Here is a 92,386-nt window from a genome sequence, read left to right as displayed (position 1 = left end):
TCGGCCGGCTCAAAGAAGCGCGAGGCTTGGCCACCCGCTACGAGAAAACCGCCGCCTCTTTTTTAGCCGTCGCTCACCTGCTCGCCGCCCTGGATTGGATGCGCTGACTGTCCACACTCTCTAAGGCAGGGACAGTCCGTTACTCCCTTTTCAACGAAACCTTGGCCCAGTTAAGTGCGGCCACTTTACTGGCTTAGCGTGCAACAACCGGTAAGTCGCCGTATCTTTGCGGTCTTGCTTATGGAAACCAGAAAAGTTGCCTTTTATACGCTGGGCTGCAAGCTCAACTTCTCCGAAACGTCCGCCATTGGCAGGCAGTTTGAGGAGCATGGCTTCGTAAAAACCTCTTTCGAAGACGCGGCTGATATCTACGTTATCAACACGTGCTCGGTAACCGACCATGCCGACCGCAAATGCCGCAAGGTGGTGAAAGAAGCCCTCAAGCACAACCCGGAGGCCTTCGTGGCCATTGTGGGCTGCTACGCCCAGCTTAAGCCCCAGGAAATTGCCGGGATTCCCGGAGTGCATGCCGTGCTGGGGGCCGCCGAGAAATTCCAGCTGGTGGAAACGCTGGCAGGCTTCCGCAAGCCCGCCCCGGGGCAACCCGGGCAGGTGTTTGCTTCCCCCATTTCTGAAGCCACCGAGTTTCACGCCGCCCACTCTTTCGGCGACCGTACCCGCACCTTCCTGAAGGTGCAGGATGGTTGCGACTACTCCTGCTCGTTTTGCACTATTCCGCTGGCGCGGGGAAAAAGCCGCTCGCACTCGGTGCAAAGCGTGGTAGAGCGCGTGCAGCAGTTGGCCGAAACGGGGGTAAAGGAAATTGTGCTCACGGGCGTAAACCTCGGCGACTTTGGCCTCCAAGGCCCTGAGCGGGAACGGAAGGAAGACTTCTATGACTTGGTTCGCGCCCTTGATGAGGTTTCCGGCATCGAGCGGTTCCGGATCAGCAGCTGCGAGCCGAACCTGCTCTCCGACGAAATTATCCGCTTCGTGGCGCAGTCGAAGCGGTTTATGCCCCACTTCCATATCCCGCTCCAGTCAGGCTCCAACAAGATTCTGGGGCTGATGCGTCGGCGCTACCGCCGGGAGCTGTACCAGGAGCGGGTAGCGTTGATTAAGGAAGTAATGCCTCACGCCTGCATTGGCGTCGACGTTATCGTGGGCTTTCCCGGCGAAACGGAAGCCGATTTTCTGGAAACCTACCAGTTTCTCAACGAGCTGGACGTGAGCTACCTGCACGTATTTCCGTACTCGGAGCGCGAAAACACCCTGGCCCCAACCCTGCCCGGCCGCGTGCACGACCGGCTCCGCCACGACCGCACCACCCAGCTGCGCGGCCTCTCGGAAAAGAAAAAGCGCTTTTTCTACGAGCAGCACCTCGGCCAGGAAACCCAGGTTTTGTTTGAGGATGACGTGACGAATGGGCAGATGGAAGGCTTCACCCCCAATTATATTCGCGTCACGGCCAAGTATGACCCGTTGCTGGTGGGTGAGCTGAAACGCCTGCGCCTTACCGCCGTGAACCCGCAGAACCTGATGGAAGCGGAAGAAGTTGGGTTCGAAGTATTACACCATTAGCCTCCAATTCTTACCAACAAGCAAAAGCGGCCCGATAAAGTATCGGGCCGCTTTTGCTTGTTGGGTCTTACCCTTGAGGAGGCATTACCGTAGCTGGCGCTGCATTAGGTCCAGCATTTGCTGCATCATGCGCTGCTGCTCCTGCAGATGCTGATTGCGCAGCTCGGCCAGGGCCAATTGATGGGCCATCTGTTGCGTGTACAAGGCCGACTGCCAGCCATCGGCTGGTGCCGGGGCGGGGGCCGGAGGCGTAAGGCTGGGGGCAGCCACTGGGGCCACTGCAGGAACCGGGGCCGCCGTGGCGGGGGCTTCTGACACCAGGTTTTTGAATGCCTGTCCAGATTCCGGAGCCGACTGCCTGCTTGTGTCAGCCGGTAGCTCTACGGAGCTGGCGTAAGCGGCCGGATCATCAACCCGCTCATCTTCCGGAGGCGAAGCTGGCTCTGGCTTTGCCTTATTCAGGTCTACATCCTGCCCATTTGAAGCATGAGCATCATTATTGAGCATAGGCCCGATGCCCTGCAGCAGCCAGTCTTTAGAAACATTTGGATATACTTCAAATACCTTGCACAAAAGGTCAAACCCAGGCTTATTACGCTCATCTACAAGGTGTTGAATTACCGTAGCCGTCTTATCCAAGGAAGTAGCAAAGGCATTCTTGCTTATTCCCAAATGAGCAATAAGCGAGGCGAAGCGCTGTCCAACTGTTTCCGTATTTTGCATATACCCAAATGATTTAATAGCAAATGTATATAAAACTTTCAAACACTCCCGATAAAGTTTTCACTTTGGAGTTGGTAGGCTTTAGCTGGTAGCAGCCGACTGATCCCGGCTTCGCACTGATAAAACGGTTGTAGGTATTCTCTCCCGGGCAGAAAGTGAACGAGGTGCCTGAAGGTGGCTGATAAAACCTCGCAGGTAGGGCACGGGCAACAAGTACGCTTGGGCCTGGCAGCGTCATAGTCGCATCACCGCAATGGCAAGCAGGGTTACTGCTTGCCATTGCGGTGATGCGTCGGTGCCTGCAACCAGCCTCCCCGGTTCTGCTTCTAGCCTACACCCGCTAAGCGGAGCTACTGAAAAAAATGCCGGCCTGTTTGCTTCAGTACTCACTCAGCGTACAAATCGAAAAGCTGACGCCGAGCTTGCGCCGCAGAAGTATCTGGCTCACTTTACGGCCGCTTCTGCTTGTTTTTTTCTGAACTGGCGGAGCAGCTTGTAGGAACTGTGAGTACCGAATCTATTAGCCTGGGCTATGCCGTTCAACCATCCCGCATGAGTAGCTGTTGCCAGGCTTGCCTCCGAAGCGCGGGCGTCTCTTTACTTGGTCTAGGATGGCAGCAGCAGGTACTCTACCAAGGCCGGTAACGCTACGCCAGGCTGCCCGGACACCCGACGCCGCTACAGGCTGTTTGCAGTAGTCCGTTTCGGCCAGTAAACCTGCTCCTTCTGCTAGCCGCGCTGCTATCCAGCCAAACATACGCCCAGCTGTTGTCTGCCAACTACTGCGCCATCGGGCGGCTACTCGTAGCGCAGGCTCTCAATGGGGTCGAGGGCGGCGGCTTTGCTAGCCGGATAGTAGCCCGAGGCCAGGCCCACGGTTACGCAGATAATCAACCCCAACGTCATCCAAAGCCAGGGCACCACGAAGCCGCCACTGCCCACAAAAAGCGAAACCCCGTTGCCCATACCCACCCCCAGCAGAATGCCGAAGGAGCCGCCCATTATGCAGATAACAATGGCCTCGATGAGGAACTGCTGGCGGATCTGCAGGGCGGTAGCACCCAGGGCCTTCCGAATGCCGATTTCGCGGGTGCGCTCCGTCACCGACACCATCATGATGTTCATAAGGGCAATGCTGGCTCCGAGCAGGGTGATAAAGCCCACCAGGAAGCCCCCGATTTTCATCCCGCCAGACAACTCATCGAGTTTGGCGGCCAGGGAGTCGGAGCGCTCCAGGTCAAAGGAATCTTCCTGGCCCAGCTGGTCGTGGCGCACGGCGCGCATAATGCCGGTAGCCTGGCCCGTGACGTAGGTCAGGTTTTCGGGCTGCTGCACGGCCGTTTTCACGTCGTAGGTGAGGGCCTGCTGCCGGGGCATCTGGTTGCCGGTTTCCAGCGGAATGAGAATGGTGCGGTCGGAGCCGCCCCCGCCCATGGTGGGCCCGCTTTTCTCGAATACGCCCACTACCTGAAACCGGCGGCCAAGGAAGTACACGTATTGGTTAATGGGGTCCTGCTGAGGGAATAGCTTGTCTTTGATTTCCGTACCCACAATAGCCACGTTGGCTCCGTTATCCAGCTCGGTCTGGGAAAAGCCCCGGCCGCTGCCCAGATTGTAGTTCTGGATGAGCAGGTAGTTCTCGTCCCCGGCCACTACGTTCATGTTGGGGTTGGTTTTCTTGCCGTTGGCCTTCACCTCGGCCGCCCCCGCAATAAAGGCCGACAGCCCAACTTTGGCATCGTCGCCGAGTTGCTCTTTGTACTGCTGGGCCTGCAGGTAGCTGATGGGCGGGTAGGTTCGCTCCTGCCGCCCCCCGCGCCGGAAGCGGTTGTTGTAGCCTTTGGCCGTCATTTCAAAGGAGTTGGCTCCCAGGCTGGCAAAGGTCTGGTTCAGGGAATTCTTCATGGCATCAATGGCCGTGAGAATACCCACCAGCGCCATAATTCCGATGCTCACGATAAGCGCCGTGAGCACCGTCCGCAGCAGGTTGCTGTGAATGGAACGGAATGCCTCCCGAATGTTTTCTAGCAAATGCATGGCCTGAGTCCTCTGGTAATGATGCGCGGTGGGCGCCGCAAGGTAGCCGCTTTCAGGCTAACTCCCGCGGGTTTTGGTACATTTGCTTACCTCGGTTTTTTACGGTTATCGTGCATGATGCGGAAGTTGTTTTTTCTGTTTGCGGGCCTGTTCCTGAGTTTGCTGCCACTGGCAGCCCGGGCCAACCACGTGCTCATCCCAATGGACCAGGTCCAGAAAGAGCACCTGAAAGCCTATGGCATTGCGTTCTGGCTGCTTACCAAGCAGGTAGAGGTAGATTGGCTGCTGAACTACCGCGGGGGCGCTTTTGCCTGCGACAACGTGCCCGGCCTGGAAAATGAGCTGGCCGTGCGGGGCGTGAGCTTTCAGGTGATTTCGGCGGCCCAGTACGGCAGCATCCTGCAGGAAATTGCCGACCCCAACGCCAACATGGACATCATGAAGCTGGAGAAGGTGCCCAAAATTGCGGTGTACACGCCCAAGGGCAAACAGCCCTGGGACGATGCCGTGACCATGGTGCTTACCTATGCCGAAATTCCCTACACCCAGATCTACGACGATGAGGTGCTGCACGGCGACCTGCCCAAGTACGACTGGCTGCACATTCACCACGAGGACTTTACGGGCGAGTACGGCAAGTTCTTCGCCTCCTACCGCAACCGTCCCTGGTACCAGCAGCAGCAGCGCGACTCGGAAGCGGCGGCCAAGCGCAACGGCTTTGCCAAGGTCAGCCAGATGAAGGGCGCCGTAGTAACGCGCATGCAGGAGTTTGTGGCCGGCGGCGGCTTTATGTTTGCCATGTGTGGGGCCACCGATACCTACGACATTGCCCTGGCAGGCCTCGGGATTGACATGGTAGAGAGCATGTACGATGGCGACCCGGCCGACCCCCAGGCCCAGAGCAAGCTCAATTTCAACCGCACGCTGGCTTTCAAGGACTTCCAGCTGGTGCGCGACCCGTACCAGTACGAGTACAGCAATATCGACATGCAGCCCCAGGAGCGCGGCGTGTACGAGGACAACGACTATTTCCAGCTGTTTACTTTCTCGGCTAAGTACGACCCGGTGCCCACCATGCTCACCCAGGACCACGAGAAAACCATCAAGGGCTTCATGGGCCAGACGACGGCCTTCCGCAAGCAGCTCATTAAGTCCGATGTAGTGGTGATGGGCGACAACAAGGCCTCGGGCGAGGTGCGCTACATGCACGGTACTTTGGGCAAGGGCACCTGGACGTTCTATGGGGGCCACGACCCTGAGGACTACCAGCACCTGGTAGAGGAAGAGCCTACCGACCTTTCGCTCCATCCCAACTCCCCCGGCTACCGCCTCATTCTCAACAACGTGCTGTTCCCAGCCGCCAAAAAGAAAAAGCAAAAAACCTGATCCGCCGCAGGCAAATTGGGTCATCCAAAAAGCGCCAGGAGCTGCTGAGAGCAGGTTCTGGGCAACCGATTTGTCAAGTGGCAACGGAAGCTGCGCGTCCCGGCTGTGGGGCTTCTCTCTTGCTTGCTGGGTTCACCAGTCACGCCTGCTGTTCAATCTAATTCGGCGGCCCTGCTCCTCTAACTTATCTAACGGACAGCGCGTTAGCCTTGACCCCGCCTGCCCTGGCAGGCACTGGCTTTCCTTGGTCCAGGCTTCCACCATAGTTTTCCGATTACTCTCGGGCAATTGATTCGGTACAAAACTCCCGGGTTAGGATATCCGTGAGGGTAAAATCCACGTTTGTAAGCGCTGACCTACTGCTGACCTTATGACTTCCGGGCAAACCAACTACGGCTTCTCTGCTACCAAAGGTGACTTACGCTCTGCCAACCCTCTCCCACGAGCTGTACTTCGCTCCAACAACTACCTGCTTCTTGATGGCGAATGGAGTTTTGCCCTAGACCCCGAGGACATTGGCCTGCGCGATGCTTGGTACGTGAGCCACCAGTACCAGCACACCACCAACTGGCCCGGCTCTATTGAAGAGCATATGGAGCAAATCAAGGTGCAGGGCCAGCCCTCCCGGTGGCAGGATAAGGTAGTAGCCTGGTACGAGCGGGAATTTGCCCTGCCCGAGCGCGGCGACGAACACAGCCTGTTTCAGCTTACATTCGGGGCCTGCGGCTACGAAACCCATGTGTGGCTGAATGGGCATCAACTGCGCACGATTGAGGGCGAAGATGTGCACTACGGCGAGTACACGTCCTTTTCTTTTGAATTGCGCGCCGAGCAGCTGCGGCCCGTCAACCGGCTTACCGTCCGCATTGCCGACACGATGGATGCCGAGACGCCTCGGGGCAAGCAGGAGTCGCACGTGTACAAGCGGGGCGGCATCTGGTACCAGACCCAAACCGGGGCTGTGCGCAGTGTGTGGCTGGAAATGGTAGAGCGCAACCGTCTCCGTTCCCGCGTGGGCATTGAGAGCGTCATTGAGGACCACCTCGTCCGCTTCAACATCACCACCCGGGTGCACGACCCGGGCGTGTACACGCTGCGGCTGCAGGTATTCGCCACCGACAGTGTTTCGCCCCAGCCCCTGGCTACTTCAGATTTCTCTTTAAAGCTGGAAGCCGGGCAGCGGCAGCAGCGCGTAATTCTGGAAATTCCGGATGCCAAGCTGTGGGCCCCGGGCTCCCCTAACCTGTATCGGCTGGTAGCCCACCTCATCGATGCCGACGGCTACGATGCGCAGATCGAAACCCATTTTGGTTTGCGGAAGGTTGAGTCGCGCGGCCGGTACGTGTACCTCAACAACGAGCCCATCTACCTGGATGGTATTCTGTACCAGCCCGGTACCGCTACCTACGAGGAAATGCGGCGCCACATGCACGCCATGCGCGAGCTGGGCTGTAACTTGGTGCGGGTTCACATTGCGGGCATCGACCCACGCATTTACAACCTGGCCGACGAACTGGGGCTGCTGCTCTGGGTGGAAGTGCCCAGCCCCCACTCCTCTACTCCCCGCAGCCGCGAAAACCACCGGGCCGAGCTCCTCCGCATGCTGGCCCTTATCCAGTCGCACCCCTCCGTGGTTATCTGGAGCCTCTACAATGAAGACTGGGGCTGCCAGGATATTGCCACCAACCCCGAAACCCGCCGCTACATCATCGACATGTATCACTACATGCAGATTGAGCACCCGCAATTTCTGGTGGTAGACAACGACGGGTGGCAACATATTTCCCACGAAGGCCGCCTGAAATCCGATTTGCTCACCGCTCACCTCTACACACCCGATTTGCCCCGCTGGCAGGAGCTGCTGGACCGGCTAGTGCAGGGCGAAATGGTGGGCACTGCTGCCTTTCCTTTGGTGGTAGGTGACCCGTTCTTTTACCGGCGCCAGAAGCCTCTTATTGTGAGTGAATGGGGCGGTTTTGGGTTTGCGGATTACGGCGGACCTGCGGCGGGAGAAGAGCGCACGGAGCGCATTCGCCAATTTAAGCGGGAGCTTCGCAGCCGCCCCATTGCCGGCGACGTGTACACCCAGGCCACCAACATCGAGGACGAGCGTAACGGCATCATCGACCCGCACACCGGCGAGCTGTCGGTACCGCCCGGGGTTTTGAACTCCGGAACGGCGCCCCTCTTATAAGCGGCCTGTTGCGCGGCGGCTAGTGCATCCGGTCGTCGCGCACGGGCAAGCTGGTGACGATTTCGCCTTCAATCTGGAGCAGTTCCTGCAGGCGGGCGTCTACCTCGCGGGCGTCGCAGTATTCCTTGGCCAGGTCCACGTACGCCACAAAATGGCCCGCTTCCGACACCATCAGCTCGTAGTAAAACTTGCTGAGCTCGGGGTCGGGAATGTGCTTCCAGAGCAGCTTGAACCGCTCACAGCTGCGGGCTTCAATCAGGGCCGACACCAGTAGCTGATCCATCAGCTGCCGCTCGCGGGCTCCGCCTTTGCGCACGTGGGCCATCAGCTGTACCACGTACTCGTCGCGGCGCGGGCGCCCCAGCTGGTGGCCCCGCTTGCGCAGCTCCTGCAGCACCCGCTCGAAGTGAGCCCACTCCTCGGCCACCAGCTCGGTCAGCTCATCCACGAGCCGGGTTTTCTCCGGGTACTTCACAATCAGGCTGATGCCCGTGCTGGCCGCCTTCTGCTCGCAGTAGGCGTGGTCGACGAGAATATCCTCAATGTTCTTACTAGCAATATCCACCCAGCGCGGGTCGGTATTGAGCTTCAGCTTCAGGATGGTTTTCTCCCGTTTCTGCGCTTCTTCCAGGGAAGGCTGCGTCGCCGAAAAGTCTGTCATAACGCTTCAAGTACTGCCTGAAACTACCCATGCTAAACAGGCTACAGGCTAAGTTATTAATCAAAGAAATTCCAGCGCAGTCCAAACTGAAAGCTTCGCGGGTTGCCCGTGTAGTAAGGCGTGGCGAAATAGCCGTTGCGGTACAGTCCCTGGTTGAGGTAAGCTAGTTTCAGGAAGAACGTCACAGCCTTGATGTCGCCGCTCACAAACACATCCATGAGCGGGTAGCTGCGGGAAGTGAACGTGTTCTGCACGTAGAACTGCTGGGTGCTGGGGCTGTAGTCGTAGGGCCGCCACCGCGACTGGAAGTACGTTTCCAGCCCTACCTGGCCAAACAGGGCTTTCTTGAACAAGTAGCCCTGGTAAGCAATGCGGCTGTTGGCTACCAGGGCCGGAATGCGTAAGCCAGGCTGGTCGCCGCCCCCGGTCAAGGTGGCTTCGTGGTCGGCGCGGAACTTGCCCAGGCGCACGTGGTGGCGCAGCCGGCCAATAAACAGGCGGCGGGCTTCTTGCAACTGCTCAGGTACCGCGGCCTCGTTGTAGAAAACCAGATCGGTGAGGTCTACGATGGCACCTTCTGCCCAAATGTGTTGAGAACCTAGCTTCTGCTCAGCCCGAACCAGTAACTGGTTTGCTTTGGTATTGCGGAAGGTGTTGCCTTCTGTGACATGGTCCCAGGCGTAGTGGTTGCCGCTCAGCTGCTGTTGGGTGAGCGTGGGCGCGTACGAAATGCTGGAAATCTCAGCCGTGAGCGGCCCTAGCGTAGCCGACGCCCGCACCCAGTACTCGTCAGCCAGCTTGTACTCGCCGGCCGTTTCGATGGCAAACTGCCGGTAACGGAAGGCCGCCGTGCCGCCCAGAAACACTTGGTTGAGCGTGCGAGCCCCGGTTTGCTCCGATTCGTCCTCGTTCACCATTGAGCGGGAAGCAAGGCGGGCATTACGGTACCGGCCATAGAGGCGGTAGTCCACGGCATCGGTGTGGCCCAACACCCCCACTGTGTTGTCGAGTTGCCGGTACGTGGTGCTGTCACCGGTGGCGGTAGAGTCGTAGCGGGTTTGGCGGTTGGCCAGGGCCCGGGGGTAGTACAGGATGTTGCCCGCGTTGTCGTAGGGAATGGCGTCGTCGTCGTAGCGGACGCGCTGGCGGTTGTAGTCCAGGGTATGGTACGCCGTGAGGCCTTTGCTAAGCAGGCGGTACGTTTGCGTCAAGTGGACATCGTCGCGGTTGTCGCGGCTCAGCGCCTGGGAAAGCCACACTTCCTCCCGCTGGTAGTCAAATAGCTGCCTTAAAGTCGAATCCCGGGGCAGGTTTCGAGTCGGGTCGCCGGGCTGGGGCTTAATACCGCCCTGCTCCACTGCTTCGTGCCGCGTGATGAGGTAGTTGGCCAGCAAATGATACCGCTCATCTTCGGACTGGTAGCGCCCAAACAGCATGATGGTGGAGTGGCGCACCATGCCCTGCCGGGGTGTAGACGCCAACACCTTGTTGCTGGCCACGCGGTTGTAGGTGATGCCCACATTGGCCAGCTTTTTAAAGCTCCGGCTGTGGGTCAGCTCAAAGATCTGCTCCCCCAGGTTGCTCTGCAGGTAGCGAAAATACGTGAACGGCGAGCGGGTATCGTAATACGGGATGTTGGCAGGATTGGGCGCGTACCGGTCGAAGGCATTGCGCCCCAGCCGGGCCCCAATCTGGGTGGGCATCTGCCAGAGCAAGCGGCGGGAGGCCGTGCCCAGGTTGCCCAGGTCCTGGTAAAAGGACGAATCGGGCAGCCAGTAGCGCAGGTTATGAAAGGTGGTGAGGGTGGTGTCCACGGTTTGGCCCTCGGTCAGGTCGCGCAGCACGTCCCGTTCCCGGATGATGCGCGTCGTGAGGGGCCCGTACAACACTTTGGTGGAGTCGTCGATGATTTGGGCGTGCGCCGGCCCACCCAGTACCAGCCCGACCAGGACGGCCAGCAGCCCGGCGTACCAACGAGTTGCGGAGAGGCCTTTCCTTCTCAACGAAAACAAAGCAAATAAATCAGACAACAGCGTAGGGCTGAAAAGTAGACATCAGTGACTGCCGGAGAAGGCTGGCGCCATCGGCCAGGAACCGGACTTCAATGGGAATATAAAACACCGGCACGCCTGCCAGAGCCGCCTGCAGGGCCGGCTCGCGCAGGCGCATGGCGTCTTTCTGCGTGGTAAAGATGCTGTCTCCGGGCCGGAGTTGGGCACACACCGCCTGAATTTCGGCCACGGTAAAGGGGTGATGATCGGCAAAGGCGGCCTCGTGCGTAAGCAAATATCCGGCCTGCATCAGGTGAGCCCGCAGGGGCCCGGGCTGGGCTATGCCCGTCAGCAGCACCCCGCTTTTGGTGACCGGCCCGCCCTCCGCGCCTACAGCCACCGGCGCCCCGTAAGCATAAGTGGAAAACAGCACGGGCACGCCCGGTCGGCTGTAGCGCCGGATGTACCGCCGAATCTGGGCTTGTTCAGCCAGGGCAAGCTCCGCCGGGCACTTGGTGACGATGATGACATCGGCCCGCCGGGCTCCACGGCGGCTTTCGCGCAGCCGCCCCGCGGGCAGCACGAAATCATGGTAGAATGGGCGCTGGTGCTCGGTAAGCAAAATGGACAGCGTAGGCTGCACCCGCCGGTGCTGGTAGGCATCATCCAGCACTATCGCCGAAGCGGAGGTGTCGCGGAGCAGGTGTTGAATGCCCACCCTGCGGTCCTCGGCTACGGCGACGGGCACGGCGGCCTTGAAGTCGAGAAAGTGCTGGAGTGGCTCGTCGCCCACCGTTGCGGCGGAGTCGGCGGCCGACACCCGCCCGTAGCCGGTAGTCTGGCGGCCGTAGCCCCGGCTAAGAATAGCTGGCAGCTGGCCGGCCAGCTGCAGTTCGTGCACCACCCAGGCCACGTGCGGGGTTTTGCCCGTGCCGCCCACCCGCAGGTTGCCTACGCTGATAACGGGAACCGGGAAGTGTGCTACTGCCTTGAGCCCCCTATCATACAGCCAATTGCGCACTGCCAGCACGGCGGCATAAAGCCAGCTTAACGGCAGCAGCAACAGGGTAAGCAGAGCGTTCATGCGGGGAATACAGAATTGAGTGGGGCGAAATTAAGGGGTTGTGGGCTGCCAACGGCGCAGGCTCCTAACGTAAGAGCAACCAAACCCGATGTTTTCGTCTGCTACTTTCCGCCATTTCTTCCGCCGCGTATGTCGTTTGCCGACCGGCTGCTGCCGTTTCTGACCCAGTTTCCGCTGCCTGAGACCCTGCCCGGCGACGTGCAGGCCCTGAGCCCTTACCAGGAGCCCGTTCCCCGCGAGCTACTCACGCAGTTTGCTCACCGCTTTTACGCCAGCCCCCAGCCACGCATTGCCCTGCTCGGCATCAACCCTGGCCGCCTGGGCAACGGCCGCACGGGCGTGGCCTTCACCGACCCGGTGGCTCTGCAGGATGTCTGCGGCATTGCCAACGAGCTACCGCGCCGGCGGGAGCCTTCCAGCCAGTTTGTGTATGAGGTAGTGGCGGCCATGGGCGGGCCGGCAGCATTCTACGAGGACTTTTATCTTGGGTCGCTTTATCCGCTGGTGCTGCTGAAAAACGGCCTCAACTACAACTACTACGACGCCCCCGCCCTGCAAACGGCCCTGCTGCCTGCCATGCGGGACTCCCTACACCGGCTGGTGCACGAGGTGGGCGTAGCACGCCACGCGGCCGTGTGCTTGGGCCGGCGCAACGCCCTGCTGCTGCATCGCCTGAACCAGGAGCTACAGCTGTTTGACCACATTGAGGTGCTCGACCACCCGCGCTACCTGATGCAGTATAAGCGCCGGGCGCTGGCCGAAAACGTAGCCCACTACGCCGCAACCCTTGACAAGGTGCGCCTGTGAGCATTGGGCCCGACTGCAGTTCTTCGGGCCAGCCGTTAGAATAAGTCACGATTCCCTGCGCCAGATTTATTTTCCACATTTGTCACATTCCTCACATTCGCCAAATTAAAAGAATGCCCACCCTTCAAGACCTTATGCGCGTGCTGGAGCAGGCCGCCCCGCTGGCGTACCAGGAAAGCTACGACAACGCGGGCCTGCAATGCGGCAACCCGGCGGCGGAAGTGCGGGGCGTGCTGATTGCCCTGGACTGCACGCCCGCCGTGGTGGAGGAAGCCCGCCGCCGGGGCTGCAACGTGGTGGTAGCCCACCACCCACTTATCTTCAAGCCCCTGAAGCGCCTGACCGGAGCTACGGAGGTTGAGCAGACGCTGCTGCTGGCCATCCGCCACGATATTGCCCTGTACGCCGCCCACACCAACCTCGACAATGTGCTGCACGGCGTCAACCGCAAGCTGGCCGACAAGCTGGGCCTGCAGCAGCTGCGCATCCTCGACCCCAAGCCCGGCCTGCTCGCTAAGCTCATCACCTACGTGCCGCTTGCCCACACCGAAGCCGTGCTGCAGGCCCTTTACCAGGCGGGAGCCGGCCAGGTAGGCGCCTACTCGGAGTGCAGCTTCCGCACGGAAGGCACGGGCACCTTCACGCCGGGGACTGGCACGCACCCGCATATTGGTCAGGTTGGCCAGCCGGAGGAAGTACCCGAGCACCGGGTAGAAGTGCTGCTGCCGTTGCACCTGAAAAATGCGGTGGTGCGGGCGTTGCGGCAGGCTCACCCCTACGAGGAAGTTGCCTACGACATCATTCGGCTCGAAAACCAGCACCAGGACGTAGGATCGGGCATGGTGGGCGAGCTGCCCGAGCCGCTAAGCCCGGCGGAGTTCCGGCAGCGCCTGAAAACCGCCCTGGGCGTGCCCGTGGTTAAGTACACCGCATTTGAGCAGCCCATTCGAAAAGTGGCGCTTTGCGGCGGTGCCGGCGCTTTTCTGATTGGCAATGCCCGCGCTGCCGGGGCCGACGCGTACGTAACCGGCGACCTGAAATACCACGAGTACTTTGGGGCCGAGGGCCGGCTGATGCTCTGCGACGTGGGCCATTTTGAGAGTGAGCAGTTTACCGGGGAAATCTTCCGGGATTTGCTTATGGGCAACTTTGGGAGTACTTTTGCGGTCTTAATTGCTGAGACTCTCACCAACCCTGTCCGTTATGATTGCTAACCCTTCCACGGAAACCCCGGTTGCCAGTAAGCTGGAAGCCCTCCTGAACCTGCAGCGCATCGATTCGCAGCTCGACGAAATCCGGCGCGTGCGGGGCGACCTCCCCGAAGAGGTGCGTGACCTGGAGGACGAAATTGCGGGCTACGAGGTGCGCGTAAGCAAGTTCGACGAGGAGATTTCGGGCCTCAACGAACAAATCAAGCAGCGTAAGCAGAACGCCAAGGACGCCGAAGGCCTCATCAAGAAGTATGAGGACCAGCAGCAGAACGTGCGCAACAACCGCGAGTACGAGGCTATTGCCAAGGAAATCGAGCTGCAGCGCCTGGAAATCCAGATTTCTGACAAGAAGATCAAGGAAGCCCAGTACCACATCGAGCAGAAAAACCAGGACATTGCCGGCACCAAGCAGCGCCTGGAAGAGCGCAAGAAGGACCTGGAAAACAAGCGCTTGGAGCTTCAAACCATTGTGGGTGAGAGCGAAGCCGATGAGCAGGTGCTGGTGAATGAGCGCTCCGGGGCCGTGAAGCCCATTGAGGAGCGTCTGCTGACGGCCTACACCCGCATCCGCGGCAACGTGCGCAACGGCCTGGCCGTAGTGACGGTGAAGCGCGACGCCTGCGGTGGCTGCTTCAACACGGTGCCCCCCCAGCGCCAGGCCGACATCATTGCCCACAAGAAAATTATCGTGTGTGAGCACTGCGGCCGCGTACTGGCCGATGTGGAAGCGCGCATTGCGTAGCTTTTGCTGTTGAGCTACTGACTATGTGAAAAGGAACGGCCTGCGCCGTTCCTTTTTTCTTGTATGGGCCGAATCCACCTGAACCTGCGGACTTACCAGCTGCGCCCGGGCCTCTTGCTTTGGTTGCTGGCGTTGCTGTGGCCACTGACGACAGGAACGCTAACGGCGCGCCCGCACCCCCGGCAGATCCCCGCACCCGAAGAAGGCAACGCGGCTAGCTCCCTGAACTTTCAGCTAAGCCCCGCGGCGCGGCAAGCCTACGCCGAGCTGCTGAAACTGCGTACTGCTCCGGCCCGGGCCCTGCTCCGGCCCGAGCAGCAGCGCGCGGCCGGCAGCGCCGGCACCCTGCTGGTAGCCGACTGCCTTGACTTCGCCGAGCTCATGATTACGCAGGATGCCCGCCGCTACGAGCCGCTTATTGATGCCCAGGACGAGCGGCTGGCCCAGCTGGAAAAGTCGCCGGAGCAAACCGCGCTACGGGCCTATGCCGCCGCCGAAATCCGCTTGCACCAAGCCGCCGCCCAGGTTGCTTTTCAGCACGAGCTGCAAGGCGCCTGGAGCATGCGCCAGGCGTATGCCGGCATGCTCCAAGTGGTGCGGCGCTACCCCAACTACCTGCCGGCCCGCAAGACCCTGGGCATGATGCAGTTCTTTATTGGCTCCCTGCCCGAGGGCTACCGCTGGTTTCTGAAGCTGCTGGGGCTGCCGGGCAGCGTGGAGGCCGGGCTCCAGAACCTGCGCGCGGCCGCCCAGCAACCCAACGACTTCCAGCCGGAAGCCCAGATTATGCTGGCGTTGGTGGAGGAAACCTACTACAAGAAAAAGGAACAGGCGGTGCAGCTGGCCACGGGCTGGGCCGCACGCCAACCCGACAACCTCCTCTTCAGCTACCTGGTTATCAGCCTCAACAAGCGCCAGCACCACACGGAAGCGGCCCTGGCCGCCTACCGGGCGCGGCCCACCGGGGCGGGTTACCTGCCGGTGGCATACCTGCACCATATGGCCGCCGACTTGTACCTGTACCAGGGGCAGTATGCCGCCTCGGAGCGGGCGAACCTGGTTTTTCTGCGCGACTTCCAGGGCCAGCACTACCGTAAGGATGCCGCTTTCAAGCTCTACCTGGCCTGCTGGCTGCGCGGCGACAACGCCGCCGCGGAACGGTACCGCCGCCAGATACCCACGGCGGGGCGCACCGTAGTGGAAGAAGACACCTATGCCCAGCGGTTTTACGAAGGCCAACAGCCCCTGAATGCCCACCTGACCCGGGCCCGGCTGCAGATTGACGGCGGCTACTACCGTGAGGCTCTTATTACACTGGAGGCTTTCCAGGAAACGCCCCGGACCCTGCTGCGTGACCGGATCGAAGCGCCCTACCGCCGGGCCCGCGCCTGGCAGGGCCTCGGCCGCCTCGACTCGGCCCGCCTGCTCTACCGCCAAACTATGGCTGTAGCGGGCAACGCACCATACTACTTTGCCCCGCAGTCGGCCCTGCAGCTAGGCTATCTGTACCAGGCCGAAGGCCAGAAAAGCACGGCCCGCTACTATTTTCAGAAAGTGCTGGCCTATCCCAAGCACGAGTATAAAAACAGCACCGATGCCAAAGCCAAAGTAGCCCTGCAGGAGTTGGACTGACCCGAAGGCGCTAATGCCCCCTGGCGGGTCTTGGCCTATCCTGACTGCAGATTTAGTCCGCGCAGCGGGTGCGTCTGCCCGCCGGCGAATAGAAGCCAGTCTCCCGACTGGCGGCCGCCCCAGCGGCCACCCGGTACCGCGCCGCCTTCGCCGCCTCGCGCCGCCCCCGTACTTTTGCGCTGTGCTTTCCTTTCCACTTGCCTCCCTCCCGTTCGACTTTACCGCCCGCGCCCTGCGCTGGGCCGCTGGCTTTGCCCACTGCGCCTATTTTGAGCCCAATCGGCTGAGCTATCCGGCCGGGCCGTTTGAGCAGCTGCTGGGGGTTGCCGCCGAAGCGCCCGATGCCCCGCGCACTTTGGCGGAGTTGCGCAGTTGGCAGCAGCGGGAAGGCGCCGCGCCCGGCTTTGGGTTCCTGACCTATGAGGTAAAGAACGAGATAGAGCAGCTGACCAGCGCCAACTTCTCGGGCCTGGACTGGCCAGTGCTGCACTTCTTCCGGCCCCAAACCTGGCTGCGTTGGGACGGTGAGCGGGTAGAAATCCACGGGCACACGGCCGGCGTGCTGGACGCTATTCTAGCTACTCCTGTGCCAGCCGTGCCACCCGTCCGGGTACCGTTGCTACGCGCCCGCCTGCCCAAAGCCGACTACCTGCGAACCGTAGAGGCCGTGCGCGAAGACATCCTCAACGGGGAAGTGTACGAATTGAATCTTTGCCAGGAGTTGTACGCCGAGGCCGTTGTGCTAGACCCCGTCGAGGTGTTTCTGCGCTTGCAGGCCGCGTCTCCCGCCCCCTTCGCAGGTTTTTTTCGCCACCGGCACCACTACCTGCTGTGCGCCTCGCCGGAGCGGTTTCTGGCCCGCCGCGGCGCCACCATCCTTTCGCAACCCATCAAGGGCACCATCCGGCGGGGTACCACGGCGGCCGAGGACGAGCAGCAGCGCCTGCGCCTGCTGCACGACGAGAAGGAGCGCGCCGAAAACCTGATGATTGTGGACTTGGTCCGCAACGACCTCGCCCGCGTAGCTCAAACGGGTACTGTGCAGGTGCCCGAGCTGTTTGGCCTCTACCCCTTCCGCCAGGTCTGGCAGATGATTTCGACCGTGCAGGCTGCGCTGCGCCCCGACGTGGGTATGGTGGACGTGCTGCGGGCATCTTTTCCCATGGGCTCGATGACGGGGGCGCCAAAAATTCGGGCCATGCAGCTGATTGAGCAGTATGAGCGCACCCGGCGCGGCCTCTACAGCGGCAGCATCGGCTACGTGTGGCCCTCCGGCGACTTTGACTTTAACGTGGTTATCCGCAGCCTGCAGTACCGGCAGGACACCGGCTACCTGAGCCTGCAGGTGGGCTCGGCTATTACCTACGATTCGGTAGCGGAGCGCGAGTACGAGGAGTGCCTGCTCAAGGCGCGGGCCGTGCTGGAAGTGCTGGGCGCCACGGTGAGCGAGTAAGTGCGTGAATGCGTGGTTTCAGGTGCTAACACCTTCCTTGCCCACTCCTGTACTTACTCTCGCATTGCTTTCTGCCATTCTGTCATTTTAGACCTATAACCGTTACCTTTGTCTTTCCCCGAACTGTGAAGCCGACGCCTCCGAGGCATTTTCTATGTCCCAACCGCTGATTACCTTAGACTTCCTCGATACGCCTACCCTCCCCACGCCCACGGTGGAGGCCACCACGCACGCGCACGAGCCCTCGGGTGCCGTGCGCGTAAACCCGACAACCCGCACCGGCCGTACCCGCAAGCTCTACATCGAGAGCTACGGCTGCCAGATGAATTTCTCGGATTCCGAAATCGTATCCAGCATTCTTTTTGAGCAGGGCTTTGATACCACCGAGGAGCTGGAAGGTGCTGACCTAGTATTGCTTAACACGTGCTCTATCCGGGAAAAGGCCGAGCAGACGGTGCGCATGCGCCTTTCCCAGATCAACAGCTACAAGAAGCGCAGCCCGGGTATGTTGGTAGGTGTGCTGGGCTGCATGGCCGAGCGCCTGAAAAGCAAGTTTCTGGAAGAAGAAAAACTGGTAGACCTGGTAGTGGGCCCCGACGCCTACCGCGACCTGCCCCAGCTGATTCAGCAGGTAGATGGTGGCCAGAAAGCCGTGAACGTGCTGCTGAGCCGCGAGGAAACCTACGCCGATATCACCCCCGTACGCCTGAACTCCAACGGCATCACGGCTTTTATCAGCATCATGCGGGGTTGCGACAACATGTGCTCCTTCTGCGTGGTGCCCTTCACCCGCGGCCGGGAGCGGAGCCGCGACGCGCATAGCATTGTGCAGGAAGCCCGCGACCTGGTGGCCCAGGGCTACAAGGAAGTAACCCTACTGGGCCAGAACGTGGACTCCTACAAGTGGGCCAGCGCCGACGGCACCGAGCACGTGAACTTCGCTCAGTTGCTGGAGCGCGTGGCCCTCATCAGCCCCGAGCTGCGGGTGCGCTTCTCTACCTCGCACCCAAAGGATATTACGGACGAGGTGCTGCACACCATGGCCCGCCACGAAAACATCTGCAAGTACATTCACCTGCCGGCTCAAAGCGGCAACTCCCGCGTGCTGGCGCTCATGAACCGCACTTACGACCGGCCCTGGTACGAGGAGCGGGTGCAGGCCATCCGCCGCATTCTGGGCGAGGACTGCGCCATCAGCACCGACATGATTTCGGGCTTCTGCTCCGAAACCGAGGAGGAGCACCAGGACACGCTGAGCCTCATTGACTTCGTGCAGTACGACATGGGCTACAATTTCTTCTACTCGGAGCGGCCCGGCACCTTGGCGGCCCGCAAGCTGGAAGATGACATTCCCCTGGACGTGAAAAAGCGTCGTCTGCAGGAGGTTATTGACCGCCAGCAGCTGCACGCCCGGGCCCGCTACGCCCGCATGGTAGGGCGCGTGCACCGGGTACTGGTAGAAGGCCGCTCCAAGCGCTCCGAAGATCAGCTCAGCGGCCGTAACAGCCAGAACCAGGTGGTTATCTTTCCCAAAGGCACCGCCCAAAAAGGCGACTACGTAAACGTACTAGTGACTAGCACGACTGGCGCGGCCCTCCTGGGGGAAATCATTTAACAAACGGCTAGCCTGCGCGGAGCGCCTCGTACCATTCCACCAAAGGTGCTTCGCTGTGCCTAAGCTGGCGGCATTCTTTGTGGATGCTGCAAAATAAACCGCTGCGATTTTCGTCTACCCCACGAAAACCTACCCCGACTTGACACCTTCCGAAATACAGAGTATCAAACAACGCTTCGGCATCATCGGCAACGCGCCTACGCTGAACTACGCCATTCAGGTGGCGGCGCAGGTGGCTCCTACCGACATGACGGTGCTGATTACGGGCGAAAGTGGTTCCGGTAAGGAGTCGTTTTCCAAGATTATTCACGCCCTGTCGCCGCGCAAGCACGGGCAGTTCATTGCCATCAACTGCGGCGCCATTCCCGAAGGCACCATCGACTCGGAGCTATTCGGGCACGAAAAAGGCTCCTTTACCGGCGCGCAGGAAGCCCGCAAAGGCTACTTCGAGGTAACCAACGGCGGCACCATTTTCCTCGATGAGATTGGGGAAATGCCCCTGGGTACCCAGGCCCGCCTGCTGCGCGTGCTGGAAAACGGGGAGTTTATTCGGGTAGGCTCGTCTAAAGTACAGAAGACGGACGTGCGCGTAGTAGCTGCCACGAACGTGAATCTGCTGGACGCCGTGCGCGAAGGCCGCTTCCGCGAGGACCTGTACTACCGACTTAACACGGTGCCGATTACGGTTCCACCCCTGCGTGAACGTGGCGATGATATTTACCTACTATTCAGAAAGTTTGCCACAGATTTTGCCGACCGCTACCGCGTAAAGCCTATCAGCCTCAACTCCGAGGCGGTGCAGGAGCTGCAGCGGTTCCGCTTTCCCGGCAACATCCGCCAACTCAAGAACGTGGCCGAGCAGATGTCGGTGCTGGAAACCGACCGCGAGGTGGATGCCCGCCGCCTGCGCACCTACCTGCCTGCCGACCAAAGCAGCCGCCTGCCCATGCTGGCCCACGCCGCCGGGCAGGCCACCGATGGCGCCGGCAACGCCTATTCGGAGCGCGACTTACTCTACAAGGTGCTGTTTGATATGCGCCGCGACATGACCGACCTAAAGCGGCTGGTGCTGGACCTGGCCGCCGGCCAACGCCCCCAGGATACTCAGGAATTGCTGCGCCAGAACAGTCACTTGTTCAGCAACTTGAACGCGGTGCCCTACGAGGCTGGCCGGCCTCTGCGCCCGGCCCCCGAAGGCAGTGCCTCCGAGTACATCCTCACGCCCTCCGTGGCCGAGCCTATCGAGTACGAGGAGGAAGGACAGCCCGTGGAAGATATTTCGCACGAAACGGAAGAGGAAACTCTTTCGCTGGAGGCTAAGGAAAAGGAAATGATTATTAAAGCGTTACGCAAGCACAACAACAAGCGCAAGTACGCGGCTCACGACTTGGGTATTTCCGAGCGCACCCTGTACCGCAAGCTCAAGCAATATGATCTGGAACAACTATAAGCGGCTGCTCGCCCTCTGCCTGCTGGTGCTGGCGGCCACCCTCACGGGCTGCGGTATTTACTCGTTTACGGGTACCAACACGGGCGCCGCCAAAACGATGTCCATCCAGACCTTCCCCAACAACGCCCCTAACGGCCCATCGGCGCTTTCTCAGCAATTCACCGAGGACTTCAAAGACTTTTTCCAGCGCAACACCACGCTCAAGCTGGTTCCGCGTGATGGCGACCTGCAGTTTGAAGGCGCCATTATTGCCTACGACCTGGCCCCGGCGGCCATCGAAAACCAGGGTGGCCGCGACCAGGCGGGCATTAACCGGCTCACCATTCAGGTGCGGGTGAAATTCACGAATACCCTGGACCCCAAGCAGGACTTCGAGCAAACCTTTCAGAGCTACGAAGACTTCCCCGGCACCCAGGACGCCTCGCAGATCAGTGCTAACCAGACAAAGATCCGCGAAATCAACCGGCGCATTATCAATGATGCCTTTAACAAGTCGGTAGCCAACTGGTAAGTTGTGGCGGGCAATGATTTAGTGGCTAAAATCCCGTATTGTTGCGCCCCGCCAGCGGCGGCCTCTTCCTTCACTACCAAGCCTACCGGGCCTTTCGGCCGTTATTTCTCCTGCTCATGACCCGCGCGTCGCTGCTACACATTCTTCATCACGTGACGCATATTTCGCAGGCCGAAGTGCGCGAGCTGGAGCAGTTGGCGGCCGCTTTCCCCTATTGCCAGACGGCCCACCTGCTGCTGGCCAAAGCCGCGCACGACCAGGGCAGCATGCTGGCCAGCCAGCGCCTGCGCCACGCGGCCACCTACGCCGCCGACCGGGAGTTGCTGCGCCGGCTGATTGAAACCTCGCCCGCGGCGCTGCTGGTCGATTCACCAACCCACCTTGTCCCGGCAGCTGCTGAGGCCGGCGTATCGGCACCCGTCGAGGTTGACTTACCGCCAACGCCCGAAACCAACGCATCCGAATCGTTGGCTGCACTGGCAAGCGAGGAATCCAACCCTGATTTACCGGCCCCGCTGCTGGAGGCTGCTGCAGAGCAGCCATCGGCCACGGTTACAGAAGAGGCTAACGCAGGCCCAGAACCTAGTTTTCACACTGACTCAGTTGTGGCCACCGACTGGTCGGAAACAGTTGCGGAAGCCGAGTTCCCAGCAAAAGATGCTTTAGCCTCCGAACCCCTGGAAGAAGCGCTGCTTGCGGAGGATGCTGAAAACCTTGTACCGACAACCACGGCAGCCGCCAATGCTGATTCCCATCCCGCAGAGTTGCCCGTGGAGCGGGTAGCGCAAGAGGAGAATACTGAGGACGCTAGCTTGGAGGTGGAAGCTGAGGCGGCGATTGTAGAAGAAACTCCCGTACTCCTGCCGGCGCCTACTTCGGAGGAGGAAGTCATAGCGGAGCCAGCCGATCAGCCCGAAGCGGTTACCATCGTTGCCTTGCCCGACGATTTACCCGCAGTAGCTCCGCCCATCCGTGCCCCCGCCGATGCCGGGTTTTCGCGTTTTGAGTATGGCTTTGAAGAGCCGGATTCCGTGGCGGTTCCCGTTCTGTACGAATTGCCCGAGGTCGATGATGCCGCCCGCCAGAAAACGCCGCCCTTCTACGCCGACCCCTCTATTGGCTACGGCCTAGGGAGCAGCAGCCGACTGGGCTACGCCCTGGAGGCCGGCGAGGCTGGCATGCTGCCCTTGCCACTCGAAGCCTTCTTCGAGCCCGACGCCCTGTTGCTGGCTCACCTTGAGGCTTATAAGCCGGCGCCCCTGCCCACCTCCATCGACCTGATCAACCGCTTCCTGAAAAATAAGCCCCGGCTGAAAAGCCCGGCCACCCTACCGGGTCCTACCGATGAACAGGCTGACCTATCGGTACGCAGCACCAGCAGCGTGCCCGAACTGGCCTCCGAAAGCTTGGCTAAAATCATGGTGCGGCAGGGAAAAGTGGCCAAGGCCATTGAAATATACGAGCGGCTGATGGTGCGCCAGCCGGAAAAAAAGGCGTACTTTGCCGACCAAATTCAACACCTGAAACTCTCGCAGTAGATGTACATTGCCCTGATCAGCCTGATTATTTTTGTGTGCTTGTTGCTGGCCCTGGTGGTGCTGGCCCAGAACCCCAAAGGCGGCGGCCTCTCCAGCCAGTTCGGCGCGGGCGGCACGGCCCAGCTGATGGGCGTAAAGCGCACCGGCGACCTGTTGGAGCGCCTCACCTGGGGCTTTGCCATTGGCCTGATCGTACTTTCACTGGGCACCCACATGGTGAATGGGGAGTCGGCCGCCGCGCCGGTTCGCAGCGTGAACCAGCAGCGCGCCCTCGAAACCCGCGTACCCGCTACCCCAGCCCCTACGGCTCCGGCTCCCTCGGCCACGCCGGCCCCGGCACCCGCCACTACGCCCGCTCCAGCGCCCGCCCCGGTCGCAGAGTAACCAGACCGCGGCCTGTTTTCGTGGCCGCAGCAGCTACAATATACCATCCGGTGGTTCCCCAGGGGAGCCACCGGATGTTTGTTTTTAGGCCCCTTCCGTGGCAGAGTCTGCCACCACTCTGACAGGCATTGGTGTAAGTTTCCGTCAAGAATGCGGTTTCAGTGTTCATTCTGTCAGGTTTCCCGGGGCTGGCATAAGAAGTGTTGGGCAGCGGGCACCACCTAGTTTCAAGTAACCTTTTTAACCAAAACGTACCATATGTCAATCAGCAGTAAACCGCAAGCTGACCGGGTTCTTGTTAAACCTGCCGCCGCTGAGGAAAAAACTAAGTCGGGTATCATCATCCCTGATACGGCAAAGGAGAAACCCCAGCGTGGCGAGGTAGTAGCCGTAGGCGAAGGCAAGTATGCCGAACTTACAGGAACACTGATTGCTCCCCGTGTGAAAGTTGGTGACCAAGTACTCTATGGCAAATATGCTGGTACTGAAATCACTATTGATGGGACTGATTATCTCATCATGCAAGAGAAGGACATCTTCATTGTATTGTAAGTCTCCTTTCCCTCATCTTTTTCCACGAACCCCAAACATCTGAATAACTGATGGCGAAGAACATCCAATTCGATACCGACGGCCGCGACAAACTCAAGCGTGGCGTAGACAAGTTGGCCAATGCCGTGAAAGTAACCCTGGGCCCCAAAGGCCGCAACGTGGTTATTGACAAGAAATTTGGTGCTCCCAGCATTACCAAGGACGGCGTAACCGTAGCCAAGGAAATCGAGCTGAAGGACCCGATTGAGAACATGGGCGCCCAGCTGGTGAAGGAAGTAGCCAGCAAAACCGCCGACCAGGCCGGTGACGGCACCACGACGGCTACCGTACTGGCCCAGGCCATCTACACGGCCGGCTCGAAGAACGTGGCCGCTGGTGCCAACCCCATGGACCTGAAGCGCGGCATCGACAAGGCCGTACAGGCCGTGGTAGCCAACCTGCGCGCTCAGTCCAAGAAAATTGAAAACTCGTCGGAAATTGCCCAGGTAGGCGCTATTTCGGCCAACAACGACATGGAAATCGGCCAGATGATTGCCGATGCCATGGATAAAGTAGGCAAAGAAGGCGTTATCACGGTAGAAGAAGCGCGTGGCACCGAAACCGAGGTAAAAACGGTAGAAGGCATGCAGTTCGACCGCGGCTACCTGTCGCCTTACTTCGTGACCAACGCCGAGAAGATGGAAGTTGAGCTGGATGCTCCTTACATCCTCATCTACGACAAGAAAGTAAGCACGATGAAGGAGCTCCTGCCCGTGCTGGAGCAGGTAGTGCAAACCGGCAAGCCCCTGGTTATCATCTCCGAAGATGTGGACGGCGAGGCCCTGGCGACGCTGGTAGTAAACAAGCTGCGTGGCTCGCTGAAAATTGCTGCTGTTAAAGCGCCCGGCTTCGGCGACCGTCGTAAGGCCATGCTCGAAGACATTGCGGTTCTCACGGGCGGTACAGTTATCAGCGAAGAGCGCGGCTACAAGCTGGAAAGCGCTACCCTGGAGTACCTGGGTCAGGCCGAGAAAATCATCATTGACAAGGACAACACGACCATCGTGAACGGCAAAGGCCAGAAAGATGGTATTACGTCCCGCATCAACGAGATCAAAGCTCAGATCGAGAAAACCACTTCGGACTACGACAAAGAAAAGCTGCAGGAGCGTCTGGCCAAGCTGTCGGGCGGCGTAGCTATTCTCTACATCGGTGCTTCTACGGAAGTAGAGATGAAAGAGAAAAAGGACCGCGTAGACGATGCCCTGCACGCTACCCGCGCTGCCGTTGAGGAAGGCGTGGTACCCGGCGGTGGCGTAGCCCTGGTGCGTGCCCTCGATTCCCTGGAAGCCGTTGATACGCTGAACGGTGACGAGCGTACCGGCGTGAACATCATCCGCACGGCCCTCGAAGCTCCCCTGCGCACCATCGTGCAGAACGCCGGTGGCGAAGGCTCGGTAGTGGTGCAGAAAGTGCGCGAAGGCAAAGGCGACTACGGCTACAACGCCCGCGAAGACCGTTACGAAAACCTGATGGCGGCCGGTATCCTCGACCCCACCAAGGTAACGCGTCTGGCCCTGGAAAACGCCGCTTCTATTGCTGGCCTGCTCCTGACCACGGAGTGCGTGATTTCGGATGAGCCCGAGGACGACAAAGGTGGCGCTGGTGCCGGTGCTGCCGGTATGGGCGGCATGGGTGGCATGGGCGGCATGATGTAATCAGCCGCAGGTTGAACGGATGGTTTTGACGGATAAAACGGATTCGTTCTGATAATTCCTCCGCTATAAAAGCCCCGCTGGATTAATCCAGCGGGGCTTTTTTGCTTACATGAGAGCTTATTTTTTCTTGATAAGCTGATTGCTGAACCCAATCAGCAGCATTACGATAACCACTAGTGCGCCCGTTACCCATTTCATCTGGATGGCGCGGGCGCACAAGTCGCGACCGGATACCTGAGACAGGCAGCCATCTACTCCGGTTTCATATTTCAGGCTCACCTGCACGCCAAACAGGCTGAGGAGGGCCCACAAAGCGGCCAGGCTGCAGAGGACAATCAGGGCTGTATGCTGGCGGTCTGACATGTGGTATTGGGAACTTAGACAACTTGTATTAAAAAGCCCCGCCGGATCATCCGGCGGGGCTTTTTGCTTCTCGTGCTTGACTGCTTAACCGCGGCCGTGCATCATGTGGAATAGCTTCTTGGCAATGGCGACCAGAATCAGGCCGGCCAGGATAACGAAGCCGGCAATCAGCCCGAACACCGTAAGCGCGCCCAGTTCCTCTACGTACTTGGCAATGTAGCCGCCGGCAATCTGCGCCACGAAGGGAGCCAGGAACCATACGCCCATCAGCATGGACGTGAGCGTGGGGGGCGACAGGCGCGACACCATCGACAGGCCCACCGGCGACAAGCACAACTCCCCAACGGTGTGGAAGAAATAGGTAGCAATCAGCCACCAGATGCTAGCCTTGATGGTTTGGTCGGCTATGTCGCCACCACGCTCCATCACGGCGCCTACCATGAACAGGAAGCCCACGCCCAGCAAAATCATGCCCAGGCCCATCTTCACGGGGATGCTCAGGTCCTTGCCCTTGCGGCTCAGGTTGATCCATAGAGCCGCTACCGGCGCGCCCAGCAGCACAATGAAGCCCGCATTCACCGACTGGAACCAGGATGTCGGAATCAGGAAGCCGAAGACTTCGCGGTCGATATACTTATCGGTGTAGAGGGTGAGCGAGGAGCCAGCCTGCTCGAACCCGGCCCAGAAGAACACCACAAACAGCGTGATGATGAAGATAACGGCCATGCGGTCGGTTTCCTCCTTGGTCAGCGGTGTTTTGGCAATGGTTTTGTCATCGTTCTGGCCTTCAGGGTACATGCCTACGTCGCCGAGGTAGCGCTTGCCCAGCAGGTTGAAGAGCAACTGCCCGAGCAGCATGCCAATGCCTGCGGCCAGGAAGCCGTAGCGGAAGCCGTAGCTGGCTACCTGCTCTACGCCATCTACCACTGTTTTAGTGGCAAACCAGTCTTCGGCCAAGTAGCCGCATACCAGCGGGGCAATGAAGGCACCCGTATTGATGCCCATATAGAAAATGGTGAAAGCAGCATCGCGCCGGGGGTCACCCTGCTGGTAAAGCTTGCCTACGATGGTTGAGATGTTGGGCTTAAAGAAGCCGTTGCCCACACAAAGCAGCAGCAACCCCAGAGCCGTAGGCCATGGCAGCCCGAAGAAGGCTGCTTCGCGGGAAAGATCCGGCTGCATGAACAGGAAGAACTGCCCCAGCGCCATGGTAAGTCCCCCAATCAGGATAGCTCGGCGCTGGCCGATGTACTTATCAGCCAGCCAGCCGCCCAGGATAGGCGTCAGGTATACAAAGCCGGTGAAATAGCCATAAATCAGCGAAGCGCTGGCCGCCGGAATGCCCAAACCACCCTCCAGTGCTGTTTTGGACAGATAAAGCATGAGCAGGCCGCGCATACCGTAGTAGCTGAACCGCTCCCACATTTCGGTGAGAAACAGTAGGTACAGCCCGGGCGGGTGCCCCTGTTGCGTACTGGGTTGCTCCTGAACAACGGAGGTTGTTTGCATGAAAAGAAAGTAAGAGGTGGAAGAGTAACCGTTTTCCCGCCCGAAGGCGAATGGGGTTGGTAAATCTACAAAACTTTCCCAACTGGCTCTGTGCGTTGGCTTGTTCGCTAGAATAGACAGATTCGCTGGCAAACCTACAAGCGAAAATTCGCTTTTTTTGTAAAATGTCACAATCGAGTCGCGTTTTTGTCTATTTTTGTCTCACGATTCCCCAGTTTTTCCCACCCACCCTTATTTCGTTTTCGGCTCTATGCAAGCTTCTGCCGCCAACGTATCCACTCGCCTTCAGCCGCTTGGATTCACCCAGACCACCGGTCCTGTTCACCTCAATCTCCCACCCGCTGAGTTGGTAGAACAGGCCCTACGCCGCAGCGAAGGCACCCTCACCGACACCGGTGCGCTGATGGCTGACACCGGCAAATTCACGGGCCGCTCCCCCAAGGACCGCTTCGTGGTACAAGATGCCAGCACGGAAGACAGCGTATGGTGGGGTGACATCAACATCCCCTTCGCTGCCGACAAGTTCGACCAGCTGCACGCCAAGATGGTACACTATCTGGCCGACAAAGAGCTGTTTGTGCGCGATGCCTACGCCGGCGCCCACCCCGATTACCGGCTGAAACTGCGCGTCGTAAACGAGCTGGCCTGGCACAACCTGTTTTGCTACAACATGTTTCTGCGGCCCGAAGAAGGCGCCGACACCAGCTGGATGCCCGATTTCAGCATTATCTGCGCCCCGGGGTTTGAAGCTGACCCCGAAGTAGATGGCACCCGCCAAGCCAATTTCGCAATCATCAATTTCTCTAAGAAGATGATTCTGATTGGGGGCACGGGCTACGCCGGTGAGATGAAGAAAGGCATCTTTGGTGTGCTGAACTACTTGCTGCCGCACGAGAAAAACACGCTGAGCATGCACTGCTCCGCCAACATCGGGGAGCAGGGCGATACGGCCATCTTCTTCGGCCTTTCCGGCACGGGCAAAACTACCCTCTCCGCTGACCCCAACCGCGGCCTTATCGGCGACGATGAGCACGGCTGGATGCCCGGGCAGGCGGGCATCTTCAACTTTGAAGGCGGCTGCTACGCCAAAGTTATTGACCTGAGCAAGGAAAAGGAGCCGCAAATCTGGGATGCCATCCGTTTTGGCTCCATCGTGGAGAACACGCGCTTCGTACCCGGCACCCGCACAGTGGACTACGCCAACAAGTCGGTGACGGAAAACACCCGCACGGCCTACCCTATTCACTTCATTGATAACGCCGTGGAGCCCTCGGTGGGCGGTGTACCGAAGAATATCTTCTTCCTCACGGCCGATGCCTTTGGCGTGCTTCCTCCCATCAGCAAGCTGGATAAGTCGCACGCCATGTACCACTTCATGAGCGGCTACACAGCTAAGGTTGCTGGTACCGAGGTGGGCATCACCGAGCCCCAGACGACCTTCTCCGCCTGCTTCGGCCAGGTTTTCCTGCCCCTGCACCCCACCACCTACGCCGAAATGCTGGGCAAGAAGATGGAGGAGCACGACGTGAACGTATGGCTTATCAACACGGGCTGGACGGGTGGCTCCTACGGCACGGGCACGCGCATGAAGCTGCCCTACACCCGCGCCATGATTACGGCCGCCATCAACGGCGACTTGGGCGAGGTAGAGTTCGTGAAGCACCCGGTGTTTGGCGTAGAAATGCCCACTTCGGTTCCGCACGTACCCAGCACCATTCTCGACCCGCGCAATACGTGGTCGGATACGGAGGCCTACGATAAGACCGCCGCTTCCCTGGCCGATAAGTTTGTGGCCAACTTCCAGAAATACGCCGAATACGCCAACGAGGAGATTCTGGCCGGTGCCCCGAAAGTAGCCGTTGCCGTTTAATTCTCGTTGCCGGTTAAGGCACTAAAAAGCCCCCACTGCCGTAGCAGTGGGGGCTTTTACTTGGTATCGAACGGGGTAGGCAGCCTTAGTGTACGCTTGGGCTAGTATCGTTCAGCGGGTACTGAAACTGCACGTCAACTTCCGGTTTACTGGTTTGGGCCGGAGCTTTCGGCACGGAGTTGGGCTGGCCGTTTGAGCTCTGCTGGCCGTTTACCTTTTTGTCGCGGCCCAGAATGGAAACCAAAGCCAGCCCCGCGCCTACGGCCAAAGCGGTTTTAAGCACCGGTACTTTGGTGGTTACGGCTTGGGTATAGTAGCTATTTTCGCGGGTATGCCCGGGGTAGTTGCCGCGCTCTTCCAACGCGCCCATGGGCTGGTCGAGGGCGTTCTGGCTTAGCGGCCGGGGTGGGTAGTCGGCCTTTTCCTGCTTTACGAAGGCCGTTTCCATAAACTTATCGAGCAGGCGCGGCGTCCACTGCTCCATTTCGATAAAGGCCTTGCCCCCGCCGCCGACTACGACGGAACGCTCGAAGGTAGTGGCGCTGTGCAGGATAGCGCGGGCTACGGTTTCGGGAGCGTAGGCGGGCGGGGCGTGTTTGGCCTCGCGCTCCATGAAGTTCTTGGCATGCACCGGATAGGGCGTATCAATAGCCGCCGGCTGAATCAGAGTTACGGAAATGGGCGCGCCTTCCATCTCCAGTTCCATGCGCAGGCCATCGGTAAAGCCTTTTACCGCGTGCTTGCTGGCCGAGTAGATGGTTTGCAGAATAGCGGTGATGTCGCTCAGGATACTGCCCACGTTGATGATGGCTCCGCCTTTGTGCTTGAGGTGGCGGGCCGCTTCCAGGGAGCCATTCACCAAACCCCAGAAGTTCACGTCGAAGAGTTGACGCATATCTTCCTCGGGAATCTGGTCGAGGCGGCCGTAGATGCTTACGCCAGCATTATTGATCCAAGTGTCGAAGCCACCGAAGCGCTGCTCGGCCTCCTGCACAATGGCCAGGATGTCTTCCCGACGGCTTACATCGGCCACTACGTAGGCCGCTTCGCCGCCGTGGTCTTCAATTTCTTCAACCAGTTCGCGCAGGGCATTTTCACTGCGGGCGGCCAACACCAGCCGCGCCCCTTTTTGCGCCGCCATGCGCGCCGTGACCAGCCCAATGCCCGACGAGGCCCCCGTGATAACGATAACCTGGTCGCGTAATTTTTTCAGTTTTGGAGTCATCAGAAAACAGCTTTTTAGCAATGAATGGGAATAGTTCTGTTTTCTATACGATGCTTACCACGTTCCGGGAGTGTAAAATATGGAGCAGCCTCTTCGCCTAAGATGTTAGTACCCGCCAAATGCAGCCATCCGCCGAAAAACGGGTATTTTGCGGACACGTTCTTTTTGGTCATTTTTCATGTTGAAACGTTTTCTGCCACTGGCCTTCGGGCTGCTGGCTCCTGCCGCCTCGCACGCCTGGGGCGTTGATGGACACCGCGCCGTAGGCCGCATTGCCGAGCGCCACCTCACTTCCAAAGCCCGCCAGGCCGTGCAGCGCCTGCTGGGCACGGAAACCCTCACGCTGGTCAGCACCTACCCCGACGAAATTCGCTTCTACCCCGAGTTCAAGGAAACCGGGCCCTGGCACTACGTCAATACGGCCTCCGGCCTCAACCAGGAGCAGTACCTGACGGAGCTACGCGGGCAGCAGCAGGCCAACGCCTACAACGTGCTGTTGGCCAAGCTCAAGGAAGTGAAAGACCCAACCAAAACGCCCGCTGAGCAAGCCGTGGCGCTGAAGTTTATTGTGCACCTCGTGGGTGACGCCCACCAGCCCCTGCACGCGGGCCACGCCGAAGACAAAGGCGGTAACGACATCAAGGTGAAATTCCGGGGCAAGGACACCAACCTGCACAGCCTCTGGGACAGTGGCCTGATTGACTACCAGGGCCTCACCTACACCGAAATGAGCCAGGCCTATGACTGCAAGCTGCCCCGGGCTCTTACCCAGGTGTGGGAAAAGGCCACCGTGGAGCAGTGGTTCTGGGAGTCGTACCAAGCCAGTGAGCAGATCTACAAGGAAGCCCCTACGGGCACGGATATCGACTACAAGTATTTTCCGGCCCACTCCGAGTTGATGAAAGTACGGATTCAGCAGGCCGGCATCCGGTTGGCCAAGCTGCTGAACGACACCCTAGGCTAGGCGTGCGTCCGCTCCTTATTTCACAAACCCCTGGGCTATCCGCAGCTCAGGGGTTTTCGTTTATGATACCCTCCACGCGCCACGGTGGATTTTTGCGGTTCTCGCCGGCGTGGTAGAAAATGAGCTGATGACCATCGGGGTCTTGCAGGCGGGCTTCGCGCCACAGCCAGTTCTGATCAGTAGGCAAGGTCTCGAACTCCACGCCCGCGGCCCGCAGCAGCTGCACTTGCTCATCCAGGTTGGCGCACTCGAAGTACACCCAGATACCATTGCCCCGGGGCAGCTCTTCCACTTGGTGCAGGGAAAAGGTGGCGTCGCCCTCGGGGCATTCGAAGCGGGCGTAGCGCGGCAGAGCATCCACGATCAGGCGCAAGCCCAGGCGCTGGTAAAACGCCACGGCAGCGGGCAGATTGCGGGAAGGAACGGTCAGCTGGTTCAGGTTCATTGGTGGCGGGCAGGCAGTGGTGGCCCGCTGCGCAGCAAGGCGCCGTTTGGGCCCCGCAATTACGCGTAGCTTTGCCGTATGCCGCACACTTTTTTCGCCCCCGACCTTTTCCTGCCTACCTACACATTGCCCGAAGACGAGAGCAAGCACGCCGTGCGCGTGTTACGCTTAGCCCCGGGCGACGCCGTGGTGTTGGTAAACGGCCGCGGGGGCGTTTTTCAGGCAGAAGTAGCCGTAGCCGATGCCAAGCGCTGCCAGCTGCGCATCACCGGGGAGGAGCAAGTACCGCGCCGTCCCTACCAGGTGCACGTAGCTGTGGCTCCCACCAAAAACCTTGACCGCATGGAGTGGCTGGTGGAAAAAGCCACGGAGATAGGCGTCGATACGCTCACGTTTCTGCGCTGTACCCGCTCCGAGCGGCGGGAGCTGAAGCTGGAGCGTTTGGAGAAAATTGCCGTTAGCGCCCTCAAGCAGAGCGGGCAGGCCTGGCTACCGCAACTTTCCGAGCTAACTGACTTTGCCCGCTTTCTGCCCACCGTGGAACCAGCTACCACCTTCATTGCCCACCTCGACGAGGGAGAACGGATACCGCTGGCTCGCGTGGCAGCCTTCGGCGCCAGCTGCTGCATCCTGATCGGTCCGGAAGGTGACTTTACCCCGCAGGAAATTGCGGCGGCTTTTGCCCGAGGCATCCGGCCCGTAACCCTGGGCAGCTCGCGTCTGCGCACCGAAACCGCCGCGCTGGCTGCCGTGCACACCGTGCACGTGGCCCGGGAATTAGTGTAGCGCAAACTTTGTAATTTACTTGAGCTGCCACCAGGCTTCTCCTTCTCTATGCGTAAGAATCTGCTTTTGTTGCTGTTTCCGTTGCTTTTGTCGCTCACGGCGGCCGCCCCCGTGGCACCCAGCTTCCGCCTGGCTAAGTTGCACTATGGCGGCGGGGGCGACTGGTACGCCAACAAAACCAGCCTGCCCAACCTCATCCGCTTCTGCAACCAGACGCTTAAAACCAACATTGCCCCCGATGAGGCTACCGTGGAGCTCGACTCGCCGGAGCTGCTCACCTACCCGTTTGTGCACATGACCGGGCACGGCAACGTGGCTTTTACCGACGTGGAAGCGCGTAACCTGCGCCGCTACCTCATGGGCGGCGGCTTCCTGCACATCGACGACAACTACGGCCTCGACAAGTTTATCCGCCCCGAAATGAAGAAGGTGTTTCCCGAGTTGGAATTCGTGGAGCTGCCTTTCTCCCACCCCATCTACCACCAGAAATTCCAGTTTCCGCGCGGCCTGCCCAAAGTGCACGAACACGATGGCAAACGGCCCCAAGGGTTTGGCTTACTCTATAAAGGCCGGCTGGTGTGCTTCTACTCCTTCGAGTGCGACTTGGGCAACGGCTGGGAAGACCTCGGTACTTATCCCGAAGACACACCTGCCATTCACGAAGCCGCGCTAAAGATGGGCGCCAACCTCGTCACCTATGCTCTGACGCAGGAATAAGCCAGTTACCATTGCGCACAGGTGGCCTAAAAAGGCCGCAAGGAAGCAATACCGGCTAGGTAATACACCAAGCCCCAAGAAGTGAAAAGCCCCTGCCGCCCGTGCTGGCGTTAGGGGCTTTCTGGCAAAAGAAACGACGTGGTTCTATTCAGGCAGGTTCCTTGCGCGGCTTGCCTGGCCACGTCACGCATGACCTTAAAACCGCCTCTGCAGAATCTCGCTCAGGATAAACGCCTGCCGCACGCTGGCCGGGTTTTGCAGCTGCTCGGCAACAGAGCCGGGCGTTTGGGCTTGGGCAGCTTGCCGACTCCAGTAATCTTCCTGACCGTGTTGCACAGCCGCCCGGGGCAGCGCGGAGGCCCGGCGGGCAGGGGCGGCGGGAGCTTCCTGGCTGCGGGCTTTGCGCTTGGGCGCGGGTGTTTCCAGGCTGCGGGCGGTAGGTGGCGTGGCTTCCAAAGAGCGCGCCGGCTTAGCCTTTTCCTGCGGCAATGCCCGGCCCGCTGGCGTTGTAGCGGTGGAAGCAGTAGGCGCGGCCTTGTTTTCCGTCATCATCTGCTGCAGCAGCTCTTCAAAAGACTTTGCCGGGGCTGCTGTAACCACGGGTCGGGGCTTACCCGTGCTGTCGGGCTGAGAAAAGCGGCGTTCCTGCTTTTCCCGGCTGGTAGTGGCGCGGGCTTTCTGAATCATGCGCCAGATAAACACGCCCAGGGCTACCAGAATCCAGAGGATAGTTTGCAGTTTTTCGGGCATGGCGTAGCGCAGTTGCAGGTAGAACGGTGGGTAAGCTACGCAACTTGGACGGTTTGTCTAGCAGCCTGGGCCATTTCCCAGCCAATAAGTGCCTTCTTCGTGACGCAGCCCCAGCGGTACTGGCCCAGCGCACCTTCTTTCCGAATGACGCGGTGGCAGGGAATAAGGACCGCTACGGGGTTAGCTCCCACCGCCGAGCCCACCGCCTGCAACGCCCGGGGCTGGCCAATGGCCTGTGCTACGTGCTGGTAGCTGACCACCTGCCCGCTGGGCACGCGCAGCAGCGCCTCCCATACCTTCACCTGGAAGTTGGTACCGCGCACGAGCAAGTGCAGGGGCTGACCCGCCACCGGCGCAAACGCCCGCGCCACCAAAGGGGCCGTCAGCGCCGCATCGGGCTCAAATTCCGCCTGAGGCCAGTTTTTCCGCATTTCCCGCAAGGCGTTTTCAATGGCATCGGCTTCAGCATCCAGCAAGTGCAGGCCGCATACGCCCCGGCTGGTAGCGGCCAGCAAGGCCGGCCCAAAGGGCGTAGCGTGCACGCCGTAGCCGATGCGCAGGCCCGCGCCACCCGTACGAAACTCGTGCGGCGTCACGGCTTCCAGGGTCACAAATAAGTCGTGCAGGCGCGACGGGGCCGAAAGGCCGGCTTCCTCAGTTGCTTCGGGCAACGGCATGGCCTGAGCCAGGCGGGTTTTCAGAAAATCGGCGGTGAGGAACTGCACGAAGCGCTTGGGGCTGATGCCGGCCCACTCGCTGAACAGCCGCTGAAAGTGAAACGGGCTCAGGTGTACGGCTTCCGCCACTTCATCGAGGCTGGGCTGGCGCCGGAAGTTTTCTTCCAGGAATTGAATGGCCTGGGCTATGCGCTGATAGTCGGTGGCAGCAGTGGAAACGGACATGGTAGGGAAGCTTAAGTAAGCTTAAAGCTACTGCCCTTGGCCTGAGCCCTCAACCCGATTCTTGCGGAGTTGCGCGCTATATTTTTAAGAAAAACAGCGTCCTGCTGAGCGGAGTCGAAGCATCTCTACCGCTTCATATGCATCGTTCAACGAAGCGGTAGAGATGCTTCGACTCCGCTCAGCAGGACGGCTTTGAAAGCTTCAAGAAAACGTTCTAGCGTACTCCTTTCTCCGGGAAGCGGCCTTGCTTGGTGCGGTAGAAGGCTTTGATTTCCTCCAAGTCTTTCTCATAGTCGCCGGTGGGCCAGAAGGCGGGGCCTACGCCAGCTTCTTTCTTGCCATAGTCGAGGTAGCCGAGCAGGATGGGCACCCCCGCGCCCATGGCCGCGTGGTAGAAGCCCTTACGCCACTTGGGCTGGTAGCTGCGGGTGCCTTCGGGGGTGATGAGAATTACCAGCTCGTCGCGCTCATTGAAGAGCTGCACCATGCCATCCACGAGGCTGTTGTTCTTGCTCCGGTCGACGGCCAGGCCGCCCAGGCTGCGCACCAGCGCCCCCAGCACCGGGATGGTGGTCCACTCCTTCTTGATGGTGAGCTTCACGTCCACGTCCATTAGAAAGAACGCGGCGCGGGCAAACATAAAGTCCCAGTTGCTGGTGTGCGGTGCGGCAATCATCATGCTTTTCTTGATGCCGGGCGGCACATGGGAGCCCAAATGCCAGCCGGTTATCCAGAACCAGAATTTCGAAAACAGATACCAGAAAGTGGAAGTCTTACGCGCCATGCCGAAAATGAGCCGGTAGCCAGGAGGAAGAGCTACGGCGAATCAAAGCTAGAGAAATTGTACCGGAAGCGCCCAATCAGGCCTCCTCCCGCAACAACTGCCGGAGCGCCGGGGCCTGGCTCAGCGTGTAGCGGTACCCAATGTCGAACAGCTCGGGGGCCCGCCGGTAGCTCATGGCCCGAAACTGCGCCAGCGCCGGGGGCTCCAGCAGGAGCTGGCACTGCCGCTTGCTGAGCACGGTATTGCCGCCGATGGCCAGGTTCAGGGTGCGCTCAATCAGGCTGGGCAGGGACGTCACCTGGGCCGCGCGATTGGGCGGGTTGCAGTGCACGCCCACTACGCGCAACTCGGGCCGGGCCAGCAACGGCTCCACGGGCAGGTTGTTGAGCAGGCCCCCATCTACCAGCTGCCGGCCCTGGTACTCTACCGGCCGGTACAGGATGGGCACCGCCGACGAGGCCATCAGCGGCGGCACCAACGGTCCTTGGTCGAACCACACCGACGTACCTTCCAGCAGATCGGTGGCCACCAGCGTGACGGGCAGACGCAGCTGCTCGAAGGTGGCCCCGGCGCCCAGGTGCCGCTCAAACAGCGTGCCCACGGCGGCCATGTGCAGCAGGCCGTAGCGGCTCAGGGCAATGCGGGTGAGGCGGGTGAGGTTGACTTCTTCCAGCAGCCGTAGAACGTCCCGTGGCGGAACCCCGGCCGCGTAAAACACCGCCGCAATGCCCCCCGACGATACCCCCGCCAGTGCCCCGATAGGTAGTTGCAGCTCATCCAGCGCGGCCAGCACGCCCAGATGCGCAATACCCCGGGCGCCGCCGCCGGAAAGTGCCAGACCTAGCATAGGGTTGGTTAATGTGCTAATGTGTTTCTAATGTGCTAATGTGGGGAATGTGCTGATGTGCTGATGTGCTTGTCAGCAGCGCGAAGCAGTCTGTTTTGAGCATGTAGAAAGCCCTGAGATGGGGCAAGTCCTTGCTGGCAGAGCCGACGCCAGGGGCATTGTGGCAGAATGGCATGTCTGGCGTTGCTCAGGACGGATTGCTTCGGCTCCGCCTCGCAATGACAGCACCCCATTAGCACATTAGAAACACATTAGCACATTCTACAGCTCCGACAGGGTAAACGTTTCGGCCAGGCGCACACCTTTTTCGGTGTGCTGCACAGTGCAGCAGGCGGCAGCGGGGTCGTGCTCCAGCAGCAGCACCCAGTTTTCGTCGGCGGCGCGGCGCAGTACCTGCTCCTTTTCGGCCAGGGTTTGTAGGGGGCGCATGTCGTAGCTCATCACGTAGGGCAGCGGAATGTGGCCCGTGCTGGGCAGCAGATCGGCCATAAACGCCAGCGTGCGGCCTTTATACTCCAGCACCGGCACCATCATCTTCTCGGTGTGGCCGTCGGCGAAAATAATTTCCCGGAACATGGAAAGTTCCGCCGGCACCCCGGCAGCCGCATCGACAAAGCGCAGGTGGCCGCTTTCCTGAATGGGCAGGATGTTTTCGCGCAGAAAGCTGGCCTTTTCGCGCGGGTTGGGCGTCACGGCCCAGTCCCAGTGCGCCTGATTGCTCCAGTACGTAGCATTGGGAAAAGCCAGCTCCAGCTTGCCATCAGCCTGTCGCACCACCGAGCCCCCGCAATGGTCGAAGTGCAGGTGAGTCAGGAAGACGTCGGTGATATCCGAGGACGTGAAGCCGAGCTTACGCAGGGACTTTTCCAGCGTGTCGTCGCCGTGGAGGTAGAAATGCCCCCGAAATTTCTCGTCCTGCTTGTCGCCGATGCCATTATCGACCAGCACCAGCCGGCCCGCATCTTCAATCAGCAGACAGCGCATGGCCCAGGTGCACATGTTATTGGCATCGGCAGGGTTCAGCTTCTGCCACATGCTTTTGGGCACTACGCCAAACATGGCGCCGCCATCCAGCTTAAACAGTCCGGTGTCGAGGGTATGAATGTGCATTTTTTAGCTATTGGCTATTAGCTGTTGGCTTTCTTACCTACGTTATGCTGTTGACTATGCACCAAGCTAATAGCTATAGGCTGATAGCTAACAGCTAAAAACCTATCCTACCACTACGCCCATGGCCGAGAACTTGTCGATGCGCTGGCTCATGCGCTCTTCGGCGGGCACGGCCTCCAGCTCGTCGAGGGTTTTGAGGATGGTTTTCTTGAGCGTTTTGATCATCGCGGCGGTGTCAGTGTGGGCGCCGCCGAGGGGTTCCTTCACGATGCCATCCACGAGGCCAGCTTTGAGCATGTCGTTGGCCGTGAGCTTGAGGGCTTCGGCCGCCTGCTCCTTGTAGTCCCAGCTGCGCCACAGGATGCTGCTGCACGACTCCGGCGAAATCACCGAGTACCACGTGTTTTCCAGCATCAGCACCCGGTCGCCGATGGCAATGCCCAGGGCCCCACCCGAAGCGCCTTCGCCGATGATGATGCAGATAACCGGCACCTTCAGCAGAAACATTTCCTTCAGGTTGCGGGCAATGGCCTCGCCCTGCCCCCGCTCCTCGGCCTCCAGGCCCGGAAAGGCGCCGGGCGTATCAATAAGGGTGATAATGGGCTTACCGAATTTCTCGGCCAGCTTCATCAGACGCAGGGCCTTGCGGTAGCCCTCGGGGTTGGGCATGCCGAAGTTGCGAAACTGCCGCTGCTTGGTGTTGCGCCCTTTCTGCTGCCCGATAATCATCACGGAGCGCCCCCCGATTTCGGCGAACCCGCCCACCATGGCCTTGTCGTCGGCCACGGTCCGGTCGCCGTGCAGCTCCACGAACTTGTCGGTCATACCCTCTACGTAGTCCAGGGTGTAGGGCCGGTCGGGGTGGCGCGAGAGTTGCACGCGCTGCCAGCGGGTGAGGTTCTGGTAAGTTTCCTTCTTGAGGGCTTTGATTTTGGCTTCGAGGGCCGCTACGGCTTCCGAGACGTCCACCTGGCTATCGAGGGCCAGTTGTTGCATTTCACGGAGCTTGCCTTCGAGAGCGGCAATTGGTTGTTCAAAATCGAGGAGCATTGCCACGGCAGGATGCGAAAGAAGTTGCGGGGTGAGAGAAGAAAGCAAAGGTAAGTGAAGCCGCGCTTACCGCGCACGGCCCACCACCCTCGTTTTTCAGAGAAATTTTTCTTCCTGATAAACAGGTGCTACCATAATGGGCGGAAAGTATTTTGCGGTTTTTTGGGCTTAACAGTTGCTTAGTCCAAGCTGGTCTTCTACTTTTGCACCACTTCACCGGAAAGCAGCTGGCTTTTTGTAGTGCAAGTCTACCTTGGTTCGGTAGTTCAGTCGGTTAGAATGCCGCCCTGTCACGGCGGAGGTCGCGGGTTCGAGTCCCGTCCGGACCGCAAAGGCCCTGCATCAGGTGATGCAGGGCCTTTTGCTTTTGGGGTAATTGAGGCTGGTGAAGCTTAAAAAACCATTTTCCTGAACATGCCCTTTCTTGTGCCCATGTTTGACCAACTATGGAAGCAGTCGGCCCTGGTGCCGGCTGATACGGAGTTTTGAGGTGGTCCAGCTAAGCCGAAGACTTTTCGGACGTTGTTTGAAGAAGAGTTTTGAAGTGGTTGGGTGAGCAGTAGCCGAGAGCGGAGTGGCGCCGCTCGTCGTTGTAGTAGGCAATGTAGTGGCTGAGTTCGAGGCGTGCCTCTTCCAAGCCGGGAAAACTGCCGCCGTCGAGCAGTTCGGTCTTGAGCCGGCTCCAAAAGGATTCGGCCTGGGCGTTGTCGTAGCAGTTGCCGCGCCGGCTCATGCTGGGCTCGGCGCCGTGTCGGGCGAGTAGCTCGCCGAAGCGCGTGGCCGTGTACTGGCTGCCTTGGTCGGAATGCACGATCAGCCCGGGCGCGGGCTGGCGCACGGCCAGGGCCCGGCGCAGGGCTTCGCTGACCAGGTCTTCGGGCATGGACTCGCGCACGTCCCACCCGACGACCTTGCGCGAGCAGGCGTCCTGCCAGCTGGCCAGGTAGAGCCAGCCACCGACCTGTTTGGGCAGGCACGTAATGTCGCCTACCCAGACTTGGTTGGGGACGGTAGGGCATGGCTGGCCCAGCAGCCGGTTTGGGGCCACGCGCCGGCCATGGGCCGAGTCGGTGGTGCGCGGCACAAAGCAGCGCGGCTGCTGGGCACGCAAGCCATGGGTGGCCAGCACGCGCCGAATGCGCCAGCGCCCCACGCGGTGGCCTTGCGCCTGCACTTCGGCCCGCAGACGGCCCGCAGACGGCGCGTGCCGTAGCGTCGTCCATGGTGCGCGAAGGCCCGCACCACGGTCTGCTCCCAGGCTGGGGCCGGCTGCTCACGCCGCTGGCGCCAGGCATAATAGCTGCTGGCGGCCACCTGCAGCACGGCGCACAGCTCCTGCACCGGCACCCGGGCGCGGTGCCGATCAATGAAGCGGTAGCGACTCACGGCGTTTCGCGACTGAGCCTGCGCCTACAGCAGGCAACTGGCCAAGGCTTTTTTTAAGATGTCCCGCTCGCGCTGCAGTTCGGCGCGCAGGGCGCGCACTTCCGGGTCGCGGGCCAGCTCGTCACTGCCCAGTTCGGCAGCGGCTTGTTGCTGTTGCCAGCGGTAGAGCAGCTTCTCACTGATGCCCAATTGCCGCGCCGCCGCGCGAGTCGAGCGGCTTTCCTGGGCCAGGCGCAGGGCCTCGGCCTTAAACGCGTCGTCGTACTTGCGCCGTTTATTCGGCTTGCTTACTTGCAGAGTTGTTGCCATGACGGTAGGAAAATACGTCCTAATTCCGTCCGGCCTCGCTAGACCACCTCAGTGGTTGGCCGCCACGTTGTCGGGTTCTGGCAGGAAGCGCCCAACGCGCAATACCGTCCGAATAACAAAACGAGAAAAAATGCTTGTCGCTGACTCGGCGTGGCGGAAAGATGTTGCGTGAGGCTTTAAGCCCTTTTACTTTTTCACCCTCACATAATCATGTTACTCCCTCCCTGAAGCCCTTTGAGTAGGGCGATATTTGTGCTTAGCTAAGCGGTGTATCAAGCACTGGGCAGACACGTGGGCAACGCTTTGCTTGGTTTGGTTGTCATACTTGAAAGCCTGATAGCTCTTACCTGCGGCTCACCCACGCGCTTTCACCTCTTCCGCCTTACAGCACGCATATTCTACGCTAATGTTCCCGTCCGTCCCTCACCAGCAGCCTGCTGCCTCATCAGGCACCTTCCAACGTATACGCTCCTGCTTACGGTCATGCCCACAAGCCGCTATAGGAATGCGCTGGGGGGTATTACTCCTCTTTCTCTTCTGGGCCAACGTTGCCTGTGCGCAATCGCCCTATACCATGGACACGCTGTTGCTTAACGGCCCGCTGGACCGACGGATGAACATCATTCTGGTAGCGGAGGGATATAGGGCCGAGGAAATCCCGGTTTTCCGGGAGGACTGCAAACGCGTGGCGGAAAAGATCTTTGCGGCGTCGCCTTTCAAGGAATACAAAAGCTACTTCAACGTGCTTACCGTTGCTGTGGCCTCCAAGGAATCTGGCGCAGATAATCCCGCTTTCGGCATCGTTAGAGACTCCTACTTCAACACGGCCTACAGCAGCTGTGGTATTTGTCCACGGGCCAATGAACAGGGAAACGTTGTCTGGAGCGACTTCAAATGGGAATTGTACGAGAAAATGGGTTATCTGGACCCGCTGTGGATGATGCTGGTCAACGATGACACCAGTGGCGGCACTAGTGAGGTTACAGCCCGCGGCACCAATGACTTCTTACCCGTGGTGCATGAGTTGGGGCACCAGTTTGCCAATCTCGCAGATGAGTACCTGCAAAACCGCTCGGCGTTTGAAGCCCCCAACATCACGGCCAAAACCAGCCGGGACGAAGTAAAGTGGCGGCATTGGATAGACCCTACCACCCCGTTGCCCACGCCCGCCACAGCTCAGTACAGCAACGTGGTTGGCCTGTTCGAGGGAGCTATTCAAGAAAAGGGCTGGTACCGGCCCCAGCAGCAGTGCAAGATGCTGGCCTCGGAGTATGCGTTCTGCGCTGTGTGCCGGGAGCACATCATCAGCTACATTTACCAGGATGAGCGGTGGTCCAACCGCATGACCAGACTCAGGAAGTTTTTGCCCGCCTCCGCTGTCGTGACTATGCCCCTTTCGAGCAGTTTGCCGTTTAGCCTGGACGCGCCCCAGCCGGCGCATGGCTTGAAAGTAGAATGGTTCGTAGACGGTACCCTGGTGAATACCGGGGACAAAGAATTGACCGTATCCGCTGCTGCGCTTGGGGTTGGGGAACACACCGTGGAGCTACGGGTAAAAGATGAAACGCCCTTTGTACGCTCCCCTATCATCTTGCCAGACCTCACCAAAACCCGCACCTGGCGCGTGACGGTGTCGCAGCCGCTTTCCTCTCGGGCAGAACTAGCCACAGACAAGGTATCCTTGGCGCAGAACTACCCGAACCCGGTGTATGCGAATACCAGCTTTACGTTTAATCTAATAAAACCCGCTGCTGTGCGGCTGACCGTCCATGATCTGGTCGGGCGGGAAGTAGCCACCGTCGTGGCCGGTACCTTTGACAGCGGCCGTCAAGAAGTAAAATGGCAAGCCCCAAACTTACCGGCGGGGCTTTACCTGTACCGGTTGCAGGTAGGATCAACGAGCATTACCAAGCGGCTTATCCTGCAAAAATAACTATCAAGCAAATTTCTGTTTACGAAAACGGTGATTCAAATAGCACTCTTTTTTCAATAAAACCGCTTTATGCTCTATTGACGCAATACCTATTTTCCATTAGCAGCATTTACGCTACACCTATATAGCGCGACAGAAGGCACTTTTGCCTCTGTTATGCACCACGTCGAAGAAAAGCTCACAGGAGCAGGTAGTTCAATAAACCGCTTTGCGCGAGCAGGGAGGGTAGTGCGAGCCGCTTCCTCCCCTTCGATGAGCCTGGTGTCACAATCTGGTCACATAAACTCAGACCAGAAACAAATGCAGCACTATTGCCGCATCTCGGCACCAGTTGGGGCTAAGCAAAAAAGTGAGGTTGAACGCCAGTTGTGGCGGCAATGGCCCCATAACACCCTCTGCAACTACACCGAAAGGCGGGTAGACCAACACCGAGTGCTGTGCATTGCTTGGCTCAGTAACACGCCCTTAAACTCAAATCTGCCACACTATTCTATTTTTAATACTGACAATCATACTGTTATGAAATTCCCGTCCGAACCACAAAGGCCCTGCATCCACTGATGCAGGGCCTTTTGCTTTTCACCGCCTGCTACCTGATGCCGCACCTGCAACGGTTTTTACCCAACGACCATACGGTGAGCAGTTGAGAAAAATAATTTCAGTGCTATTCACTTTGAAACCAAGCGGCTAGCTTGAAAATCGGGGTTTTTACGCAGCCAGGACGCTTTTCAGTGTTTGGAAATCAAAAACTCCTCCTACCTTTGCACCACTTCACCGGAAAGCAGCTGGCTTTTCGCAGTGCGGTCTACCCTGGTTCGGTAGTTCAGTCGGTTAGAATGCCGCCCTGTCACGGCGGAGGTCGCGGGTTCGAGTCCCGTCCGGACCGCTAAAAGCCCCAGTATCCCCGGATGCTGGGGCTTTTTCATTTTGCAGCTTGGCCCTTCACCTTTTCCCTATCTTTGGTGAGAAGGTTGCCGGCAGGTACAGCCCGGCTATTGGTATCAACCGCTATCCACTTGTTTCACCCCAGCCGCTTACGTCGTCTCCTGATGCTGGTGAGCCTGCTGGGGTCATTGGCCGCCTGCGCTCCGGCTTCGTCGCCCACCTACCGCATCGCGTTTTCGCAAAGCATAAGTGCCGGCGACTGGCGCCAGGCCATGCTGGCCGGCATGCAGCGGGAACTGACCTTTCACCCGGATATTCAGTTTCTGACGCGCGACGCGCAGGGCAACAGCCGCCAGCAGCAGCAGCAGATTCATGATTTGCTGGATGCCGGCGCCGATGTGCTTATTGTGGCACCTAACGAGGAACACGCCCTGTCGACGGCCATTGAGGAAGCTTACCGGCGCGGGGTGCCCGTGATTTTGCTGGACCGCCGCACCACCTCTCCCCACTACGCAGCCTACGTAGGTGGCGACAACACCGGCGTGGGGGCCGCTGCCGCCCGCTACGCCGCCCTCCGGCTGCGGCAACGAGGCCGGATTGTGGAAGTTGTCGGCGCTGCCTCCTCCGTTTCGGTGCAGCGGCATGAGGGCTTCACTCAGGCCCTGCGGGCATACCCAGACATGCGCGTGGTGGGCGAAGTAGTGGGCGACTGGGGTGCTACCGCCCTGCAGCCGCCCCTGACCAAGCTCCTGCAGGCCCACCCCGAAACCAACCTGATTTTCGCGCACAGCGACCTGATGGCCCAGGGCGCCTACGAGGTATGCCAGCGGCTGGGCCGGAAGGATATCCGCATTATTGGGGTAGATGGCCTGCCGGGACCAGACAACGGAATGGAGATGGTACAGCAGGGCCGCGCTACGGCTTCGCTCTTTTTTTCGCCCGGCGGGGAGGAAGCCATTCGGGTGGCCCTGAAGATTCTCTACCACCAGGCCTACGAGCGGGAAAACATCCTGGGCACTATCGTTATCGACTCGGTGAACGTGCTGACCTTGCAGCAGCAAGCCACCAAAGTGGCCAGTCAGCAGGCCGGCATTGAGCAGCAACAGCAGCTGCTGCGCACCTTGCAGGCCACCTACGCCAGCCAGCGCACAGTGCTGTATGGGCTACTGGCCACGCTGCTGGCGGCCGTGGTGCTGGGGGCCAGTGCCTGGCGGGCCGCCCGCATCAACCGGCGCATCAACCAAGAGCTGGCCCGGCAGAACGAAGCCAACGACGTCATTAACCAAGAGCTGGTGCGGCAGAATGAGGCCAACGACGTCATCAACCGCCAGCTCAGCACCCAGAACGAGGAAATCCGGGCCCAGCGCAACCAGATTGCGGAACTGGCCGAGCAGGCGCGGGTGGAAACCGAGGCCAAGCTGCGCTTCTTCACCAACTTTTCCCACGAGCTGCGCACCCCGCTCACCCTTATTATGGGCCCGGTAGAGGAAATGCTAACCGGCTCCCATAGCACCGCGCTACTACCCTCCCACCGCCACGACCTAGGCTTGGTGCGCCGCAACACCCAGCGCCTGCTACAGTTGGTTAACCAACTGCTTGATTTTCGGAAGATTGAAGTGGGCAAAATGGCCGTACAGGCGCGGGAAGACGACCTGGTAGCCTTCGTGCGGGAGCTGGTAGAAACCTTTGAGCCGGCGGCCCGGGTGCAGCAGGTGTCCCTCCGGTTTCAACCAGCCGAGGCGCGGCTGCCAAGCTGGCTCGACCGCAACGTGCTGGACAAGGTCTTTTTCAACCTGCTTTCCAATGCCCTGAAATACACGCCCGCCGGCGGCCAGATTACGGTGCGCGTGCGGCCCGCCGATGACGGCAGTTCGCTCCAAGTGGAAGTAGCCGACACCGGGCGTGGCATCCGGCCCCAGGATAGCCCGCACATCTTCGAGTGGTTTTACCAGGGCGAGCAGCCGGCTACGGCCAAAGGCTCGGGCATGGGGCTGGCCTTGGCCCAGGGCCTGGTGCGACTGCACCAGGGCAACCTTACATTCAGTAGCCAGGTGGGCCAGGGCAGCACGTTCATTGTCACGCTCCCGCGCGAGCTGCCGGCGGCCCTGCGTACCACGGCCGCCCCGCCCGAAACGCTAACGCTGGACGAGCCGCAGGCTTTCCCCGTCGAGGCCCTGGATGCGCAGGCAGTGGCCGGGCAGGAGCCGCTGGTGCTGGTGATTGAGGACAATGCCGACGTGAACGAGTTTGTAGCCCGCAAGCTACAGTCTTACTTCCGCGTGCAAACGGCGGCCGATGGTACTACCGGCCTGCAGCTGGCCCAGGAGCTAATTCCCGACCTGATTGTGTGCGACGTGATGATGCCCGGCCTGAGCGGGCTGGAGGTAGTGGCACAGCTGCGGGCCGACTGGCGAACCTCGCACGTACCCGTTATTCTGCTCACCGCTCGTACCGCGCCCGAGCAGCAGGTGGAAGGCGTGCAGGCCGGGGCCGACGTGTACCTGACCAAACCCTTCAACCCCACCTTCCTGCTCGAAAGCATTCATACCCTGCTGGCCAACCGCGCCCGCCAGCATGAGCACACCCGTCGGCAGCTGGGCGCCGCAGGCCAGGCGGCACCCAATTCGGCCGCTCCTGCGCCCGACCCCGACCAGGCCTTCCTGCAGGCGCTGACGGCCCGGATAGAAGCCGACCTGACCCGCACTGACCTGACCGTGGAGGAACTGGCCCAGGCCCTGGGCTTCTCGCGCACCCAGCTCTACCGCAAAGTAAAAGCTGTATTGGGCACCAGCGTAACCGACTACATTCAGCTCGTGCGCCTACGCAAAGCCCGCGAGCTGCTGCTCGACGATAAGCTCACGATTACGGCCGTGGCTTACGAAGTGGGCTATACCTCGCACTCTTATTTCTCTAACAGCTTCAAGGCCCGCTACCAGGTGTCGCCCTCCGAGTTCCGGGCGCGCCGGTTGGCTGATTCTGCTTGAAGAATTGTGCGTCAAGCGTTCAAAAACTGATAGAACAAGGCTATTTCCAAGCAATACGATAAATTTAATTCGCTGACTAATAACTATTTCACCCTCATTGTTGAGTATGCACACGTGCGGGGTAATTGCTGCATAAGCGCAGAAGCGGAGAAATGGAGCTTTGGCTTCTACTCTTCCTTAAATCTGCCGCATGAATTCCCGCCGCACATTCGTTAAGTCCGCCGCGCTGCTCTCGGCGGGCGTCCTGCTCAGCCCGGAGCTGCTGGCTTCTTCCCAAAAAGGCATCGGCCTGCAGCTGTACACCGTGCGCGACGCCATGCAGCAGGACCCGGCCGCCACGCTGGCCCGCGTAGCCAAGCTCGGCTACACCTGTATGGAAGGCGCCACCTACACCGGCAACCAGAAATTCTACGGCATGGACCCAGCCGCTTTTGCCAAGGTGCTGAAGCAAAATGGCCTGAAGATGCCCAGCAGCCACTACCTCCTGGGGGAGCAGGAAAACAACGGCCAGCCCACCCAGGGCACCATCCTGCACGGCTGGGACAAGGCCGTGGACGATGCCGCGCGGGTGGGCATCAAGTACATGGTGTGCGCCTGGCTGACCGAGTCGGAGCGCGGCAACCTCGAACACTACAAGCTGCTGGCCGAGCGCCTGAACAAGGCCGGGGAACGGTGCAAGAAGGCCGGCATCCAGATGGCTTACCATAACCACGACTTCGAGTTTGCGGCCCAGAACGGCCAGCTGCCCTACGACGTGCTGCTTAAGGAAACCGACAAGAACCTGGTGCAGATGGAACTCGACCTCTACTGGGCTACCAAGGCCGGCCACGACCCGGTGGAGCTGTTCAAGCAGAACCCCGGCCGCTTCCCGCTCTGGCACGTGAAGGACATGGACAAGACGCCTCAGCAGAACTTCACCGAAGTCGGCAACGGCAGCATCGACTTCAAGCGCATCTTCGCCCAGGCCAAGCTGGCGGGCCTCAAGCACTTCTTCGTGGAGCAGGACCAAACGACCGGCTCGCCCTTCGACAGCATTCAGCAGAGCATCACGCACATCAAGCGCAACCTGATATAGGTTTTGGCTGACAAGAAAGCCCGTCATGCTGAGCTTGTCGAAGCATCTCTACCGCTTCGTTGAATGATGCAGGAGAGTCAGTAGAGATGCTTCGACAAGCGGACGCCAGATTAAGCATGACGGGCTGATATATAGCTGACAACCAGCAACCCCACAACTACCATTCCCACCTATTTCTTATGGAAAAGAACACCTATGACGCCATCGTCATCGGGTCCGGCATTTCGGGCGGCATGGCTGCCAAGGAGCTGACCGAGAAAGGCCTGAAAACCATTATGCTGGAGCGGGGCCGCAACGTAGAGCACATCAAGGACTACGTGAATGCCAACAAAAACCCCTGGGAGTTTGCCCACCGCGGCGGCAAAACCGAGCAGATGGTGAAGGACTACCCGGTGCTGAGCCGGGACTATACCCTCAACGAAAGCAACCTCGATTTCTGGGTAAAGGAAAAGGAAAGTCCCTACGTGGAGGTGAAGCCCTTCGACTGGTTCCGGGGCTACCAGGTGGGCGGCCGCTCCCTGATGTGGGGCCGGCAAAGCTACCGCTGGAGCGAGTACGATTTTGAGGCCAACGCCAAGGACGGCATTGCCGTGGACTGGCCTATTCGCTACAAGGACATAGCGCCCTGGTATAGCCACGCCGAGAAATTTGCGGGCATCAGCGGCAACCGGGACGGCCTCCCCCAGCTCCCCGACGGCGACTTTATGCCGCCCATGGAAATGAACTGCGTGGAAAAGGACGTGGCCGCGCGCATCCGCAAGCACTACAAGGACCGCCACATGGTGATTGGGCGCACGGCCAACATCACCAAGCCCCACCACAACCGCGTGAACTGCCAGTACCGCAACAAGTGCTGGCTGGGCTGTCCGTTCGGGGCTTACTTCAGCACGCAGTCGGCCACGTTGCCGGCGGCTATGGCTACGGGTAATCTTACGCTGCGGCCGTTTTCCATCGTCACCAAAATCCTCTACGATAAGGACACCAAGCGGGCTAAGGGCGTAGAAGTGCTGGACGCGGAAACCAACCAGACCTACGAGTACTACGCCAAAATCGTGTTCCTCAACGCCTCCACGCTGAACTCGGCCTGGGTGCTGATGAACTCGGCCACCGACGTGTGGCCCGAGGGCCTGGGCAGCAGCAGCGGGGAACTGGGCCACAACCTGATGGACCACCACTTCCGAGCTGGTGCCTACGGGGAGATGCCCGGCTACGAGGATAAATACGTGTATGGCCGCCGCGCCAACGGCATTTACGTACCGCGCTTCCGCAATCTGTTCGGCGATAAGCGCGACTATATCCGGGGCTTCGGCTACCAGGGCGGCGCCGGCCGGGAAGGCTGGAGCCGCGACATTGCCGAAATGAGCATCGGCGGTGACTTCAAGGATGCGCTGTCGGAGCCCGGGCAGTGGACGATGGGCCTGGGCGCTTTCGGCGAAACCCTGCCCTACCACGACAACCGCGCCTTCCTCGACAAAACCAAGAAGGACAAGTGGGGCCTGCCCGTGCTGGCCATCGACGCGACTATCCGGGAAAACGAGCAGAAAATGCGCATCGACATGATGCAGGACGGCCAGGAAATGCTGGAGAAAGCGGGCCTGAAAAACGTGCGCACCTACAACAACGGCTACAACATGGGCGGCGGCATCCACGAAATGGGCACTGCCCGCATGGGCCGCGACCCGAAAACCTCGGTGCTGAATGCTCACAATCAGGTGTGGGATGCCCCCAACGTTTACGTTACCGACGGCGCCTGCATGACGTCCTCGGCTTGTCAGAATCCTTCCCTCACCTACCTGGCCCTCACGGCCCGCGCCGTGGACCACGCTGTAGGTGAGCTGAAAAAACAAAACCTCTAACCCCTACCGACCATGATGAACCGACGTGATGCCCTGGCCCGCGTAGCTCTGCTGATGGGCGGAGCCGTTATCGGGGGCGACTATTTCCTGAGCAGCTGCTCCTCTCCCAGCGAGGAAAAAACCACAGCAAAAACACCCCCAACGGCCGCGCCCAAAGAGCTGCCGGCCGTGCTCAACGCCGAGCAGGTAGCCTACCTGAACGAAGTGGGTGACACCATTCTGCCGCCCACCAAATCACCCGGGGCTAAGGCCGCCGACGTGGGGGGCTTTATGGCCGTGATGGTGCGCGACTGTTACCGGCCCGACGACCAGCAGGTGTTCAAACAAGGCCTAACCAAGCTCGAAGACGCCGCCAAGCAGAAGTACAGCAAGGGCTTCCTGGCTTTGGATGCAGCCCAGCGTACGGCCCTGCTCACGGCCCTGGATGCCGAGCAGAAAAACTACATCAAAACCAAAAAGCCGGAAGCGCCCAACCACTACTTCCGCATGATCAAGGAGCTGACGCTGCTCGGTTACTTCACCTCCGAAGTAGGCGCCACCAAAGCCCTCCGCTACCTGCCCGTCCCCGGCAAGTACGACGGCTGCGTGCCCTACAAAAAGGGCGACAAAGCCTGGGCTACGACCTGATTTTTTAGGAATCAGACCGTCATGCTGAGCTTGTCGAAGCATCTCTACCGCTTCGTTGCAATGGTATTAATTAGCCAGAGGGAGAGATGCTTCGGCTTCGCTCAGCATGACAGTTACTTTGGCAACGTCAGCACGCAAAATGCTGCGGCTTACAGCCTCAGCATGACGTCCTCTTAATTCAACACACAACCGAATGAAACTACGACTGGGCATGATTGGCGGGGGGCAGGGCGCGTTTATCGGGGCGGTACACCGCATGGCCGCTGCGCTGGATGGCCTGTATGAGCTTACGGCCGGTGCCTTCAGCAGCAACCCTGATACCTCCCGGGCTACCGGGCAGGAGCTGGGACTGGCTCCGGACCGCGTCTACGGCTCTTACCAGGAGCTGATTGCCCAGGAAGCCCAGCGCCCGGCCAACGGGCGGGTGCAGGTCATCAGCATCGTCACGCCCAATCACCTGCACTTTGCGCCGGCCAAGCTGGCGTTGGAAAGCGGGTTCGACGTGGTACTGGACAAGCCGATGACGTTTTCCCTGGCGGAGGCTAAGGAGTTACGGTCGGTGGTTGCAGCCACCGGCCGCCGGCTCTGCCTCACGCACACCTACACGGGCTACCCCATGCTCAAGGAAGCCCGCCAGCTGGTGGCTTCTGGGGAGTTGGGCGCCATCCGCAAAGTGTACGTGGAGTACCCCCAGGGCTGGCTAAGTAACTTCGAGGAAGGCGGCAGCAACAAGCAAGCCGCCTGGCGCACCGACCCCGCCCGCAGCGGCGTAGCCGGTTCCATGGGAGACATTGGCACGCACGCCTTCAACCTCCTGGAGTATGTGAGCGGCCTGCAGACGACCCAGCTCTGCGCCGACATCAACACCGTAGTGCCCGGTCGCCAGCTCGATGACGACGGGGCCGTGCTCCTCCGGTTGACCGGCGGGGCCAGCGGCGTATTGGTAGCTACCCAGGTGGCGGCCGGCGAGGAAAACAACGTGCGCCTGCGCATCTACGGGGAAAAAGGCGGCCTCGACTGGCAGCAGGCCGACGCCAACACGCTGTTGGTGAAGTGGCTGGACCGGCCCACTGAAATCCGGCGCACGGGCGCGGGCTACCTGAGCGCCGCCGCCCGCCACAACAGCCGCATTCCGGCCGGTCACCCCGAGGGCTACCTCGAAGCCTTTGCCAACCTCTACCGCAACTTCGCCCTGACCCTGCTGGCCGAGCAAACCGGCCAACCCGCTTCACCCGAAGCCCAGGATTACCCGGGTATTGAGGATGGGATGCGGGGCATGGCCTTTATTGAAAACGTCATTGCCTCGGGCCGCTCCGCGCAGAAGTGGACCGAGTTTACCGTGTAGTCGCCCATGAGAACCATCAAAGGACCCGGCATTTTTCTGGCCCAGTTCATCGGCGACCAGGCCCCTTTCAACAGCTTGGCTAATATTTGTGAGTGGGCGGCCGGTCTGGGTTATAAAGGTGTGCAGCTGCCCACGCTGGACAGCCGCTTTATCGACCTGAAGCTGGCCGCCGAAAGCCAGACCTACGCCGACGAGCTGCGCGGCACGGTGCAGGCCGCCGGCCTGGAAATCACCGAGCTATCCACCCACCTGCAGGGCCAGCTGGTGGCGGTAAATCCCGTGTACGACCAGCTGTTCGACGGCTTTGCGCCCGAGACGGTGCGCGGTAACCCGGCCGCCCGGCAGCAGTGGGCCGTGCAGCAGCTCAAGTACGCCGCGCAGGCTTCGCAACGGCTGGGGCTTACGGCCCACGCCACGTTCAGCGGGGCGCTGCTCTGGCCCTACGTGTACCCGTGGCCCCAGCGCCCGGCCGGCCTCGTGGAAACGGGCTTTACGGAGCTGGCGCGCCGCTGGCGGCCCATTCTGGACGTGTTTGATGAGTGCGGCGTGGATGTGTGCTATGAAATTCATGCTGGCGAGGACCTGCACGACGGCGTGAGCTACGAACAATTTCTGGCGAAAGTAGACCACCACCCGCGCGCCTGCCTGCTCTACGACCCCTCCCACTTCGTGCTGCAGTGCCTGGACTACCTGGAGTACATCGACATCTACCACGAGCGAATCCGGGCCTTCCACGTGAAGGATGCGGAGTTCAACCCCACCGGCCGCCAGGGCGTGTATGGGGGCTACCAAAGCTGGACTGACCGCGCCGGCCGCTTCCGCTCCCTCGGCGACGGGCAGGTAGATTTCAACGCTATTTTCAGCAAGCTCACCCAGTACGACTACCCCGGCTGGGCCGTGCTGGAGTGGGAATGCGCCCTCAAGCACCCCGAAGACGGAGCCCGCGAAGGCGCGCCTTTCATTCAAAACCACATCATCCGCGTCACCGATAAGGCCTTCGACGACTTTGCCGCCTCCGGCATCGACGCGGCCCGAAACAACAGCCTCCTCGGCCTTTAACCTCACCGACTCACCATGAGAAACGCGTTTCTGCTCTTAACGCTCTGCGCCAGCCTGGCTTCGTGTAGTTCCGAATCCGACAAGCCTGCCGCCAAGGAATCCTACACCTTGGCCGATGAAACCGTGCCGGCCCAGGACAGCACCACCGGTGCCAACATCAGCGCCGTGGCCCGCCAGCCCCAGGTAGACACCAACGCTACTAAAATCGGGACGGCGCCTACGGGTGGCGCCGTGGCCGGTGGGGCCAAGCTCATCCAATCGGCCGACTGCGCCAGCTGCCACCGCGAAGCCGAGAAGCTGCTAGGTCCGGCCTACAAAGATGTAGCCGCGAAATACCCCGCCACGGAGGCCAACGTGAGCATGCTGGCCAAGAAGATCATAACCGGCGGCAGCGGCAACTGGGGGGACGTTGCCATGACGCCCCACCCCGGCCTTTCCCAGAAAGATGCCGAGGAAATGACCCGCTATATTCTGAGTCTGAAGTAAGAACTGCATCAGCACGAACCCAGCACGTCATGTTGAGCGGAGTCGAAGCATTTCTACCGCTTCGTTGGAGTCGCTCTACGAAGCGGTAGAGATGCTTCGACTCCGCTCGGCATGACATATAGTTTGGCAACGTCAGCACGCGAGATTCCTCGGCTTCGCTCGGAATGACGGTCTATCGAATTGACGTTCTACTTAATACGACCCCACTCCCAACCTCCAATTCCCACTTGCTCATGACTTCTACAATCCGGGTAAAACTGTCCCTCATGATGTTCCTGGAGTTCTTCATCTGGGGCGCGTGGTTTGTCACGCTGGGCACGTATTTGCTGCGCAACCTGGGGGCCTCAGGCACGCAGGTGGGCGTGGCGTTTCTCACCCAGTCCATCGGGGCCATTGTGGCCCCGTTCATCGTGGGGCTCATTGCCGACCGGTTTTTCTCGGCCCAGAAAATCCTGGGCGTGCTGCACCTGGCCGGGGCTTTGCTGTTGTGGCGCGCCTCCCAGGCCCCGGACTTCAGCAGCTTCTACCCGAGTATCCTCACCTACATGATTTTATACATGCCCACGCTGGCCCTGGTGAACTCCATTGCCTTCCGGCAGATGCAGAACCCGCAGAAGGAATTTGCTCCTATTCGGGTGCTGGGCACGCTGGGCTGGATTGTGGCCGGCCTCACCATCGGCTGGCTGAACTGGGAGCAAAGCAACAGCCTCCTATCTACCTTCCTGATGGCGGCCGGAGCCTCGGCCCTGCTGGGCATATTCAGCTTCACGCTGCCGGCGACCCCGCCGGTGAAGAAAGGGCAGTCTAGCTCCGTGGGCAGCTTGCTGGGGCTCGACGCCATTGGCATGCTGAAAAACCGCTCCTACCTCACGTTTTTCCTGGCCTCCATTGCCATCTGCATTCCGCTGGCCTTCTACTATGGCTTCACTAACCCCTTCCTGAACGAGGTGGGCATGAAAGCCGCCGCCGGGGTACAGAGCCTCGGGCAGGTGTCGGAGCTGCTGTTTATGCTGGCCATTCCGCTGTTCTTCAGCAAGCTGGGCGTGAAGAAGATGCTGGCTATTGGTATGGCGGCCTGGGTGTTGCGCTACGTGTGCTTCGCCTACGGCAACGGGGAAAGCGGCTACTGGCTGCTGATTGCGGGCATCGTGCTTCACGGCATCTGCTACGACTTCTTCTTCGTGACGGGCCAGATCTACACCGATAACCTGGCCGGCGAGCAGTTCAAAAGCTCGGCTCAGGGCTTCATCACGCTGGCTACCTACGGCGTGGGCATGCTGATTGGCACGCTGCTCTCGGGCCGCATCTTCGACAGCTACCAGCTCTCGGCCGGCACGCACGACTGGCGCATGATCTGGCTGATCCCGGCCGGTATTGCCGCCACGGTGCTGGTGCTGTTCCTGCTCCTGTTCAAGGAGCGCAACGCCACTCCCGCTCCTACTGAAGCAACGGGCGTTGATGGCACTGCCCGTTTGGCCAACGCCAGCTAGGTATGGCTGCCACCTGGAACCGCCGCGCAGCTCTTAAGGGTCTGCTCACCAGCACCGCCGCCGTGGGTACCCTCGGCCTGGCCGGGGCCTGCGTCCCCGACGATAAACGGACCACCATGCCCACTACCCTCAAGGGAAATATCCGCCACTCGGTGTGCCGCTGGTGCTTCGCCGACCTGCCCCTGGAGCAGCTCTGCGCCGCCGCCAGGGAAATGGGCCTCCGGGGCATTGATCTGGTTGGGCCGCAGGACTGGCCCACGCTGAAAAAGTATGGGCTGGACTCGTCCATGTGCAACGGGGCGGAAATCAACCTCACCGATGGCTTCAACGACCCGCAGTTTCACGCCCGCCTGCAGAAGCAGTACACTGAGCTGATTCCGCAGGTAGCCAAGGCCGGCTACCGCAACCTGATCTGCTTTAGCGGCAGCCGCCGGGGCAAGACCGACGAGCAGGGATGGGCAAACTGCGTGGCTGGCCTGAAGCCGCTGCTGAAGCTGGCCGAGCAGCACAACGTGGTACTGGTGATGGAGCTACTCAACAGCAAAATCGACCACCCGGACTACCAGTGCGACCGGACTGCCTGGGGCGTGGAGCTGGCCAAGCGGCTGGGCTCCGAGCACTTCAAGCTGCTCTACGACATCTACCACATGCAAATCAACGAGGGTGACGTCATCCGCACCCTTACCGAGTTTCACCCCTACATTGCCCACTACCACACGGCCGGCGTGCCTGGTCGCCACGAGCTGAACGATGCCCAGGAGCTGAACTACCCCGCCATCATGCGCGCCATCCAAGCCACTGGCTTCAAAGGCTACGTGGCCCAGGAGTTCATTCCCACACAGCCCGACAAGCTGGCTTCCCTGCGCCAAGCCGTGCAGCTCTGCGACGTTTGAACACTAGCAAATGGCGTAAGAGACGCATCAATTCGCGCCTCCTCGTTGCTGAGGTTGTGACTGTTCAAAACCATATTGCGCGTCATGCTGAGCTTGCCGAAGCATCTCTACCGCTTCGTTGTGGCAGTATTCGAACGAAGCAGCGGTAGAGATGCTTCGGCAAGCTCAGCAGGACGTTCTAGTTATTACTGACGATTCTGGACCCGGCTCTCTTACTTATTCTACATGGTATCAGTTTAACAACGACAAAGCACCAGAGCTTGCGTATCTACACCGTTCTTGCTTTCAACTCCCATGAAATTCCTATTCCTGACTGCTGCCCTCCTCGGCTTATCCATGACGGTCCACGCCCAGCAAACCGGCAAGCCGGAGGACACCGAAGTGTGGAAGCCGGTCCCGAAAACCGTGCGCGGCAAGCTGAAAACCACCCCGCCCCCGGCCGGCGCCCTTGTGCTGTTCGATGGCAAAAGCCTGAGCGAGTGGGTGTCGGCGGATGACCGTACCCAGCCCGCGCAGTGGACGGTGGCCGATGGGGTGCTGACCGTGGACAAGTCGAAAGGCAACATCGAAACCCAGCGCACCTTCGGCAGCTACCGCCTGCACCTGGAGTGGCGCGTGCCGGCCGGCATTACCGGCGAAGGCCAGGTGCGCGGCAACAGCGGCGTGTTTCTGGCTTCCCTGGGCAAAGGCGACCTGGGCTACGAGCTGCAGATTCTTGACCCCCACCAGAACCCGACCTACGTGAACGGCATGGCCGGCAGCATCTACAAGCAGCGCATTCCGCTGGCCAACCCCGGCCGCAAGCCCGGCGAGTGGCAGTCGTACGACGTGCTGTGGCTGGCCCCCACCTTCAAGCCCGACGGCACCGTGCTTACGCCGGCCCGCGTAACGGTGAAGTTCAACGGCGTAGCGGTGCAGAAAAACGTGGCCCTGGCGGGCCCTACGCGCTACATCGGTCCGCCCCAGTACGAGCCCCACGGCGCCGCGCCCATCAAGCTCCAGGCCCACGGCGACCCAAGTGCGCCCATCTCCTTCCGCAACATCTGGGTGCAGGAGCTGAAATAATGCTTACTCCGTGGTGACGGCCCGGGCCATACGGCGGGCCAGGTCTTCGATATCGGCGCGGCGGGCCAGCACCTGGAGCCACTCCGGTGGAATGGCCGCTTCCCTGTAGTACAGCCCGGCCAAGCCGCCCGTCACGGCGCCGGTCGTGTCGGTATCATCGCCGAGGTTGACGGCAGCCAGCACGGTTTCGGCGTACGTGTCGTAGCGGAGCAGGCACCAGAGCGCGGCTTCCAGGGTGTGCAGCACGTAGCCGGAGCTGTTGATGGACAGTACGTTTACATCCGGCAGGCGGCCGCTGAGGATGCGCTCAAACTGGTCGGCCTCTTTGGCGGGAATATTCAACGTCAGCAGCTGAGCCGGGGCTTCCTGGCACAGCAAGTTGTACGCCGCTGCTGGTGCCAGCCCAGCCAGCAGATGCCGCGCCATTCCCAGGTACAGCCAGCAAGCCACGAAGGAGCGGACGTGGCCGTGCGTCACGGCGGAGGCTTCCGAAATCAGCTGAAACCGGCTGGCCAACGAAGCCGAGGGCTGGTGAAAAGCCAGGGGCAGAATGCGCATTAACGAGCCGTTGCCATTGCTCCATTCATCAGTACGCCCCGCCAGAATCAGTTTATCATCGGCTTTCAGGCGTTGGATGGCCTCGCGGGTGGTGATGCCAATATCGAACACGGAGCCGTGGGGCGTCCACAGGTTTTTGTAGTACCAGCGGCAGCAGTTTTCCGCCAGCTTGCCCACCGTGTAGCCATCGGCAATGGCCTCCGCCAGACAAAACGTGAGCGAGGCATCGTCGGACCAAGTGCCCGCGGGCTGATTGTGAGTACCGTAGGCGCGCATGGCTACCACAGGGTCCTGGCGGCGGGCAGCTCGGCTCTGGAATTCCACGGGCACGCCCAGGGCGTCGCCCACGGCCAGGCCCAGCAGCGCCGCACGGATTTGAGTTTCGAGAGTTGTCATGTCAGCCATTTTCAGGGAAGGATGTAGCAGTTAGCAGGGCGTAAAGATGTTGTTTTCTCTTGGCTAACCGATATTCAGCCGGTATCTACTCCCATCCAGAACGTCATGCTGAGCGAAGTCGAAGCATCTCTACCACTTCGTTGCAGTGGTAATTAGTTAGCCAGAGGTAGAGATGCTTCGGCTCCGCTCAGCATGACGCAACCAAGGCAGCAAGGCCGTTTCCATTAATCAATCTGCGCCTGTTTGCTGGCGGAGCGGCCGAAGCGGGTGGGAAAATACATCAGCTCGGCTTTGGCGGGGTTGAGGGTGTAGCGGCCCCGGTAGCGCGGCTGCAGGGCAATGCGGAACGTGTGGCGGCCCACCGGCAGCACATCAATGAAGATACCCACCTGGTGGCGCAGGTACTCCCGGTGTACTTCAAAGGAGTTGCCGGTGGTTTTCTCCCCGTAGGAGCAGCCCGCCGGAATGGGCACTTCCAGCAGCACGTAGCGGGCCTCGGCCGGCACGTCCACCGTCACTTCCAGCTCGGTGGGCTGGCCGGCTTTCAACCGGATGCGGCTTCCCTCCTGCCCGGCCAGGCGCGTGCGCACCGTAAAGGGCGTAGCCACCGCCACCGGAGCCGGGTTCCAGAACGTCTGGTAAGCCGTGGCATATACCGGTAGGCCGCCCTGCTTGCGGAGCGTGAGCGGTCCGGCAGTGGCGGGCACCGTAGCTTCAAACGGAAACTGCCCGACTTCCTGGGTGAGGTTGCCACTAAGCTGAGCCCGCGCCAGTAAACCGCCGCTGGCCGGCACTACCAGTTCAGGACCGATGGTAGCCAGAATCTGGGCGGCCTCGTAGGTGCTGGCCCAGTGGCCCCCAAAGCTGCGCTGCTGCAGCAGATACGTGCGGATGCGCAGCAGCTCCTGCTCCTGCCCGCCGCGGGCCCGCAGCAGGCGGTAAGCCAGCAGGGTATTACCCAGGCGGTCGGGCAGCAGGTAGCGGTAGAAGGTGCCCGGGCGCAGGGTATCGGCAAAAAACACCCCGCCCAGCTCGGAGCGGAGGCGGTAGCGGCGCAGGGTATCGAGCTGGTAGGGCAGGCCCACCTGCTGGCGCAGGTGGGTAAGGGCCAGGTACCGGTCGAGGGGCTGGCGGCCGCGCTGCTCCCGCTCCAGGCGCGGCACCAGGGTCGCAAAATCGGGCTGGGCGCCGAGGCCGTGCAGCAGCAGGAGCAGCCGGATCCGGTCGTCGGGAGAGCGAAAAAAGACGCCGGGAATGGATTCGCGCAGGCTTTGGCGGACGGCGGCATCGGCGTAAGCCTCGTCGAGCTGGGCGAGCAGGTAGCGGCGGAGCGGGTCTTTGTCGAGGGCCACTTTATAGCCCTGCTTTTCGGCCTGCAGCAACGCTTCCAGCACGTGCAGGGTAGCCCAGGCACTGACGGGGGAAGCCGGCCAGGTGCCCCACAACCCATCGGGCTGGTGCCGCCCCCGCAGCAGGTGGCGGATAAGCTGCTGCACGTCGCGCCCACCCCGGAACGGCTGCGCCATTCCTTCGCGCAGGCGCTGCTCCAGCAGCAGGGCCTGCAGCTTGGAGGCCGCCTGCTCGTTGCAGAGGTAGCCGTAGCCCAACACGTGGCGGATTTCCTCGAACACCACCGGCAGCGGGCTGCTTTCCAGGCGTACCGTCACGGGGCCCAGCTCGGGGCGCGCGGGAAAGGTAAGCGTGGTATCGGCGGCGGTGAGCACGGCAAAATAGCCCACCCGCTCGCGGGTGCCCACGGGCAGCACCGGTAGCTGGCGCAGCTCCCCATCCTGGTAGCCGTTGGGCTGGGTTAGGCTGAAGCGCACGGCCACGGAATCGGCATTGAGGGGCGCGGTGAAGGTGAGCGTATCAAGCACGGCCGTGGTCACGCGGTGCTGCTGGGTGCGCACCGCCCCCGCTCCTACCTGGAAGCTGGTGGTCACCTGGGCCGTATCGGGCAGGTAGTTGAGGGTTTTACCGATAACCTGCGGCCGGTCGCCCTGGAGCAGGAAGCGCGGGGCCGCCAGCTCACCCATCAGGGCCTTGAAAGAGCGTAGGCGCTGGATGAACGTACCGGTGCGGGCGTGGTCGTCGGAAGCCAGCACGAAGGTGTCCCAGCCGGTAATATCGTCAGGGATGATGACCTGGGTGTGGGCCTCCCCGCGGGCGTCGGTGACGAGGGTGGGGCGCCACCAGCCCACGTCGGAAAAGCGGCGGCGCAGCGCCAGGCGCGGGTCGCGCGTGCCGGACACGGGCAGGCCGTCGGGCCCCAGCGCGGGGCCGTCCTGCCTGCCCGCCGCCGGACGGCCGTTAAATCCGCTTTTGGTGGTAATGATAATCACGCCGTTGGCCGCCCGGGAGCCATACATGGCCACTGCCGACTCCCCTTTCAGGACGCTCGTCTTGGCAATATCCTCGGGCCGCAGTTCATCCAAGCTCCCAGAGTAAGGCAGCCCATCCACAATGATCAGGGCTTGATTTTGCCCCGTTACACTCCGGGAACCGCGTAATATAATCCGGCTGCCAGCACCAGGCACGCTCTCAACGGTCAGGCCCGAGGCTTTACCAAAGAGGACCAATTCCGTCCGTAAACTGGTTACTGATGCCGCTAAACTCTGCCTGTTTTCTACTGCATAGCCAACTACGACCACTTCATTCAGCTGCGTAGTACTTTCTTTCATAGCAACTTGTATATCCTGGCTATCCACCCGGCGCTCAACCGAGACAAACCCAACGAAAGAAAATTGCAGGACGGCCCTGCTTGGCGGCACAGCCAGGGTAAAGCTGCCGTCCGCATTCGTGCTGACGCCGTGGGTGGTTCCTTTGAGCAGCACCGTTACGCCGGGTAGGCCTTCCCCGGCTTGATGGCTCGTGACCTGCCCGCGCACGATGTACCAGTCGGGCTGGGGCTTCACCGGGATGGTAGTTGCCACCGGCCGCCGCGCACTCGCCGAGTCGAGCACGCCAGGTTTCGCCGGGGCAGGCAGATTACGGCGGATTTCTTCTCGCATCACGCGCAATAAGCGCTGGCGGGCTGGGCCAGCAGTTAGCTTATCCAGGGAATCGAGCTGCACGTAGGTGGTGCCGTTAGCCTGTATCAGCACCTCGGCGTTAGGCGCGAGCAACGTGCTATCGGCCAGCAGTAAGGCCAGGCGGTAGCGGCCCGGAGCCAGGGCATGCAGCGGGGTGGGCAGCTGCCGGTGCAGGCGGCGGAATGGAGGCTTGGCGGGCTGGGTGAGCAAGGTGTAGAGCACCCGCGGGGAGTAGTACTGGCGCGTAGGGCTGGTTGGCAGGCGCACTTCCAGGCGGCCCTGGCCGGCGCTGGTGCTGGTCGGCACCGGCAGCAGCGGCTCAGGCTGCGGGCCCTGGTAGAAAGACGTTGCGGGCCGGGGGCGCAGGTCGGCTTCGGTATACGCAAAGTCAGTAAAGGGCAATTGCGGGAATTGGATGGACTGACGCAGATCCGGGTAGCGCTCCGCCGAAACGGTGCGCATCTTGAGCAAATCCCGGGTGAAGGTGTAGCGGTAGCCCGGCTCGTACAGGAACCTGCGCCAGAGCCCATCGGAGCGACGCAACAGCACCGAGTCGGGCCGGAAAGGGCCACCCACGTGTAGCAGCTCGTTTTGACGGTAATATTGATAGGGACGGTTGGGCCGGTAGGGCTGGCCGGCGCCCAGCACCTGTAGGCGGCGGCCCTGGCGCAGCAGCACCTGCTCCTGGTAGCTGTTGCGGTCGATGAGCACCAGAAAGCGCGCCAGCTCCTCCCGCTCGGTTTCCGACAAGGGTCCGGGGATTTCCACCGTCAGCTCCCGGCACGGGTGGTTGGGGTCGAGGCTGAGGATGAGCTTGTGCAGGGGGCGCAGGTACACTTCCCGCAAACTGATGCGCTGGGTGGGCGTGCGCACGGTGATGGTATGGTAGCCACTGTCGGCCACCAGGGCAAACGGCTCGTCCCCGTTCACGGCCGCCACGTACACCGGGTGCCCATCCACGTACACGGCCACGGTGGGCTGCACTCGCCCCGAGTCTACCACAAACGGCGCCACCTGGGTGATGCCGCCCGGGGCCGGCTGGTACTCATGGAAGGTACCGTACTCGGGATACAGAAACTGGTAGAAGCGCAGGGAGTCGAGGCCGAGGCGTTGGCGCCACGCGCCCCAGGGCAAGGGCCGGCGGGTAGGCTCATCAGCCTGATTCTCAAACCGGGCCCCCAGGGCAAACCGCCGAAGGGCTACCCGGCCCACCACCGCCGGCTCGAAATCAGGCAGCGCGGGGGCGTTAGCCACCTCAAACTTGCTGGTGTAGGCGTAGGCCGTAAGGTCGGCCCCGGGCACGGGGCGGCCAGCCCCGTCGCGCACGGTGTAGCGCAGGCTCACTTTCTGCCCCGGGTATACCACCTCCGGCTGCTCGGCTTCGATGGTGAGCTGATGCTGGGGCAACGCCACGTTGTACTCGGCCGTGCGCAGCTCCCCACCCCAGAAGTAGTGCAGCGACACGTACCAGACGTCCGGTGTGGGCGCGGCCAGGTGCAGATTCAGCCCGGTAGTGTACTCCCGGCGCACCAGGTCATTGGCGCGGTAGAGGTAGTACCAGAACAGCAGGCGGCGCGGGTTGTCCACGGTCAGGTGCAGGGAGTCGGCAGTGCGGTCGGAGCGCAGCACTAAATCGGCGTTGTCTTCGTCCAGGTTCAGCAAAGCCGAGCGGCCGGCGGCAGTAGTCAGCTGGTAGCGGGTGGCGCGGGCGTCCACGGGCCGCGCCAGAGGCAACTGCACGGTTTCGAACGTAGAAACCAGGTTCTTTTCCGGGTCGCGGCGGGTGGTTTCGAGGCGGGCCGGGCCGGGGGTGCCGCCGGAGAAGCGGGCAATTACCGAGTCCTGGCGCAGCAGAAGCTGCAGCTCCCCGCTTTCCAGGGCATACTCCACCTGGGTAGTTTGGGTGCGGCGCTCCTGGTCGGCGTTCCGGAACTCGGCGTGCACCTGGTAGCGGAGGTTAGCGGTGGGCAAAGCAGAGGGCGGCAGGTTGAGGCGGGTTTCGCCGGCGGCGTCCAGGGGCTGGGCGCGCGTCCAGAGCGTATCGGGCACAAACACCTGCCGGCCGGGAAAATGGCCCACGGTCAGGGGCGTCACACTCAGGCGCACGCGGGCATCGAGCAGGTTCAGCTCGTTGGCATCCTGCCCGCGCAGGTACAGGGCCTGCGTAGTACCGGCCCGGTGGGTAGCTTCGGCCGGGCGCAGGGTGTAGCGGGTGTTTTTGAGCTCATAGTCTTCCAGCCGGAATGAGGTTTGCGCCAGAGTTTCGCCGTTTTTTCCCGGCTGCTGCAGCCGCAGGCGCACGTACTGGTCGGCGCGCAGCTGGAGGGTATCGAGGCGTTCCAGCTCGAACTCGTAGGAGCCGGGACGCACGGGCCGGAGCAAAGCCAGGCGGCGCGGCGTACGGTCCTGGTCGGCCTGCAGGTACAGTTCCAGGGGGCGGCGGTAAGGCCGGCCGGCGCGGTGCAGGATGCGGGCCTTCAGGCGCAGGGTGTCGGCCGTGGGACGGTAGCGGGGCTTGCTCAGCACCAGGTAAGCCTGCCACTTTTCGCCCCGCCGCTCGGTGCGCCGGTCCTGGCGCTCCTCGCGCACGTCGGGGTTGAAGATGGAGCGCAGCAGCCCGATGGGGCCAGTGCTGACGTTGGAAGCGTAGTGCAGCTCCCGAAACAGCTTTTGCGCGGGCCGCGTGAGGAGCCCCAGCGGAAAGCCGAACACCACCCGCTGGTACGCCCCACGCCAACTCAGGGCCCTACGTCCGGCCGGCCGGTACGGCAGCTGCTGCTCCAGCACGTGAAACGTGGTGCGCCCGCCGTGGGTGACGGCCAGCAGCCCCGGGCGGCTGGTGCGGCCGGCCAGGCGGTAGGTTTGGGTGGCAGCGTCGAAGGGCACGAGGCGGCCCCGGGGCAAGGTCAGGCGGGCATCGGGCAGCATCCGACCCAGACTATCCTGCACCACCACGCTCAAATCCTGCTGGTTGGTGATGACGGTGAGTTGGCGGCCGGTACGGGTGTGCAGCCAGTACACCAGCTCGGGCCCTTCGGTGTGGGCCACCAGGTAGTAGCCGGCCGGCAGGGCTGCCACCCGGGCCCGGCTTAGGCTGTCGGGCTGGCTCGTCGGGAAGGAGTCGACGGGCTGGGCGAAGTAGGCGTCCTGCACGGCCGTGAGCGAGTGTTCGTAGAGGTGGCGCGTCTGGGCGTCGGTCAGGCGGAAAACCTTGGTCAGGTAGCTCTGCTGGCGGGCCGTGGCCAAGCGTTGCTGGGCAGGACTGCAGATGGGCAGCAACAGTAGCCCCAGGATAAGTGGGCGTAACGATGAAAGCATAACGGTGGAATAGGCGTACCTGATAGCTGATGCCACCGGAAGCCGCATTCCACACTTCACTTTTTTTTCAGCTTGCGAAAAAAACTTGGCTTATTCTCGAAGAATCAGGTTTTCAACGCATTACCTAACCTAAAAAGAACATAAGTTTCCTAGCTGGAATACCATTTACCCAGGCCTCACACAATTTCTGGCCTGGTCCTTGGGTTATGGGGGGCAAGCATGTTTCACCTTTTCACTTCTCTCCCATGTTCCGGATTCTGCTGTTAGTTTGCGCGCTACTGTTTGTGAGTGGTGCTTCCCAGTCGGTAGAGGCTGCCCGCCCTAGTGCTTATGCCAAGGCCAAAATGAAAGGCCGCATCTTCACCCACCGGCCCGTGTACAAGACCTACAAAGGCCGTAAGAAAGCCAAGAAGCCCGGCTTCTTCAACCTGCGCCGCAAGGCCAAAGCGCCTGCGCAAACTACGCGCCGCTCTACTCGCTACACCACACACTAATCGGCCGCCTGCGCCTATTGCATTTTCCGGTTCCGGCCGCTCTGCCTTCGGGTGGAGCGGCCGGTTCTGCTTTTTGGAGACCCTGAGCTTATTGGATTTCGTAAAAACTTCTTTAAAACGTCATGCTGAGCGGAGTCGAAGCATGACCCAAATGTAAAAGCCCAAACATGCTCTAAAGCTGCGCGTACCAGGCCCGGCGCGTGTTTACCAATAGCTGCTCGGCGGCAGCTTTGTCGGGCGCTTCGGGCAGCGCGGAAGCCGTAAAAGCTTCTTCTACCCGCACTACCAAAGCTTCGGCTTCCGTCACCAGCTCTTCGTAGCTGAACTCGCCGCGGCGGATTTGCAGCAGAAACTCCCGGTCGGGGCGGCGGACGTGGATTTGCCCTTCTCTGGCAATTTCCTCGGCCATACGCAGGAGCCGGAACACGTGCAGCATGTTTTTGGCGTCGTAGTTTTTGCCGTGCTGCACGGTGTTCTGGAACCGCTCGGGGTTGCGCTTCTGCTCCCACTCCTGGTACTCGCGGTACACCCGGCAGTAGGTGCTGTAGCCGTTGCGGTTAAAGCTCAGGTACGCCACCGGCTCCTCCCCTTTCGGCACGGCCGAGAGCAGCACGTCCTGGGAGGTTTCCGGGTCGCGCACCAGCCCCCGGTAGCCGTGGCGGCGGTCCGGCGTATCGTCCACGAACACGGCGTATAAATCGTTGAGGTGATTTACGTTGGCCAGCCCACACTGCGCGCCCTCGTATCCTTTACGGGCCAGCCAGGCCGCCACCGGCTGGGCCCCCGCGCCCACCGTCACGTAGCAGAAATCCAGCACCGACTTGCGCTGGGGCGGCTCGGGGTGGTTGATTTTCTTGTTCAGCCCCCGCGCCTTCCGGATCTGGGCCACGGCGTACTCGGCAAAGCTCTGACGACACAGCTTCGAGAGGAAGTCCTTGGCCCGAAACGCCGCGAACAGCGGGTGCCGGTACACCACGCAATCCGGGGGCGTGCCCAGCAGCTCCAGCACCGTGGGGTTGCTTTTGAGCAGCAGCTCCACGAAGCGGCGCAGCTCATAAAACACCTCATCGTTGGTGTCGTTGGCCACCTGCGGCACGTAGTCGAGGCCATAGAACTCGGTTTCGGGCAGGATGAATACGCCTTTCAGGTCGGTATCGGAGTGGGGCAAATCGGTGCCGTAGGCGCGGCTGCCGCTGATGGCCTCGAACAGAATCAGGCCGCGCCGGCGCAGGTCGGAAATGGTCATACGGGTATGTGGTAAAGATCTTTTACTACTGATGGTCATGCTGAGCGAAGCCGAAGCATCTCTACCGCTTTGTTGCATTGGCAATGATTAGTCAGAGGTAGAGATGCTTCGACTTCGCTCAGCATGACAGACTTTTATCAGTAGGAATGCCTTCTACTAACGGCCTAGTTATCTAGGGCGGGTATCAGCCAACCAAGTCTGGAACAGCGCATTCAGCTCCGGCGTTGGGTCGGCGGGGCGCGCTACGGGCAGCGTTTCGCGGGCGGCTACAGCGGCTTCGTACTCGGCTTGCAGAAACGCGACCAGCGCGGCCGGGCGCAGCACGGTGGTTTTTTCGTGGGCGGTGGCTTTGCGGGCGAGCAGCTCATCTACGCTGCCGTTCAGCTCCGGAGGCAACAGGCTGCGCAGCGCGGCAAACTCCATGGGTGGCACCTCGGCGGGGCGCTGCTGAATCCAGCGCACGGCTAGCGTGGAGCGCAGGGCGTAGAACAGCCGTTTCAGGCGCACGTCTTCCCCGGTCAGGTCGTCCATTACGCCGCGGCGCATCAGGCCGGCATAGTGGTGCAGGCCGGCGCGTGGGTTCCAGCACGCGGGCAGCAGCGGGGCCAGCGCCGCCCGAAACCCGGCGGCTTCCTGGTATACCACCGGCGACTGGAGCCACTCGAAAAGGGCCGCGTTGGCCCCACGCAGCAGCTTCAGCGTCTTGCGCAGCTCCCAGCCGGCCAGGTCCAGCTCCTCGTCCACGGGAAAGTTGAGCGTGTCGGGGCCATCGTCGAGGGTCAGGTACCAGTTGGTGGGATGAGCGTAGATAAAGCGCACGTCGTAGTCGGAATCCGGTGAGGGAAAGCCCCAGGCCCGGCTGCCCGACTCGCAGGCGTACAGGATGCGGATATGGTGCCGGGCTTCGAGCTGGGTGAGGGCGGTTTGGATGCGGGCGTGCACGGGCAGAATGGGTGGTGAAAGGCGAACTAGGGCTTTACACGTGCAAGGTAAAGGCCCAGCCCCCTGTTCCGGTGCGTATTGCCCCCTCATTCTGCCCTGTATATTTGGCCGCCGCTCCCCACTATGCCGGCAGTAACTCCTTATGCTGTGAACTACCGCCCCCTCTTCTGGCTGCTGCCCGCCCTGCTCGGTGCCTGCACCCCCGATACCCCTTCTACCCAGCAGCCCACCCCGCCGCCTGCCCCCGTTGGCGCAGCGGCTGCTCCGGCGGCAGCTGACTCGCTGGCTACGTTTCACTGGGACACGGAAATGTGCACCTTCACCGGCCGCTACGACAGCCGCCAGTACACCGCGCAGCAGCTCACCGATACCTACGACCTGCTCCGGGGCGGGCAGCTCACCACCTCGGCGTCGGTCTTCAAGCCCGCCGATATTGCCAAGCTAAGCGTGGATACCCTGGAAGCGGAGTACACCAACGTGCTGGCGCATATCAGGAAATTACAGCCCGTGCCGGGCGCTACGTGGCGGGAGCTGAAGCGCCTCAAGCTCCAGGAACTCAACGACGAATACCGCGCCATCAAGCTCACCATCCTGGGGTATAGCAACCCCAGCCTGCTGGCAAACTCCCCGTACCCGGCCGCGTGCAAAACCTACATCAGGGGCCTGGCCGCGGGCAACGATAGTAGCATCATGGCCAGTTGGCAGCAGCTGGTGCGGGAGCAGCAAAAGAATAACAGCGTGCCGGAAAGTTTGCAGGCGCGGTTTGAGCAGGAATCCGCCGCGCCCAACTGGCACGAATACGCCCAGGTGGAGCTGATTAATTTCGGCTGGTGGAACTGCATCAATGAAACTATCCGGCGCGTGGAGCCCACCGAGAAATGGCAGCAGCAGTACGAAAAGCTGTTCAGCAACGTGCAGTCGGAGTGTGAGGAAGTGGATTAACCCGGCTTTTTCCTGCTGAACGTCATGCTGAGCGTGTGGCGCAGCATCTTGGTAGTATGGTAAACCCAGGCGAAGCGGTAGAGAGACTTCGACTGCGCGCAGCAGGACGTTCTATCTGACAACGAACAACCAATACTTAAAAAGCCGCTTTGGCTTGGCGCCGGCATAAGACCGAAACTCTCCTCGCAACTTCTGCTACCTTGCTTGTCTGAACTAACGCTCTGCCTTTATGGTGCTTTTCCGCCTGCTGCCCGCCAGCCTCCTGCTCGGCCTCGGCCTATTCAGCTGCCAGACTCAGCCCGCTACTACGGCCTCCGCTCCCGTCGCCACGGCCGAAACTACCGCCACGCCCGTGGCGGCCGCCCCCACTGAAGCCATCAGCGCGGCCAGCATCAGCAAGTACCTGCAGGCAGTTTCCTCGGATGAGATGCTGGGCCGCAAGCCCTTTACGGAGGGCGAGACGCGCAGCACCCAGTACCTGGCCGACGAGTTCAAGCGCCTCGGCCTGCAGCCCGGCCCGAACGGCACCTACTTCCAGCCGGTGCCGCTGGTCGAAATTACCGGCACGCCCTCTTCCACCCTGCAAGTCAAGGGCAAAGGCCAGGCGCTAAGCTTCGAGTATAAGACCGATTTCGTGGCCTTCACCCAGCGCGAGCAGCCTGAGGTAAAGGTCACCAACTCCCCGCTGGTATTCGCCGGTTACGGGGTGGTAGCTCCCGAGTACGGCTGGGACGACTACGCCGGCCTCGACGTGAAAGGCAAGACCGTGGTGGTGCTGGTGAATGACCCCGGCAACGCCAGCCAGGACTCCACTCTGTTCAAGGGCCGGGCTATGACCTACTACGGGCGCTGGACCTACAAATACGAGGAAGCCGCCCGCCACGGCGCCGCCGGCGTGCTCATCGTGCACGACACCAAGCCGGCCGCTTACCCCTGGAGCGTGGTGCTGAGCGGGGCCATCAGCCCTAAGCTGCGCGCCCAAACCGAGAACAAAGGGGCCGACAAGTGTGCCCTGGAAGGCTGGCTGACTTTGGACGCGGCCAAAAAGCTGTCCCAGGCCGCCGGCCAGAACTATGAGCAGCTCTACGCCGCCGCCAACACCCGCGGCTTCCGGCCCCGCCTCCTGGGCGGCCTTACCCTCACGGGCAGCATCCAGAACAAGTTGCTCCGCAAGACCTCGCGCAACGTGCTGGCCGTGCTGCCTGGCACCACCCGCCCCGACGAGTACATCCTCTACTCGGCTCACTGGGACCATTTCGGGGTGGGCAAAGCCATTGCCGGCGACTCCATCTACAACGGGGCGGTGGACGACGGTACTGGCCTGGCTTCCCTGCTCAGCATTGCCGAGGCCTTCCAGCAGGCCAAGCAGAAGCCCGAGCGCAGCATCGTGTTTCTGGCCGTGACGGCCGAGGAGCAGGGCCTGCTGGGCTCGGCGTACTACGCTCAGCACCCGCCCTTCCCGCTCAATAAAACCGTGGCCGACCTGAACATGGACATGCTCTGGCCCTACGGCCCGATGAAGGACCTCACCGTTATCGGCTACGGACAGTCGGAGCTGGAGGACTACGCCCGCGCGGCGGCCCAGGAGCAAAACCGCTACCTGCTGCCCGACCAAACGCCCGAAACCGGCATGTTCTACCGCTCCGACCACTTCAGCTTCGCCCACGTGGGCGTGCCCTCGCTCTACGCCAGCGGCGGTTTTGAGAGCCGCACCGGCGGCAAGCAGGCCATTGCCCAGCAGCGCCAGAACTACACCACCAACCTATACCACAAGCCCGCCGACCAGTTCGACCCCAGCTGGGACCTGACGGGCATTGCCCAGGACGCCCAGCTCTACTTTCGCGTGGGCCAGCGCCTAGCCAGTGAAACCACGTTTCCCAAGTGGCGCGAAGGTTCGGAGTTTAAAGGGGCTCGAGAGAAGAGTATGGGCGGGAAGTAGAGAGTGTCATGCTGAGCTTGTCGAAGCATCTCTACCGTTTCGTTGGATTACTATTACAACGACGCGGTAGAGATGCTTCGACTCCGCTCAGCATGACAAAAGCCTAAAAACATAACTCTTTTCTACAAGAAACTACAGCCGCGGGTCCACGGCTTCGCTTTCCAGGGCCAGTACTGCGAATACGCACTGGTGTACTTCGCGCAGCGGGGCACCGGCCACGAACCGTTCCAGACCTTCCACGCCGAGGGTGAACTCGCGCAGGGCGAGGTTGCGCTTGGATTTCACGTTCCGCTCGCGCAGGCGCTCCAAATTGCCGGGTAGCAGGTAGTCGGGGCCGTAGATGATGCGCAGGTACTCCCGACCCCGGCACTTGAGGGCGGGCTGCACCAGGGTTTTCTGGCCGCTGGGAATGAAGTCGTAGGGCTTTACGACCATGCCTTCGCCGCCAGCCGCGGTGAGGTCCAGCCACCACTGGGTAGTGGCTTCCACGTCGGTAATGTCCTGGAGGTGCACCACACGGTAAGGCGTAGCGCGGAGCAGGCCTTCGTCCTGGAGGCAGATGGCGCGCAGGGTTTCCATGTGCCAGGCGTGGTCCTTATCGAAGTAGGTGCGGCCCTCGGTGGCGAGCAGGTGGAACGGGGCCAGGCGCAAATCGGCGAGGCTATCCACGGGCCAGCAGTAGCGGCGGTAGGCCTCGGCGTAGTGCTGAGCCGCGGTTTGGCGGGCAGTGGTGCGGGCCAGCAGCGCCTCTACCCCATCGAGGCCTCGGGCGGCAGCTTGAGTGAGGACGGCCGCGGCTTCGGGCAGGGCGGCGGTGGCCGCTGCCGCCACGGCGGCGTACTGGTTCTTGATCAGCTCCTGGGCCTTGGCCGACCATGGCAGCAGCTCGGCGTCCAGGCACAGCCAGTCGGTGCTGAACCGCTCCCAGAAGCTGCTGGCCGTGAGAGCATCCTGCAGGCGGGCGAGGAAGGCGGCTTCCAGCGCGGGGGCGTTGAAGAAGTTACGGCCGGTGCGGGTATACACCTTACCGGGCCCCTCGCCTACTACCCCGAAGCGGCGGCGCGCGGCGTCTTCATCCCGGGCCAACACCACGACCACGCGGCTGCCCATGTGCTTTTCTTCGCATACCACCCGCTCCAGACCCTGGCGGCGGAAGTAGTCGAAAGCTTCGGCGGGGTGCTCCAGCAGATCGGGCAGCGCCGAGGTTTCCGACGGGCTCATGGTGGGCGGCAGATACAGCAGCCACTTCGGGTTGAGGGCAAACCGGCTCATCACCTCCAGCGCCGCCACCGCGTTTTCCTCCCGAATGGTGACGGAGGGCAGCAAGCGCGTCTTGATGATCTGCTTGCCCGTCACGTCCTGGATGTCGAGCAGGTCGTCGTGCTGCTGCTGGGCGGAGAGCTGGTTGTTGGGTTCTGGTTGTTCGTTGCTGGCTTCGGCCAGGCGGCGCAGGTAGTCGAGCGGGCGTACCGGCTCACAGTATACCTGCCGGGCGGGTACCGAAACCAGTTCCCGCTCGGGGTAACGCAGGGCGGTGAGGCGGCCGCCGAACACGCAGCCAGTGTCAATGTCGATGGTGTTGTTGAGCCATTCGGCGTCGGGCACGGGCGTGTGGCCGTACACCACCATGGCCCGGCCCCGGTACTCCGAGGCCCAGTTGTAGCGCACCGGCAGCCCGAACTCGTCGATTTCGCCGGTGGTTTCGCCGAACAGCGCAAACGCCCGCACGGCCCCCGAGCCGCGGCCCTGCATTTCCTCCCGCATGCCCGCGTGGGCCACCACCAGCTTGCCCCCATCCAGCACGTAATGGCTCACCAGCCCATCCAGAAACTGCCGCACCTGCGACTTAAACGTGTCAGATTCCGAGGCTAACTGCTGCACCGTTTCGGCAAAGCCGTGCTTTTCGTTGACCTGCTTGCCGTTGAGGTAGCGTAGGAGCTTGATGTCGTGGTTGCCGGGCACGCACAGTGCCTGGCCGCCCTGTACCATGCTCATGACCAGCCGTAGCACCCGCGGCGAATCAGGCCCGCGGTCCACTAAGTCGCCGAGGAACAGGACACGGCGTGGCGGCTTATTCTCTGGGTGATGTAGAGACGCGACACTTCGCGTCTCATCGTTGCTGAGGCTGTTTAGGCCGCGCGGTTCCGGTTCGTTCAACGACGAGACGCGAAGTGTCGCGTCTCTACCCACATCCTCCCGACGCGTCACCCGCACGCCCAAATCCCGCACATCTGTCACAGGCTCTTCCTCCACCACATAGCCCAGCTCCGTGAGCAGCTGCACCAACTCCTGGTAGCAGCCGTGCACGTCACCAATGATGTCGAAAGGGCCGGTATCCTGCTTGCGGTTGCTGTAGAGCGGGTCGCGCACGATGGTCTGCACGGCGTCAATTTCCTCGGAACCGCGCAGGTGGAAGAGGTGGCGGAAGCCTTCCTGCTTGAGGGTTTTGAGGGAGCGGCGCAGCTGCTGCCGCTGCTGGGGTATCACGTGGCGGCCCAGATGCTGGCGCTCGGTGCGCTGGCGGTTGCGGTCCTCGGCCAAGCGGTCGGGCACGTCGAGGATGATGGCCGTGGGCAGCACGTGATAGTCGCGGGCCAGCTGCACGAGGGTTTTGCGGGCTTCGGGCTGGACGTTGGTGGCGTCGATTACCGTGAGGAGGCCGCGCTTGAGGCGCAGCCCCACCAGGTAGTGCAGCAAGGCAAAGGCATCCGGCGTGGCCGACTGGTCATTCTCATCATCGGCCACCAGCGCCCGGCACTGGTCCGACGACACGATTTCAGTAGCCCGGAACAGCCGCCGCGCAAAGGTGGATTTGCCCGCCCCAGAGGTACCGATGAGCAGGACGAGGGAGAGTTCGGGGAGCTTGAGCGTATCTTGGGGCATTGAAATTGAGCATCAACTATGTTGACAGACTATGGTAATCTATAGCTATTCTACTTTAACAATGACAATAGTACGGCTATTCTTACTCGGTATTTTATTCTTGCCAGGTGGGCGGGCCAAGGCGCAGAAGCAGGAGCCTCCCTACCGAATGCGGCGTGGAGGTATACCGCAGGTAAAGCGTATTCTCATCTACGAAACTGTAGAAAAACCGTCTCCTGGTTTTGCGAACCTACGCGCTAACGTCTCAACCGAAAAATTACTTCGCCTAGCTCAGCAGTCAAATCCGGCTATGAGGCTGTACGCTGCTCTGGCGCTGGCTGACCGCAAATACCCGAAGTTGTACGAGGTTTTCGGGGAGATAATCCGGAGCGACCAGCGTGTCACCTTGCAACTAACTCACCCCGACAACGGCCGGGTTTTCACTCGTAAGACTTATCCATCTTCCGAGCTCTATGACCGATTTTACTACAGTGGACGATACCAAAAACTCACTGCGCAGGACAGTGCGAGCTACACCTTTCAGCTGCTGAAGCTAGATAGCGTGGCGCTAACCCTGGCAAGTCAGGGCTACCCTATTGATTGGCGTACAGAGGAAACGGCTTGCTACACCAACAATGCCTACCCTGGCTCCTATGCGGCTATCCGCAAGCTTTGCCTGGATTTGGTAGAAACAAAATACGGTTCTGCTCCACTGGCTCATGCGCTGGCTTCTTACCGGGAGAAGGCCGATGTACCGCTTATTGCCCGCTTCGAGCAGTGGTCGTTGTGGGCAGCGGTAACCCAATTTCCTGACCCAGCCCTCTGGCCACTGCTTCAGCCGTACGTAGGCAAGGAAAGCGACTATAGATTCTACGCGGCAGTTGCGAGCTACCAAAACCAGGCAGCAGCGCACCTGCTTGATAGTATCTACCGCCACAGGTTGTACTACGATGACGGAGCGGGCCGCCGTACCCTTTCCGAACTTGCCCAGGCACTTTCCAATCACTATCACCCAGTATTTGACAGCCTGATTGTGCAGCTGTGGTGGCAGCAACAGCTGATTACGCCTGCAGAAGTTACCCTCTTCACTAAGCGAGATGAAAAGAAAGCCGCCGCCATTTTTACAAGGGGGCTATTAGGGTTTTCACCTACCGGAAACAGCTTTCTGGTAAGCTATGAAAGCGGGCTCAACACCGAGCGACTGATGAGCAACCTGCTGCTCCCTATCTTACAGCATGATAGTCTGACCTTCCGGGCCGTTACCTTTCACGGACTTTCCGTATTCGGGGACAAAGACCTGGCGGCGCTGTGTGGCATCATCCGGCAGCACCATCTTACCTGGGCTGCTTCTGCCCTGCTGACGCGCCTGTCCGCTGAGGAGCGAGCATTTGACCTTTTCACTATCAGTGAAACGCTGCTTTCAATTGGAAACGCCGATGTGCACCGACGAACCCGGGAGTTGCTGCTAAAAAAACCTGTGCAGGAATTCATTGGAAAATGGCCCGTCAGTTTTGACAAGTTGCTAAAGTCTTACAACCTCACACCATTATCCCCTTAAGCTGCTGTTCTACATTTGATTAGCTCATCCCGCGAACAGCCAAAACCAAGCGCTGCTGTGCTGGGGTGTATCCTACGCCAGCACAGTCTCTTACGCCGCCACTACCTCCCCCGCGTGCATGATGTGGGCCCGATGCAGCTGGCCCCACTGGTGCAGGGCTTCGATGACGGGAAATAGTGTGTGGCCGTAGGCGGCTAGGGTGTACGTCACGGCCACAGGTGCGGCGTCGGCCTGCACGTGGCGGGAAATCAGGCCGTTTATTTCCAGCTCCTTCAGCTCCTTGCTGAGCATTTTGGCCGTGATGCCCGCTACCTCGCGCTGGAGCTGCTTGAAGCGCTGCGGGCCGCCGCTCAAACCCACGATGATGGGGAGCTTCCACTTGCCACCTAGCAGATCGAGGGAGTCGCGCACGGAGCGCATGGCGCCGGTGCATGCGGTGTGGGAGGGCGCAGAGGAAGGAAAAGGCATGGGGCAAAGGTCGCTAGAAATCAGGTGAGTACCCCGCAGCATACCGGTATCCTTTGGGAAACCGCTATCCGGAACATACCGCCAGGCCAGCACCTTTGCTCCCGCAGGCTGCCACCGACGGCCGCTTGCACATCCCTCATTCTCAAGGTGTACTCCCATGGCATTCAATAAGAAATACCTCCTACCCGGCCTGCTCACGACCGTACCCGCCCTGCTGATTACAGCCAGCGGCATCATGAAACTTGTCGGCGGTCCGGAAATCCAGAAAGCCATGGCCGAAACCGGCGTGGCCGATTACGTCAAGCTGCTGGGAGTGATGGAGCTGGTTTTCACGGCCCTGTTCCTCTACCCCCGCACCATGAAGCTGGGCTTGCTGCTGCTCACCAGCTACTTCGCCGGCGCCATGGCTACCGACCTTTCCCACGGCCGCAGCATAATCACTCCCGCCGTTATCCTGGCCCTGGTCTGGATTGCCGCCTTCGTGCGCGACCGGTCGGCATTTCTGCCGCCTGCCCGGCCACTGGCGTAGGGCTTGCCGGCTGGGCTCTTACCCGCCCCCCGTCACGCGGAACTCTACCCGGCGGTTGAGGCGGCGGGTGGGTTCCTGGTCGTTGGAGGCGCGGGGCTCGGCCCCGCCCAGGCCAATGCCGGTGATGCGGGCTTCGGCAATGCCGTGGTTGACCAGGTAAGTCTTCACGGCCTGCACCCGTTCCTCGCTCAGCAGCACGTTCTTTTTGGGGTCTCCCACGTTATCGGTGTGCCCCCGCAGCTCTATGGTCAGGCTGGGGTTGGCCTGGAGCAAAGTCAGGAGGCGCTCCAAATCGGCGTAAGACGATGAAAGCAGCGCGTTCTTGCCTTGCTCGAACTGCACTTTATCCAGCCGCAGCACCGAGCCTACCGTCAGCGGCCGGAGCAGCACATCGTGCACCAGCACGCCGGGGCGGAGCAGCAGCGTGGTATCGAGGGGGAAGTAGCCACTGCGCTCGGCTCTCAACGCCAGGGCCCGACTAGGGGAAGCTACGGTCGAAAACAGGGCATCGGGCTTCAGCGCCAGCGTCGTATCGGCCTTGATGACGTTTGAGCTATTGCTTAGCTGCAATGTGACGCGCGCCAACGGACCAAGCGTGGCTGCGTCGAGCACACGCCCCTGCCAGTAGGCCAGCGGCTCCGCCGGAGGTGGTACGGGTGGCGGTACGACGACTACCGGGGCCGCGGGCGGGGGGGCGGGGGGACGCATTACATTGCACCCGGCCAGGTCGGTGTACACGCCCCGGCGCACCCGGCTGGCCTGGTTGTGGGCCGCATCGACTACGTACAAGGCAGAAGGTCCGGCCAGGTAAAACACCCGGTTTCCTTCCGCGTCGTACTGCAGCAGCACGTCGCTGTAGCCGCCGCGCTCGGGCAGGCCGGCCAGCGGCAGCCGCTCCGGGGCGGCCTTCCGGGTTTTCAGATCCACCCGAATCAGCGAGCCGTCGGTGCTATAGACCTGGTAAAGCGTGTGGTCTTCATCCAGGCAGAAATTGGCGTGCGTGCCGGCCCCGGAAAACCCGATTTCATGGTAGTAGCGCACCTGCCGGAGCGGGTCGGTATCCCACACCACCGTTACGGCCCCATCGGCCGGGTTTACCTTCACCAGCAGGTTGGCATCGGAGGTAATAAAGTACAGCTCGCCGTGCTGGCCGGTGGAGGCCGAAATCCAGATGTTCTCGGGGCCCTGGGCGGGCAGCAGCCAAGGCGTGTACTGCCCCTGCCGGGTGGCTGGGTTGTAGCGGTAAATATATTCGGGGGTGTCGGAGGAAGCTTTCGTAACGGAGTACAGGCAGTTATCGAAGCCTTTGGCCAGGGCGTAGGACTGAAATGGCAGGACCCGCCGATGAATGATGGGCGGCTCTGAGGGGTCTTCCACCGAAAACTCGTGAATGGTCCGGCAGTCGTCTTCCCATAGCCCATCGTGCACGCGCAGGGCCGCAATGCCGTACATCTTATCGTTGCACGGCGACACCGGCTCCGCCGGCTTGGGCACGTCCGGCGCCACGGTTGCGGGCAAGGCCGCTACCGATTTCCTGGCCGGCTTCAGCTTCAGGGAAGCTACCAGCTGCCGCCCCGCTCCCAGATGCACCTGGTCTTCGGCCGCCAGCGCCCGGTATTCAATCTGAAACCAGTCGTTGCCCCGGCTTAGCTGCCGCCCGACCACGTGGCGGCGGCCCTGGGGCGAGGCAAAGGTATAATCGTAGCGCACCTCCTGGGCGTTGGGCGCGGCCGCTTCCAGGCGCAGCACCCGGGCCTGGGGCAGGCGCCGGATGACTTTCCAGACAGAATCGAGGGGGCTGATGGCAGCCGACAGGCCAGCCGCGCCCGACGGCCGCTGAATAATAAGCGCCACAACGGCGGGAGCGGCCCGCGGGGCATTGCCGACGTAGAACGTAACCGGCGACTGGGATTCGCTCTGGAATACGCTCCAGCCTTCGGGGTACGTGAGCTGGTAGCCGGCGCGCTCATCGGTATACGTTTGCCCTGCTACCTGCGCGGACAGCTGCAACCAGCCCAGAGCCAGCACCAACGTCAGTAAAACCTGCTTGTACACGAAAAGTGAGCGTAAGTAATCCTTCAAAATTAGCGAAGGTTAGCAGTATTTCGCCACCATCCTCAAGGTCGCTCCCATCAACTAAATCAGGCCGTATAACACAATCGATTGACTAAAGTCAGGATCCGGCGACTTTGTTCGGTATGTTTGCTTCCGCAGCTCCTGCAAACAGCCGCAATTGAGGCTCTTAACCCTAGGTCTATTCTTTGTTTTTCCTGCATGAAATCAACGATTTTGATGGCTTTCGGCTTGTTTTCGGCAGTACTAGCTTGGGCGCGCCCAACGCCCCCCATCCTTACCAGCAGCCCCGATGGCGCCGTGCGCGTCAGCGTCACGCTCGATGCGGCAGGCGTGCCCCGTTACACGGTTCACTACCGCGACGCGGAGGTGCTACGCCCCTCCCGACTGGGCTTGCAGCTCGCCGAAGCCGATTTCAGCCGAGGCCTGCGGCTGGCCGGCGCCGGGAAAGTGGAAAGCGTAACGGATAACTACACCCTGCTGAACGACAAGCGCGCAGCTTGCCGCTACCAGGCCAACCGCCGCCGCCTCCGCTTCCGTGGCCCCAAAGGCTGGCAGCTCAGTGTTATCTTTCAGGTGTCGAACGACGGGGTAGCGTTCCGCTACGAGGTGGAAGGCCAGTCGAAAGCTGTGCAGCGAGTGGTAGCCGAGCACACCACGTTCCGCCTGCCTACGGCCGCCAAGGGCTGGCTGCACCCGCACGCCGTGGCCCAAACCGGCTGGGCCAACACCCAGCCCTCCTACGAGGAGTATTACCAAATGGGCATTGCGGCCGGCACACCTTCTCCCCTGGGCCAGGGCTGGTCGTTTCCGGCCTTGTTTCAGGCGGCAGGCCACTGGGTACTGCTCACCGAAACTGACCTGGACCGGCACTACGCCGGCGCCCACCTCAGCCACCTGGCCCCCGACGGGGAATACGGTATAGCCTTTCCGCAGGCTCCCGAGCGTACCACGCCCACCGCTCCCCTGCTGCCCGAAAGCGGCCTGCCATGGCGTACCCCCTGGCGCGTAGTCGTAGTTGGGCCCTCCTTGGGCACCATTGTGGAGTCGACGCTGACCACGGACGTAGCTACGCCGGCCAAGACTAAGGATGCCGCTTTCGTGCGGCCTGGCAAAGCGGCCTGGAGCTGGGCATTGCTCAAGGATGAGTCGGCGGTGTACGAGGTGCAGAAGCGGTTTATCGACTACGCTGCAAATATGAAGTGGCGCTACTGCCTGATTGATGCGCTATGGGACACGCAGATCGGCTACGAGAAAACCGCGGAGCTGGCCCGGTACGCCCGCAGCAAAAACGTGGATCTGCTGCTCTGGTATAACTCCAACGGCAGCTGGAACCAGGCTCCGCAAACGCCCCTGCGGCGGCTGTTCGAGCCCGACACGCGCCGCCAGGAGTTTACCCGCCTGCAACAAATGGGCATCAAAGGTGTAAAAATCGACTTTTTTGGAGGTGACGGGCAATCCTTTATGGCGTACTACCAGGATCTGCTGGAGGATGCCGCCGCCGCCGGACTGGTCGTGAACTTCCACGGTACCACTATCCCCAGGGGCTGGACGCGCACCTACCCTAACCTGGTCACGATGGAAGCCGTGCGTGGCTACGAGTTCATTACCTTCGAGCAGGCCAACGCCGACCAACAGCCCTCCCACTGCGCCATGCTGCCCTTCGCCCGCAACGCCATCGGCCCTATGGATTTCACGCCCCTGTGCTTTTCGGAGCTGCCCGGCGGCATTCGGCGCGCCACCACCAACGGCTTCGAGCTAGCTTTATCAGTGCTGTTTCAGTCGGGCATTCAGCACTACGTGGAAATACCCGAGGGTATGGCCCGGCAGCCCGCCTACGTGGTGGACTTCCTGCGCAACCTGCCCCCACGCTGGGACGATTTGCGGCTCCTTGACGGCTTTCCCGGCCAATACGCGGTGCTGGCCCGCCAGGCCCAGGGCAAGTGGTACGTGGCCGGCATCAACGGCACCGAGAAAGAGAAAACCGTCACGCTTGAGCTGAGCAAGCTGGGACCTGTGCGGGGCGGCACGCTCATCACCGAGGGCAGCACCTCCCGCGACTTCAGCACCCGGCACGTCACCGGTTCTTCGCTCACCCTGCCCATCAAACCCCACGGCGGCTTCGTGCTGATGCTGGAGTAACGCTTGACTTGAACAATTGAAAAAGCAGCGCCGGGTATAAAGTCCAGGGCTGCTTTTTCAATTGTTCATAATTTATTAGCCTGTCATGCTGAGCGGAGTCGAAGCATCTCTACTGCTTCGTTGCAGTGCTAATTAGTTAGCCAGAGGTAGAGATGCTTCGACAAGCTCAGCATGACGTTCTTAATTCATTTTCACCAATCTTTTGAAAGGTCTTACTGCTCAAACACGGCCAACTGTGAGGGGGCACCCACTTCGGGGGCTTCGGGGCCCAGGGGCTCGATGCGTACCCGGTAGCCGTGGTGCTCGGCCACGCCCTCGGCCCAGGCCGTGAACTGCGCCCTGGTCCACTCGAAACGGTGGTCGTGGTGACGAAAGTCGCCGGCGGCCAGGGCTTCGTAGCGCTGGTTGTAGTCGGCGTTGGGGGTGGTGACGAGCACGGCACCGGGACGGGCGCGGGCAAACACCACCTGCTCAAACGCCGCCAGCCGGCTTTCGTCCAGATGCTCGATAACCTCCACCACGGCCGCCGCGTCGTAGCCGGCCAGGCGGGCATCGTGGTAAAGCAAAGAGCCCTGCGTGAGCGTGAGCCGCTCGCGCTGGCGCGGAGGCATTTCCGAAACGTGCAGCCGCTGCTGGGCCCGCTCCAGCTCCCGCCACGATACATCCAGGGCCAAAATATGCTCAATAGCACCATTTTTCAGCAGGCGGCGTACCAGCTTGCCTTCCCCACACCCCAGGTCCAGCACCTGCTTGGCTCCCAGTCGCCGGATTTCCTCGGCCACGCGGTCCAGGCGCAAGTCGTGGAGGTTTTGCTTGGTCGCCGCATTGGCGTCCGCAGGCGCTACCGCCTCAGCTGCGCTTTCGGAGTACTCAGGAGTACCAGCCGAGAAGCTGGCAATGGTTTCAGGCGTTTCCTCGTCCAGCGCCTCATCCCCCAGCAGGCGCTCCAGCGTGGGGTTCACGAACTCGGCGAAACGCAGGTAGCGGCGCGTGATAAACTCCCGCTCGGGGTGGCGCGGCAGCCACTCGCCCCCGCGCCGCAGCAGCTTTCCGGCTTCCTCCTGGCTGATCCAGTAGTGCTTGTCGCCCCGGTCCAGCACCGGAATAAGCACGTAGAGGTGGCTCAGCAGATCCTGCAGGCGCAAGGCCGGGTGACGCAGGCGCAACGTGAAGTAGCGGCTGTTGCCCCACTCTTGCTGCGTGGGGTCGAGCAGGTGCGTCTCCGTTTCCACTTCGTAGCCCAGCGGGCCGAACAGGCGGCGCAGCTGCTCGGCGCTGGCGGCGGGCATCACGGCCACGGTGGCTTCGAGGGGCAGCAGCACCTCAGGCAGCGCGGGGCGGTCCTTGCAGGTGCCGTTCATGGCCGTATTGAAGGCCTTGACCAGGGCCGCGCTCAGAAACGAGGAGGCCACGTAGGGACGGTCGTTTACGTACTGCTCCAGGGCAAAACCTTCCCCGGCCGGCCCCCGGTGGCTGCGCACCAGCGCCACGGGGTCGATGTCGAGCAGCAGGGCGGCGGTACAGCGCTCTGGGGTGGCTTCGGGATAAAAGATGTGCGCCTGCCCGCCGGTAATTTCCAGGCTCTGGAGGCGCGCCGGGTTCTTGTGCAGGAGGTAGCCCAGGTCGGTAGCGGGCTGGTGCGTGGTGGTAATGGTAAGTAGCATGAGGGATAAGGCGGCGGATAGAACACGGCACCGCCCTACTCGGGCAGGCCGGGGCAAGTTACCCATTTCCGCCGGGGTCAAAGCCCCGGCTTACGTCCTCTGCCTACACCTCCTCCCCCGCCAGCAGCCGCCCGTACCAGTGGCCGGAGTCCTTGATGATGCGCTGTTGGGTGGCATAATCGACGTGGACCAGCCCGAAGCGTGGGTGGTAGCCCTCGGCCCACTCAAAGTTGTCGGTAAACGACCACACGAAGTAGCCATCCACCGGCACACCTTCCTGCCTGGCGCGCAGTACCTGCCCGATGCAGGCCCGCAGAAACGCCTGCCGGGCAGGGTCGGGCACGCGGCCATCGGCGGTGAGGGTGTCGGGGAAAGCAGCGCCGTTTTCGGTGACGACCAGGCGCGGAGCATTGGGGTAAGCGGCCACTTTCTTGAGCAGGTGGTAGATGCTTTCGGGGTAGACCTCCCAGCCCATGCTGGTGATGGGCACTCCCCGGCGGCGGGCACTTACCAGTCGGGCCCATACCAGCGGCACGTAGGGCGCAAACCCTATCACCTCACGGGTGTAGTTCTGCACGCCCAGGAAGTCGAAGTTGAAGGGCAAGAGCTTGTCGTCGCCGGGGCGGTGGTAGCGCTCCAGGCGGCGCAGCACAGGCAAGTCGGCCACGGGGTAGCCCAGGCCCAGGGCCGGCTCGATGAACATCCGGTTGAAAGCAGCATCGGCGCGGCGGGCAGCGGCTTCGTCGCGGGGCAGGCCGGGGCGCCAGGGCTGCACGTGGGAGCCCGAGAAGCTGGTCCCGATTTGTGCCTCTGCGGGCAGCGTGGCCCGCAAAGCCCGGCCACCCTCGGCCTGGGCCAGGGCCGCGTGGTGGGTGGCAGCCAGGAATGCGGCCAGGCTGCGGCGCCCGGGAGCGTGAATGCCCAGCAGATGCCCTACCCCCACAAAGGCCAGCGGCTCGTTCAGCACTATCCAGTGCCGCACCCGGTCGCCGAGGCGGCGGGCCATCAGCTGGGCGTAGTCGGCAAACCAGCTCACCACGTCGCGGTGCGCCCAGCCGCCCTGACGCTGCAGGGCGGCCGGTAAATCCCAGTGGTAGAGCGTCACCCACGGCTCGATACCCCGTGACAGGCAGCCATCCACCAGCCGGTCGTAGAAATCGAGGCCCGCGGGGTTAGCGGCCCCTCGCCCCTGCGGCAGCACCCGCGACCAGGCCACCGAAAACCGGAAGTTGGGAATGTGCAGCCCGCGCATCAAGTCCAGGTCCTCGGGCCAGCGTTGGTAGAAGTCGGTGGCTACGTCGGCCGTGGCCCCGCCCTTGATGCGCCCGCGGCGGCGTACAAACTCGTCCCAGATGCTGGGCCCCTTGCCCTCAGCCTGCCAGGCTCCCTCCGTCTGATAGGCCGCTGCCGAGGTGCCCCAGTGAAAATCAGCCCCAAAATCGGCGCGGGAAAAGGCGGTGGGCGTAGTCGGCGGGAAAAACGCCGCGGGCAAATCGGACATAGAAAAGAGCCGTTAGCTGATGGCAAATAGTGCCAGCTTCGCTCATACGGCAATACTCAACGAATAGCTATGCGCTGTTAATGGCGCTTGCGGCCCAGCTGCTCCATCAGCAGCCGGTCAATGATGCGGCCGGTTTCATCGGGGTAGTCTACCGGGATAGGGCGGCCAAAGCGCAGCCACTCTTCCACCCCGGTCAGGTGCTTGTCCTTGAGGCTTTTCACCACGGGCACGCCCAGGTGCGCCAAAGAAGCGGCGTTGCAGGCCTGCTCATACTGGTTTTTCATGGGCACCACCAGCAGCTTCTTGCCCAGGTACAGGGCCTCGGCGGGCGTCTCAAAACCGGCTCCGCAAAACACGCCGGCGCTGCGGGCCAGGCTGTCGGTGAAGGCGGCTCCGCTCACCGGGCGCACCCGCACGTTGCCGTGCCGGGACTCCTGCTTGCTGTGCTTGCTGAACACTTCCCACGGCGTATCGCGGCTGATGTAGCGCAGGCGGTTTACCAGGGTTTCCTCATCGTAGGCGGGCAGGTACACCGTGTAGTGGCCGTCGTTCTGGGGCGTCAGCTCGCGCACCTGTCGGCGGATGACGGGCGTGAAGGTGTGCTCGTCGTAGCGCTCAAAGTGGAATCCGTAGTGGGCCGTGGATGGCGCGTAATGGCGTAACACGGCGTGGCCTACCGGGTCGGGCCGCCGGGGGCGCGGGGCTTCGGGGCCCAGCACGGCGCTCTGGTGGCTGAGGGCCACGCAGGGCACCTGCCGCAGCCGGCAGGCCCACGCTGATACCGGCTCGAAGTCGTTTATCACCAGATCGTAGTCCTTCACCGGCAGCTCCCGGGTTTCGCGCAGCAAAGCCGGGGCGTTCAGCTGGGCAAAGGTTTTGCTGAAGCTGATGCCCCCGCTTTTACCGAAGATAAAGCCCATGCCGTGGCAGCGGTAGCGCACCGGATAGGGCAGCTGAATATCGGACGGCGGGCCGCTGATGAGCACGTCGAGGTGGGAAGCGCGCTCCTGCAGCAGGGGCACAATATCGAGGGAACGGGCCAGGTGGCCGTTGCCGGTGCCCTGGATAGCATATAGAATACGTGGCATCAGAAAACGAAACGGTGGGCCGAAAGCAGGCCGACACGCAGCCCCGGGCTTTTCGGCGGTAGCCAGCCCGACCGGCAAGATGCGGCAAATTTTCTATTCCTGCGCAGGCGCCGGGCGCAGGCTGAGCTCGGCCAGCAAGCCTTGCAGCAGAGCGGCCGGGGCGGCATCGGCAGCCCGGTCGGTATCGTCTGCCTCGTCAGCACTGGGGTCGGGGGCCGGCAGCTGCATACGCGGGTCGTCGGCGTAGCGGTACAGGTGCCAGCCTTCGGCCGCGGTGTACTCCAGAGCGGTGAGGTTTTCTATCCAGTCGCCGGAGTTCAGGTACTGGACCGGGCCATGGGCCGTAGTCAGCGTTTTGATGTCGGGGCAGTGAATGTGGCCGCAGGCCACGAACTGGTAGCCCCGCTCCCCGGCAATGTCGGCGGCAGTCTGCTCGAAGTCTCCCACCAGGCGCACCGCGCTTTTCACCCGGTCTTTCACCGCCTTCGACAACGCCACGCGGGGCCGGCCCAGCTTCTGCAGCCCAAAGTTGACGAGGCGGTTGAGCAGAATCAGCAAGTCGTAGCCGTGGCCGCCCAGACGGGCCAGCCAGCGGGCGTGGCGCATGGTCACGTCGAATACGTCGCCGTGGAAAAACCAGGCCCGGCCATGGGGCAGCTCCAGCACCAGCTTGTTGTCGATGGTGAGGGCCCCGAGGCGGGTGCCGGCAAATTTGCGCAGCAGCTCGTCGTGGTTGCCGGTGAGGTAGTAGATGCGGGTGCCCTTGGCGGCCAGCCCGGCCAGGTGGCGCACGACGCGCATGTGCGCGGCCGGCCAGTAGCTTTTGCTGAACTGCCAGATATCCACGATGTCGCCGTTGAGCACCACGGTTTGGGGTCGGATGCTTTTCAGGTACCGCAGCAGCTCCGCGGCGTGGCAGCCGTAGGTGCCCAGATGCACATCCGACACCACTGCTACCTCCACGCGACGACGACGCAATTTCCCTTTCATAGGCAGACTGTTACAGCGGGCACAACCTGCCCGCAAAGCAACAGCACGCACAGTCAGAAGAAGTTATGCGGGCATTATGTGTGCTTTATGCTTGCGTGAACCGGCACGCCGATAGTGCGGGTGTGCAGGCACTTTCTTACCTTTGTCCAGTAAATACGGCTCTTCAACTTCGTTTTGTCTAATTATTTCTTGCATGAAACAGTTTTTCCTCCTGCTGGCTCTGTTCTCCACGCTGGCTGCCTCGGCCCAGGTGAAAACGGAGCGTAAAAAGTACCTGCGCCCGAAAAAAGACGAGGAGTGCCAGTACGTGCAGAACGTAACCAAGAACACCGATGAGGATGCCGAAGTATCGGCCAGCGTGACGCGCCTGGCGTACCGGCCCTACACGGAGTTGCTGCTGGAACTGAACGAGCAGCGCAAGTACAGCACCTGGGCCGACTCTGCCTACCAGCGCCGCCTCAATAACCTGCCGGCCGGCGGGGTGCTGATTGTGACAATGCTGCGCCGGGGCTCCACCAATGCTAACCCCTCTTACCTGAGTTTGGTAGTAAAGGATAAGGACGAAAAAGAGCTGCTCAACATTCCCTCCCTACCCGATGGGGACGGCCGATTCTGGAACCGGGACCTGTATAAGAGCCAGCGGACTATTCCATTTGTTAAAACTCTCGAACCCCAGGCTTTGCGCGTTATTATCAATGACGCCAAGCTAAAAGAAGACTTCGAGTACATCGTAAACACGCAGTAAGCATACGGATATACCCAAATGAAAAGCCACGTTTTCACCTGAAAACGTGGCTTTTCATTATATACACAAATGAGTAATATGGTTTATTTTCGGCGCAGCTGCGCCCATTGCACGGCAGCATAGGTCTTGGCATCCAGGAAGCGCTGCGCCAGCATTTCCTCCCAGGTCAGGGGCACGACATCCAGCTTTTCGCCCTCACTGGCCAGCCCTCCACCGGCTCCCGTTTGCTGGCTGACCTCGGCGTAGAATACGCTCATCAGCTCGGCGCTGGTGCCGGGCGAGGCGTAGAACTCGGCCAGGGGCTCCAGGTGGTCCACGTCGTAGCCCAACTCTTCCTGCAGCTCCCGCCGGATGGCTATTTCGGGACTTTCACCGGGGTCGAGCATACCAGCCGGTATTTCCAGCACTTGGTCTTCGGGACCAATACGGTACTGACGCACGAACAGGTAGCGCTGTTGCGTGGTATCCAATACCAGGGCTGCCACGGATTTGCCCGGTTCGAACCGTTCCCGCTTGTGCTGCTCGTCGCCGTCTTGCAGGGTGAGCAGGCGTAGCTTGAAATGGCCGTCGTAGACGAGTTTCTGATCGGTGATTTGCATAAGAACAAAGGGCTACTGGCCAGCGCCAGGAAGTGAATAGCTACCGAAGTATACTGCCCGCGGCCGAGCACTGGTTGCCTGCCGGGAGCATTTGCCACAAATATGCGACCTTTGCCCACTCATTGCGGCCGGCGTTCCTCTTCGGAGCCAGGCCATTTTTTTCTGTTTGATGTCTTTCGACGACCTGAATTTAATTGAGCCCATCCTGCAGGCCTTGCAGGAAGAAGGCTACTCCACTCCCACCCCCATCCAGCAGCAGGCCATTCCGCACGTGCTCGAGGGGAAAGATCTGCTGGGAGTGGCCCAGACGGGAACCGGCAAAACGGCCGCTTTCACCGTGCCCATTCTGCAGGTGCTGCACCAGACCGCGCTGGTTGAGCGTCATTCGCAGTCCCGCATTCGCTGCCTGGTGCTGACGCCCACCCGCGAGCTGGCCATTCAGATTGGGGAAAGCTTCGCGGCCTACGGCCGCCACCTGAAGCTGCGCCACACCGTCATCTTCGGGGGCGTGGGCCAGATGCCGCAGACCTCGGCCCTCAAACGCGGCGTGGAGGTGGTCATTGCCACGCCCGGCCGCCTACTCGACCTCATGAACCAGGGCTTTGTGGACCTGCGCCATCTGGAAGTCTTTGTACTGGACGAAGCCGACCGGATGCTGGACATGGGCTTCATCCACGATATCCGGCGCATCCTGCCCAAGCTGCCGGCCCGGCGCCAGACGCTGTTTTTCTCGGCTACCATGCCTCCGCAAATTCAGGAGCTGGCCAATACCATACTGCGCCCCAACCCGGTGAAGGTGGCCGTAACGCCCGTGTCGAGCACGGCGGATACGGTAACCCAGGCCGTATACTTAGTCGAGAAGAACGACAAGCCAGCCCTGCTGGAACACGTACTTGGCGACCAGCAGATTCGGCGGGTGCTGGTGTTTACGCGCACCAAGCACGGCGCCGACCGCGTGGTGAAAACCCTGGCCAAAGCCAACATTCCGGCCGAAGCCATTCACGGCAACAAGTCGCAGAACCACCGGCAGCGCGCCCTCAGCAACTTCAAAGCCGGCGCCACCCGCGTGCTGGTAGCCACGGATATTGCCGCCCGGGGCATTGACGTGGATGAGCTGACCCACGTAATCAACTACGAAGTCCCCAACGAGCCCGAAACCTACGTGCACCGCATTGGGCGCACAGGCCGGGCCGGAGCACTGGGCACCGCCCTCACTTTCGTGGAAGACGAGGAGCGCGCCTACCTGCAGGATATTCAGAAGCTCATTCGGCGTCAGCTGGACGTAGTGGCCGATCATCCTTACCAGACTAAGGATGTGGCGCCCGTACTGCTGCACGGCGGCGCCCCCATCAAGCGGCCCAAAGGCCCCGCTGGCCGGGCCCCACGCCCCGACCGTGGCCGGCCGGAAGGAACCAGCCGCCCGGCGCGGGACAGCAGCCGCGCCCCGCGTGAGCGGGAGCAAAGCAGTGCCCGCCGCCCGGTAGCGGGAGCAGCCGGTAGCAAGCCGGCCGGCTCGGGCGCCAGCGGCGGGGCCCGGCGCCGTTTCCGCGGCGGTAGCGGCGGCAGTACCTCGGGCCGCTAAGGCTTGATATGCCCTTTGAAAGCCTCCCGCTGCGAAGTCAGTGGGAGGCTTTTTTGTGGCCGGCTGAAACAAAATGCTTCCACCAAGTATTTAAAGGAAACAGACTTGTCCATTTTTTTCCTTCTTCTGACCATGGCGAAGAGCAACTTGGCCGTACTTGAGGCCCTGCGCACTACCGCGCATCGTTTACAGACGCAGGCACCCTATCAGTGGGGCCATATGGGCAGTTGCAACTGCGGCCACCTGGCCCAGACGATTACCCGGTTAAGCAAAGCGGAAATTCACGCCCGGGCGCTACAGCGCTACGGCGACTGGGATCAGCAACTGCAGGATTACTGCCCCACCAGCGGTCTGCCTTTCGATGAAACCATTGACGAAATGCTGGCTTTGGGCTTCACCCGGTCCGATCTGGCTCACTTGGAACGCCTCTCCGACCCCAAAATTCGCGCGGCCATACCGTTTGAGCGGCGCAATGCGCTGCGGCACAATAATCGCGAAGATGTGGTGCTCTACTTAAACACCTGGGCAGCCCTGCTCGAGGACGAGTGGGCCGCTCAGCAGCCGCTGCCCTCCCTGGCGCTTGAGCCCGTGCTGGCAGGCGTATTGTAGCCCACAACCCTAAACACAGGAAAGCCCCCCGAAATGCATCGGGGGGCTTTTTTGTAGCCAGTACCGCAAACGGCTTAAGCCAGCCGTAGGAGCGGCGTATACGCTGCTTAGTAGTTGGTATTGCTGCGCTGCGCCTCGCGGTACATTTCGGTGCGGTGGCTGCGCTTATAGGCGGCATCCGCATTAGGGTCTTTCTCCGCGTCGGGAGCCTGCTCACAGGACGTTAGAAACAAAGAAGCGCCGACGGCGGACAGCAGAAGCAGACGGAATTTTTTCATGCCCCAAAGGTAAGCACCGTCATGCGTTCTGCCAAGCCTTTCCCGGTGTAGCGCAGCTGGCGGTAGCCTCTGGCTACGCGCTGTCGGAGAAAAGCCCTTCTTATCATTTGTAAATCATCCACCCCGCTTCTGCTCATCGCGTCCAAGAGCAGGGGCTGCTAACAAACGTAATTCACTTTTGAAAACCACAAGAGGCATTGCATAAGGCGGCAGGCAAGTTGTTTAGGCAAGGCCAATTCCATTAGCGTGGCATAATTGCAGTTTTCACACCCGGTCTTACTGTTAATGTTGTTAGCACAACTCCTTCGAATAGCTAGTATGACAGAAGGCCTGATCTATTGTTGTTTTATTGACCTTACATCACAGGCCTTTTTGCTGCTTTTACGTAAATCATTACACAAGATTATATTATATAATTAACTGAAAAACAACTACAAACAAAACATATAAGCAACTCTTAGCTAAATTTAATAACAGGTATATTTAGTAGAACTATTCCCGTTATTTACCTATCACACATCCTTAGGAAGATGAGTCACTTAGCTCTGAAATAATGAGAGCAGCTAGGTAGCTTTTTCAACACTGACAAATTGCATTCTACGCCTGTACCCTGGCATAAGCCCATAAGGTATTGCGTTACCCTGCCCCTCAAAAGCCTCACTCTTTCACTCAGGCTGAAAAGAGGAGAAGGTGCCGTCCTGGTAGAAGATAACAATACGCCGGATGGCTTTGTCTGGTTCGGCCAGTGCCTGAAGCGGTATAGATTGCCTGGGGCTGCTGGGGCTGTCCGGTGGTGCCACTGATCCGGCAGCCAGCGGTGGCGCTGGAGCCTCTTGAGGCAAAGCAGCTACAGGGCGCGGTAGGGCTGGCTCTGGTGGCAGCGGGCTTTGCGGGGCGTAGGCCTCTGCAGCAGTTGCCGCAAGCTCTGCTGAGGCGGGCCTACCGGCTGGTACCGCCACCATTTCCGCGGTAGTCGTGGTAGGCGAAACCGACTGCGGCCGGTTTAGCGCTTTTTTGCTTGGTTTTTGGCTTTGTACTGGCTTTACTGCTTCCAAACCAGTCCACATAGCCCCGGCGCCCGTTAGAAGCCAAGGCAGGGCTAGATCGGGAAATGCGTTTATTACCTTTTGAATCACTTCCAGACTTGGCTTATTGCGCCCGCTCAGGATGTGACTCACGATTGGGCGGCCTACGCCGATAAAGTCAGCAAACTGCGTGGGGGTGAGCTGCCGCTCTGCTAACAATGCCCGGATTCGCTCTACCATGTAGCCCGTGTTTGAAGGATTACAAATGTACGAAGCTCGGAGGCTTTATAGTGCGTACACCCCTCGACTTGCAATGGTTTACATATGTATTACAAATGAAACCCCCGATTACAATTGTAATACATATGTAAACTGGTGTTCTTTCTCCTTGCTCCTGCCTGCTTTGTTGGTAAAGAAGCGTAGCCTACCAGGTCCAACAAAAAGCCCGACCTCTATGAAAGAGGTCGGGCTTTTTGTTGGGTGTACTAGCTCCCGTTTCAAATAAGCTAGTCGAAATATTCGCGCGCCAGGGATTTATCGTGGCCGTAGATGTCTTCCCGGAAATGCACCTTGCCGGCTTCATCTACCCAGGAGGTAAAGTAAACCAGGTACACGGGCAGCTTCTCGGGCAAGGCTACGTACTGCTCCTTGCGCTGGGAAATTACGTCCAGGATTTTGGCTTCATCGTAGCCGCTCTTGTTGCGCAGCAGGTATTCGGCCAGCTTGATGGGTTCCTCTACCCGTACGCAGCCGTGGGAGAAGCCCCGCTTTGTTTGGTTGAACAGCTCGTCGTGGGGCGTGTCGTGCAGGTACACGTCGTTCGAGTTGGGGAAGATAAACTTCACATCCCCCAGGTCGTTCTTGGGTCCGGGCCGACGGCGGAGGGTATACTTCCACGTTTTCTCGGTCAGGTTTGCCCAGTCCACGGAGGTAGGATCTATGGGCGTTGCCTTGGCTCCCGAGCCCTTCACCACTTCCATATCCAGACGGTCGAGGGTACCCACCGGGTTATTGGTCAGGTTAGCACGCATCTCTTTATCGATGATGCTGTAGGGAACATTCCAGTACGGAGCCAGCACGACATACTCCATTTTGTCGCTGAAGACGGGCGTTGCGTTGAGGGCCTTGCCAACAATAACGCGCATGTCGAAAACCTCTTTGTTATCCTCGATAACGTGCAGTTTGTAGTCGGGAATATTCACCAGCAGGTAGTCCGCCTCGAAGCGTTTGGGTATCCAGCGCCACCGCTCCATGTTGAGGGTAATCTGCTCGATCCGGCTTTGGATAGGCACGTTCAGTTGCTTGAGGGTTTCGCCCCCTACTACCCCGTCCGGCTTCAGGCCATTCAATTCCTGGAACTCTTTTACCGCGGCTACCAACTCACCGTCGTACTTAGGCGCAGGCGCGGCGCTGGCTCCACCGTTCGACACGGGTACGGCTTGCGCCGTAGCGGGTGCCGGCTTATTGAGCAGGCGCTGCTGCAGCAGTTCGACGGTGGGCGAAGAGTCGCCAGGCTTGAGCTTGGTGGTAGCCGGAAGCTGCGCCCAGCCACCCTGGCGCTGCAACTCGCGGTAGTCGGCCAGGGCTTTTTTCAGCCGGTCGTACTCCGGGTGCAGGGGTTCAAACTCGTAATAAGGATAGGTACTTTCGCGCTCCTTGAGAATGGTCATGAGCGCCTTGTGCAACTTTATTTTGTTGCGCTTCACCTGCCAATCGATGCTTTTTACCTCGCGCGGGTTTACTGTACCGCGGTAAAAGTCAGACGCCCAATTAAAATACGTCCCCGATAGCGCGACGTCAATCTGCTTTTCCAGCGCATTACGCTTGGTGGTATCCATCTGAGCCGCTTCGAGCTCGGCAAACAGCTTATCGAAGTCCTTGACTTTGTAGTCTTTAGGATCAAGGCCTTCTTCGCCGGCCTTGTTAATGACGCTCAGCATCGTTTTGGCCTGCGGCACTAATTCATGTCCCCGGAACCAGCCCAGGCGGAAGTCACGCTCCCGGTAGAATTTCTTGCCCCACTCCAGCTGGTCTTTGAACGCGGGCTCCGCCAGCATCTGGCGCACTACATATACACTGTCGAGCTTAGGCTGCGGCCCACCGGGTTTACCGAGAGTGCCGGGCAGGGCGGCCTTCATCTTGTTCTGCTGGTCCTGGCTGCACGAGGCAGCCGTGGCCAGCAGCGTCAGGCAAAGAAGCCAGCTGAGCAGGGTAGAAAAAAAGACAGAAACAACAGGTACTTTCATGAAGTCGAACGGTGTAAAGCCCAAAGGCCAGTAACGGAAAACATCCGGCGGCAGTCGTGCAGGCAGTCTGGCCCGAACGGCTGAGCCGGCTGCGCGTTCTACTCGAAACGCCTTCCGAGGGTTACCAGCCTGCTTGCGCGGGCCTTTAGCACCAGCCGGCAAGATAGCCGTTTTCATTCGCCTTACCTATACCCTGGGCGGTGCTTGTCGGCCGACGGCGGGAAGCCCTTTTACTATATTTGCCCGGTCTCCCCACCCCCTTGGCTTCTCACCTCTCCAGCCTTTGTTTTCCTGATGTCTGCTCCTACTCCTTTCTCTAGTCCGCAAGATCCGCACAGCTATGCCCGTCCCGCCGACGTACGTGTGCACCACCTGACGCTGGACCTTGCTGTGGACTTCAGCACGCGCACACTTGCGGGCCAAGCCACCTGGTTGCTGGAGCACTTGGCGGGTTCCAGCCAGGAGCTTTGGCTCGACACCCGCGACTTGCACATCGACGCCATCAGCCTGAACGACCCAGCCGGCCCGGCGCTTGCCTGGGCGCTGGGCGCCGCCGATGCCATCCTCGGGCAGGCCTTGCGCATTGAACTGCCGGCCGGGGCCAGCGCCGTGTGCGTACGGTACCGTACTACCCCGGGCGCGGCGGCGCTGCAATGGCTGAGCGCCGAACAAACGGCCGGCAACCAGCCCTTCCTCTTTACCCAGTCGCAGGCCATCCTGGCCCGCACCTGGCTGCCTTGCCAGGACTCGCCGGGGGTGCGCTTCACCTACGACGCCACCGTGCGAGTCCCCACCGACTTGCTCGCCCTGATGAGTGCGACCAACCCGCAGACGCGCAACCCGGGGGGCGAATATACTTTCCGGATGACGCAGCCCATCCCGGCTTACCTCATGGCCCTGGCGGTGGGCGACGTAGCCTTTGCCCCGCTGAGCAGCCGCACCGGGGTATATGCCGAGCCGGCCACCTTGCCCACCGCCGCCAGCGAATTCCGGGATCTGGAACAAATGGTAGCGGCGGCCGAAGAGTTGTATGGTCCCTACCGCTGGGAGCGGTATGATTTACTGGTCTTACCCCCTTCTTTTCCTTTTGGGGGCATGGAAAACCCTCGATTAACATTTGTAACACCTACCATTCTGGCCGGGGACCGGAGCCTGACCAGTCTGGTAGCCCACGAGCTGGCCCACTCCTGGAGCGGCAACCTGGTGACGAATGCTACGTGGAATGACTTCTGGCTAAACGAAGGCTTCACGGTATACTTCGAGCGGCGGATTATGGAGAAGCTCTACGGCCGCCCCTACGCCGACATGCTGCAGGTGCTGGGCAACACGGCCCTGCACCACACCCTGGCCGAACTGGGCGAAACCTCCCCCGACACCCACTTGCAGCTGAACCTGGCCGGCCGCGACCCAGACGAGGGCCTTAACGAAATAGCCTACGAAAAGGGCAATTACCTGCTGCTTACCCTGGAGCAGCTAGAGAGTGTGGACAGTCAGCGCATCCAATCCAGGGCGGCGAGCAGGTGAGCGACGGCTAAAAAAGAGGCGGCGGTTTTCTCGTAGCGGGTGGCCAAGCCTCGCGCTTCTTTGAGCCGGCCG

At 60.9% G+C, this 92,386-nt stretch carries 72 protein-coding genes and 2 tRNA genes; 42 read left to right on the top strand and 32 right to left on the bottom strand.

The features are described from left to right. Nucleotides 1-240 precede the first annotated feature (240 nt). Nucleotides 241-1,581 (top strand): tRNA (N(6)-L-threonylcarbamoyladenosine(37)-C(2))-methylthiotransferase MtaB, encoded by a 1,341-nt coding sequence (gene mtaB, locus FY528_RS17630; protein ID WP_149072343.1) that lies wholly within the window; start codon nt 241-243, stop codon nt 1,579-1,581. A gap of 84 nt (nt 1,582-1,665) precedes the next feature. On the opposite strand, the gene FY528_RS17625 is transcribed toward mtaB, so the two are convergent. Together FY528_RS17625 and FY528_RS17615 are read right to left on the bottom strand one after the other, a co-directional pair. After that, on the bottom strand, nt 1,666-1,899 hold the full coding sequence (locus FY528_RS17625) for a hypothetical protein (protein WP_149072342.1): 234 nt from the start codon (nt 1,897-1,899) through the stop codon (nt 1,666-1,668). Nucleotides 1,900-3,102: 1,203 nt separating this feature from the next. Next, a complete protein-coding gene (locus FY528_RS17615; protein ID WP_149072340.1) occupies nt 3,103-4,341 on the bottom strand; it encodes an ABC transporter permease in 1,239 nt (412 codons plus the stop codon). Nucleotides 4,342-4,455: 114 nt separating this feature from the next. Here FY528_RS17615 and FY528_RS17610 point away from each other — a divergent pair, with 114 nt between their 5' ends. After that, complete coding sequence (locus FY528_RS17610) at nt 4,456-5,727, top strand: asparagine synthetase B (RefSeq protein ID WP_373281632.1); 1,272 nt, start codon at nt 4,456-4,458, stop codon at nt 5,725-5,727. 370 nt (nt 5,728-6,097) lie between these two features. Next, entirely contained in the window at nt 6,098-7,921 is a 1,824-nt protein-coding gene (locus FY528_RS17605) for a glycoside hydrolase family 2 protein (RefSeq protein WP_149072339.1), read from the top strand. Nucleotides 7,922-7,940: 19 nt separating this feature from the next. Here the strand turns inward: FY528_RS17605 and FY528_RS17600 are convergent, their stop codons facing one another. From FY528_RS17600 to lpxK, 3 genes are read right to left on the bottom strand one after another with little or no spacing between them, the layout of a single operon-like run. Further along, entirely contained in the window at nt 7,941-8,582 is a 642-nt protein-coding gene (locus FY528_RS17600) for a MiaE family protein (protein ID WP_149072338.1), read from the bottom strand. A 56-nt stretch (nt 8,583-8,638) separates the two neighbouring features. Further along, nucleotides 8,639-10,612: a putative porin gene (locus tag FY528_RS17595; protein WP_187632178.1), complete on the bottom strand. Its 1,974-nt coding sequence runs from the start codon at nt 10,610-10,612 to the stop codon at nt 8,639-8,641. Then, on the bottom strand, nt 10,605-11,657 hold the full coding sequence (gene lpxK, locus FY528_RS17590) for a tetraacyldisaccharide 4'-kinase (protein WP_149072336.1): 1,053 nt from the start codon (nt 11,655-11,657) through the stop codon (nt 10,605-10,607). The genes FY528_RS17595 and lpxK overlap by 8 nt, the downstream gene beginning before the upstream one ends. A gap of 129 nt (nt 11,658-11,786) precedes the next feature. Between lpxK and FY528_RS17585 the strand changes: the two genes are divergently transcribed. From FY528_RS17585 to groL, 12 genes are all read left to right on the top strand, one after another. Beyond that, the gene (locus FY528_RS17585; protein ID WP_149072335.1) at nt 11,787-12,464 is read left to right on the top strand and encodes a uracil-DNA glycosylase family protein; all 678 of its coding nucleotides are present in this window, start codon (nt 11,787-11,789) and stop codon (nt 12,462-12,464) included. Nucleotides 12,465-12,577: 113 nt separating this feature from the next. Then, on the top strand, nt 12,578-13,678 hold the full coding sequence (locus tag FY528_RS17580; protein ID WP_187632177.1) for a Nif3-like dinuclear metal center hexameric protein: 1,101 nt from the start codon (nt 12,578-12,580) through the stop codon (nt 13,676-13,678). Further along, a complete protein-coding gene (locus FY528_RS17575) occupies nt 13,668-14,417 on the top strand; it encodes a zinc ribbon domain-containing protein (protein ID WP_149072334.1) in 750 nt (249 codons plus the stop codon). Before FY528_RS17580 ends, FY528_RS17575 begins: the two co-directional genes overlap by 11 nt. A gap of 63 nt (nt 14,418-14,480) precedes the next feature. Continuing rightward, complete coding sequence (locus FY528_RS17570) at nt 14,481-16,049, top strand: tetratricopeptide repeat protein (protein ID WP_149072333.1); 1,569 nt, start codon at nt 14,481-14,483, stop codon at nt 16,047-16,049. Between the two features lie 181 nt (nt 16,050-16,230). Next, nucleotides 16,231-17,502 (top strand): anthranilate synthase component I family protein, encoded by a 1,272-nt coding sequence (locus tag FY528_RS17565; RefSeq protein ID WP_262384049.1) that lies wholly within the window; start codon nt 16,231-16,233, stop codon nt 17,500-17,502. Between the two features lie 154 nt (nt 17,503-17,656). Then, nucleotides 17,657-19,117 (top strand): tRNA (N6-isopentenyl adenosine(37)-C2)-methylthiotransferase MiaB, encoded by a 1,461-nt coding sequence (gene miaB, locus FY528_RS17560; RefSeq protein WP_149072331.1) that lies wholly within the window; start codon nt 17,657-17,659, stop codon nt 19,115-19,117. A 139-nt stretch (nt 19,118-19,256) separates the two neighbouring features. Beyond that, nucleotides 19,257-20,567 carry a sigma-54 interaction domain-containing protein gene (locus tag FY528_RS17555; RefSeq protein ID WP_149072330.1) on the top strand — a complete coding sequence of 437 codons (1,311 nt, stop codon included), beginning with the start codon at nt 19,257-19,259 and terminating at the stop codon, nt 20,565-20,567. Beyond that, on the top strand, nt 20,548-21,078 hold the full coding sequence (locus FY528_RS17550) for an LptE family protein (RefSeq protein ID WP_149072329.1): 531 nt from the start codon (nt 20,548-20,550) through the stop codon (nt 21,076-21,078). The genes FY528_RS17555 and FY528_RS17550 overlap by 20 nt, the downstream gene beginning before the upstream one ends. 116 nt (nt 21,079-21,194) lie before the next feature. After that, nucleotides 21,195-22,616: a DUF8458 domain-containing protein gene (locus FY528_RS17545; RefSeq protein ID WP_149072328.1), complete on the top strand. Its 1,422-nt coding sequence runs from the start codon at nt 21,195-21,197 to the stop codon at nt 22,614-22,616. Then, entirely contained in the window at nt 22,617-23,000 is a 384-nt protein-coding gene (gene secG / locus FY528_RS17540) for a preprotein translocase subunit SecG (RefSeq protein ID WP_149072327.1), read from the top strand. It abuts the gene before it with no gap. 258 nt (nt 23,001-23,258) lie between these two features. Continuing rightward, nucleotides 23,259-23,552 carry a co-chaperone GroES gene (locus tag FY528_RS17535; protein WP_149072326.1) on the top strand — a complete coding sequence of 98 codons (294 nt, stop codon included), beginning with the start codon at nt 23,259-23,261 and terminating at the stop codon, nt 23,550-23,552. A 50-nt stretch (nt 23,553-23,602) separates the two neighbouring features. Further along, nucleotides 23,603-25,249, top strand: a complete 1,647-nt coding sequence (gene groL / locus FY528_RS17530) for a chaperonin GroEL (RefSeq protein WP_149072325.1) — start codon at nt 23,603-23,605, stop codon at nt 25,247-25,249. A 117-nt stretch (nt 25,250-25,366) separates the two neighbouring features. Here groL and FY528_RS17525 read toward each other — a convergent pair whose 3' ends face one another. Both FY528_RS17525 and FY528_RS17520 read right to left on the bottom strand, forming a co-directional pair. Beyond that, nucleotides 25,367-25,612, bottom strand: a complete 246-nt coding sequence (locus tag FY528_RS17525) for a hypothetical protein (RefSeq protein ID WP_149072324.1) — start codon at nt 25,610-25,612, stop codon at nt 25,367-25,369. An 84-nt stretch (nt 25,613-25,696) separates the two neighbouring features. Continuing rightward, nucleotides 25,697-27,121 (bottom strand): peptide MFS transporter, encoded by a 1,425-nt coding sequence (locus FY528_RS17520; RefSeq protein WP_149072323.1) that lies wholly within the window; start codon nt 27,119-27,121, stop codon nt 25,697-25,699. Between the two features lie 250 nt (nt 27,122-27,371). On the opposite strand from FY528_RS17520, the gene pckA reads away from it, so the two are divergent. Next, nucleotides 27,372-28,991 carry a phosphoenolpyruvate carboxykinase (ATP) gene (gene pckA, locus FY528_RS17515; RefSeq protein ID WP_149072322.1) on the top strand — a complete coding sequence of 540 codons (1,620 nt, stop codon included), beginning with the start codon at nt 27,372-27,374 and terminating at the stop codon, nt 28,989-28,991. A gap of 85 nt (nt 28,992-29,076) precedes the next feature. On the opposite strand, the gene FY528_RS17510 is transcribed toward pckA, so the two are convergent. After that, nucleotides 29,077-30,216, bottom strand: coding sequence for an SDR family oxidoreductase (locus FY528_RS17510; RefSeq protein ID WP_149072321.1), 1,140 nt, complete (start codon nt 30,214-30,216; stop codon nt 29,077-29,079). 178 nt (nt 30,217-30,394) lie between these two features. Here FY528_RS17510 and FY528_RS17505 point away from each other — a divergent pair, with 178 nt between their 5' ends. Beyond that, a complete protein-coding gene (locus FY528_RS17505) occupies nt 30,395-31,180 on the top strand; it encodes a S1/P1 nuclease (protein ID WP_149072320.1) in 786 nt (261 codons plus the stop codon). A gap of 46 nt (nt 31,181-31,226) precedes the next feature. Here the strand turns inward: FY528_RS17505 and FY528_RS17500 are convergent, their stop codons facing one another. Next, nucleotides 31,227-31,625 (bottom strand): VOC family protein, encoded by a 399-nt coding sequence (locus FY528_RS17500; RefSeq protein WP_149072319.1) that lies wholly within the window; start codon nt 31,623-31,625, stop codon nt 31,227-31,229. Nucleotides 31,626-31,703: 78 nt separating this feature from the next. Between FY528_RS17500 and FY528_RS17495 the strand changes: the two genes are divergently transcribed. After that, nucleotides 31,704-32,411: a 16S rRNA (uracil(1498)-N(3))-methyltransferase gene (locus tag FY528_RS17495; RefSeq protein ID WP_149072318.1), complete on the top strand. Its 708-nt coding sequence runs from the start codon at nt 31,704-31,706 to the stop codon at nt 32,409-32,411. A gap of 48 nt (nt 32,412-32,459) precedes the next feature. Continuing rightward, nucleotides 32,460-33,128, top strand: a complete 669-nt coding sequence (locus tag FY528_RS17490) for a DUF4159 domain-containing protein (RefSeq protein ID WP_149072317.1) — start codon at nt 32,460-32,462, stop codon at nt 33,126-33,128. A 195-nt stretch (nt 33,129-33,323) separates the two neighbouring features. On the opposite strand, the gene FY528_RS17485 is transcribed toward FY528_RS17490, so the two are convergent. The 6 genes from FY528_RS17485 to FY528_RS17460 form a co-directional block, all read right to left on the bottom strand. Beyond that, the gene (locus tag FY528_RS17485) at nt 33,324-33,878 is read right to left on the bottom strand and encodes a hypothetical protein (protein ID WP_149072316.1); all 555 of its coding nucleotides are present in this window, start codon (nt 33,876-33,878) and stop codon (nt 33,324-33,326) included. Nucleotides 33,879-33,913: 35 nt separating this feature from the next. Further along, nucleotides 33,914-34,780 carry a methylated-DNA--[protein]-cysteine S-methyltransferase gene (locus FY528_RS17480; RefSeq protein WP_149072315.1) on the bottom strand — a complete coding sequence of 289 codons (867 nt, stop codon included), beginning with the start codon at nt 34,778-34,780 and terminating at the stop codon, nt 33,914-33,916. A gap of 214 nt (nt 34,781-34,994) precedes the next feature. Next, nucleotides 34,995-35,564, bottom strand: coding sequence for a 1-acyl-sn-glycerol-3-phosphate acyltransferase (locus FY528_RS17475; protein ID WP_149072314.1), 570 nt, complete (start codon nt 35,562-35,564; stop codon nt 34,995-34,997). A 76-nt stretch (nt 35,565-35,640) separates the two neighbouring features. Beyond that, nucleotides 35,641-36,411 carry a patatin-like phospholipase family protein gene (locus FY528_RS17470; RefSeq protein ID WP_149072313.1) on the bottom strand — a complete coding sequence of 257 codons (771 nt, stop codon included), beginning with the start codon at nt 36,409-36,411 and terminating at the stop codon, nt 35,641-35,643. Nucleotides 36,412-36,672: 261 nt separating this feature from the next. Continuing rightward, on the bottom strand, nt 36,673-37,521 hold the full coding sequence (locus FY528_RS17465; protein ID WP_149072312.1) for an MBL fold metallo-hydrolase: 849 nt from the start codon (nt 37,519-37,521) through the stop codon (nt 36,673-36,675). Nucleotides 37,522-37,623: 102 nt separating this feature from the next. After that, entirely contained in the window at nt 37,624-38,571 is a 948-nt protein-coding gene (locus tag FY528_RS17460) for an acetyl-CoA carboxylase carboxyltransferase subunit alpha (RefSeq protein WP_149072311.1), read from the bottom strand. Nucleotides 38,572-38,826: 255 nt separating this feature from the next. Here FY528_RS17460 and FY528_RS17455 point away from each other — a divergent pair. Next, a tRNA-Asp gene (locus FY528_RS17455) sits at nt 38,827-38,900 on the top strand. A 170-nt stretch (nt 38,901-39,070) separates the two neighbouring features. Here the strand turns inward: FY528_RS17455 and FY528_RS17450 are convergent. Together FY528_RS17450 and FY528_RS17445 are read right to left on the bottom strand one after the other, a co-directional pair. Continuing rightward, nucleotides 39,071-39,757: an IS3 family transposase gene (locus tag FY528_RS17450; protein ID WP_262384050.1), complete on the bottom strand. Its 687-nt coding sequence runs from the start codon at nt 39,755-39,757 to the stop codon at nt 39,071-39,073. Between the two features lie 224 nt (nt 39,758-39,981). Next, on the bottom strand, nt 39,982-40,266 hold the full coding sequence (locus FY528_RS17445) for a transposase (RefSeq protein WP_149072309.1): 285 nt from the start codon (nt 40,264-40,266) through the stop codon (nt 39,982-39,984). Nucleotides 40,267-40,840: 574 nt separating this feature from the next. Here FY528_RS17445 and FY528_RS17440 point away from each other — a divergent pair. From FY528_RS17440 to FY528_RS17385, 12 genes are all read left to right on the top strand, one after another. Then, entirely contained in the window at nt 40,841-42,199 is a 1,359-nt protein-coding gene (locus tag FY528_RS17440) for a M64 family metallopeptidase (RefSeq protein ID WP_187632175.1), read from the top strand. 812 nt (nt 42,200-43,011) lie between these two features. Beyond that, nucleotides 43,012-43,085: transfer RNA gene (locus tag FY528_RS17435), tRNA-Asp, on the top strand. Between the two features lie 130 nt (nt 43,086-43,215). Further along, nucleotides 43,216-46,068 (top strand): substrate-binding domain-containing protein, encoded by a 2,853-nt coding sequence (locus FY528_RS17430; protein WP_187632174.1) that lies wholly within the window; start codon nt 43,216-43,218, stop codon nt 46,066-46,068. 190 nt (nt 46,069-46,258) lie between these two features. Then, complete coding sequence (locus tag FY528_RS17425; protein ID WP_149072306.1) at nt 46,259-47,143, top strand: sugar phosphate isomerase/epimerase family protein; 885 nt, start codon at nt 46,259-46,261, stop codon at nt 47,141-47,143. 179 nt (nt 47,144-47,322) lie between these two features. Next, on the top strand, nt 47,323-48,999 hold the full coding sequence (locus FY528_RS17420; RefSeq protein ID WP_149072305.1) for a GMC oxidoreductase: 1,677 nt from the start codon (nt 47,323-47,325) through the stop codon (nt 48,997-48,999). A 12-nt stretch (nt 49,000-49,011) separates the two neighbouring features. Next, nucleotides 49,012-49,626, top strand: coding sequence for a gluconate 2-dehydrogenase subunit 3 family protein (locus FY528_RS17415; RefSeq protein ID WP_262384048.1), 615 nt, complete (start codon nt 49,012-49,014; stop codon nt 49,624-49,626). Between the two features lie 193 nt (nt 49,627-49,819). Beyond that, a complete protein-coding gene (locus FY528_RS17410; RefSeq protein ID WP_222931833.1) occupies nt 49,820-50,971 on the top strand; it encodes a Gfo/Idh/MocA family protein in 1,152 nt (383 codons plus the stop codon). Nucleotides 50,972-50,977: 6 nt separating this feature from the next. Then, the gene (locus FY528_RS17405; protein WP_149072304.1) at nt 50,978-52,030 is read left to right on the top strand and encodes a sugar phosphate isomerase/epimerase family protein; all 1,053 of its coding nucleotides are present in this window, start codon (nt 50,978-50,980) and stop codon (nt 52,028-52,030) included. A gap of 15 nt (nt 52,031-52,045) precedes the next feature. Continuing rightward, nucleotides 52,046-52,516 carry a c-type cytochrome gene (locus FY528_RS17400; RefSeq protein ID WP_149072303.1) on the top strand — a complete coding sequence of 157 codons (471 nt, stop codon included), beginning with the start codon at nt 52,046-52,048 and terminating at the stop codon, nt 52,514-52,516. 233 nt (nt 52,517-52,749) lie between these two features. After that, the gene (locus FY528_RS17395; protein WP_149072302.1) at nt 52,750-54,006 is read left to right on the top strand and encodes a nucleoside permease; all 1,257 of its coding nucleotides are present in this window, start codon (nt 52,750-52,752) and stop codon (nt 54,004-54,006) included. Nucleotides 54,007-54,008: 2 nt separating this feature from the next. Beyond that, entirely contained in the window at nt 54,009-54,899 is an 891-nt protein-coding gene (locus FY528_RS17390; protein ID WP_149072301.1) for a hydroxypyruvate isomerase family protein, read from the top strand. Between the two features lie 294 nt (nt 54,900-55,193). Then, the gene (locus FY528_RS17385) at nt 55,194-55,964 is read left to right on the top strand and encodes a 3-keto-disaccharide hydrolase (protein ID WP_149072300.1); all 771 of its coding nucleotides are present in this window, start codon (nt 55,194-55,196) and stop codon (nt 55,962-55,964) included. A 3-nt stretch (nt 55,965-55,967) separates the two neighbouring features. Here FY528_RS17385 and FY528_RS17380 read toward each other — a convergent pair whose 3' ends face one another. Beyond that, nucleotides 55,968-56,918, bottom strand: a complete 951-nt coding sequence (locus FY528_RS17380) for an ADP-ribosylglycohydrolase family protein (protein WP_149072299.1) — start codon at nt 56,916-56,918, stop codon at nt 55,968-55,970. Nucleotides 56,919-57,142: 224 nt separating this feature from the next. Further along, nucleotides 57,143-63,268, bottom strand: coding sequence for a carboxypeptidase-like regulatory domain-containing protein (locus tag FY528_RS17375; protein ID WP_149072298.1), 6,126 nt, complete (start codon nt 63,266-63,268; stop codon nt 57,143-57,145). A gap of 245 nt (nt 63,269-63,513) precedes the next feature. Here FY528_RS17375 and FY528_RS17370 point away from each other — a divergent pair, with 245 nt between their 5' ends. Then, nucleotides 63,514-63,762: a hypothetical protein gene (locus FY528_RS17370; RefSeq protein ID WP_149072297.1), complete on the top strand. Its 249-nt coding sequence runs from the start codon at nt 63,514-63,516 to the stop codon at nt 63,760-63,762. 172 nt (nt 63,763-63,934) lie between these two features. Here the strand turns inward: FY528_RS17370 and FY528_RS17365 are convergent, their stop codons facing one another. Next, entirely contained in the window at nt 63,935-65,008 is a 1,074-nt protein-coding gene (locus FY528_RS17365; RefSeq protein ID WP_149072296.1) for a nucleotidyltransferase domain-containing protein, read from the bottom strand. A 168-nt stretch (nt 65,009-65,176) separates the two neighbouring features. Continuing rightward, complete coding sequence (locus FY528_RS17360; RefSeq protein WP_187632173.1) at nt 65,177-65,950, bottom strand: nucleotidyltransferase domain-containing protein; 774 nt, start codon at nt 65,948-65,950, stop codon at nt 65,177-65,179. A gap of 147 nt (nt 65,951-66,097) precedes the next feature. Here FY528_RS17360 and FY528_RS17355 point away from each other — a divergent pair, with 147 nt between their 5' ends. Both FY528_RS17355 and FY528_RS17350 read left to right on the top strand, forming a co-directional pair. Further along, a complete protein-coding gene (locus tag FY528_RS17355; protein ID WP_149072294.1) occupies nt 66,098-66,892 on the top strand; it encodes a hypothetical protein in 795 nt (264 codons plus the stop codon). A gap of 229 nt (nt 66,893-67,121) precedes the next feature. Next, entirely contained in the window at nt 67,122-68,831 is a 1,710-nt protein-coding gene (locus FY528_RS17350) for a M28 family metallopeptidase (protein ID WP_149072293.1), read from the top strand. Between the two features lie 132 nt (nt 68,832-68,963). Here FY528_RS17350 and FY528_RS17345 read toward each other — a convergent pair whose 3' ends face one another. Beyond that, on the bottom strand, nt 68,964-71,714 hold the full coding sequence (locus FY528_RS17345) for a polynucleotide kinase-phosphatase (protein ID WP_149072292.1): 2,751 nt from the start codon (nt 71,712-71,714) through the stop codon (nt 68,964-68,966). A gap of 31 nt (nt 71,715-71,745) precedes the next feature. On the opposite strand from FY528_RS17345, the gene FY528_RS17340 reads away from it, so the two are divergent. Beyond that, nucleotides 71,746-73,251 carry a hypothetical protein gene (locus FY528_RS17340; RefSeq protein ID WP_149072291.1) on the top strand — a complete coding sequence of 502 codons (1,506 nt, stop codon included), beginning with the start codon at nt 71,746-71,748 and terminating at the stop codon, nt 73,249-73,251. A 90-nt stretch (nt 73,252-73,341) separates the two neighbouring features. On the opposite strand, the gene FY528_RS17335 is transcribed toward FY528_RS17340, so the two are convergent. Continuing rightward, on the bottom strand, nt 73,342-73,719 hold the full coding sequence (locus tag FY528_RS17335) for a winged helix-turn-helix transcriptional regulator (RefSeq protein WP_149072290.1): 378 nt from the start codon (nt 73,717-73,719) through the stop codon (nt 73,342-73,344). Between the two features lie 157 nt (nt 73,720-73,876). Between FY528_RS17335 and FY528_RS17330 the strand changes: the two genes are divergently transcribed. Next, the gene (locus FY528_RS17330; protein ID WP_149072289.1) at nt 73,877-74,248 is read left to right on the top strand and encodes a DoxX family protein; all 372 of its coding nucleotides are present in this window, start codon (nt 73,877-73,879) and stop codon (nt 74,246-74,248) included. Between the two features lie 18 nt (nt 74,249-74,266). On the opposite strand, the gene FY528_RS17325 is transcribed toward FY528_RS17330, so the two are convergent. Continuing rightward, nucleotides 74,267-76,330, bottom strand: coding sequence for an OmpA family protein (locus FY528_RS17325; protein ID WP_149072288.1), 2,064 nt, complete (start codon nt 76,328-76,330; stop codon nt 74,267-74,269). Between the two features lie 192 nt (nt 76,331-76,522). Here FY528_RS17325 and FY528_RS17320 point away from each other — a divergent pair, with 192 nt between their 5' ends. After that, a complete protein-coding gene (locus FY528_RS17320) occupies nt 76,523-78,463 on the top strand; it encodes a glycoside hydrolase family 97 protein (RefSeq protein WP_149072287.1) in 1,941 nt (646 codons plus the stop codon). A gap of 212 nt (nt 78,464-78,675) precedes the next feature. Here FY528_RS17320 and FY528_RS17315 read toward each other — a convergent pair whose 3' ends face one another. The 4 genes from FY528_RS17315 to FY528_RS17300 all read right to left on the bottom strand — a co-directional run bounded on the left by FY528_RS17315 (nt 78,676) and on the right by FY528_RS17300 (nt 83,706). After that, entirely contained in the window at nt 78,676-80,127 is a 1,452-nt protein-coding gene (locus FY528_RS17315; RefSeq protein WP_149072286.1) for a 3' terminal RNA ribose 2'-O-methyltransferase Hen1, read from the bottom strand. A 103-nt stretch (nt 80,128-80,230) separates the two neighbouring features. Further along, nucleotides 80,231-81,628 (bottom strand): GH1 family beta-glucosidase, encoded by a 1,398-nt coding sequence (locus tag FY528_RS17310; RefSeq protein WP_149072285.1) that lies wholly within the window; start codon nt 81,626-81,628, stop codon nt 80,231-80,233. A 77-nt stretch (nt 81,629-81,705) separates the two neighbouring features. After that, a complete protein-coding gene (locus tag FY528_RS17305) occupies nt 81,706-82,716 on the bottom strand; it encodes a glycosyltransferase family protein (RefSeq protein WP_149072284.1) in 1,011 nt (336 codons plus the stop codon). A 93-nt stretch (nt 82,717-82,809) separates the two neighbouring features. Beyond that, on the bottom strand, nt 82,810-83,706 hold the full coding sequence (locus FY528_RS17300) for a UDP-2,3-diacylglucosamine diphosphatase (RefSeq protein WP_222931831.1): 897 nt from the start codon (nt 83,704-83,706) through the stop codon (nt 82,810-82,812). Between the two features lie 193 nt (nt 83,707-83,899). Between FY528_RS17300 and FY528_RS17295 the strand changes: the two genes are divergently transcribed. Then, nucleotides 83,900-84,451 (top strand): hypothetical protein, encoded by a 552-nt coding sequence (locus FY528_RS17295; RefSeq protein WP_149072283.1) that lies wholly within the window; start codon nt 83,900-83,902, stop codon nt 84,449-84,451. Between the two features lie 83 nt (nt 84,452-84,534). On the opposite strand, the gene FY528_RS17290 is transcribed toward FY528_RS17295, so the two are convergent. Then, nucleotides 84,535-85,050: an NUDIX hydrolase gene (locus tag FY528_RS17290; protein ID WP_149072282.1), complete on the bottom strand. Its 516-nt coding sequence runs from the start codon at nt 85,048-85,050 to the stop codon at nt 84,535-84,537. A 169-nt stretch (nt 85,051-85,219) separates the two neighbouring features. Between FY528_RS17290 and FY528_RS17285 the strand changes: the two genes are divergently transcribed. Continuing rightward, nucleotides 85,220-86,632: a DEAD/DEAH box helicase gene (locus FY528_RS17285; protein ID WP_149072281.1), complete on the top strand. Its 1,413-nt coding sequence runs from the start codon at nt 85,220-85,222 to the stop codon at nt 86,630-86,632. A gap of 132 nt (nt 86,633-86,764) precedes the next feature. Next, nucleotides 86,765-87,241 carry a hypothetical protein gene (locus FY528_RS17280; protein WP_149072280.1) on the top strand — a complete coding sequence of 159 codons (477 nt, stop codon included), beginning with the start codon at nt 86,765-86,767 and terminating at the stop codon, nt 87,239-87,241. Nucleotides 87,242-87,348: 107 nt separating this feature from the next. Here FY528_RS17280 and FY528_RS21315 read toward each other — a convergent pair whose 3' ends face one another. The 3 genes from FY528_RS21315 to FY528_RS17270 all read right to left on the bottom strand — a co-directional run bounded on the left by FY528_RS21315 (nt 87,349) and on the right by FY528_RS17270 (nt 90,790). After that, complete coding sequence (locus FY528_RS21315) at nt 87,349-87,519, bottom strand: hypothetical protein (RefSeq protein WP_168680072.1); 171 nt, start codon at nt 87,517-87,519, stop codon at nt 87,349-87,351. A 665-nt stretch (nt 87,520-88,184) separates the two neighbouring features. Beyond that, entirely contained in the window at nt 88,185-88,784 is a 600-nt protein-coding gene (locus tag FY528_RS21845) for a helix-turn-helix domain-containing protein (protein WP_149072279.1), read from the bottom strand. A 266-nt stretch (nt 88,785-89,050) separates the two neighbouring features. Then, on the bottom strand, nt 89,051-90,790 hold the full coding sequence (locus FY528_RS17270; protein WP_149072278.1) for a L,D-transpeptidase family protein: 1,740 nt from the start codon (nt 90,788-90,790) through the stop codon (nt 89,051-89,053). Nucleotides 90,791-91,084: 294 nt separating this feature from the next. Between FY528_RS17270 and FY528_RS17265 the strand changes: the two genes are divergently transcribed. Continuing rightward, nucleotides 91,085-92,314: a M1 family aminopeptidase/hydrolase gene (locus FY528_RS17265; protein WP_149072277.1), complete on the top strand. Its 1,230-nt coding sequence runs from the start codon at nt 91,085-91,087 to the stop codon at nt 92,312-92,314. Nucleotides 92,315-92,386: the final 72 nt, after the last annotated feature.

Origin of the sequence: Hymenobacter lutimineralis, assembly GCF_008271285.1 — a bacterium.
Classification (GTDB): Bacteria; Bacteroidota; Bacteroidia; order Cytophagales; family Hymenobacteraceae; genus Hymenobacter; species Hymenobacter lutimineralis.
This window is presented reverse-complemented; position numbering and strand designations above follow the sequence as displayed.

Excerpts from the sequence above, each read along its gene's own strand:
- FY528_RS17465 (WP_149072312.1), bottom strand. The coding sequence starts at position 37,521 with ATGCACATTCATACCCTCGACACCGGACTGTTTAAGCTGGATGGCGGC.
- secG (WP_149072327.1), top strand. The coding sequence starts at position 22,617 with ATGTACATTGCCCTGATCAGCCTGATTATTTTTGTGTGCTTGTTGCTG.
- FY528_RS17490 (WP_149072317.1), top strand. The coding sequence starts at position 32,460 with ATGCGTAAGAATCTGCTTTTGTTGCTGTTTCCGTTGCTTTTGTCGCTC.
- FY528_RS17405 (WP_149072304.1), top strand. The coding sequence starts at position 50,978 with ATGAGAACCATCAAAGGACCCGGCATTTTTCTGGCCCAGTTCATCGGC.
- FY528_RS17345 (WP_149072292.1), bottom strand. The coding sequence starts at position 71,714 with ATGCCCCAAGATACGCTCAAGCTCCCCGAACTCTCCCTCGTCCTGCTC.
- FY528_RS17500 (WP_149072319.1), bottom strand. The coding sequence starts at position 31,625 with ATGAACCTGAACCAGCTGACCGTTCCTTCCCGCAATCTGCCCGCTGCC.
- FY528_RS17300 (WP_222931831.1), bottom strand. The coding sequence starts at position 83,706 with ATGAAAGGGAAATTGCGTCGTCGTCGCGTGGAGGTAGCAGTGGTGTCG.
- FY528_RS17315 (WP_149072286.1), bottom strand. The coding sequence starts at position 80,127 with ATGCTACTTACCATTACCACCACGCACCAGCCCGCTACCGACCTGGGC.
- FY528_RS17545 (WP_149072328.1), top strand. The coding sequence starts at position 21,195 with ATGACCCGCGCGTCGCTGCTACACATTCTTCATCACGTGACGCATATT.
- pckA (WP_149072322.1), top strand. The coding sequence starts at position 27,372 with ATGCAAGCTTCTGCCGCCAACGTATCCACTCGCCTTCAGCCGCTTGGA.
- FY528_RS17270 (WP_149072278.1), bottom strand. The coding sequence starts at position 90,790 with ATGAAAGTACCTGTTGTTTCTGTCTTTTTTTCTACCCTGCTCAGCTGG.
- FY528_RS17485 (WP_149072316.1), bottom strand. The coding sequence starts at position 33,878 with ATGCCCGAAAAACTGCAAACTATCCTCTGGATTCTGGTAGCCCTGGGC.
- groL (WP_149072325.1), top strand. The coding sequence starts at position 23,603 with ATGGCGAAGAACATCCAATTCGATACCGACGGCCGCGACAAACTCAAG.
- FY528_RS17335 (WP_149072290.1), bottom strand. The coding sequence starts at position 73,719 with ATGCCTTTTCCTTCCTCTGCGCCCTCCCACACCGCATGCACCGGCGCC.
- lpxK (WP_149072336.1), bottom strand. The coding sequence starts at position 11,657 with ATGAACGCTCTGCTTACCCTGTTGCTGCTGCCGTTAAGCTGGCTTTAT.
- FY528_RS17385 (WP_149072300.1), top strand. The coding sequence starts at position 55,194 with ATGAAATTCCTATTCCTGACTGCTGCCCTCCTCGGCTTATCCATGACG.
- FY528_RS17265 (WP_149072277.1), top strand. The coding sequence starts at position 91,085 with ATGTCTGCTCCTACTCCTTTCTCTAGTCCGCAAGATCCGCACAGCTAT.
- FY528_RS17580 (WP_187632177.1), top strand. The coding sequence starts at position 12,578 with ATGCCCACCCTTCAAGACCTTATGCGCGTGCTGGAGCAGGCCGCCCCG.
- FY528_RS21845 (WP_149072279.1), bottom strand. The coding sequence starts at position 88,784 with ATGGTAGAGCGAATCCGGGCATTGTTAGCAGAGCGGCAGCTCACCCCC.
- FY528_RS17475 (WP_149072314.1), bottom strand. The coding sequence starts at position 35,564 with ATGGCGCGTAAGACTTCCACTTTCTGGTATCTGTTTTCGAAATTCTGG.
- FY528_RS17330 (WP_149072289.1), top strand. The coding sequence starts at position 73,877 with ATGGCATTCAATAAGAAATACCTCCTACCCGGCCTGCTCACGACCGTA.
- FY528_RS17375 (WP_149072298.1), bottom strand. The coding sequence starts at position 63,268 with ATGCTTTCATCGTTACGCCCACTTATCCTGGGGCTACTGTTGCTGCCC.
- FY528_RS17610 (WP_373281632.1), top strand. The coding sequence starts at position 4,456 with ATGATGCGGAAGTTGTTTTTTCTGTTTGCGGGCCTGTTCCTGAGTTTG.
- miaB (WP_149072331.1), top strand. The coding sequence starts at position 17,657 with ATGTCCCAACCGCTGATTACCTTAGACTTCCTCGATACGCCTACCCTC.
- FY528_RS17470 (WP_149072313.1), bottom strand. The coding sequence starts at position 36,411 with ATGCTAGGTCTGGCACTTTCCGGCGGCGGCGCCCGGGGTATTGCGCAT.
- FY528_RS17575 (WP_149072334.1), top strand. The coding sequence starts at position 13,668 with ATGATTGCTAACCCTTCCACGGAAACCCCGGTTGCCAGTAAGCTGGAA.
- FY528_RS17350 (WP_149072293.1), top strand. The coding sequence starts at position 67,122 with ATGGTGCTTTTCCGCCTGCTGCCCGCCAGCCTCCTGCTCGGCCTCGGC.
- FY528_RS17365 (WP_149072296.1), bottom strand. The coding sequence starts at position 65,008 with ATGACCATTTCCGACCTGCGCCGGCGCGGCCTGATTCTGTTCGAGGCC.
- FY528_RS17380 (WP_149072299.1), bottom strand. The coding sequence starts at position 56,918 with ATGACAACTCTCGAAACTCAAATCCGTGCGGCGCTGCTGGGCCTGGCC.
- FY528_RS17425 (WP_149072306.1), top strand. The coding sequence starts at position 46,259 with ATGAATTCCCGCCGCACATTCGTTAAGTCCGCCGCGCTGCTCTCGGCG.
- FY528_RS17410 (WP_222931833.1), top strand. The coding sequence starts at position 49,820 with ATGAAACTACGACTGGGCATGATTGGCGGGGGGCAGGGCGCGTTTATC.
- FY528_RS17400 (WP_149072303.1), top strand. The coding sequence starts at position 52,046 with ATGAGAAACGCGTTTCTGCTCTTAACGCTCTGCGCCAGCCTGGCTTCG.
- FY528_RS17520 (WP_149072323.1), bottom strand. The coding sequence starts at position 27,121 with ATGCAAACAACCTCCGTTGTTCAGGAGCAACCCAGTACGCAACAGGGG.
- FY528_RS17505 (WP_149072320.1), top strand. The coding sequence starts at position 30,395 with ATGTTGAAACGTTTTCTGCCACTGGCCTTCGGGCTGCTGGCTCCTGCC.
- FY528_RS17600 (WP_149072338.1), bottom strand. The coding sequence starts at position 8,582 with ATGACAGACTTTTCGGCGACGCAGCCTTCCCTGGAAGAAGCGCAGAAA.
- FY528_RS17285 (WP_149072281.1), top strand. The coding sequence starts at position 85,220 with ATGTCTTTCGACGACCTGAATTTAATTGAGCCCATCCTGCAGGCCTTG.
- FY528_RS17525 (WP_149072324.1), bottom strand. The coding sequence starts at position 25,612 with ATGTCAGACCGCCAGCATACAGCCCTGATTGTCCTCTGCAGCCTGGCC.
- mtaB (WP_149072343.1), top strand. The coding sequence starts at position 241 with ATGGAAACCAGAAAAGTTGCCTTTTATACGCTGGGCTGCAAGCTCAAC.
- FY528_RS17310 (WP_149072285.1), bottom strand. The coding sequence starts at position 81,628 with ATGTCCGATTTGCCCGCGGCGTTTTTCCCGCCGACTACGCCCACCGCC.
- FY528_RS17570 (WP_149072333.1), top strand. The coding sequence starts at position 14,481 with ATGGGCCGAATCCACCTGAACCTGCGGACTTACCAGCTGCGCCCGGGC.
- FY528_RS17605 (WP_149072339.1), top strand. The coding sequence starts at position 6,098 with ATGACTTCCGGGCAAACCAACTACGGCTTCTCTGCTACCAAAGGTGAC.
- FY528_RS17440 (WP_187632175.1), top strand. The coding sequence starts at position 40,841 with ATGGACACGCTGTTGCTTAACGGCCCGCTGGACCGACGGATGAACATC.
- FY528_RS17510 (WP_149072321.1), bottom strand. The coding sequence starts at position 30,216 with ATGACTCCAAAACTGAAAAAATTACGCGACCAGGTTATCGTTATCACG.
- FY528_RS17420 (WP_149072305.1), top strand. The coding sequence starts at position 47,323 with ATGGAAAAGAACACCTATGACGCCATCGTCATCGGGTCCGGCATTTCG.
- FY528_RS17390 (WP_149072301.1), top strand. The coding sequence starts at position 54,009 with ATGGCTGCCACCTGGAACCGCCGCGCAGCTCTTAAGGGTCTGCTCACC.
- FY528_RS21315 (WP_168680072.1), bottom strand. The coding sequence starts at position 87,519 with ATGAAAAAATTCCGTCTGCTTCTGCTGTCCGCCGTCGGCGCTTCTTTG.
- FY528_RS17480 (WP_149072315.1), bottom strand. The coding sequence starts at position 34,780 with ATGTCCGTTTCCACTGCTGCCACCGACTATCAGCGCATAGCCCAGGCC.
- FY528_RS17460 (WP_149072311.1), bottom strand. The coding sequence starts at position 38,571 with ATGCTCCTCGATTTTGAACAACCAATTGCCGCTCTCGAAGGCAAGCTC.
- FY528_RS17305 (WP_149072284.1), bottom strand. The coding sequence starts at position 82,716 with ATGCCACGTATTCTATATGCTATCCAGGGCACCGGCAACGGCCACCTG.
- FY528_RS17370 (WP_149072297.1), top strand. The coding sequence starts at position 63,514 with ATGTTCCGGATTCTGCTGTTAGTTTGCGCGCTACTGTTTGTGAGTGGT.
- FY528_RS17290 (WP_149072282.1), bottom strand. The coding sequence starts at position 85,050 with ATGCAAATCACCGATCAGAAACTCGTCTACGACGGCCATTTCAAGCTA.
- FY528_RS17340 (WP_149072291.1), top strand. The coding sequence starts at position 71,746 with ATGGTAATCTATAGCTATTCTACTTTAACAATGACAATAGTACGGCTA.
- FY528_RS17495 (WP_149072318.1), top strand. The coding sequence starts at position 31,704 with ATGCCGCACACTTTTTTCGCCCCCGACCTTTTCCTGCCTACCTACACA.
- FY528_RS17535 (WP_149072326.1), top strand. The coding sequence starts at position 23,259 with ATGTCAATCAGCAGTAAACCGCAAGCTGACCGGGTTCTTGTTAAACCT.
- FY528_RS17415 (WP_262384048.1), top strand. The coding sequence starts at position 49,012 with ATGATGAACCGACGTGATGCCCTGGCCCGCGTAGCTCTGCTGATGGGC.
- FY528_RS17585 (WP_149072335.1), top strand. The coding sequence starts at position 11,787 with ATGTCGTTTGCCGACCGGCTGCTGCCGTTTCTGACCCAGTTTCCGCTG.
- FY528_RS17320 (WP_149072287.1), top strand. The coding sequence starts at position 76,523 with ATGAAATCAACGATTTTGATGGCTTTCGGCTTGTTTTCGGCAGTACTA.
- FY528_RS17280 (WP_149072280.1), top strand. The coding sequence starts at position 86,765 with ATGGCGAAGAGCAACTTGGCCGTACTTGAGGCCCTGCGCACTACCGCG.
- FY528_RS17295 (WP_149072283.1), top strand. The coding sequence starts at position 83,900 with ATGAAACAGTTTTTCCTCCTGCTGGCTCTGTTCTCCACGCTGGCTGCC.
- FY528_RS17445 (WP_149072309.1), bottom strand. The coding sequence starts at position 40,266 with ATGGCAACAACTCTGCAAGTAAGCAAGCCGAATAAACGGCGCAAGTAC.
- FY528_RS17395 (WP_149072302.1), top strand. The coding sequence starts at position 52,750 with ATGACTTCTACAATCCGGGTAAAACTGTCCCTCATGATGTTCCTGGAG.
- FY528_RS17615 (WP_149072340.1), bottom strand. The coding sequence starts at position 4,341 with ATGCATTTGCTAGAAAACATTCGGGAGGCATTCCGTTCCATTCACAGC.
- FY528_RS17550 (WP_149072329.1), top strand. The coding sequence starts at position 20,548 with ATGATCTGGAACAACTATAAGCGGCTGCTCGCCCTCTGCCTGCTGGTG.